Consider the following 115343-nt stretch of genomic DNA (forward strand, 5'->3'; position numbering starts at 1 on the left):
CAGATCACCTTCATCGACACCCCGGGCCATGAGGCGTTTACCGCCATGCGCGCGCGTGGTGCGCAGGTCACCGATATCATCGTCCTGGTCGTCGCTGCCGATGACGGCGTCATGCCGCAGACCATCGAGGCCATCGATCACGCCAAGGCAGCCGATGTCCCCATCGTCGTGGCCATTAACAAGATCGATAAGCCGGGCGCCAATCCCGATCGCGTGAAGAGCGAACTCGCCGAGCGTGGCGTCGTGCCCGAGGAGTGGGGCGGCAACAACATGTTCGTCGAGGTCTCGGCTCGCCAGAACCTCAACATCGACGAGCTGCTCGAGACGATCATCCTTCAGGCCGAGGTGCTTGAGCTCAAGGCCAACCCCGATACGACCGCGAGCGGCTTCGTCATCGAGGCCAACCTCGACAAGGGTCGCGGTCCGGTGGCGACCGTCATCGTGCAGCGTGGTACGCTGCGCGTGGGCGACGCTCTCGTCGCAGGCGTGTGCTTCGGTCACGTGCGTGCGCTCATCGACCCGAAGGGCAATTCGGTCAAGGAGGCCAAGCCCGCCGATCCGGTCGAGATACTGGGCCTGTCCTCGGTCCCGAGCGCCGGTGACGAGTTCGCCGTCTTCGAAAACGAGTCCGAGGCCCGTAGCCTGGCTGCCGAGCGCGAGCTCAAGCAGCGCCTGGCCGCGCAGGAGGCTCCGCGTCATATGAACCTCGACGACCTCTTCGCTCGCATCGAGGCCAACAAGCACGCCGAGCTCAACCTCATCGTCAAGGCCGACACCCAGGGTTCCATCGAGGCCCTGCGCGGTGCGCTCGAGAAGATGGATCAGTCCGAGGTGCGCATCAACGTCATCCGCGCTGCCGTCGGTGGCGTCACCGAGACGGACGTCAACTTTGCCGCGGCATCCGATGCCATCATCATCGGCTTCGGCGTGCGCCCGCAGGCCGGCGTGCGTCAGGCTGCCGAGCGCGAGAAGGTCGACATCCGCCTGTACCGCGTCATCTACCAGGCCATCGAGGACATCAACGCCGCACGCGTCGGCTTGCTCGCTCCCGAGGAGGTCGAGGTCGACACCGGTTCCGCCACCGTGCGCGAGACCTTCAAGATGCCCAAGGTCGGCGTCATCGCCGGCTGCATCGTCACCGAAGGCGAAATCGCCAACACCGACCACGTGCGTATCGTGCGTGACGGCGTCATCGTTCACGACGGCTCCATCATGTCCATGCGCCACTATCGTGATGACGTGTCATCGGTGCGTTCGGGCACGGAGTGCGGCATCGGCATCGAGGACTTCCAGGACATCAAGGAAGGCGACGTCATCGAGGGCTATCGCATCGAGCAGGTCGCCCGTAAGGAATAGACATGAAACAGACACCCACATCGCGTCGTGTCAACGAGGAACTGCGCGAGAAGATCGCCAACGTGCTGCTGTTCCAGATCGCCGACCCGCGTCTCGAGCTCGTGACGGTCACCGACGTCGAGGTCTCCAAGGACCGCGAAGTCGCCAACGTCTACGTGAGCGCCGATGCGAGCCGCTATGACGAGGTCATGGAGGGGCTCGAAGCCGCCAAGGGCCGCATACGCTCGCTTGTCGGCAAGAGCCTCGGTTGGCGCGTCACGCCCGAGTTGCGCTTCTTCATCGACCCGTCGGTCGACGCTGCCGAGCGCATCGCGTCGCTGTTTTCCGACGAGGGCTAGCGCAGCGCAATCATCGTTTGCGATTACGCACCAAGACCAAAAGGACGATCAATGGCGAAGCTCGATTACACGAATGGCATTGAGCTGCTTGACGGGGCGCGAAGCGTTGCCGTCTGCGGCCATGTCAACCCGGATGGCGATTGCCTCGGCAGCGCGCTTGCCCTCACGCTGGGTCTGCGCAGTCTCGGTTACGAGGTGACGCCGCTGCTCGCGACGCGCGAGCAGCCCAAGCTCTACGACTTTCTCGCAAGCTACGGGGATTTCATGCCCGCTTGCGAGTACCATGCGCGCCCAGACGTCTTTATTCTCGTTGACGTGCCGAGCGCCGCGCGTGCCGGCGATGGCGAGCACGTCTTCAAACGCGCGAAGAAGACGCTTGTCATCGACCATCACCAGGGCGATGCATCCTTTGCCGATGTCGGCTATGTCGACAGCACGGCTGCGGCTGCGGGCATGCTCGTCTGGGATTTTCTCGAACAGGCCGGCGCCGAGATGACGCCGGATATCGCGACCTGTTGCTATACCGCGCTCGTGACCGACACGGGCAGGTTCCAGTTTCAGAATGCCGACTCGCGTGCGCTCATGGCGGCGGCCGACATGGCGGCTGCCGGCGCGCTTCCCTCCGAAGTCGCACGCTACGTCTATCAGCGTCGCAGTTGGGCGGCCTTGCAGCTCGAGGCTCTCGTCGTGCGCCGTCTCGAGCTGCTCTTCGACGGTAAGCTCGCCCTGTCGTGGGCTTGCGAGGCCGACTTCGAGGAACTCGGTGCGAGCAAGGAGGACGGCGATTCGCTCATCGACGCGATACGCCAGCTCGATGGCGTCGAGATCGCCGTCATGCTGCGTGAGCAGGGTCCCATCGTGCGCGGCTCGATTCGCTCCAAGACCGATCGCGATGTCGCTGCCATCGCCGCCCAGATGAACGGTGGCGGTCACAAGGCGGCAGCCGGCTTCACCATTCACGGCAAGCTGCCCGAAGCGCGTGCCATCGTCGAGGGCCTCGTCGCGGAGTCCTTTGCCGAGCAACCGAAGGCCTCGATGACGACGGATGCCGAGGTAACCGCCACGACGGCATTTACGAGGATTCGCGAGGACATGCTATGAGCCGTAGGCGTGGTGCCAGCGGACTGTGCGGCGTGCTCGCGCTCGACAAGCCCTATGGGATGACATCGCACGATGTGGTCAATCGCGTACGCCAGATTACGGGTGAGCGGCGTGTGGGCCATGCCGGCACGCTCGATCCGGCCGCGACGGGTCTCATGCTTGTGGGAGTGGGCGCAGCCACGCGCCTGTCCGAGTACCTCACCGGACACGACAAGGGCTACGATGCCCGCATCGTCTTTGGCATCGCCACCGATACGGACGATGCCCAGGGACGCACGCTCGCGAGCGCGTCTGACGGGGAGCTTGCGGATATCATGCGGTCAGTGGATGCCCAAGCCATTCTCGACGAGTTCACGGGCGAGCTCGAGCAGCTTCCGCCTGCGTATTCGGCCATCAAGAAGAACGGCGTTGTCGCCTACAAGGCGGCGCGTGAGGGCACGTGCCTCGAGCTTGAGGCACGCCACGTCACCGTGTACGGGGCGCAGCTTGTGGGCGCGGGCGTGTGCGAGGCGGAGCTCATCTGCGCCGATGGCGATACATCGGTGCGCGAGTTGCCCTTCTGGGACGTCCATTTCGACGTGAGCAAGGGTACGTACATCCGTGCTCTTGCGCGTGATATCGGTGCCTATCTCGGATGCGGCGCCCATTTGGGCTCGCTTCGCCGTACGTCGGTTGCCACGATGGGCATTGACGAGGCCTGCTCCATCGACGAGCTCGCGAACCGTGCCGAGGCAGGCGGCGTGCTGCCGTGGTGCGACCCGGCTCGACTCTTGGGATTTCCCGTCATCGAGCTCGGCGAACAGCAGGCGCAATGCGTGGCAAACGGTCGCGAGCTTACCGATATCTCCGCAGGCGAGGGCATGGTCTCGTGCATTCGCGACAACAAGCTGCTCGCTGTCTACAACTTCGTCGCCGGGGCATGCCGTCCCGCGACGGTCATTCCCGGGGGTGTCATCGGCGTTGGCTAAGGCGGGGACCATCACACGGTGCGATTCAGCGGCGTTTCGTGCGGGCGAGATCTCTCCGCTCGGTCGAGATGACAATGGGACCGTTCTCGTCATTGGCGTTTTCGATGGCATGCACATCGGCCATCGGGCGATTTTCGCTCAAGCGCGCGAAAGAGCCCGCGAGCTTGGCCTGCCCCTTGTCGCCGTAACCTTCGATCGCGATCCCGACGAGATATTCCGTGCCGATGATCCCACGTTTGGCAAGCTGCTCTCGAACGACGAACGTCTTGCGGTGATTGCCGAGCAGGCCGAGGGCGGGGTGCTGAACCTCGTCACGAGCCCGGAGCTGTTCTCGATGCCACCCTCGGAGTTCCTCGACTTTCTCGGGAGTGCCACGAATCCGCGCGCTATCTTTACCGGTTCGGATTTCCGCTTTGGCGCCCACGCCAGCGGCACGGTCGAGGACCTGGGGCGTTGGTCGCTCGACCACGGATGCGAATCCGTCTCCTGCGAGCTCATCGAGGAGGACGGCGAGGTCATCTCGTCGACACGCATACGCGCGGAATTGCGCGAGGGCGCGGTTGCGCAGGCAAAGCGATTGCTTGCCGGCAGACCGCACAGCATTGTGGGCACCATCGTGCACGGTCGTGGCGCAGGTGATGGCTTCGGCTTCGCAACGGCCAACCTCGACCTCGCGAATTGCGAGACCATGCTGCCGCGCGAAGGCGTCTACGGCGCGTACGGCATTGTCGATGGTGCACGCTACGCGGCTGCCGTCAACGTCGGCGTTGCCAGGAGCTTTGCCGAGGCGACGGCCCCGGTCGAGGCCCATCTGCTCGACTTTGACGGCGACCTCTACGGCAAGGACATTCGCATCGAGTTCGAAGAGTGGCTGCGTGGACCGCGCGTGTTCGAGACGAAGGACGAGCTCATCGAGACGGTGATGGGCAACATCGAATGGGTGCGCGAGCACCTGGGAGGCAAGTAGCCATGGCGCGCATCTCCGATGACGATATCCGCCGCGTGCGCGAGGCGACCGATTTGGTCTCCCTCGTGAACGAGCGCGTCGTGCTCAATCAGAAGGGCCGCCTGTTCTGGGGATGCTGCCCGTTCCATGACGAGAAGACGCCCTCGTTCAAGATAGATCCCGACTTGCAGAACTGGCACTGTTTCGGGTGCGGCAAGAGCGGCGATGTCTTCGGTTATCTCATGGAAAGCGAACATCTCGAGTTTCCCGAGGCCGTGCGCGCGCTGGCCGACCGCGCCAACATCGAGATCACCGAGGTGGGCGGGAGCGGCATTCCCCGCAGCCTCAAGGACCGCATGATGCAGGCCTGCGCCGAGGCCGAGAACTTCTATCACATGGAGCTCATGCGCTCGCGCGATGCTGGTCCCACGCAGGCCCGCGCCTACTTGCACGAGCGTGGCTTCGGCTCGGAGTGCGCACGGGAGTGGAAACTCGGTTACGCCCCCGGCCACGGCAAGCTCGTCGCTCATCTCCAGTCACGGGGATTTACCCGTGACGAGCTCGTCGGTGCGAACCTCGCCTTCGTGAACAAAGGCGGATATCTCATCGACCGCTTCTTCGAGCGCGTGATGTTTCCCGTGCACGATTTGCAGGGGCGCAGCATAGCGTTTGGCGGCCGTATCATGGGGCAAGGCGAGCCCAAGTACCTCAACACTTCGGAGACGCCCATCTTCCACAAGTCATCGAACATGTTCGGTATCGACGTTGCGAAGAATGCCATCGTCAACAGCGGCGAGGCCATCGTCGTGGAGGGCTATACCGATGTCATCGCCATGCACCGGGCCGGCATCAAAAACGTCGTCGCCACGCTCGGCACGGCGCTCACGGCCCAGCATGTCAAGCTCATCAGCCGCTTTGCCTCGCGCATCGTCTATCTCTTCGACGGTGATGCCGCGGGTCAGAAGGCGGCGGATCGCGCGAGCGAATTCATCGACTGGCAATCGGCGGTCGAGAGTCGTCGCGATCCGATCGACCTGCGCGTCGTGGTGCTTCCCGATGGCAATGACCCGGCGGAGTTCCTCGGTGCGCATGATGCGGATGCGATGCGTGCCATCATCGCCGCCGCCGAGCCGCTGCTCGCCTTTTCGATCAATCGCTGCATCGAGCGCTACGACTTGCATCGTCCGGAAAACAAGGCGCGCGCCATGACGGAGGCACTGCAGATTTTGTATCCCATCAGGGATTCCGTTTCGGCAACGGATTATGTCAATATCATCGCCGACCGTTTGAATGTGGAGTACACTGCCGTATTCAAGGCTCTCAAGGAGACCAAGGCCCCTATGGCTGCCCGCCATCAAAACGATCAGGCCGTCTCAGAGCCCCAACCGAATGCGGTTAACCCGGTAGCCGAGCAGATCATCGAGGCGGACCAACAATCCGCTCGCATGGAGTACGGGCTCATCGCGCTCGTTGTGACAGACGCTCATCTTCTCGATCACATTGGGAAGGACCTGATGCGCATCAGGTGGATGGATCAGGCCGCAGAGAGCATGGCTGATGCTCTCATCGCGCTTGACCATGATGCATCCGCTGCACAGGCGCTCGCGTCAGTCCAGAGGGCGTGCCCCGATGCCTCGACCCTGCTTGCCCAGGCGATGATCGAAACGGAGGACAGCACAGAGAAGCTGTTTCAAGCGCGCCTCATGGTTCGCACACTACGCGAGCGCGACCTTGAGCGAAGCATTCGAGATGCGAAGGCACGCATGCGTTCGGAAAGTGGGCTTTCACCCGAGGAACTCGACAAGCTCTTCGAGCGGACCGTGTCGATGCAAAAGGAACTCGTCAGACTGCGAAACAACGCGCCTGACGATATGAAGGACTAGAAAAGGGGATTGACGTGGCAAAGACTTCCACCACGAAGAAGAGCACGGCAAAGACGGGCAAATCCGCAGCCAAGAAGTCGGCTGCAATCAAGCAGGCGGAGGCCGAAGAGGGCGTTCTCGACAACGAGCTCATCGCCCGCCTCGATGACTTCATCAAGGATTCGGGCAAGAAGGTCGAGCGCAGCGTCGTCGAGAGCAGCTTTTCCGACGATGACCTATCGAGCAAGCAGATGGGCGCGGTCTTCGAGTACCTGGAGGCCAACGGCATCAAACTCACGGGCAAGAGCATGCAGGTCGTCGAGGTCGATGACGACGAGGATATCGACGCCGCCATGAGCGACGAGGAAATCATGGAGGGCATCCCCGAAGACGAGCTCGGCGCCCCGAGCGAAGCCATGAGCATCAAGCAGGCCGAGGAAGCTGTGGAGGCCGAGGCTGCCGAGGCGATGAAGGCTGCGGGAATCAGCGGCGACGAGAAGCCGGCCGATGCCAAGAAGCGCCGTGCCGAGGCACGCAAGGCCCGCATCGAGGCAAGCTCTGTCGTCATGCTCACGGGTGATCCGGTGCGCATGTACCTGAAGGAGATCGGCAAGGTCGACCTGCTCACCGCCTCCGAGGAAGTCGACCTCGCCATGAAGATCGAGGCCGGCCTCAAGGCCACCGAGGAGCTCGAGCGCGCCGAAGACGAGGGCGTCGAGCTCACGCGTCGCGAGCGTCGTCGCCTCACGCGTGTCGAGCAAGTCGGCTTGGACGCCAAGGACCAACTCATCGAGGCCAATCTGCGCCTCGTCGTCTCCATCGCGAAGCGCTATGTCGGTCGAGGCATGCTCTTTCTCGATTTGATCCAGGAGGGCAACCTGGGCCTCATCCGCGCCGTCGAGAAATTCGACTACACCAAGGGCTTCAAGTTCTCGACGTACGCGACCTGGTGGATTCGCCAGGCCATCACCCGTGCCATCGCTGACCAGGCCCGCACCATCCGCATCCCGGTGCACATGGTCGAGACCATCAACAAGCTCGTGCGCATCCAGCGCCAGTTGCTGCAGGAGCTCGGTCGCGAGCCAACGCCCGAGGAAATCGGCGAGCAGATGGACATGACCGCCGAGCGCGTGCGCGAGATCCAGAAGATCAACCAAGAACCGGTCAGCCTCGAGACGCCCATCGGCGAGGAGGAGGACTCCCAGCTCGGCGACTTCATCGAGGATCACGAGGCCGTGCGCCCCGATGACGCTGCCGGCTTCTCGATGCTGCAGGAGCAGCTGCAGATGGTGCTCGACGGACTTGCCGAGCGCGAGCGCAAGGTCATCGAGCTGCGCTTTGGCCTCAAGGACGGGCATCCCCGCACGCTCGAAGAGGTCGGGCGCGAGTTTGGCGTCACGCGCGAGCGTATCCGCCAGATCGAGAGCAAGACGCTCGCCAAGCTGCGTCACCCGAGCCGCTCGAGCAAACTCAAGGATTATCTGGAGGATTAATCAGCGGCTGTGTATAATGGCCGTCACTTGGCCCCATGGCGCAATGGTTAGCGCGATCGACTCATAATCGACAGGTTCCAGGTTCGAATCCTGGTGGGGCCACCAAGAAAGTCGCTGACGGGTCCGGCAATGCCGGGCCCGTCTTTTATTGCAATGAAAAAGCGCCCGAGAAGGGCGCTGGGGGAGTCGATGGAGGCGACGACCGGAATCGAACCGGTGATAAAGGCTTTGCAGGCCTCTGCCTTACCGCTTGGCCACGTCGCCATGCTGCGTGCTTTGAGTAAAAGAGCCGACTGGGAAGCCGGCTCTTGACTTAGCATGGAGCGGAAGACGGGGCTCGAACCCGCGACCCCAACCTTGGCAAGGTTGTGCTCTACCAACTGAGCCACTTCCGCGCGCAGAGCGGTATTCTAGGGAAGTTTTTGGCAAAGCGCAAGAGAAACTTGTAAAAATACGTGCTTGCGATGAAGCGTCATTCTGTTAGACTACTTTGCCACGGGCGTTTGGCGCAGCGGGAGCGCGTTTCCCTGACACGGAAAAGGCCACTGGTTCGATCCCAGTAACGCCCACCAGGTACATGCAAGGGGGCCGGGACATACGTCTCGGCCCCCTTTTTTCGTGCGCCGGCAAAGTGCTTGGTTGCCGTTTCGTAACTGGTGCGCGCTTGGGGCATGCATTACCATGAAGCACGGCTTTTAAGAGAGAGGTCCTGGGATGCCAGGACGGCTTAGGGAGATTCAACATGGCTGAATGCAATTCCAATTGCTCCGCATGTGGCGATAGCGGGTGTGCCGATCGCACCGCTCCGCAGACGCTGCAACTTCACGAGGGTACGAAGATCAAGAACGTCATCGCCGTTGCAAGTGGCAAAGGCGGTGTCGGCAAATCGCTCACGGCCGCGATGCTCGCCTGCGAGCTACGTCGCCGTGGCCACGAGGTCGGCATTCTCGATGGAGATATCACGGGCCCGTCCATCCCGCGCTCCTTTGGCATCCATGAGCCTCCCGCCGTCGACGAGGATGGCATGCTGAGGCCGGCCGAGACCAAGACGGGCATCAAGGTCGTGTCGACCAACATGCTTACCGCTGACGAGGCGACGCCGTTCCTCTGGCGCGGCCCTGTCCTCAATGGCATCCTCACGCAGTTCTACAGCGACATCAACTGGGGCGAGCTCGACTACCTCATCGTCGACATGCCCCCGGGAACGGGCGACATCCCCATGACGGTCTTCCAGCAGTTCCCGCTCAAGGGCGTTGTCATTGCCACCGCGCCGCAGGTGCTCGTCAACATGATCGTCGAGAAGGCCATCCGCATGACCGAGCACATGAACGTGCCGGTGCTGGGCCTGGTCGAGAACATGTCGTACTACGAGTGCCCTGACTGCGGTTCGCGTCACGAGATCTTCGGCAAGTCCGAGGTCGAGGCCATCGCCAAGAGCAAGGGCATCGATGCCTGGGCCTGCGTGCCGATGGATCCGAAGATTTCGGCCGAGGTCGACTCGGGCAATGTCGAGGACATCAAGGGCGACTGGCTTGACCCGATCGTCAACAAGATTGAGTCAATCTAGTACTTGACTCCTTGTGCACAAAGCGCTTATCAGTGCACGAACATGATGGGGATTTCGCCGAAAGCGGTGCAGATTGCGCACACAGGCGAAATCCCCATTTTCATAGCTTCACATAACCTCCATCCCGTGATTTAATACGGAAGTTAGACGTTAGACGTCGGCATTGCCATGTCCGCTTGTCGTTGCGGGTGCAGGCGCTGCAGGCAGACAACGTCAACACGCGAAGATGGCGACGTCTTCGTAGGAGGTGTTCCGCATGACTGCATGGTCTGCGGAAAGCAGGTAATGCAAACATGTGGCAAGAGAGAATGAAGGAGGAGGCAGAGTGAGAGACTATTCATCGACGAAATGGTTGGATGAAATCCACGCAGAAGGCGTGGAGGTCAAGAAGTCATGCTGCTATTTCTGCCATCAGAACTGCGGTGTTCTGGCTTACGTCAAGGACGGTAAGCTCATCTACGCCGAAGGCGATCCGGATCATCCCACCAACGCTGGTGGCCTGTGCACTCGCGGCAACCAGGCCTACACGTTCGTGGATAATCCGTCGCGCATCAACTACCCGATGAAGCGCGCAGGCGAAAAGGGCGAGAACAAGTGGGAGCGCGTCTCCTGGGATCAGGCCCTGACCGAGATCGCCGCCAAGCTCAACCAGATCAAGGAGGAGTCTGGCGCAGAGGCAGTCGCCGCTGCGGCCGGTACCCTGCGTACCGACGACTGGGCAAGGCGTCGCTTCCTCAATATGTTCGGAACGCCCAACGGCTTCCACAACGCCCTGCTGTGCTGGATCCCGACCTTCATGGTCGAGACCGCCATCAATGGCTGGTCTCCGTTCGAGACCGACCTGGGCGCGTCCAAGTGCGTCATCCTGTGGGGCTTCAACCCCGGCGCATCTTCCATGCCCGGCATGCACGGTTACACCGACCTGCAGAAGGCCACCGGCATGAAGCTCATCGTCGTCGACCCGCGTTACTCCGAGACCGCGGCTCATGCAGACCTCTGGCTGCCGCTGCGTCCGGGTTCTGACACGGCCCTGTCCATGGCGATGATCAACGTCATCATGAACGAGTTCATCTATGACATGGACTTCGTCGATCAGTGGTGCGAGGGCTTCGACGAGCTCCGCGACTACATCGAGCCGTACACCCCCGAGTGGGCCGCGCCCCTCACCTGGCTCGATCCTGAGCTCATCCGCCAGGCTGCCCGCATGTACGCGACCAACCGTCCCGGCAACATCCAGTGGGGCTGCACCTGGGATCAGCTCGGCCGCACGGCTGGTGCCGGCATGCACGCCCGCTCGATCCTGCGTGCCATCTGCGGCAACCTCGATTGCCCCGGTGGCGACGGCATGCCCGGTCCCGCGGCGTACGTCACCGACGAGGAGCTCGAGGCCAACGATCGCCTGCCCGTCGAGATGCGTGCCAAGCAGATCGGTGCCGACAAGTACAAGATGACCTCCTGGCCCGGCTACGAGCGTCTTTCCCAGATCTCCAAGGACAAGTGGGGCAAGGCCTTTACCGCCGAGTGGATGTGCGAGGCTCATGGCCCGTCCGTCTTCAAGGCCATCCTCACGGGCGATCCCTATCAGGTTCGCGCGCTGTTCGTCAGCGGCTCCAATCCGCTGTCGTCCTATGGCGATGCCAAGATGACCTTCGAGGCTTGCAAGCAGGTCGAGTTCCTGGTCGTTCTCGAGTACTTCATGACCCCGACGGCCCTCATGGCCGACTTCGTACTGCCGGTCGCAGGTGCCATGGAGCGCCCGATGGTTCACACCAACTACGGCGTTACCGACTCCATCGTTTGCTCCGAGCGCGCCATCTGGCCGATGTACGAGCGCAAGACCGACTACAACATCTGGAGGGACCTGGGCCTTGCCTGCGGTCAGACCGAAGAGGACTGGCCCTGGCCGGAGCTTGAGGACGCATACTTCCACGTTCTCTCGCCGCTTGGTCTCCCCATCACGGACTACAACGACTTCGTCGCTCGCTTCCGCATGTACTATCCGCCGCTGCAGTACCAGAAGTACCTGCAGAAGGGCCAGTTCTGCACCGCCTCGGGCAAGGTCGAGCTCAAGTGCTCGGTCTTCGAGGAGTTCGGTCTGCCGGCCTTCCCGAAGTACATCGGTCCGGCCGAGAACGAGATCGACGATCCCGAGGTTGCGGCCGAGTATCCCATCGTCCTCACGACGGGCGGCGGCTTCATGCCGTTCCACCACTCGGAGCACTTCAACAACCCGATCATCCGCTACATCAAGCCCGATCCGTACTTCACCATCCATCCCGACCTCGCCCTCACGCTGGGCATCGAGATGGGCGACTGGTGCTGGATCGAGACCCGTCGTGGCCGCATCAAGATGCGCGCCAACGTCGAGCCGGGCATCGATCCGCGTGCGATCTACACGCAGCGCGGCTGGTGGTTCCCCGAGCGTAGCCCCGAAGGCCCCGAGCCCTTTGGTTGCCTCGAGTCCAACACCAACGTGCTCACGTCCGTCGATGACGAGCACTGCGATCCGCTGACCGGCTGCTGGGCCAACCGTGGCCTCATGTGCAAGGTCTACAAGTGCACCGACATCGACTACGAGTACACGGAGCGCGACTGCCAGTTCTCCATCCCCGGCTCCGCTTTCGCTTCCGAGGGCCCGGGCGTGCATGCCATGCCGAGCACCCAGAAGATGGCACTCGAGTTTGCCGAGCCCGTCTTCGCGCAGCCCGACTTCGAGGTTCCCGAGGGTCTCACCTGGGATTACCGCAAGCGTGCCTGCTATGACGAGAATGGCCGCCGCTATGATCAGGCCTCTGGCTGGATGGTCGACGATGCGACGGGCACCTTCTACCAGATGGGTACGGGTTACAAGTACATCTCCTTCAATGGCGACTTCCTGCTCGACGAGAGCACGGGCCAGTTCTACGACTTCTCCATGCAGCCCTGCGAGGGCCCGCAGGCCGATTTCGAGCTGCCCGCCGGCACGACGTGGAACCCCGTCACGCTCAAGGCCGAGGACGACAAGGGCCGTTACTATGACACGGGCAGTGGTTGGCTGATCGACCCGACGAGCTCCTTCCACTATCAGCCGGGCACCGGTTATCGCTTCGTGCAGCATGAGGGCGGTAACTACCTGGTCGACGAGGAGAAGAACGACTGGTACGACTTCTCGATGCAGCCTGTCGAAGCGCCCTATAACATCAAGGACGCCAGCGTCCAAGCGAACCAGTAGAGAGAGGAGGACTGGAATGACCCGTTACGCAATGGTTATGGACCAGCGTCGTTGCATTGGTTGCTCGTCATGCACCATCGCATGCCGCACCTGGAACGAGCTGCCCATTGACATCATCTACAACCCCGTTGTTTCCAACGGAGCAGAGGGCGTGTGGCCTCATGTCCACATGACCTTCACGCCGCTCATTTGCATGCACTGCGATAAGCCCGCCTGCGTGCCCGCTTGCCCGACCGGTGCATCCCGCCAGGACGACGACGGTATCGTGTGGGTTGAGCCTTCCCAGTGCATGGGATGCAAGGTCTGCGCGAATGCGTGCCCCTATGGCGCTCGCGACATGAACGAGCACGAGGGCTACATCCGCAAGTGCACCTTCTGCAAGGATCGTGTCCGCGAGGGCGAGCAGCCCTTCTGCGTCATGACCTGCCATCAGAAGGCCCGTACGTTCGGCGATCTCGATGACCCCAACAGCGAGGTCTCGAAGCTCGTGAACTCGTATTACACCGAGCAGGTCTATCCCGAGGTTGGTACCGAGCCCATGATCTACTACATCCCCGATTTAGGAGGTACGGTACAGTGAAACAGTTCTGGATTTGGCCTATCGCCCTCTACCTCTTCCTGGGCGGCCTTGGTGGCGGCATGATGGCGACCGCCGCCGTTGTCGGATTGATCATCGCGCCGTCTGCTCTTACCAGTGGTGCTCTGGTCTGGGGCGTCTTCATCGCGTTCCTCATCCTGGGCATCGGCACCGGCTTGCTCGTCTTCGAGCTTGGCCAGCCGTGGATTTTCTACCGCGCCTTCGTGACGAGGACCTCGGTCATCAAGTGGGGTGCTGTGTTCCTCTCCATCTCGATGATCGCGGGCGTGCTCTTCATTTTCTGGGAGCTCTCCTGGCTCACCATTCTGCCCTTCATCCCGTATGAGGGCTTTGCCCAGGTCCTGCTCGGCATTGCCGGCATCTTCGGCCTGTGCGTCACGATCTACACGGGCGTCCTGCTCTCGAGCATGAAGTCCCGTCCGTTCTGGAACACGCCGGTTCTGCCCGTGCTCTTCATGGTGTCCGGCTGCTCCACCGGTGCGGCTCTGCTCTCCATGTGCATCGGCGTTTGGCCCTTCCCGGCCGAGTGGCTGCAGGTCAACCTGTCCACGCCGCTTGCCGCGCTGCTCACCGAGGAGCTGCGTCACATCCTGCATATCGCCGACGCAATCCTCATCTCGCTCGAGCTCGTCGTGCTGCTGCTGTACGTGATGCTGCAGTTCTGCGCCTCCAACGAGACCGCCAAGGCCCATGCCGAGCGCTGGGTCCGTGGCGAGTGGGCCGGTTACTTCTGGGGCCTCATGGTCTGCTGCGGTCTGGTCATTCCGCTGCTGCTCAACGTGACGAACGTGGGCGGCTATGCCTCCGCGCTCATCGCTCTCATGGGTGGCTGCCTGCTTCGCTTCATGATTATCTGGAGCTACCAGCGCCGCGTCACCCCGGCAGAGCTCAAGTACTACACGCGCCTGCCGCAGAGCCACCAGGACTTCATGGATTACTGGGAGGCTGGCAAGGAGTACTGGACTTGGGTTACGCCCGCTGGTGAAGTTGCTGACGAGGCTCCCGCCGATGGTCCGGACGAGGCTTACCAGACGGCTGGCCCCAACCCGGCCATGACTGGTGCTCAGTAGGATTTGCGCCATCTGGCGTGATTGAACCGCAAGGTTTTGCGAGGTCCCGCTTCCCCAATGGGAGCGGGGCCTCTTTTTGCGCCCGCGGCATGGCGCCGGAGGCTCGGCGTCTTTCGGACGTGTGGCGCGCAAGCATGGCGCCCAGGCATGCACGCCTGTGACCGTCTTTTTGGCAGCAGCGTGCGCCTTTGGGCGATATTGCCCGACCGTGCACGTTCGTGGCTATTTGCTCGCCCAGCAGCGTGCACGTTTGGGCACCGTGCTTTGATTTATCGCCTTCCTATCCCCAGCAGATTATTCGCTCGCGTATAATCGGGCGCATACCACGCATGCCATGACGCGAGAGAGGACTCGAGATGCATCATCCCCTTGAAGATGTGCAAGACTTTTCCGACAGCTGTATTCGATGCGGCCTGTGCGCTCGGACCGATTGCGGAAACTTTTCGAATGGCGAGCCGTGTCTCGGCGAACTGTGCGAGTCTCTCCTCAATGGCGAAGATACCTGGGATTACGTGCCTTTCACCTGCGCGCTGTGCAACCGCTGTACGATCAGCTGTCCGGTCGATTTGCGTGCGTCCCGTGCCAACAAGCCGCTCAGGGCGTTGCTACTCAAGCAGAAACCCGAGCTTAAACCGCTCTATCGCAAGTTCAGGACCGATCTCAAGCACAACGTCTTTTCGTCGTTGCGTGCCCGTGACAGTGGTGACATCAACGATGTCATCTACATTCAAGGCGAGGCGGACCTTGGGGGTGTGGCCGACCACACCGCGTTCTTCCCGGGGTGCGCGCTCTACGCCTATGCCCCTGAACTCACGGCGAAGGTCTCGCAATGGCTGCGTGACGAGCAGATTGCCGCATATACCCTCACGATTTGCTGCGGCGCGACATTCTATGACGTTGGCTTCTATGACGAGTTCGATGCCTATCGCGAGCGCGTGCAGGCATTCTTGCGCGAGAGGGAAATCGAGCATCTCGTCGTGACGTGCCCGCACTGCGCGCATATCCTCCCGCAGCTCGTAGAAGGTATGGGCATCGACCTCGTGCGTCTGCCCGACCTGCTTGTCGAGCGCGGCATGATATCCGAGAGCGATGAGACGATAACCTTCCATGATGCCTGCTATGACCGCAGCGCAGGTGTTTTTGGCAATGCCGCACGTGCGCTGTTCGATAAGGCGGACATCAAGCCCATGCCCCATGAGAAGCGTGATAGCCTGTGCTGCGGCGGAGGCGGTATGGTGAGCGTGTATGCCCCGGACTATTGCGTCTATCGGCGCAACCAACGCCTTGCGGAGATTGACGGTGTGGAGGTTGATCGCGTGCTTTCGACCTGCTTCTCCTGCGTTAACTCCCTGCAACGCGGTATCGGCAGCACGCCCGTCCAGCATTATCTCGAGCAGATATTCGACTGTCCCGTCGATTGGGGCAAGGTCTATGCAAGCGTCGATGCGCTTTTCGCCGACCCTGAGTACGAGAGGCTTTGCGAAAGCGACGAGCTGACGATTGTGGATTAGTCGTCCCTGCCGGTGCCGTGTTGTAACCGGAAGGTGACGGCGCTTGCCGGGTTCATGCAGTACAATTGCGAGCTATGACTACCGAGATTCGCAAAACCAATTGCCATTACTGCGGATACCTGTGCGCGTTCGACGCAACGCTCGAGGATGGCCGCGTTGTCGATTTCACGCCGGATCCCACACGTTATCCGTACGACACGAGCGTGGCGGCGCGCTGTTGCCGCTGGCCCCTCAACCTCGAGAAGCTCTACGACGAGGACACGCGCGTCAACTATCCCCTGAAGCGCATAGGGCCGCGCGGTGGCGGTGGGTTCATCCGCGTGAGCTGGGACGAGGCACTTGACGATATCGCATCGCGCTTGCGCCTGCTCATCGACGCACACGGGCCGTGGACGGTGGCGAGTGCCATCGGTGGGCCGCATGCGGTCTACTGGCCATTGCATCGCTTCATGAGCTTCATCGATAGCCCCAACAACATGGGCATTGGTCCCATCTGCTGGAATCCTCGTATCTGGATGGACACGATGACGTATGGCTGGTCGGTCGAATGCGACTTCAGGCCCGACCTCACCGAGTGCCTCATGCTGTGGGGTACCAACCCGGCCGAGTCGGACAACTCGCTGTTCTGGCGCAATATCGCCGATTACGTCCGCAACGATGGCAAGCTCATCATCATCGATACGCGGCTATCCATGACGGCGGCAAAGGCAACGTTGTGGCTTGCGCCCTTCCCGGGCACCGACCTCATCCTTGCCTATGCGTTTGCGCGCGTCATCATCGAGGAAGACCTCTACGACCACGATTTCGTCGAGGAGTGGTGTTTTGGCTTCGATGAGTTCAAGGCCGCTGCCTTCGAACGCACGATAGACGAAGCGGCGCAGATCACGCAGGTGAGTGCCGACGACATACGCGCGGCGGCTCGCATGTACGCGACGAGCAAGCCCGCAGGCCTGCTTTCGGGACGCGGCGTCGACCAGATTGGCCCCAACACCGCACCGCTGCATCGCGTTATTGCGGCGCTACGTGCCATTACGGGCAACGTGGATGTGCTGGGCGGCAACGTCCTCAACGAGGCGCCGAGCTTCATGAGCGAACTCGAGCTCGAGGATAGCGCGCTGCTCTCGGCCGAAGCGCGTGCCCACGGTCTCAACGAGCCTGACTGCGGCATACAGAGCTACACGGGCTGGGAGCTCGCCGACGAGCGCACCGGCAAGCTGGGACGTCACCTGCCCATGCGCTATCTCACCTCCGCGCTGCCCGCGCGTGTGTGGAACGCGACCATCACCGGCAAGCCCTATCGCGTGAGCGCGCTCATCGTCGATGGTGCCAACCCGCTTGTCACCTACGCCGATACGCAACTTGTCATGGAGGCGTTCAAGGCGATGGATCTCATCGTCGTGCTTGAGTTCATCATGACCCCCACGGCCCTCATGGCCGATTACGTCCTGCCCGCTGCCGCCGCCGTCGAGCATCCGTGTTTCCAGGCGATGGGCGGCGTTTCCGACTTCTGCTACGGCGGCCCGGCCGCTGTCGAGCCACAGTTCGAGCGTCGCGAGGATTACGTGATTTTGCGCGATCTCGCATTGCGCATGGGCTGCGACGAGGCCCTGTGGCCGGCTCACGACCTGACCGAGGAGCTTGCGCGCACGATTGCCCCGACGGGCATGAGCTGGGAGGACTTCACCATCACCGGTCTGTGCGGTGGACCTGCGCACTACTTCAAGCACCTCGAGCCTGACGAGGTCACGGGCAAGCCGCGTGGCTTCGCGACCGAAAGCGGCAAGGTCGAGCTCGCCATTCCCTTCCTGCAGCGACGCGGGGCCGATATGGTCGCGCGCTTTACGCCGGTACCCGGCGTGCATGTGGACGCATGTAACGATGCTGACTGCGTCACGCTTGTCACAGGAGCACGCAAGCAGCCCTACTGGGCTTCCTCGTACTTCGAGGTGCCGTCCATGCGCGCGCGTCATCCGCAGCCAACGGTCGAGATGTCGCAGGCGACAGCCGAACGTCTGGGTCTTGCCGAGGGCGACGCTTGCCTCATCTCGCGACAGGACACACCGGACGTTGAGGTGCTCCAATACGTGCATATCACGAATATGCTTGACGATGTCGCCTCGGCCGAATACGGATGGTGGTACCCTGAGGCAATCGAAGACGCTCCCGACTTCGAAGAGTGCTTCAAATCGAATATCAACCTGCTTACGCGCGGTACCGTCGAGGGCGTGCGCGAGCCGCTTATAGGCACGTGGATATACAACGGCATTCCCTGCCGCATCAGGAAGAAGGAGTAACACCCATGCAGAAGAAGTACGCGATTCTCATCTTCTCCAAACCGCCGATTCCCGGTCTGGTCAAGACGCGCCTCACCGTCGAGCGCGGCGGAGGCTTTACCCAAGAGCAGGCGGCCCAGTTCTTCAAGCGCAGCCTATGGGACGTGACGGAACTTGCCATGTGGTGCATGGACGACCTCGAGGCTCTCAATCGCGAGGAACGCGAGGCTGACCCGGCAGCCCCCGAGCGTAGCTACGACCTCTTCATCTCCACGACGCCCGAGAAGAACGTCGCCCTCATGAAGGAGACGATCGAGGAGATTGGCCAGTGGCCGCGTGAGATTCACTACATGTACGACCGCGGTGCAACCTTCGACGATCACTTCGACATGGCCTTCAAGGAGATTTTCGACCAGGGCTACGAGGCCATCGTCTCCATCGGCGCCGACATTCCCACGCTGCCGCGCGCGCACGTGACCCAGGCCTTCCAGTGGCTCATCTACTTTGCCGAAGTACTCGGCACGCCGGGCTTCGTGCAGGCGCCGTGCCAGGAGTGCGGCACCTCGCTCGTCGGTTTTAACTTTGATACGCCCATCAACCACCAGGGCATCTACTACAACATGACGGGACGCCCCGCGCTCGATGGCTACGTCGAGAAGCTCGTCGAGGAGGGCATTCCCAACGCATACCTCGCACCTGTCGCCGATGTCGACGAAGTCGAGGACCTCGCGCACTGCCTGTCATGCGCCCGCGCCCTGCGTACGGCATCCGAGTACCAGACGGGCATCTACGTGCCCAAGCGCGTGCTGCAGTGGGCCGACTTCCTCGGTCTCAAGCCGCATGCCGCGCCCAACGAGAATCATGACCCGCGCCAGTATCTGGATGACGTGGAGGACGGTGCCGATGCGCCCGCGCACGAGCCGGAAGAGACCGAAGGGATACTCCGGTAGAGCTACCTCCGTATAGTAAAAGGGCAATTATGACTAAGAAGCGACTACTCCATACGGCGCATGCGCTGTGTCCGCATTGCCTCAAGCAGCTCAAGGCCGACATCTACGCAGATGACGATGGCAAGGTCTGGATGACGCGTACCTGCCCCGAGCATGGCGAGACCGTCACCTACGTATGGCCCGATGCCGAGCATTACGAATGGCTGCGCTCGATGCGCGTCGCGCCGACGGCCCCCAAGTGCCGCGACTACGCAATCGAAGACGAGTGCCCCAAGAGTTGCGGGCTGTGCAAGCGTCACCTGCGTCGTGGCACGCTTGTGGAGATCGAGGTCACGCGCCGCTGCAACGCCAAGTGCCCCGTGTGCTTCATGAGTGCGGACTTTCCAAGCGACGGCATCACCTTTAACGAGATCGAGGGCCTCATCACGACGCTTGCCGAGAAGGTTGGCCCCGAGACGGGCCTGCAGATCACCGGTGGCGAGCCGACGGTGCGCAGTGACCTGCCCGAGATCGTCATGTGCGCACGCCGCCACGGCTTCACCGGCATCGAGATCAACACGAACGGCATCGTGATCGGTCGCTCCAAGGATTACCTGCAGAAGCTTGTCGATGCGGGCATCACGGGCATCTATCTCTCTTTTGATGGCATTGACGAGGAGCCATACGAGGCTATCTGCGGCAAGGCGGCAATGCTTGCCGACAAGATGGCCGCCATCGAGAACTGCCGCGAGGTGGGCATCCAGGTGGTGCTGTGCATGACCATCGTCAAGGGCGTGAATGACGACCGCATCGGCGAGGTCATTGACTTTGCCTGGGAGAACTCCGACGTGGTGATTGGCGTGGCGCTGCAGCCAGCATTCACCTCGGGACGCTTCGAGCCGAGCGAGTACGCGCCCTACACGGCGGGTGACACCATCTTTGCCCTCGAAGAGCAAACCGACGGTCGCATCAAGGTTGCCGACATCATGCCGCTTGGCTGCTCGCATCCGCTGTGCGACACGGGTACCTTCCTCATGCCCGATGGCGAGGGGGGCTATGTTCCGGCCACGCGCGGCCTGTCGAGCGAGGAGTACATGGAGTACTTCGACCCGACATCCCCGCAGGGTTCGGTGCTGCCCGACATCCTCTACAAGAAGGGCGTCAACCTCTACCACGGCATCAGTGTCATCATCATGAACTACATGGATGCGATGACGACCACGACCGAGCGCATGGCGGAATGCTCGATGACGGTGGCGATGAAGGACGGTCGCGTGATTCCGTTTTGCAGCTACCAGATGACGAACTCCGCGGGAGAGCGTATCTACGAGATGTGGGGCACCGGTCCTTCGGCCTGATGTGACAAGGAGCAGCAATGAGTGCTGATTACGAATTCATACACGACCCCGAACGCTGCGTGGCCTGTGGCCTGTGCGTGGCGTTTTGCCCGCAATACAGCTTGGAGGCGGGCGAGGATGGCATGCCCGTCGCCGTCAACATGGAGGAGTGCGTGGGCTGCACGACCTGCTCGGGGCAATGTCCGCAACGTGCGATCGTTATCAAGTCGCTACCCGGGGCCACGGCCTTCGACCCGTATACGGATGAGGAGCGCGCAGAGCCCATCAGCGCCGAGGAACAGCGTCACTATGCCGAGGCCGAGAAGGCCATCATGGAGGCACTCGACCTGCGCTGGCATCCGGTGGCCGTCGGTCTCATCGACATCGACGAGCCATTGCCTGACGTGCCCATGCCCACCGAGAAGCTACGCTACTGCCAGAGCATGAATGCCGCGCGACGGGGTGCTTCGATACTCATGCCGCCACATTGCCACGCTTGCCCCGACGGCACCTCGATCTTTGGCATGACCGGTGTGCCGGAGAAGCTTGCCACGGGTGAGATTTACGTGCTGTTTCACAAGGTCGTGGATGCCGAGGCGGCGGCCAAGATGGTGGGGGAGCGCCCCACCTTGCCGCCCAACTCCAAGCGCGCCACGCTCGTGCAGCCACTTGGCAAGTGCACGCGCCACCCCGAGGTCATTGTCTTCACGGGCACGCCCGAGCAGATGATGTGGCTGTCGATGAGCATGTCGTATTTCGATGGGCACCGCCATGACTTCCATGCCTCGGGCTTCAACGCGCAATGCGTGGAGGCAACGCTACTGCCGCTTATGAACGACGAGCCCAACATATCGTTTGGCTGCTACGGTGGCCGTGCGTCAAGTGACATCGGCGAGGATATGATGTACATGGGCGTGCCCACCAACCGCCTTGATACCATTGTCGAGGGTTGCCAGGAGCTCGCGAAGCGTGCCATCCCGCAATCGCGCATGAAGATCTACGTACCGCCCATTATGTAGGTGCTCGCAGGCGAGGAGCTGTCATGACGCAAGCGCTCAACGAGCTGGCCGGTAACGAGATTGCCACGCTGCTCATTCCCACAACCGTCACGCTCGTCACGGCGTGTGACGCGGCGGGCGCCGACAAGGTCGCGACCATCGCATGGGTCATGCCCATCTCGCACGAACCAAGCCTCGTTGCCGTCGCGATTCGTCCGGGCGGGCAAACCGCATGCGCCCTGCGCGATTCCGGCTGCTTTGTCGTGAACGTGCTCGGAGCTGACGAGGATGCCGTCCGCATCGCGATGCTTTGCGGCAAGAAGCAAGGTGTCGATGACCGTGTTGCCGAGGCGGAGCTTACGCTTTCGCCGGGCAAACGTGTCGATGCCGTCCGCATTGACCAGGCCATCTCGTGGGTCGAATGCGAGCTCGTCGAATCGCAGGTGTATGGCGATCACGAGCTCTTCATCGGCCGCACGCTCATTGCCGAGACATGCGGCGCGCTTGACGAGAACAGCAAGCTCGAACCAATGCCGGCTCTGCTCATGGGGCAGCGCGGGCGCTTCGGACATTTCGAGGAAGGATTCAGCGCATGATTGCACCCGAGTACCATATTCGTGATTGCGTCGAAGCGGATATGGACCTTATCCGCTATCTGTTTTCGGTCGAGGGATTCAGCGACTTGCAAAGTCCCGAGGGCATACGCGTTGCCGTTACGCCCGATAACACGATGTACGGCGCTTGCCGTCTCGAGCAGGGAAGCGATGGCTCGTGGAACGTGCGTCCCATCGTCGTCTTCGATGTCGTGCAAGGCAAGGGCGTGGGCCGTGCGCTGCTCAAGGACGCGTTGCGCCTTCATCCGGACCTGCGCCTCGTTGCCCGTGGCGAGATTGAGCCTTTCTATTTGTCGTGCGGCTTCGAGCGTTGCGGTTGGGATGCCATCGCACCCGAGTATCGCGCCGAGTGCGATGCCTGCCCCGACAAGGCTGCATGTGGTCCGCTGCCTTTCCGCTCCCTTCCCATCGAGCGAACCTTCACCTTCCTCGGGACGAGCTCGGGTTGTGGCGTGCCGGCCTTTTTCTGCCATTGTCCGGCTTGCGAGGCGGCGCGCAAGGACCCGGCAAAACGCCGCGGCTGCACGGGCGTTGCCTTGCGCGGTCACGGCATGACCGTCATCGACGCCTCGCCCGACATCCGCCACCAGCTCAATCGAGAGGGCATCGACGTCATTGACGACTTCTTCCTCACGCATGCGCACTACGACCACATGGGCGGGCTGGGCGAGTTCGAGTACTTCATCCGCCTCTACCTCATGAGCACCATGCCCTTTCATGGGAGCGAACACGCGATTGCCGAGACGCTCAGGGAATACTCCTACATGGATGATTGCTTCGCGCTCGACGTGATGGAGCCGTATGACGTGCGCGAGGTGGACGGCCTTGCAATCCAGGCGTTGCCGCTCAAGCATGCGCCGGGCACCTTCGGCTATCTCATCACCACGCCCGAGGGACGCCGCACGTTCTACGCACCCGATACGAGCGATCTGGCGCCCGAGGTCATCGAGATACTCAGGGGCGTCGACAACCTCGTCATGGATTCGACCTTCTGGGAGAATCACGGGGCCGCCCGTTCGCACCATGATGTGCACCAGACCGTGCATGAGGGCATCGACATCCTTGATGCCGGGCGCATCTACCTCACGCATCTTGCACCACACATGTGCGATCCGGGCGTGAACGAGATTGACGAGGTCTACGCATACGCCGCGCAGTTCGATGGTCGCGTCGTCGTGGCCGAAGACGGCATGCAGTTCACGCTGTAAGCTGGTACCATATGCCGCATGAGTAATGAGTATCGACTTTCGGCTCGGCAGATTCTGACGCGCATCATTTCGGTGATCGTCGCAGGCGTCGGTGGGTCGGCGTGTGGGTTTAGCCTCCTCATGCAGGTGCAGGAAATCGGTACGGTCATCGCATCGATTACGTGGTTCTCCGGGCTTCTGGCCGTGGTCTTTGCACTGGCGGGCTATGCCGTCTCCTGCGATCCCGGCAAGGGCAAGACCTATATTCCGCTTGCCGTCGTCATGGGGGCAATCCTTGTCGTCACGGGCTCTGCGCTCGCACGTATCTATCTGTACGCGCACATGGTCATCATCATCGCGCTTGTTGCCGCGGCCATCGAGGGCATCGTGCTCATCATCTATCACTTCATCTTGAAACGCGAAGATCCAGAGGCTCTGTAGCCGCGAGGAGGGTTCCCATGGTTTCCAGATTGGTTCTTGTCAGGCACGCTAAGACCCAGGCGCGCAACCCCGAGCTCATCGACAAGGACCGTCAGCTCACGCGTGCCGGTCGATATAGCATCGAGGCGCGGTTTCCCATCTCGCTCCAGCTTCTGGCTGACGAGGACGCCGCCGAGGTCAAGGTCTGGAGCAGCCCGGCGCTGCGTGCCATGCAAACCGCCGAGGTCGTTGCGCATGCGCTCGGCGTCGATGGCATCGAGGTGCGGGATTCGCTTTATGCCAACAGCGTCGATGCTTTCATGACCGAGCTCGTCGAAGAGCAGGGCACCGTTATCGCCGTCGGACATAATCCCTTCATGGACGAGCTCTACGCACGCTTGAGCGGGGCTCCGCAGGGCATGGGAACTGGTGCCATGGCGTCGTTCGGTTTTGCGGCGACGGATGATCCGACAAGCGTTGGCTCGTGGCTCGAATGGTTCGTGCAGGGCCCGCGTGTCGTGCTATGGCAGAGCATCGTCGATGTGGAGGATGCCCTTTCCGATGCCGCCGCACGCATCGCGCGCTGTAGCGTCAAGCTACTCGAGAATCCCGATGATCCTGAATCGTTGCATCAGTATCGCATCTCGTTGAGAATCGCGCGCTCGCTGCTGGGCTTCCTCGCCCCGTATTGCAAGGGTTCTGCGCTCAAGAAGACCATGCGCGATATCAAGAAGCTACAAGATCCGACCTCGCGTTTGCGCGAGCTAGACATGCTCTGCGAGGCGCTCGACCCGCAGACGGTCGAGGCACGTATCGTGACCGATGCTTGCACGCAGCTTCGTGCGGGATTCATCGAGCGCTTTGCTGCCGAGTCTACGCAAAAGGCAATTACGCGCGTGGTCGGGCGCATCAAGGACGTGCCCTGGCGTCGTTGCGTCAGGCAGTCCGGCCTCGATGCGCAGGAGCTTGTCAGGCACGTTTCGCAGATGCGTACCGATTACGAGCTACAGATGGCGCACGTTGGCTATGACGACCAAGAGGCCGTTCATGACGTACGCAAGCTGGCCAAGGCGCTGCGCTACGTGACACGTGAGTTTGCAGAGCTTTTGCCTGATACGGCTGAGGATACCAATACACGGGCCAAGGCGGTGCAGGACATGCTCGGCGAACTCTGCGACTGCTGGAACAATGCGCAGCTCGTCATCGAGATATGCGGTCCGCAGGCGGTGCAGGTCGCCTCGCGTTTTGTCGTGCGCGCCGATGAGATCGTTGCCGATCTCAAGAGAAGTCGCAGCTGTGGTCTTGCGATAAGCGATTCGTAGGCTTCGGGATAGGGAAAACGAGGGCAAGGCGGCCTTGGTGTCAGGCAAGTTGTCTTCTGTTTGAAAAGTAAGGTATTTTATGTGTCCGTCGTTGTGGTAACATAGCAACTCGCGTGCGGGGCACGCAGCATATCGGGTGGTGGCGCAGTTTGGTAGCGCACTTGACTGGGGGTCAAGGGGTCGCAGGTTCGAATCCTGTCCACCCGACCAGCAAAAGACGAGGTCAGCGGGTTTTCTCGCTGGCCTTTTTAGTTGCGTGTGCGTTTCGTGCGCGTTTTTGTCGCGCCCGTGCTTTTTCTGCAAACAGTCGGGCCTCGGTAACCACGCGCAATCTGGGATGGTTGCTACGATGCAACGCGGTGACGCTCGTATGTCATTCAAGCGTCGTGGCGTAACCCTCACCTTTCATCCCCAAAACCGTGCCCAGGGGGTCATGCTCGTGATTGACGCCCTCCCTAGACTTTCTCATGCCCGGTGACGCCGGAAAACCATGTAAACGTGGAGGAAGTGGGGACGCCTCGTGATTCAGCCGAAGTACCAGAACTATCTTGTCGTGAGCCTTTCGGTATTGGCCGTTGGGGTGACCATGGCAATGGTCCAATACAAGGTTCCCACGATCATGATCGCCATCATGGAGCAGTATGCCATGTCGGCAAGTGGCGGCTCGTGGCTCATGTCCATCTTCACGCTCATGATGGCCGTGACGGCAATCGTCATAGGTGAGTTGTCGGTTCGCATGAGTCCGAAGAGAATCATCGTGTTCGCGACGTGCCTCATCGTTCTCGGCTCTGTTATGGGGGCATTCGCGCCCAATGGCATCGTCTTGCTCGTGTCACGTGGCATAGAGGGCATAGCACTTACGGCGGTGACCACGTGCGGCCCACTGGTCATACAAGAAAGCGTCGCACCAGGGCGTATCGGCACCTCCATGGGCATCTGGGGCATGTGGGGATCTTTGGGTTCCGCCATCGCCGCGTTTCTGACGCCATTGGTCTTCGCGTTTGCGGGGCTCACCTCGCTTTGGCTCTTTTACGGTGCGCTGGTCGTGATTGCGACTGTCATCATGTGCATTTGCGTAAGAGATCCTTTCAAGAAGGGCTCGCCTGTGGCGCCCGAGGACGCAGTCAATGCCTCCGAAGGGGCTTCGGGGGTGGCGCAATCGGACGTCACACCTGGCAAGGCAGCCGCCTCTCATATAGGAGCGAAGCCCTCGTATCGCGAGCTTCTGACGAAGGACGTCCTGCTCTTTTTCTGCGGGTTCATCGCGTTTAACATATGCTTGCTTGCGGTCCTGAGCCTGGTTCCCTCGATTTTGCAGATGCGCGGCATGGATGTGAGCCTGTCGGGTTTCGTAAGCACGCTGCCGATGATAATCTCGGTTGCCTCTTCTCCTTTCTTCGGAATGCTATCTGACAAGACCGGCAAGACCAAATGGCTGCTCGTCTTCTGCCTGTTCTTCCTGGGGCCATGCACCTTCGTTCTCTACAACTTCGAAGGTGCCGTGATGTGGGTGGGAGCAGTGGTCATGGGTGTGATCGGAATGGGCACCACCGGCCTCATGATAACCGCCTTCATGAAGGTGATCAGTAGACCGGAGCTTGCGACTATCGGCATGGGCGTCCTTATCTGCGTCCAGGGGATTGGGCAGTTCCTGGGCACGTTCCTTGTCCAGGGCTTGCTGGGCCCCTCGTTCGAGAACACGCTTCTCGCTGGCAGTGTCGTCATGGTCATCGGCCTTGTCGGCACACTGTGCACGGCACTTTGCAAGATGCGGTAAGGAGAGAGCTGAGGCATTCGCCTGCGCAAAGTGCATTGCGATAGTGCGTCTTTACGAGAATAATGCACTGCGACAGTGCATTATTGGGCTAGTAAAGATTCTCTCGAGAATACGCCCCAGCAACAGCTCCACTCGAATAATAAATAACGCATTTCACCTATTCGGTAGTACAATGCTCTTGACAAACAATGAATGCACACTATCGAATGTGGGGCCAAAATGGCGGCTGATGCGAGCATACCAAGCCCGCCGGTGGGCGTGGCGCGGACGGCGATGATCGTCGTCCTGCTCGCGAGCAATCTCCTCGCGTCGTTCACGCAGTCGCTCATGAACGTCGCGCTCGATTACGTCGCAACCGACTTCCACATCACGCTCTCCCAAGCTAACTGGATGGTGCTCGCCTTCACGATCGTCACCGCGACGACCATCACCATGGCGGCGAAGCTTCTCGAGCGCATAGGCCTTCACAAGCTCATGACCATCGGCTTCGTCTTCTCGTTCGTAGGCTCGCTGCTCGGCTTCTTTGCCTGGAACTATCCGGTCATGATCGTCGCCCGTGCCCTCCAGGCCGTTTGCACGGGGCTGTGCTTCCCGCTCATCAACGAGGCGCTGCTCACCATCGCGCCAAAGGGCAAGGCGGCGACCTTGCTCGCCGTGAACAGCGGTGTCATTGGCGTTGCGCTGGCGTTTGCCCCGCCCGTTTCCGGTCTCATCATCACTTGCATCGGCCTTCGCCCGCTCTTCCTCATCCCCGCGGTGATTGCCCTTCTTCTCATCATTGCGGGCAGGCCCGCTATCCACAATCTGTATATGCGCAGGAAAGCCCATATCGACATCCCGAGCGTTGCGCTGAGTTTTGTCGGCCTGGCTTGCTTCCTCTATGGTCTTAACGAGATTTCGCATGAGGTCTTTCCGTCGCTCGTCATCATGCTCGCCGGCATCGCGATACTCGCCATCTTCGTGTATCGTCAGCTGCACATCGACGAGCCCCTGCTCAATCTGACGCCGCTGCGCAATCCGGTGTTCACCGTCGGAGAGACGCTCGTCACGCTTGCGTTCATGGCATCGGTGTACATGAGTCTGCTCGTCCCCCTGTATCTCGAGGGTGCGGCGTCGTACTCGCCGTTCATAGCCGGATGCATGTGCATCGCACCCATCCTGTGCTATGCGGCCTGTTGCTTTCCCAGTGGCCACCTGCTCGCGAAGCACGGCGTATGGCCACTCGTTCCGGTGGGATTTGCGATCGTGCTCATCGGCTACGTCGGCATGTACTTCGCCTCCGCGCAGCTGCTCGTCATCGTCTTGCTCGCCTGCGCTGCCATAGCCTATGCGGGCATCGGCATTTTCTTCCCGGCGGTAAAGACCGTCGACCTCAACGCGCTTCCCCGCGCCATCTCCTCGTATGGCTCGTCCATCCACTCGACGATCGTGCAGATCGGCAGCTCAGTCTCGTCGGCTCTCTTCGTCGGCATCATGTCCGGCGATATCACCCATTTGATGGCGGGGGGAATGAGCAAGGCCGATGCCTACGCGTTTGGCTTTTCGCATACCCTGCTCATTGCCATCGGCATATTGATAGTGGCGGTCATTCTCACTGTCGTCTATACGCGTCTCGTGCGCCGTCAGAAGGGGAAGACGGCTGTTGCGGACAGCGCGACGAGCGAGAAAACCGGGAGAGGATAGGAGGGGGTTATCATGACTGATACCAAGGATGCAGCTCCGAAGACGGATGCTTCGGTGCAAGGTGACTCGCCAGCTGCGACACAGACGGCGGACGCGTCTTCGTCACAGGGAGATGCCGGCTTCAAGAGGACGGTCGGCGTGTTCGACATGGTGGTCTATGGCCTCATCTTCATGGTGCCCATCGCCACGTTCAGCCTCTTTGGCGGCGTGTCCAACGCATCGGGCGGTATGCCGGCACTCGCGTATTTCGTCGCCTTCATCGGCATGTTCTTTTCCGTGCTGTCTTTTGGCGTGATGATCGGAACCTTCCCGTCGTCGGGCTCCATCTATACCTACACGTCCAAGAGCATCGGCAAGGGCCTCGGATTCGTGGCCGGCTGGCTCATGTTGCTGCAGTATCTCACGTCGCCCGACATGGTCTTCATCATGGGTGCCGAGGCGCTGAGCACCTACGTGCCGCAGATTCCGGTCTGGGGCTGGTGCCTCATCTTCCTCGTCTTCGTCTTCGTCGTCGCGTCACGCGGCATGAGCACGACGATGTTCGTCAACCGGATCGCGCTCATCCTCGAGTTCATCGTGCTCGGCATGTTCATCGTGTTCGGCGTGGTCTACATCATCGGACACCCCGAGACGAGCGGCTTCTCGCTGACCGCCCTGTTCAATCCCAATACCTTCTCGGTATCTGACGTCATGGGCGCCGCCTCGCTGGCGGTGTTCTCGTTCGTGGGCTTCGGGTGCGTGGCGACGCTCACCGACGAGGCGAAGGACGAGCGCCACGGGCCGTCGCGCGCGATGATGATCATGGTCATCATCCTCGTGGCCATCTTCGTCCTGACGTGCTTTATCGCCACCTGCGTCGATCCGTCGGGCCAGATTTGCAAGAACGACGAGAACAACGGCTTCTACCATATCGCCGAGCTCGTGGGCGGCAAGTGGTTTGGCGTCGTCTGTGCCGTGTCCGTGGCCTTGGCCCAGGGCGTCTTCACCGGCTTGGTCGCGACGGTGTCCGTATCGCGCATCCTCTACGTCATGGGCAAGAGCGGGTCGCTTCCCGGCGTCTTGGCCAAGATCGAGGAGAAGCGCCAGGTGCCCATCGTCGCCACGTGCTTCGTGTCGGCCCTCTCGCTTGTCCTGCTCGCGCCCTTCCTGTTCATCGGCATGGAGGGATTGGGCAAGGTCGTGAACTTCGGTGCGCTTTCCACGTACTTTCTGCTTAACCTCTGCGTGGTCGTATGGTTCTGGTTCAAGAAGAAGGATCACGGCAATCCCGGACGTTTTCTGGTCTGCCCCATCTTGGGCATGATTGTGGTCTTTGCGTTGCTGCTCTCACTTGATGTGCCCGCCAAGATCATCGGCGTCGTGTGGATAGCCATCGGCATCGTGTACTACCTGGTCATGACACGCGCTCTGCACCGCGAGATTACCATGGAGTGAGCAGGTGGAAAACGTGTCACAGGCGCTTGGTACTCTCGGTTTGTCGTTCAGTTCAAACGAAGGAGAAACATCATGGGCGTCTTGTCGGCATTACTCGCAGGTTCCAGCGCGATGGCGTGGTTCGTCATCATCATGATGCTCGCGATTCTGTTTTGCGGGCCTTCGAAGTGAGGGGATACGGGGGCGTGACAAGGGGGACGGGGGTTCTGTCACATCCATGGATGTGACAGAACCCCCGTCCCCCTTGTCACGAAAACGCCGTGCGAAGATGCCTCCTACAGCTCGAAAATCTGGCCTGCGTAGGTTGCCTCGACGATGTCGGGGAGCTCCTCCTGCAGGATTTCGAGCGCATGCTCTCCCGTGCAATGGCCGGTGTAGATCTTGTCGATGCCAAGCTCGCGGATGGTTTGCGCAAGGGCGTGTACTTCGTCATCTTCGCGCAGGAACAGGTGCAATCCGCCGACGAGCGTGCGGATGGGCTTGCCGGGAAACGCAGCACGCGCCTCGTTGATGATGGTCTCGATGCCTCCGTGGGAGCAGCTGTTGAAGATGACGAGTCCCGCGGGCGTCTCGATGATGAGGCTCTGCTCGTGGTCGAATCCGTCGCCGACGAGCCCGTCATCGGTCTTCAGGTAGAGGTGCTCGCGCTCGCCGATCTTGTCGAGCCCCTTTGTGCTGTGGCCCAGGAGCCATGCGCCGGACGCGAATTGCAGGGCATCGTCGACGCGCTCGATACGTGATGCCTGCTGCTCGAGAAGCCCCCTCTGGATGCCGATGTACTTCATGTCGCCTTTGGCATCGCTCCAGCATACCTCCTCGCAGGCATCCTGGATGAGCAGCGGCGCATGGTCGTTGATTGCGAAGAAGTCCCCGAAACCGTCGGCATGGTCGTAATGGGCGTGGGAGAGCACGCAATAGTCGACATCTGACAGGTCGATGCCGAGGGCCTGCGCGTTTTGCGCGAAGAGCCCCGATGCGCCCGAATCGAGCAGGATGGTAGCGTCGTCGGTCTCGATGAGCGCGGAGAACCCCCATTCGCAGCCGAGCCCTTTTTGCGCGTCATTGTCCACGAGTATCGTCGTCTTCATGGTCATGCTCCTCGCCGTCGAAAATGAGACAATTGCTCAGAGATATTGTCTCATTTTAACGGGAGGCAGACATGGAGCGATTCGAACTGGAGACGCCGGTCTACGGGTTTGTCGAAATCACGGCGCGAATAAGGCAAATCGTGCGGGAAAGCGGCATCGAGGAAGGGCTATGCGTGGTCTATTGCCCGCACACCACCGCCGCGATCACCATCAACGAGAACGCGGACCCCGACGTCGTGCGCGACCTCAAGCTCGCGCTGGCGGACATCTTTCCCGACCGGCGTGATTTCAGGCATGCCGAGGGCAATAGCGCCGCACACCTCAAGAGCAGCGCCATCGGCGCGTCGGAGACCATTCCCGTGACGGGCGGCGCCATGGCGCTTGGGACTTGGCAGGGCATCTACTTCTGCGAGTTCGACGGCCCGCGGCATCGCAAGGTGTACGTGCAGGTGGTGGGAGAGTAGCAGTTGCGCTTTGAGATGCCGGATCCGAGTGACGTCAATCGGGTTATTTGAATCTGTCTTCGAGGTACTCGCGGAATCCGGGAAGCTCAAAAGAAACGTAGGACGACCCTCGCTCGCCTATGACTCCCTGCTCTATCAAGCGACGCTTGTACGTGCTTGTGTAGTTGCTGGCCTCTCCCATTCTCGAGGCGATATCCGATAAGCGACTTTCCCTCGTATCGGCAAGCATTGCCCGAAGAAAGCGAATGTCCCCATCCGAGAGGTCATAATACGTTGCGTCGAGCACTCGTTCGGAGAAGCTTGCTCTGGCACGTGCTATGCCCCAGTGAACATCTTCTTCGGAGACCGTCTCGCTATCGGGGTTTCTGGCCCAGCTTTGGTAGCCTACAAGTTGCATGAGGTAAGGAAAGCCCTCGCTAGCTTTAGCTGCTGATGAGAGGGCCTCAAGTGAAATAGAACGGCCACCTTCCTCGATAGTGGTTCTGATGCCCTCGGCAATGTCTTCATCGGATATGCGCACCAGCTTGTGTTGGTTTGCTCTGCGTAAAAACGAAACGAACTCGTTTCGCAAAAGCGAATTGACATTGCCTGGAAGACCGGCAAGTAGCAGGCCCACCTGTCGCTCTTCTCCCACAAAGTGCTGGTATGTGGTTGCAAGATGAACCATTTCATCGAGCTTGGGATTAACTTCATCTACGGTGATCAGCAGCCCGATCTCCTGATCGTTTAACGAGGCAATGATCTTTCCCATCTGCGTACGCCAGTTGCCACGCTCCTGCGTCGGGTTGTCCCATTCCAAACCAAGAAATTGGCCAATGGTGAGACTCCTCAATCTTGGATTGTCAGAGGCTTCGAGGAACTGCGCGGCTCCCTGCTTGGTCTGCTCAAGAATATCTTCGAGCATCCCGGGAATGGCCGTGACATTAACGGCTATCCAACCATGGGCCGATGCGATACGCGATAGATAGAGCAAGAGCGCGGTTTTTCCCGTGCCACGGGCGCCAGTGTAGATTGTCGATAAATTGGGGTCGCCCGAACCAATATCGAAAGCCTGCTCCATCTCTTCTATGATGGCATCTCTTCCCGTCATCAAGAGCGGAATTCGTCCAAATGTGGGAGTGAAAGGATTCGGCACCATATAAGGCCTTTCGGATAAGATTGGCTTTTGCATTTTTAGGCGATTTTTGCATTTTTAGGCGATTTTTGCAAGATTAGGCATCAGCTGTTGAAAGCACGCATGTCACCGAAATTCCATGTGGTTCCAATTACTGAGCTCTGCGTCTAGCCCGGGAGCTGCAGCGGCTTCTCGTCTGGCAGGCCGCACCACTGGCGCACGCGCTTGAGCATGCCGTCGATGTCGAGGACACTCTCGGCGAAGCCCTTGCGGATGAGCTCGATGGGCACGTATTCGTCGTATTTCTCCCAGATGGGGATTTCGTCGGGATAGACGAGGTCAAGGGGATCGAACGGTGTGGTTGCCTGCTCCGCGAGCACATCGTAGAAGAGCTGCTCGTCGCCCTTCATGCGAAACTCCATGAAATAGGGACGCGACGAGTCCAGACCCTTGAGTTGGAGCTGGTCGGCGCACTTGATCTTGAGGAAACGCTCGAGTGCGAGGAAGGCGTAGCTGCCAAGCCAGGGGAAGAGCCCCCAGGTGTTGCCACCCAGACGGACGAGCGGGATGTGGTCGAGATGGGCGTTGCGTGCGGTCGAGCGGGCCTGGGCGAGCCTGCCGCGCGCGTTGTCCATGAGGTAGGGATAATCCGCATCTTCCATGAGCACGCGCAGCATGCGCTCGAGTACGACCGTGTTGATGTCGCCGGGGCAGTCGCCAAAGTAGGCCGGCACTTGGCCCTTTACTTGCGTGGCGTAGACGAGGTGGCGCTTGTGGTCGACCTCCTCGACGAGCCAGGTGGCACCGGCTATGGCGAGCTTTTCGCCCACGGGCGGTGGCAGCACGATGGTGCCGAGCTCCTGGGACTCGTTGCGAACGGTGTACTCCTCGTTTTCCTGGAAGACGCCGTAGAAGCGGTAGCTGTTGATGACGCGCTCGCCTGCGATGCCGACGATGAGACCGCCCTCCTCGGTGAGCTGGATGTGGTCGATGTCGATGAGGTGGTGTAGCAGGACGCGGAAGTCCTCGCTGCTCACGCGATGAAAGTACCCGAGGGTAAGGACGCGAGCCGCGAGCTCGGCCGGCGTCATCTCGCCCCCACTGGCAAGGGTTGCCATGGTCTGGTGGTAGAGCAGGCTGTAGGGCAGGCGGTCGAGTCGCGGTGGCTCGACCCAGCGATCCTCGAGGTAGAGTTGTACGAGTGCGATGCCCTGCAGGAGCTTCCAGGGGATGGTCGCGCCCAGGGTGGTGCGCGGCTCGGCGCGGTCCTCGCGCATGACGAACCACATCTCCGGGGGCGAGCCTCGCCGTCCCGTACGCCCCATGCGCTGCAAGAACGCGCTCACCGTGAAGGGGGCATCGATCTGGAAGGCGCGCTCGAGGCGACCGATGTCGATGCCGAGTTCGAGGGTGGCCGTGGTGACGGTCGTCTGGTCGAGCTCCTCGTCGCGCATGACGTCTTCCGCGCTCTCGCGCACGGCCGACGAGAGGTTGCCGTGATGGATGAGGAAACGGTCGGGCTCGTTGTTGGCCTCGCAATAGCGACGTAGCGTGGTGGTGACGCCTTCGGCCTCCTCGCGCGAGTTGCAGAAGACGAGGCACTTCTTGCCACGCGTATGCTCGAAGATGTAGCCGAGGCCGAGGTCCGCGCCTGCGGGAGCAGCATCGGTGGCGGGTTCGGGCGGGGAGGGTGAGACACATTGGACAGGTACATCTGTCTCATTGGATTCTGCCAATGAGACAGATGTACCTGTCCAATGTGTCTCACCCATTTCCTCGGCGCCCTCTCCCACGAAGAAGTGAGACATGGACAGGCGCCAGCGCTGCCCCGCATCCTCGATGCGCGGGATGATGGTGTCGCGGCCCGAGCCTGCCCCCAGGAAGCGGCCCGCAAGCTCGAGGTCGCCGATGGTGGCCGAAAGCCCCACGCGCCGCGGGTTGCAGCCGGCCAGGCGTCCCAGCCGCTCGACGAGGCACAGGCACTGTCCGCCGCGGTCGGCGCGCATGAGGGAGTGTATCTCGTCAATCACGATGAAGCGCGTATCACCAAAGAGCTTGGGGATGTAGGAATGCTTGTGCAGGAGCAGCGACTCAAGCGACTCGGGCGTGATCTGGAGTATGCCGCTTGGGTGCTTGAGTAGCTTGGCCTTGCGCGACTGGGCGACGTCGCCATGCCAGCGCCATACCGGGATCTCCGCCTCTTCGCAAAGCTCCTCCAGTCGTCCAAACTGGTCGTTGATGAGGGCCTTGAGCGGGGCGATGTAGATGACGCCCACGCTTGCCGACGGCTCTTCGTAGAGCTTTGTGAGTATGGGGAAGAACGCCGCCTCGGTCTTGCCCGATGCCGTGGATGCGGCGAGCAGGACGTTGTCCTCGGTATTGAGGATGGCGTCTGCGGCGGCGACTTGCACCGATCGCAGGCTATCCCATCCGTTACGGTAGATGAAGTCCTGGATGAAGGGGGCATAGGAGGAGAAGACGTCCATGGGCCCTCCTAGAGCGTGAACTCGGCGAAGTTCTCGGGCCGGTTCGAGTTGTCCGCGCTCACGGTCACGTCATCGGAAAGCTGCGTGGCCACGGCACTCGTGAACTCCTCGCTTGCCAGAAGCTCCTCTATCTGGGCATCGGGGTTCTGGTACATGATGTCGAGCAGCTCGATGAAGTCGCGGATGACCTCGCGTGGCGTGATGTGCGTGGCTGCGCCCACGCGCTCGAACTCGGTCTTGATGAACAGCGCGAGCTGGTCGGTGGAAAGCGTGGGCTCGTAGTCGAAGAGCTGGCCGTGGATGGCGGTGAGTTTCTCTGTGAGGACGAGCATCTCCTCGTGCGTGAGCGGAACGAGGCGGATGATGGGGGCGAGCATGTCCTTGTATTGCTGGCCGGCGAAGCGCCCCTCGGCCAGGCGGCTGCGCAGGGCCTCGTAGCTGTAGATGCCGCGCCGCTTGTCCTCGACGCATTGCGGTGTGCCGCCCATGATGATGCCCAGATGACGTGCCTTGCCCTGCAGCGTGTCGTTGTACATGGTGAGTATCTTCTCGTAGTTGTACTGGCGCGTGATGGCATTGGGCACCTTGTAGATGTTCACGAGCTCGTCGACGAGCACGAGCAGGCCGGCGTACCCAGCTTGGACCAGGAACGACGCGAAGAGCTTGACGTACTCGTACCAGTCGTCGTCCGATATGACGATGCGCACCCCCAGCTCGGCCTTGGCCTCGGTCTTGTTGGCGTATTCTCCGCGGAACCACTTTATGACCTTTGCCTTGGTATCGTCGTCATCTCCGACGTAGGCGCGGTAGTACATGACGAGCAGCTGCGCGAAGTCGAAGCCGTGGACGAGCTCCGAGAGGGTCTCGACGACCTCGTGTATGCGCAGCTCGACGTGTTGGTCGAACGCCTCGCTGCCGGGTTCGAGCCCCTCTTGCAGGACGGCTTGCTGCACGCCCGATATCCAGCGATCCAGAATGAGCGTGAGCGCGCCACCTTCGGGGCGCGTCTTGGTGGACATGTTGCGGATGAGCTCCTTGTAGGTGGCAAGCCCCTGGCCGTTGCTTCCCTGCAGGCGGCGTTCGGGCGAGAGGTCGGCATCGATCACGACGAAGTTGCGGTCCATGGCGTAGTTGCGGATGGTCTGCAGAAGGAAGCTCTTGCCGCTGCCGTACTTGCCCACGATGAAGCGGAAGGTCGCGCCACCGTCGGCGATGATGTCGACGTCATGCAGCAGGGCGTCGATTTCGGCATCGCGGCCCACGGCGACGTAGGGAAGCCCCACGCGTGGCACGACGCCGCCCTTGAGGGAGTTGAGGACGGTCTGCGCGATGCGCTTGGGGATTTTCTTTTCGGGTGCGGGTGTTGGCATGGGGCTCCTTAGTGCTCGCGCGGGCCGGATGGAATCCGGCCCCTGCATTAAACAATGGATTGAAGATCTTGACGGTAGTCCTCGATGATGATGGGCTCGCCGCTGCTTGCGTCGATGCAGATGTCGGCGAAGGTGTCGTAGAGCTTGTCGTTGATGGAGTCGACGAGCACCGACGCGATGCACGCGTGTTCGCGTTCGAACGCGCGCAGGTCGCCACCATCGAGCAGCAGGGCTAGGAACGCGGACTCGGTGGAGTCGAGCGGGGAGTTGTCTTTTTGCAGGGGCCGGATTTCATCCGGCCCGCTCGGGATGTGTTGGGCTGTGCGGGCCGCCTGCAAGGCGGCCCCTGCACCGGAGGCACCAGATGCGGGGGTTCCCTTTTGCAGGGGACGCGTTTCACGCGTCCCGCGGGCCGCCTGCAAGGCGGCCCCTGCGCCGGAGGCGCCAAGCGATTCGTCATCATCGACGATGAGCTTCTCGCAGGTCTCGCTTGCGGCCTGGCGAATGTGATCGAGCTTGCCAAAGTCGAAGTGCACGGCACGCGCCTCACGCTCGCGTGCCTCGTCTGCCATTTGCCGCGCGAGTGTCTTTGCCGCCTTGACAAGGTACTTGGTGGTAAGCGTGACCTCGAGCGTGTTGGGGTACTGGTAGGCATCGCGCAGGATGCACTCGCATGTCTCGAGCAGCTGGGTCACCCACGGCAGCGGCGCCTCGAGCTTTGGGTGGCGCACGCGAAACCAGGCACCGTTGCGGCAGAAGACGGTGTCATGCGGACTGATGACCAGGCTGGCCGTCTCGATTGCAAGGGGGTTTGCAAAGACCGCACGCTCGAAGGGCCAGAAGCGTTCCTTCTCGAGACGCCCCGCGAGCTTTTCGGGCAGGGTCTGCTTGAGCTTCGTCTCGTGGTGATGCGCGGCGACCTCGTACGTATGTGCGACGAGGCGCCTGAGTTCTGCCTCGTGCTCGAGGCAGAACGGCGAGCCCTCGATGTCGTGGTCGCCCAGCGTGACGAGCGCATCGAAGAGCTCGTCTTGCGTGCGATCCTCGCGATGCAGCAGCACGTCGAAGGCGACGTCACGCGTGGCAAACGAGTGCGTGCGCAGAAGGGTCGCGTCGAGACCGTAGTAGATGACGAAGTCGTCGAGCCAGCGGTCGAAAGTCTTGCCAAAGGTTGCGTCGAACTGGCGGTATGCCGTGCCAAAGTCGAGCATGGCACGGTAGCCGTCGAGCGCGTCCGCAACGCCCACCAGGTTGATGAGCTCGTAGAGGTAGAGGTAGGCAAACGAGAGCTGCCCCTGCTTGACCGCACCGCGCCGTACCTGCGTTCTCCATGTGAAGTAGCCGCGCAGCTGCTCGTTGCTCATGTCCTCGTAGGTGGGGTAGTAATGCGAGAAGCTGCCGGCGAAATCGAAGTCGTCCTCGAACCCCGCGAGCATGCGGGCCTGCTCGTAGAAGACCTCGGTCGTGCTGGCTCCTTGGGCGTAGTGGCTGCGGGCTAGCTGGCGCGCCTCGCGTATGGCATCGGGCACGAAGCTCTTGAGCTGCGTGCCGGTCATTATGATGGGCTGCTCCTGGTAGACGGTCTTGCTGAAGGCGGCATTGGAGCGCAGGCGCTGGGAGATCTGCGTGCGCAGCTCGTCGACGCTCATCTGTCGTGCCGAGCGTTGCGCCATGCTGTCTCCTTTCCGCCTGCCGTGAGCCATCAAGGTCAGGCATACAAGTATACACGAAATCGAACATGTGTTCTATATAGCATATGTCCCAGGAGTGGCATGGCTTTTACATGGCACCATCACGCAAGGCGGGCACCTTGAACAGAAATTCCGCCATGTTCAAGGGGACGTTGACAAGCCAGCCCTGGTCTTTATAAGGTTTAGCAGAGAAGCGTACGGATTTCTGTATGTCATAGCGTTTTGCGAAGTTGGCGATGCTTGAGCCCCTGACGTTTTCCTCGGCCTTGACTTCGACTGGCAAAACCGAAGCACCATTCTGCACGACGAAGTCTACTTCGCCCTTTTTGTTCTTCCCATCTGCCGACCAATAATAGGGGACACACGAATTGGTTGACACGAGCTGTTGGCAGACGTACTGCTCTGCGTAAGCGCCCTTGTACTCTGTGAATAGCTTGTTCCCCATGATGATGGAGCTCGCGTCAAGCGAGGTCATTGCACCCAGCAATCCGATGTCGAGAAGGTAGAGCTTGAAATAGGAGCTGTCCGCATATCCTGCCAAGGGTATTCCCGGTTTCGATATGCGCTCGACTTTCGTCACGAGTCCGGCGTCGATGAGCCATGCTACTGCATCACGATAGTCACGGCCGCGCGCATGCTCCTCTATCGCTGCATAGGTAAAGCGCTTCATGTCGCTTTCACGGGCAAGTTGTCTGGGGACTGATTTCCACGTTTGCCTGATTCGCTCGGTCGTGGTTGGGTTGGGCACGTGCTTTGCAAAGTCGCGTTCGTATCCGTTGATGAGCTCTGTCTGCACTTGACGCACGCGTTCGAAATCTCCGCTTTCCACGTACTCCGTAACAGCCTCGGGCATTCCCCCCACGTACATGTACGTCTTCAGATGTTCTTCGAGACGCTCGTGAAAGGCGTCTGCCATCTCCACATCGCCTGACCTGAGGATGTCCGCGAACTGCCCCTGCCCCAGAGCTTCGAGGTACTCGTCGAATGCCATTGGATGCAAGTCAAGGTAGTTTACTTTGCCTACAGGCCAGGAGGCTCCATTGGGAGCTGTGTCCGTTGCACGATTGAGGGCAAGTCCAAGGAGGGAGCCCGCAGCGATAACGGGAATCTCGGGTCTTTCCTCGCAGAAGCGCTTGAGGGATGTCAGCGCCCGGGGGCATTCTTGGATTTCATCCAGAAAGACGAGGACGTCTCCCGATTGCGGGTTCGTGCCTGTCGCGGCACCGATGATAGTGAGCAGCCGATCTGGGTCAAGGCTTCTTTCAAAAGCGTGCTGCATCTCCTCGTTGTCCAGAAAGACTACATGGGCGACTTGCTCAAAATGAGTCTTCCCGAATTCCAACGCAAGCCAAGTCTTCCCTACCTGCCTTGCCCCGTTGATGATGAGCGGCTTTCTGCGAAGGTCATCTTTCCATGCGATAAGTCTAGCCATGGCGTTACGATGCATCTTTGTCTCCAATGGCGAATCCCGATATCGGTATTGGCCCTATTATGGCGAATCCCGATATCGGCATCAACCAAATAATGGCGAATCCCGAAAGGACAGTGGAGTGCCGCATGAACATGGCGAATCCCGATATCGGCATCAACCAAATAATGGCGAATCCCGAAAGGACAGTGGAGTGCCGCATGAACAGGGGGACGTAGCCCTGTTCACGCGTTTGAGGTAAGCTCCGTCATCCTTCGACTCGCTTGCGCTCGCTCAGGAAGACGCGGTGGCAACAACTCGTGTGATATGTAATGCACGACATGGACTGTGCGTCATGTTTGATGCAAAGGGAGGACGATTCACGTTGAGTGGCAATTGATTGCGCATAACGTGCTCTGCATTATACGTATCAGGATTCGCAGTGACAGATGCCTGTCCATCGCATTAGCTCCTTTTCCTCAACTGGGCGTCTTGACGTGTCTGGAATCATGTCGGGTGAGCCTTCCCCTCATGGAGCGTATCCACCCCCCCCTTACGCGGATGCGCTGCCGGAATCGCCGGCAGCGCATCTGGATTTTGCGACTCACTCCGACGATTTGCCGGATTTGTGGGCCGGATTTCATCTGGCCCGTTCTGCTCGCGAAGAGTTGCCTCCCCCGCGGGCCGCATGGAATGCGGCCCCTGCGCAAAGGATGATTCGCGGGCGAAGACAAGTGCATGATAAGTATTGATGCTTGACGTCATTAACGTAATGCGTTAATATTCTTCCATGATAAAGTCGTTCAAAGATTCGGATACGCGCAAACTTGCCGACGGACAGCATGTAGCCCGCTTCGCGAATATCGAGAGGGCGGCGCTCAGGAAGATTCGTCAGCTCCAGATTGCCGGGTCGCTCAACGACTTGCGTGTGCCGCCCGGCAATCATCTCGAGGCCCTGAAGGGCGACCGGGAGGGCCAGCATAGCATTCGCATAAACGATCAGTACCGCATCTGCTTTGTCTGGACGCAGGCCGGGTGCGCTGACGTCGAGATAGTCGACTATCACTAGGGGGTCAAGCCATGGGAACCGTCGAATATGCAATCGTGCCCGTCTCGCCAGGCGAGCTCCTCGAGGAGGAGTTCCTCAAGCCCATGGGCATCTCCAAGTATCGCCTGGCAAAGGATATTCACGTGCCTGCCGGCCGCATCGGGCAGATCGTTGCTGGCAAGCGTGCGGTCACGGCGGATACGGACCTGCGGCTCTGCAGGTATTTCGGCCTGACGGATGGCTATTGGCTACGTGCCCAGGCGGCATACGACACAGAGCTTGCCCGACGCAGCATCGAAGACGAGCTTGCCACGATAACGCCCTTTCGCGAGCTCGAGATGGCCTAGTGCATCAGGTCCCTGCGCAAGGATTGGCTCGCGGGCACGATTTCGCAGGGGGCGCCTTTTAGGTGCTCCGCGTGCCGCGTGAAGCGCGGCCCCTGCGCAAAGGCGGGTTACCTGCAGGCGTGGCGGAGATTGCCGTTTGTGACCTCATCACGACAAGGATATACGGTCAGTGACCGGCTGTCTTTGTCATTTGGCAAAGATGGTTGGTCAGTGACCGACCAAGCGCGTCATCGTCATCCGACGCCGCCGTGCGTCCGAGATGCTACAATTCACCGCAAGGGGAATTATTGCGGAGGAGGCATAATGACGGCGACGCAGGAGCGTGTCATCGAGGCGTTTACCGGCATGGTCAAGGAGATGCGCTACGACAAGATCACGGTCAACGAGCTGTGCAAGCGCGCGGGCGTCTCGCGCAACGCCTTCTACGCCAACTTCGAGGACAAGGAAGACGTCATCACCTATATCTTCCGGGAGGATGTCATCCAGCCCATCCGCGACCTCAATCGCCTGCTAACCAACAACGACCTCGACCCCATGATGGAACTCATCAACGAGCGCATGTACGAGCGCCTGGCAGGCAACGGGGAGTTCTATCGTAACCTCGTCGGGCCCATGCGTGGCCACGACGACACCTTCCTGCGCGTGGTCACGCATGTCATCTACGACCTGAACATGCATCTTATCCCGAGCGTTTCGACTCTGACGGATCCCCTCAAAGCCGACTACGTCTCGTACTTCTTCGCATCTTCGCAGGCCATGCTCATGCAAAAGTGGGTAAGTGACGGCTTTCCCATGACACCGCACGAGCTTTCCACGCTCTACAGCTCCATTACTGCGAGCTTTTGGCGCAGCATCAAGCAGTAGGCTCATTTTCGTACATCATTCTCGCAAGAGGATGTACAAACGAATTGATTTGTAATCCCGCACATCACGAAGCACCCAGATTGCTTTCGCACGTCAATGACTCGTTGACTTTGTAAATTGTGCGCTCCCTCCATGCAGAAGAAGATAGATGCACAAGGTGGCAAAGGTGTGTCTTTCGCATGCCCAATGCCATGAAGATGAGAGGAAGGAGAGCACATGAGCAAGATGGAGACGACGCTCCAGAGCATTGCTTGCGGCGGTACGGGCGGTGAGATGACCGCGGTCGACACCATGGACGGCAAGATCGTGCGCATCAGGCCGTTTCGCATCGACACCAAGTACACGCTCGACGAGCTGAAGGACTCGATGTGGGAGATTGACGTCGACGGCGAGGTGTTCAAGCCGACGATTAAGACTTGCCCCAATTGGATGGCGCTTGCCTACAAGAACCGCGTGTACTCCAAGAACCGCGTGCTCAGGCCGCTCAAGCGCGTGGACTGGGAGCCGGGCGGCGACCCCGCAAAGATCAACGCGGCCAACCGCGGCAAGTCCAAGTTCGTCGAGATCTCCTGGGACGAGGCGCTCGACATCATGGAGAGCGAGCTCAGGCGCATCATCGATACCTATGGCCCGTACTCGGTCATATGCGTGGGCGAGGATGGCCACCGCGAGTCCAAGGACCTGCACGCCGGCGGCGGCATGCACGCCAACCTCATGGACAAGCTGGGCGGCTACACGCGCGAGACGCGCACGCCGGACTCCGTCGAGGGCTGGTACTGGGGTGCCAAGCACGTGTGGGGCGCGGGCGCGAATCACGGCCTGGGCCTGGTGGCACCTCCCGAGACCGACTTCAACTCGTGGAACGTCCTTCCTGACATCTGCAAGAATTCCGAGCTGCTGGTCTTCGACGCTGGTGACTACGAGCTCACCACCAACTACGCCTCGATGTTCCTCTCGCAGGTCATGGGTTACTGGGAGCGCCTGGGCAAGGAGATGGTGAGCGTCGACCCGTTCTGCAACTACACCAACGTCTGCCACAACATGAAGTGGATCCCCGTGCTCCCCAACACGGATGCAGCGTTGCACTTTGGCGTGATCCACACGTGGATCACCGAGGACCTCTACGACAAGGATTACGTCGACACGCACACCGTGCACTTCGACAAGCTCGTCGACTATGTCATGGGCAAGGAGGACGGCGAGGTCAAGGATGCCAGGTGGGCAAGCGAGCGTTGCGGCGTGCCGCCATGGACCATCAAGGCCTTTGCGCGCAACATGGCCAAGAAGGTCACCGCGCACGTGCACTACAGCTCCGGCCACATCAAGACGCCGTACAGCCACGAGCCCGCCCGCACCTCTGCCTACATGCTCGCCATGCAGGGCCTGGGCAAGCCCGGTGTGCAGCAGTACCACCTCTCCGCGCAAGTCACCGCCAAGGAGAGAATCGCACGCTCCACGACCGCGCCGTTCACCATGGCCATCCAGTGTCGCATGTTCTTCCCCAGCGCCCAGAGCCTGCCGCGCACGATGATCGCCGAGGCGCTGCAGACCGGCAAGGCCAAGTGGTGGGGAAGCCCCTGCATCGTGTACGTCGAGAACAGCGAGCAGTTCCAGGAGTTCAACTATCCCGGCAACCCCAAGGCCGCGCTTGCCATGCAGCAGGCCATGGCCGAGCGCATGGGTCAGCCCATCCCCACCGAGGAGCCCAAGATCAACCGCATCCACATGCTGTGGTCGGAGAAGCCCTGCAACATGAACTGCTGGGACGGCGGCTTCAACTACCAGGACGCCATCCGCACCGACGAGGTCGAGTTCTTCGTGACCAACCACCAGTGGCTCGAGAACGACTCGCTGTTTGCGGACCTCGTCCTTCCCGTCACCACCTGCCTCGAGGACAACGATGACATGGGTGCCTCGTCCCAGGTGCCGTTGCGCCATGCGGGTCTCACGCCGGCTGCCATCGAGCACCAGGGCGAGAGTCTGTCTGACTTCCAGATCGCCTGCACCATCGGCGAGCGCTTTGGCGTGCGCGAGGCAATCGACAAGGGCATGAGCGATGACATGTGGATCGAGACTGCCTTCATGAGCTCGCGCCTGCCCGAGGAGATCGAATGGGAGGACTACAAGGAGCGCGGCTACTACTACCCGAAGCTGGAGGAGAACTGGCAGGACATGAAGCCGGGCATGCGCAACTTCTACGAGAACCCCGAGGAGTTCCCGCTGGACACGCCCACTGGCAAGATCGAGTTCTGGAGCCAGGCGCTGGCCGACAACTTCCCCGACGACAAGGAGCGCCAGCCCATGGCCAAGTGGATCATCGGCGGTCCCAAGGAAGAGGGCTGGACGCATGACGAGACGCTGTGGGGCGAGCGCGCCAAGAAATACCCGCTCTTGGTGACGGCCAACCCGGCCAAGTGGCGCGTGCACGTCCAGGGCGACGACATCAAGTGGTTCCGCGAGATCGAGACCTGCAAGGTCAAGGGCAAGGACGGCTACCTCTATGAGCCGCTGTGGATCAGCCCGGAGGAGGCGGAGCGCCGTGGCATCGAGGACGGTGACATCGTCAAGATGTTCAACGAGCGCGGCACGATCCTGTGTGGTGCCCGCATCTCCGAGCGCGTCACCGGCCCGTCTGTGGTCATCGCCAAGGGCAGCCGCGTCGACCCCATCGCCCCGCACCTGGACCGTGGTGGTGCCGCCAACCTCATCTGCCCGGGCAACCAGATCTCCAAGCATTGCAAGGGCTTTGCGGTCACCGGATACCTGGTGGAAGTCGCCAAGGTCACCGACGAGGAGTACGAGGGCTGGAAGCGCGATTACCCCGAGGCATTTGCCCGCGACTATGACCCGGCCATCGGCATCAACCGCAAGTCGTGGGTCATCGAGAAATAGAGAGAGGTCAACCATGAAGGTATTCGTCATAGATCCCACCCGCTGCGTTGGCTGCCATAACTGCCAGATCGCCTGCAAGGACGAGCACTGCGGCAATTGCTGGATGCCGTATGCCGAGGAGCAGCCCGAGATCGGCCAGTTCTGGATGAAGGTCGAGCAGAAGGAGCGCGGGCATGCACCGCACGTCAAGGTAAGCTACACCCCGCGCCTGTGCAACCACTGCGGCAACGCGCCGTGCATCAAGGCGGCAAAGGACGACGCGGTCTACCGCCGCGACGACGGACTGGTCGTCATCGACCCGGTCAAGGCCAAGGGCCAGAAGCAGATCGTCGACGCCTGCCCGTACCATGTCATCTACTGGAACGAGGAGAAGGAGATTCCGCAGAAGTGCACGGGTTGCGCGCATCTCATCGACGATCCCGAGCAGCCCATCCGCGTGCCGCGTTGCATGGACAACTGCCATCTCGACGTCATCCAGTTTGGCGAGGCCGAGGACTTCGACCTGACGGGTTGCGAGGTACTCCATCCCGAGTACAAGACCGATCCGCATGTCTACTACCGCAGCCTGCCCAAGAAGTTCATCGCCGGCACGGTGTATGACCCGGAGGCCGAGGAGATTGTCGAGGGCGCGACCGTCACCGCGACCTGCGCCGAGGGAACGGTCACGGCAACGACCGACAGCTGGGGTGACTTCTGGCTCAAGGACCTGCCGGATGCCGAGTGGCGTGTCGAGATCGAGAAGGGTGGCAAGAGGGCCGCTCTCGAGGTGAGCACGCTCGAGGAAGACAAGGGACTGGGCGACATTCCGCTTGCGTAAGTCTGGGGCAAAGGGCCGTCGGCATGTGTCGGCGGCCTGCTCTTTTCGCGAGCGCGAATGCATCTACTCACATGAGGAGGAACCATGGGCAAGGAGCTTTTCGAGAAATACGGCATCAGACAGCTCGGGTATAGCGTGGAGAGTATCGAGGAGACGGCACAGCTGTATCACGATCTCTTCGGCGCAGGCCCGTTCATCGACATGGGTGTGAACGCCCCAGAGAGCTGCAAGATTCGTGGCGTCGAGCAGCCAGTCAAGATGCGCACGGCAATCGGGTACCTCGGCGACATGGAGATCGAGCTCATCGAGGACAAGAGCGATTGTCCGAGCCCGTACTCCGAGGCGGGGCGTTACGGCTTGCATCACTACTGCATCTGGGTCGACGACGTGCAGGAGGCAGTCGACGAATTTGCCGCTGCCGGCATCGAGGTCGCCATGGACATGGTCTCGGGCTCCGGGATGCGCGTGGTCTACGTCGACGCACGCGAACAGCTCGGGCAGTACATCGAGATCAATCCGCCGCTCGAACAAGTGCGGCAGATGGGCATGGGCGTGCACCAGAAGTGGCCGGATGACGTCGCCCTCGTGGGCATTCAGGACGTCATGGCGATGATGGGACGCTAGATTCGCATGGCAAAAGCCCGTTTGCGTGAAATACCAGTCGTGGCCATCGATCGGAGCTCGGGAGCATTCCTGGGCTCCGATGGTCGTCGTTACTACGAGGTGGAAGCTGACGTCTTCGTGCTCGATGGCATCGTCGAGGAAGGCGTCATCGCGTGTCACGGCTCGGGGTCGCACGGAGGGCACATCGTGCTCAAGCCGTTTTACGAGCGACGCGATGGCGCGTGGGTGAACATGTACTCCGGCGCCGTCGCGCGCGGGAAGAATCGCGAGAGATGAGGGAGCAATATGGTTAACCAGGGGGATCGCGTTATCGTCGAGTATCGCGGCAAACTCGATGACGGCACGGAGTTTGCGAGCACGAAGGCCCAAGATGAGCCGCTCGAGTTCGTGGCGGGAAGCGGCGTCGTGCTGCCCGATTTCGATTATGCCGTGATGGGCATGAAAGTGGGCGAGACGCGCAGCATTCACATCCCGGCTGATCGCGCCTACGGGCAGCGCGACGAGGCCCTCGTCATCTCGATGCCCGTGACCTCGCTTCCCAATGGCGAGGCACTCCCGGTGGGCGCGATGCTGGGCATCCAGACGCCCGAGGGCGATGTCATGCGCGTGCGCGTGCTCGAGGTGGGCGACGAAGAGGTGGTGCTCGATTGCAATCACGAGCTCGCAGGCCAGAACCTCAACTTCGACATCACCTTAGTCGATGTCGTGAGCGAGACGCCCATCGAGCATGAGCTGCATCCCGAGGGGTGCACGTGCGGCTGCGACAGGCTACAGGAATCGCTTGCTGCTGGCGAGCACTGATGCGAAGTCATGGCCTAGGGCATAGGAGGAGCGTGCTCCTTGGGTAGAGAATAGAGTCGAGGGGGACGACTATGGGGGATGCGAAGAGCGCGATAATTTCGAGCCTGAAAGAGCTGGTCGAGGAAAGGCCCTACACGAGCATAACCGTATCGGACATATGCCAAAACGCCCACGTCTCCCGTAAGTCTTTCTACAACATGTTCGAGAACAAGGACGATGTCCTGTCCACGATTTTCAAACAGGATGTCATCGAGCCCATCGAAAGCCTCAACGTGGCACTGACGCAAAAGCAGGCATTTGACATGAGCATGCTCTTCTATGAGAAGGTTTACGAGAAAATCTACGAATCCGCCGCTTTCTACGGCAAGCTCCTTGGCCCCATGAGGGGCAGGGATGATACGTTCATCCGCATCGCGACCTACGCCATCTACGATCTTAACATCGACATTCTCACTTCCTACGAGTGGATGGGAGACATCCGGAAAGCCGATTACACCGCCTACTTCTTCGCCTCGTCCCAGGCCATGTTCATACAGAAGTGGGTGAGCGATGACTTGCCCTATACGCCCCGTGAGCTTGCCAAGCTGTATGACGAGATGACCCGGCAGTTCTGGTTGACGACATTCCCACCATCGACCAAGGACTAATCCAGGGTGAGGAAACAAATCGCCTAATCTGTGCCAATCGGGTGCGGATGATCGCGATGTGTTCCCCAAACGTGCCCAGCGGTTCCAGCTGCCCTGGCATTGTTCCCAATTCAGAATCATTGCAAATTGAATAGACCGGCCACTTCGCCCATCTTTGAAGATGTCGAGCTGGGGGGCCCGACGCATGCGCGCATGTCCCTTCGTTTCACGAGAGGGACAGCGCGGGGTTCGGGAATCGACATGCACCCAAATCACAAGGACATGGAGAGGAAAGGCGATGGAAATGAAGGATCCCTTTGACCTGACGGGGCGCGTTGCCCTCATCACGGGCGCGAGCTCCCATGGAATCGGGAACGAGTCGGCAAAGGTCCTCGCCGAGCACGGTGCCAAGGTGTTTCTCACGGCGCGTCGCGAGGACAAGCTGCAAAAGGCGGTCGAGGAGATCGAGGCAGCCGGCGCCAGTGCGGAATACCGCGTCACCGACGTCTCGAACGAGGAAGATTGCAAGGCCGCCATCGAGGAGTGTGTCGCCACGTTCGGGCGTCTCGACATCATGGTGCTTTCCGCCGGAATCTCGGGGCTTTCCGTTTCGGGCGGACTCGAGACAGCGTTTGATACGGACAACTGGCGCAAGGTCCTGGGTGTCAACCTGGATGGCGTCATGTTCATGATCAAGCATGGCTGGGAGGAGTGCGCCAAGAACGACGTCGGCGCGATTATCCCCGTTGCCTCGCTTGCCGCGTGGAAGGCCGCGGGTTCGGTTGCCTACACGGCTACCAAAGGCGCCATACGCGCGCTCACGCCATGCATCGGCAAGCTTTTGGCTCCGGAGGGCGTGCGCATGAACACGCTGTATCCGGGCTTCATCGAGACCGACATGACGCACCCCGAAGGATCGGATGACATCTTCCAGAAGATTGCGCCGGGGATTCTGGCGAAGATTCCCCTCGGTCGCACGGGAAAGGTGTCCGACTGCGCGAACGCGGTGCTCTATCTTGCCTCGGATGCGTCCAGCTTCATGACTGGACAGCATCTTGTGGTCGATGGCGGAGAACTCTGTTAACGAATGGGACAAGGTGGGATTACAAGAAGGGAGAACCTGATGGATCAGGTTAAGGAGGAGCCGAGAAATCCGTTTCTGGACGCTCCGAACGCAAAGAAGATGATGACGGTCATAGGCCTCTATCTCGCCGTCATCGCAAACATGCTCGTATCGAATACGAACTCGGTCATGCTGCCCGCCGCAGCAGCCGACATCGGCGGCATGGACATCTACGGTCTTGCTCAGGGAGTCAGCGGCATCATCGGCGTCTGCGCCATGCCCATCTACGGCTTCATCGGCGCGCGCAACCCGGCCTCCAAGCGGCTGCTTGCCGGCGGCTCGCTCGTCGTGGGCGCTCTGGTGCTCCTCATCCGCGGCATCGCGACCAACATGTTCATGATCATCGCCGCGAACATCTTCTGGGGCTTGGTGAGCGCCGGCGTCTTCGCCATTGGCTTCACCATGATTCGCGACATATACGATAAGAAGCAGGCGGGCTTGTACCTCGGCCTCGTGGGCACGATGATGTCCATCGGCATCCTTGCCGGACCCTTCGTGGGTGGCCTGGTCATCGACCAGATCGGCTGGCGCGTGTGGTGCTTCATCCTCTTCGCCTTCCTCGCCCTGGGAGCGATCCTCATTCTCATGGGCGTCAAGGTAAAGAAGGAGGAGGTCGCATTTCTGGCCGTTAAGGGCGGTAAGTTCGACTTCGCCGGTGCCGCAGTCATCACCATCTTCCTGGGTTGCCTCATCATCGCGCTTTCCATGGGCAGCAGCTACGTCAAGTTCGGCACGCCGCTCAACACGGGGCTGCTCATCGTGTCCGTCATCGCGCTCATCGTGCTCGTCTTCATTATCAGGAAGAAGAAGGACGACGCCATCGTTCCGCTCAACGCCCTCAAGGATCGCAACACGCTCGTGCTGACGGGCTCGAACTTCCTGCATAACTTCGGCGCGATGTCGATTTCGTTCTTCATCCCCGGCTTCATCATGCGCACACTCGCGACCGACCCCATCGTGCAGACGATAGGCCCCGCGCTTGCCGGCGGTCTGTCGACTTCGCTCATGGCCGTGCTCGGCCTGTTCCTCGGGCCCGTGTTCGGCAGGATCATTGCCAAGCAGAACACGGCGAAGTGGGTCATGACCTTTGGCAACGTGTGGCGTGTTCTCATCATGGGCGCCTTCGTGCTCGTGCTCGTGCCCGGCGTGCCCGTGTGGGTCATCTACATTCTCACCTTCCTGGGCGGCTTCTTCAACTCGCAGCAAACCGTCACGCAGTCCGCAGCACCGCAGATTATGCTCAAGGCCAATCTGCGCACGCTCGGCAACTCCGTCATCCAGCTGGGCCAGAACCTTGGTGCTGGCGTGGGCATGGCGGTCTTCACTCTGCTTGTGGCGATGGACCCGGCGACGGGCATGCGTCTGTGCATGATCGTCTCGCTGGTCGCCTGGATTGTCCTGCTCCTCATCACGTTCCTCCTCAAGAAGCCCACCGAGGCTGAGGCGGATGCCGAGTAGGTTATTTGATTTTCGATCAAGGGGCGGCCGTTCGTGCTTGCGGCCGCCCGGATAGGTGGGTAACGAGATGAAAAGATTGCAAGTCGTGGCAGGCGGAACATCGGGCATGGGCCTTGCCACTGCCAAGGCGCTGGGCAAGTTTGGCCCCGTGCTGGTAGGAGGACGCAACGAGAAGCGCCTTGCCGATGCCGTCGCCAAACTCGAAGCCGACGGCGTCGAGGCCTACGGGAAGACGGTCGACATCGCCGATCGCGCCTCTCTCGACGAGTTCGCGGCCTATGCGGTCTCGATTGCGCCGTTGGGAAACGTGGTGAACGCCGCGGGCGTTGATACGGGCGGTGGTGACCTCATCGTCAAGGTCAACATGGTGGGAACGGTCAATTTCGTCGAGGCGTTCCTGCCCTATCTCGAAGAGGGCTCGGCTTTGGTGAACTACTCGTCTATCACGGGATACTTCGTGCAGCCCACGCCCGAGGAGCGCGAGATTTGGGACGATCCCAACAACCCTGCGTTCTTCGACAAGGTCAAGGCGGCCATAGATGCGCGTGAGGTGCCCGAGGCCATGCGTGCCATGGGCGAGGACTACCAGTACTATCCGATATCCAAGACCTTTACGCAGTATTACACGCGTGCGAACACGCGGCGGTTCGGGAAGAGGGGCTGCCGCATCTTCTCCATCGCGCCAGGGGCCTTTGACACACCCATGTTGCGCGAGGCATCCGAGGAGACGGTCGCCGGCATCGAACGTGGCACTGCGTTTGGCCGTCTGGGAGATTCTGACGAGATGGCCGAATTCATCGTGCGCATGCTCGAACCCGGTTTGGAGTATCTGACGGGCGTCGACCTCATCTTGGATGGTGGCAAGTTTGGCATGACGATGGCAAAGCAGCTCGACTAGATTTCATTGCATGAGGCGTTTAATCCTTGTGCAAGAAGAAAGGACATGCATGACCATGAAAGATTACTCGACTTATTTCGAAGGCAAGGACTGGGTGCACCAACTCGGCTTTTGCGCACCTGACTGGCGCGCGTTCATGACCGCCCATAACCGCCTGTTCGGGTCCGGGCCGTTCTTCTACACGACCAACACCTTTGGCAAGCTGCTCTATCACGGCGAGGAGGTCGATTGCGAGGGATTGGAGTTCCATGCCTGCTACGGCGCGTGGGGTAGCCACTCCATAGAAGTCGTGACGCAAAACGATTGGTCAATCCCCACGATGTTCACCGAGCTCAACAAGGAGGAAGAGCCCGGCCTCAACCACGTGCACATCTTCGTGGACAGCCTGGCCGAAGCCCAGGACGCTTGCGATTTCCTCGGCATCGACGTGATCACGGTTGGCTATCCCGACCTCGAGAACGCGCTCGAGAAGGCGCGGGCGACGGGCACCGACGAGGCAATGGTGCGCGCCAACGCGGGCAAGCCCTCGTTCATGGTTGCCGATATGCGCAAGGATCTGGGCTTTGCCGTGCAGTTCGTCGAGCCGCGTGCCAAGAACCTCCACGATGCCATCATCGGTGCCCGCGAGAAGTGGGACGGTTCGCAAGAAACGATGTTCATCCCCATGGGCGGAAGGTGATTTTCCTATCCTTGCCGGGGGGATGTCTGGGATCCTCCGGCAGGCGATATGCCCATTTCCGAGGCGTGCCATGGATTAATCCCCCTACCCTCAGGTTCATGGCGCGCCGCTCTCTCGAGAAGACCGAAGCCGGTGGACTTCGGTCTTCTCGCGTTTGGGGCTGTGGGCACGAATCGTTGCTACCAACATGCTGAAGGGATCGAAAGCCCCCTTGGCCCTCGACCCCTTCCATGCCGGTGCAACTCACATTGCCCCGCAAGGATACCAACCGTGCGTTGCGGTGCGATGACGGCGTGCTTACCGTGGCGTTTCAGATGGGGCGACCGTTTTTTTGAGACGCCCTGTTCGGGACACTCATCAGCTCAAGAATCGATTTATGCATGTCGATTATGGAGCTCTCGAAAAAGACGGAACAGTTTTAAGTGCAAGCAGTGCGTTCCCAAAGTGCAAAAGTTGCACTTTGAATTGCACTTTGGGAGAACTCGCGGTACTTCGTCTGATTGCAGATAACCCACGAATAACGCAGAAGGGCCTCGCTGCGGTGATTGGCATCTCTGAGAGGACAGTTAAGACGCGTACTGTCGAGCTGCAGGCAAAGGGACTATTGCAACGTGAGGGTGGACGACGTAATGGCGAATGGGTTATCCCGTCCGCGATTCGCGGTGAAATCGACGCTGCTAGATAGTGAGATTTCTCGACTGCGCCGCCTTCGGCGGCTTCGCTCGAAATGACAGGACCCCATCGTGCATGAGACGGGGTCCTGTTTTGCTCGGTATGTCGAAATCTGACTACACGATCGTGGCGTGGATGTCCTGCAGCGACATGACGCTTGCCTCGCTCGCGTCCTTGACCGCCTGGATGCCCAGCGCGCTTGCCATGGCGGCGGCGAGCGTGGTCATGTAGGGCACGTGCGCCTTGATGGCCGCCTTGCGGATGTAGCTGTCGTCGGCGGCGCTTTCCTGCGTGGAGGACGGCGTGTTGATGACGAAGTCGATTTCGCCGTTGGTGATGGCGTCGAGGATGTCGGGCCTTCCCTCGCCCTGCTTGTTGATGGTGTCGCAGGCGATGCCATGCTCCCTGAGCATCGCACCCGTGCCCGCCGTGGCGACGATGGAGAAGCCGGCACGCTCGAACTCGCGGGCGACGTCGACGGCCTCCTCCTTGTCACGGTTGTTCACGGTGATGAGCACGGTGCCCGAAAGCGGCAGCACCGTCTGCGTGGCCTCCTGGGCCTTGAAGAACGCCTCGCCAAAGTTGCCGGCCAGGCCCAGGACTTCGCCAGTCGAGCGCATCTCGGGGCCGAGGACGGGGTCGACCTCGGGGAACATGTTGAACGGGAAGACGGCCTCCTTGACGCCGTAATGCGAGAAGGCCTTCTCGCGCAGCTCGGGAACGGGGCTGGGACGACCCGTGATCTCGCCGGTGATGACGTCGGTGGCGACCTGCACCATCTGGATGCCGCAGACCTTGGAGACGAGCGGTACGGTGCGGCTTGCGCGCGGATTGGCCTCGAGCACGTAGACGGTGTCGCCCTCGATGGCGTACTGCATGTTCATGAGGCCGCAGACGTGCATGGCCTCGGCAATCTTGCGCGTATAGTCCTTGATGGTGGCGAGGTGCTCCTCGGAGATGTTGAGGCTCGGCAGGATGCAGGCCGAGTCACCGGAATGGATGCCCGCGAGCTCGACATGCTCCATGACGGCGGGCACGAAGGCCAAGGTGCCGTCGCAGATGGCGTCGGCCTCGCACTCGAGCGCGTGCTGCAGGAAGCGGTCGATGAGGATGGGACGGTCGGGGGTGACGCCCACGGCGGCGGCCATGTACTGGCTCAGGGTCTCGTCATCGTAGACGACCTCCATGCCGCGCCCGCCCAGGACGTAGCTCGGGCGCACCATGACGGGATAGCCGATCTCGTGTGCGATGTTGAGGGCGTCCTCGACGGTGACGGCCATGCCCGCCTCGGGCATGGGGATGCCCAGGCTGTCCATGACCTCACGGAAGCGGTCGCGGTCCTCGGCCAGGTCGATGATCTCGGGACTGGTGCCCAGGATGTTGACGCCGGCAGCCTTGAGCTCGCTCGCGAGGTTGAGCGGCGTCTGTCCGCCAAACTGCGCGATGACGCCGACCGGCTGCTCCTTCTCGTAGATGGAGAGCACGTCCTCGGTGGTGAGCGGCTCGAAGTAGAGCTTGTCCGAGGTGTCGTAGTCGGTCGAGACCGTCTCGGGGTTGCAGTTGACGATGATGGTCGAGAAGCCGAGCTTCTTGAGCGCGAAGGCCGCGTGTACGCAGCAGTAGTCGAACTCGATGCCCTGGCCGATACGGTTGGGGCCACCGCCCAGGATCATGATCTTCTTGCCAGGAGCCGGCTCGCTCTTGTCGGGTGCGTTGTAGGTGGAGTAGAAGTACTCGGAATCGGCCGTGGAGCTCACGTGCACGCCCTCCCACGCCTGCTTTATGCCGGCGTCAAGGCGCGCCTCGCGTATCTGGGTCTCGGGTAGGTGCAGAAGCTGGGCCAGGTAGCGGTCGGCGAAGCCGTCGCGCTTGGCGCTGGCAAGCTCGTCGGCGGGTAGCATCTGCGCGGGATGCTCGGCGGACCAGGCGATGATACGCTCCTCGGCATCGACGAGCTCCTTCATCTGCTCGATGAAGTAGGCCTTGATCTTGGTGAGCTCGTGGAGCTGCTCGACCGTCGCGCCCTTGCGCAGCGCCTCGTACATCTGGAACTGGCGATCGGGCGTGGCGAAGTTGAGCAGCGTGAGCAGCTCGTCGAGGGTCTTCTCGTTGTAGTCCTTCACGAAGCCCAGGCCATAGACGTTCTTCTCGAGCGAGCGGATGGCCTTCTGGAAGGCTTCCTTGTAGGTCTTGCCGATGGCCATGACCTCACCCACGGCGCGCATCTGCGTACCCAGGTGGTCCGAGACGCCCTTGAACTTCTCGAAGGCCCAGCGCGCGAACTTGACGACGACGTAATCGCCATCCGGATAGTACTTGTCGAGCGTGCCGTATTTGCCACAGGGGATTTCGTCGAGCGTCAGGCCGCTTGCGAGCATGGCCGAGACCAACGCGATGGGAAAGCCCGTGGCCTTTGAGGCAAGTGCCGACGAGCGCGAAGTGCGCGGATTGATCTCGATGATGATGTCGCGATCGCTCACCGGATCATGCGCCCACTGGACGTTGGTGCCGCCGATGACGCCGACCTTGTCGACGATCGCGTAGCTCTTCTTTTGCAGGCGGTCGATGACCTCTTGCGAGATGGTCTGCATGGGGGCGGCGCAGAACGAGTCGCCCGTGTGCACGCCCATCGGGTCGATGTTCTCGATGGTGCAGACGGTGATGAGCTGGCCCTTGGCGTCGCGGACGACCTCGAACTCGAGCTCCTCCCAGCCCAGGACGCTCTCCTCGACGAGCACCTCGGTGACCGGGGACGCGGCCAGACCGCGTGCGACCGTGGTCTTGAGCTCGTCGATGTTGTAGACCAGGCCACCGCCGGTGCCGCCCATGGTGTAGGCGGGGCGCAGCACGCACGGGTAGCCGAGCTCCTCGGCGATCTCGACGGCTTCCTCGACCGTATGCGAGACGCGGCTGCGGGCCATCTCGATGCCGAGCTCTTCCATCGTGTTCTTGAACTCCTCGCGGTCCTCGCCGCGCTTGATGGCATCGATCTGGACGCCGATGACCTTGACGCCGTACTTGTCGAGGATGCCCGCCTCGGCAAGCTCGCTCGAAAGGTTGAGACCGGACTGGCCGCCCAGGTTGGGGAGCAGCGCGTCAGGGCGTTCGAGCGCGATGATTTGCTCGAGGCGCTCGACGTTGAGGGGCTCGATGTAGGTGCGATCGGCGATGTCGGGGTCGGTCATGATGGTGGCCGGGTTGGAGTTGACGAGGACGATCTCGTAACCCAGCGAGCGGAGCGCCTTGCACGCCTGCGTGCCCGAATAATCGAACTCGCACGCCTGGCCGATGATGATGGGGCCGGATCCGATGATCATTACCTTATGGATATCGGTGCGCTTGGGCATGAGATCGCCTTTCTGCGAGAGCTTACAATCCTAGATATGATACCGCGCGCGCTGGCTCCCGAATCGCACAATCTGCGGATGCAGTATGCGTATCGGGGGACGGGACTGGGCCCCCTGTCATTTCGAGCGCAGGCGCGAAGCGCCGAAGTCGAGAAATCCCGCCCTTCGCGTTTTGACGTCAGCGGCGGGAGAGATTTCTCCACTCCGCGGCCCCGTGGCCGCTCCGGTCGAAATGACAGGGGCCGGGCCCGCGGCCGCTCCAGTGCGTCCATTTTTCTTCTCCCACGATCAGGGGCCCAGTCCCTGCTGGTATACTTCTGACCACGGCTGAGGAGGGGGATCTCCGTGAGAAACGTGTTCCGAGAGGCGCTGGAAAACGGTGAGTTCGTCGTCACCTGCGAGATGATTCCGGGGCGTGGCGCCTTCGAGGCCTACCAGGAGGCTGATCACCTCAAGATGAAGGCCATCTGGGAAACCGGCCTCGTGCACGCCATCTCGATCACCGATTGCCCGAGCGGCAACCCTGCCATCAGCCCGCCTACCGTGGCGCGACGTTTCGCGCGCGAAGGGATTCCCTCGATCGTCCACTACACGTGCAAGGACCGTTCGCGCAACATGATGCAGGGCGAGCTCTACGCGATGCAGCTGCGCGGTCTCGAAAACCTGCTCATCATGTCGGGGGATTACCAGGGCTCCGGCTTCGAGGGGGCGGGTCGTCCGGACTTCGACCTCGATCCCGCCAACGCCCTGCGCCTCGTGAACGCCATGAACGAGGGCCTCGTCTACCACGGCCGCGATGGCGATGTGCGCGAGACTCCTGCGCATTTCTTCCCCGGAGCCGTCGTCAATCCGTATAAGTACCGCGAGGGCGAGAGCATCCCGCAATACCTCAAGCTGGAGAAGAAGCTCATCTGTGGCGCGAAGTTCATCATCCAGCAACTGGGGTTCGATGCGCGCAAGATGCAGGAGCAGCTCTTCTACGTCGAGGAGCGTTGCTACAACGTGCCCATGATCGCCAATATCTTCATGCTTACCAAGAGTGCCGCGCAGCTCATGCGCAAGGGGGCGATTGCCGGTTGCGTCGTCACCGACGAGCTCATGGCCGAGCTCGAGGAAGAGGCCGCAATCGACGCACAGAAGCCTGGCTACGCTCGCGGCAAGCGCATCGAACGCGCTGCCAAGCAGATCGCCATCGCTCGCGGATTGGGCTATGCGGGCGTGCATATCGGCGGCGTTGGTCTGGATGCGGACACCGTCACCGAGGTGCTCGAACGGTCGAGCGCCTATGAGGATGACTGGCAAGCCTGCGTCCGGGAGCTCTCCTATGGTAAGCCCGGCGGCTTCTACCTCTACGAGCCCGAGCTCGACGAAGACGGCAAACCCACCGGACTCAATACGCATGAGCACGCCACGCTCGACGAGGACATATCTGGTCGCAAGCTCTTCAAGGGTTATGGCCTATCGCGTCTTTTCCACAAGCTTGCGCTCGCGCAAGAATACGATGACGAGGGGAGCGTTGTTGGCCGCTCTGGTTTGAACGGCATGCTCGCCTGGAACATGGACCGGCTGGACCGCAAGAAGGGCGTCAACCGCGCTCATGGTTTCGAGCACACGTGCAAGACCTTCCTCTACGGTTGCATCGACTGCGGCGACTGCGGCCTGGAGTCCGTCGCCTACAGCTGTCCGATGGCTTCGTGTCCCAAGAGCGAGCGCAACGGCCCGTGCGGCGGCAGCATGGATGGCTACTGCGAGGTCTATCCTCCCACGAAGGAGGGCGGAACGCGCTTTTGCGTGCATTACATGGCGTACCATCGGCTCAAGCGCGCCGGCAAGCTCGACGAATACACGAGCTTCATCACGCCGCCCAACGACTGGACTTACTGGCAGCGCAGCGCCTGGAGCAACTACACGCACGGGCGCGATAACTGCGCCAAGCGTATCCCCATCGACATCGGTTTCGACGGTAGCCCGGGCGGCTTGCCGAAAGACGAAGCGGAATAGCGACGCCCCAGCATTTTGCTGGGAAAAACACGTATCATCTATGCAGAATGTCGGTTGCGTCGCATCATGCGCGCAAGGCAAGATGAGAAGGCGCGCGGGTTCGTCGCAAGACGGGGCCGCGACGAGGAGAAGGAGAGGCACATGCCATCTGACATCGAAATCGCGCAGGCTTGCGAGATGGAGCCCATCGTCGAGGTTGCCGCGCAGGCGGGTATCGACGAGAAGTACCTCGAGCCCTATGGCAGGTACATGGCCAAGGTCGACAACATCTCGGTGCTCAAGGATTACGCCGACAAGCCGGACGGCAAGCTCATCCTCGTGACGGCCATCACGCCGACGCCGGCGGGCGAGGGCAAGACCACCACGTCCGTGGGCCTGGCCGACGGCATGCGCCAGATCGGCGAGGACGTGATCGTCGCGCTGCGCGAGCCCTCCTTGGGGCCCGTCTTCGGCATCAAGGGCGGAGCTGCCGGCGGCGGCTATGCCCAGGTCGTGCCGATGGAGAACATCAACCTGCACTTCACCGGCGACTTCCATGCCATCGGTGCTGCCAACAACCTGCTCGCGGCCATGCTCGACAACCACATCCAGCAGGGCAACGAGCTCAACATCAATCCCAAGTCCATCACCTGGAAGCGCGCCGTCGACATGAACGACCGCCAGCTGCGCCACATCGTGGATGGTCTGGGCGGCGAGAAGCAGGGCGTACCGCGCGAGGATGGCTTCCAGATCACGGTCGCCTCGGAGATCATGGCGATCTTCTGCCTGGCCACCGACATCGACGACCTCAAGGCGCGCCTGGCCCGCATCGTCGTGGGCTACACCTACGATGGCAAGCCCGTCACGGCTGCCGACCTCAAGGCCGTGGGCGCCATGGCCGCGCTGCTCAAGGACGCGCTCAAGCCCAACCTCGTGCAGACGCTCGAGCACACCCCGGCGCTCGTGCATGGTGGCCCGTTCGCGAACATCGCGCACGGCTGCAACTCGGTCATCGCCACGACCACGGCGCTTAAGCTCGCCGACTACGTCGTGACCGAGGCCGGTTTCGGCGCCGACCTGGGTGCCGAGAAGTTCCTCGACCTCAAGTGCCGCTTTGCCGGCGTGTCGCCCTCGGCCGTCGTCGTGGTTGCCACGGTGCGCGCGCTCAAGATGCACGGCGGCTTGGCCAAAGACGAGCTGGGAACCGAGGATCTCGAGGCTCTCGAGCGCGGCCTGCCCAACCTGCTGCAGCACGTGAGCAACATCCAGGACGTCTACAGCCTGCCGGTCGTCGTGGCCATCAACGCCTTCCCGACGGATACTCCTGCCGAGCTCAAGCTCGTTGAGGAGAAGTGCGCCGAGTTGGGCGTCAACGCAGTGCTCTCCGAGCATTGGGCCAAGGGCGGCGCGGGTGCCATCGACCTGGCACATGCCGTGGTCGATGCCTGCGAGATTCCCTCGCAGATGACGTACTCGTACGAGCTCGAGGGTACGTCCATCGAGGACAAGCTCGAGGCCGTCGCGCGCAAGGTCTACCACGCCGACGGCGTCGACTTCGTGGAGAACGCCCCGGCCCAGCTCAAGGTGCTCAAGGAGCAGGGCTTCGGTGATCTGCCGGTGTGCGTGGCCAAGACGCAGTACTCGTTCAGCGACAACCCGGCCCTGCTGGGTGCGCCACGCGACTTCCGCATCTCCGTGCGCAACCTCACCGTGTCTGCGGGCGCGGGCTTCATCGTGGCATTGACCGGCGACATCATGACGATGCCGGGTTTGTCCAAGGTGCCGAGTGCCGAGAAGATCGATGTTGATAGCGATGGAAAGATCACGGGGTTGTTCTAGATGACGAAGAGCGTCGAGCTGAGCTGCGAGGAGTTTGTCGAGGCGCTGTCCTCGAGCCAGCCGGCCCCCGGTGGCGGGGGAGCGGCCGCCCTCGTGGGCGCCATCGGCGCGGGCCTGGGCCATATGGTGGGTGCGCTCACCGTGGGCAAGCCCAAGTACGCCGATGTGGAACCCGAGCTGCTCGAGCTCATGCTCGATGCCGATGACGTGCGAGCGCGGCTGCTCGCGCTCGTGGAGGCGGACGCCGAGGCGTTCGTGCCGCTTTCGGCCGCCTACGGGCTGCCGAGCAATACCGACGAGGAGAAGGCGCACAAGGCGCAGGTCCTGGAAGCGCGCCTGCGCGATGCCTGCGCGGTCCCGCTCGACATCATGCGCGCATGCGCTCGCGCCATCGAGCTGTGCGAACGCTTCGCCGCGCTGGGAAGCCCGCTCGTTGTCTCGGACGCGGGTTGCGGTGTCATCACCTGCAAAGCGGCCCTGCAGGCGGCGAGCCTCAACGTCTTCGTGAACACGCGGCTCATGAAGGACCGCGTGCACGCCGAGGCCTGCGACGCGCAGGCACGCGAGCTGCTCGATGAGTACCTGCCGATGGCAGATTCCGTGTTCGCGAGCGTGGAGGAGCGATTGCGATGAGTGCGACGATACTCGAGGGACCGGCTGTTGCCGAGGCAATCAGCGTCGACGTGATGCAGCGCGTCGAGGCGCTCAAAGAGCAGGGCGTGACGCCGCAGCTCGCCATCATGCGTGTGGGCGAGCGAGCCGATGACCTCTCGTACGAGCGTGGCGCATGCAAGCGCGCCGAGCTCGTGGGCGTTGCGGTGCGCAATCTCGTGTTCGACGAGGACGTGACGACCGATGAGCTCGTGGTGGCTGTCGAGGCCGTCAACGGTGACGACACCATTCACGGCCTGCTCATCTTGCGGCCATTACCCGCGCATATCGACGAGGAGCGCGTGTGCAACGCGCTTGCGACCTACAAGGACGTCGATGCATGCAACGAGCGCTCGCTCGGCGCCATCTTCACGGGAAGCGGACTGGGGTTCGCGCCGTGCACGGCGCAGGCCTGCATCGAGATCCTGGACCACTACGGCATCGAGATCGCGGGCAAGCGCGCCGTCGTCATCGGACGCAGTCTCGTGATTGGCAAGCCGCTCGCGATGCTGCTGCTCGAGCGCAACGCGACCGTGACCATCGCGCATTCGCGCACGGCCGAGCTCGAGAAGCTCACGCGCGAAGCCGACATCGTCGTGGCCTGCGTGGGTCGTGCCCTCATGATCGGCAAGCCGCACGTCTCGACGGGGCAGGTGCTCATCGACGTCGGCATCAACGTGACCGAGGACGGTGCGCTCGTGGGTGATGTCGCTTTCGACGAGGTGGTCGATGTCGTCGAGGCCGTCACGCCCGTGCCGCGTGGCGTCGGCTCCGTCACGACGAGTGTGCTGTGTAAGCACGTGGTACAAGCCACCGAGCGCATGTTGGTGTAGTATTCCCCTGTAAAAAAATGTGACAGCGAGCGGGGCCGAGAAATCTTGGCCGAGGCGTTTTTGTGCAGCGAGGGAGGAGATCTCTCCACTTCGCCTCCTTCGGAAGCTTCAGTCGAGATGACATTACGGGCGTTTCCCTTTTTGCTGGTCACACAGGGGGAGGTGGCCGTGTCGGGTGCGAAACGGGAACATATGAAACAACGGCTGTGGACGGGTGATTTTACGCTCATGCTCGCCATTGCGTTTTGCGCGTTCGTCTCCTGTCAGGCCCTCAACAACGGCACGCCGCTCTACATCACGCGCATCGGGGGCTCGACGGGCTTTGCCGGTGCGCTCATCCTCGACTTTTCGATTGCCGCGGCCATTGCGCGCCTGTTCGCCGGTCGCGTCATCGACCGTATGGGACGCAAGCGCATCATGGTCGTTGGCGCGCTTTTGCTCATCGCGGGCTCGGCGCTTGCCATTCCGTTACCCGGCTTTTACCCGCAAATCGTGCTGCGCGCGCTGCAGGGCATCGGCTTTGCGTGCGTGACGACGGCGAGTGCGACGGCAGCTGCCGACGTTTTGCCTTGCGAGCGATTGGGCGAGGGCATCGGCTATTACGCGCTCGGACAATCGCTTGGCATGGCGTTTGGTCCGGCCTTCGGTATATTTCTTTGCTCGCTCGCCTTTACCGAGAGCCTGTTTGTCGGCGTTGCCGGCGTGGGTGCAGTGCTTCTCATCCTTGTCATGTGCTGCAACTACGAGAAGCACGTCGAGCGCCTGCCCGAGACCTCGGAGTATCGTGTGCTCGAGGAACGTCGTCGCCGTCTTGCCGAAGAGGCGGACAGCGGGGACATCGAGGCCGTCATCGAGGAGGTCGAGGACGCGGATCGCTATCGCGGGCTTGCGGCGCTTTTCGAGAAACGCGCGCTCGTCGGCGCCTTGCCGATGGTCGTCATCTGCCTCGGCTTCGCGATCCCCGTGAGTTATACCGCGCTGTATGCCCAATCACTGGGGCTTTCGAATGCCGGTATGTTCTTCTTCGTGGGTGCCATTGCGATGACGGCCTCGCGTTTTTTGGGTGGCCGCCTACTCGACATCATGCCACCGCGCGTTCTCTTCCTGTTGACGAACTTGTGCGGTATCGCGATGTTTCTCGTCATGGCGTTCGTGCATGCCGAATGGATGCTCTATGTCGGAGGGTTCTTCTTCGGCCTGTCTATGGGTTTCGCGTTTCCGCTGCTCAACTCGATGGCGGTCAAGAACACGCCGCCCGAACGTTGGGGTGCGGCCAATGCCGTGTTTCTCCTCGCCAATGACATGGGTGTCGGGCTGGGAGCATCGCTGTGGGGATTCGTCGCCGATTCCGTCGGCTTTCTTCCCGTCATGTTCGGCGGTGCAGCCATGTTCGTCATCGGCTATGCCATCGCGCTCGTCGTGTTCCCGCGAAAAAAATAGCGCTAGAACAGGCCCATCATTTGCCAGAACGGTACGGCGATGAGCAGGCAGACGATGGCGATGGCGGTGTAGAGGATGCAATATTCGGCAAGTTTGGAGTTCTTCGCCATCTTCCCGTCGACGCTGTAGAAAGCCGCCAGATACACGGGATTCTGATATTGCACGAACCAAACGTTGATGACCGTGTAGCTTGCCATGCCTATGACCCAGGGATTGATGTCGAGCGTAATCGCAATGGGAATGACAAAGGCGAGGAAGATGTTGATGAAAGCGGTTTGGGAGACGATGAGGAAGCGTGCCGCGATCGTGATCAAGGCGATGCCGACGACGAGCATGTAGGGATTGTCTGCGAGTGCCATGACGAGGGGCGTGAACTCGGCGACGATCCATTCGGTAATGCCGGCTTGGGCAAAGACATCGCCCAGACCGAGCACGACGCCAATGAAAATGAGCGACTCCCAGCCCACGCCTGGCCCGAAGTTTTTCTTGTTGATGATGCCGCAGGCCGTCATCGCGACGAGTGCGCCGACGGCCGGAATCCAGGCGGCCATGCCGTGAAGGCTCTGGGTGACCCAAAGTGCAACGGTCACGGCCGTGATGATGGCCATGCGGCGCTCGTCGAGGCTCATGCGGCCCAGCTCGCGACGTTTGGCCATGAGCTCGTCTTCGCTCGGCTCGGATGCGGCTTCGGAGTTAGGCTCGGAATCGACGGTTGCATCTTTGCGTCGCGGACGGTAGATCAGGGCCAGGGCCATGAGGTTGAGTACAACCATGGGGACGAACCAGGGAAGCGCGCTTACGAACCAGTGGACAAAATCGAACTGCGCCTGGACCTGAGCTGGATAGATTGCAAGGAGGGTATAGCCAACGATTGAAGAGCTGATGAAAGCAGGCGCGGCGGTCTGAACGCCGGTGAACATGGCGAGGAACAGGCCAGTCGCCTGCCGGCCCTGACGGCGGTAGCCGCGCAGGTCGCCCACCTCCATGGCTAGCGGCGCGAGCAGCGAGGCCTTGGCGGCCATGGACGGGATGAGCGGACCGAGAATCGTTCCGCAGGCGAAAAAGCCGATGATCTGAGCGGTGAATGACGAGGGAAAGCGGCTCACGATGGCGAGCGCCATGCGCTCGAGCAAGCCGGTCTCCTTCATTCCGAGGCCGATGGAAAACGCTCCGACGAGCAGCCACCAGATGGGGTTGGAGAAGAACGAGAAGCCCGATGTCGCCGGTATCTGGCCGATGAGCGCGAAGAGCGCCACCATGATGAGTGCCGTGGCGAACTCGGGCAGAACTGCACAGATCCACCAGACGATAGCGCCCGCGAGGATGGCGAGCACGAAGCATCCCTGCTCGCCGAGCCCTTCAGGGCGAAAGAGGAGCGCCATGAGCACGGTGACGATGACACCGGCGATGGCACCGACGATGCGCTTGATGCGTTGCCTGTGAGCTGCCTTGTCCACGTCTTCCCGCGCTTTCCCGATTGACCTGATTGGCTACAGAATAGCTCTCTTGGGTATTTGATACCAACATGGCACCAAAGTCGAATTTCGCTGGGGTAATATGGCTCGTTGCAGGAGCCGCCATGCGGGCGGTGTGAAACGTGAGACATGAGGGACATACGTGGGACTTCTCATCACATTTGTGCTCGGCATCTTCGTGTTGCTGGGTGCGGCCATTGCGGGTTTTGCCAAAAACGAGCATCGCGTGAGCGAGCTCTCGGTCGCAGTCGCCCTCGGCGCCATCGTCATGCTGCTCGTCCTCGACCTCTTGCCCGAGACCTTCGAGGGCGTCGAGCATATCGGCTGGGTCCTCACGCTCGTTGCCGTCATCGTGGGCTTCGCGGTCCTGGCGCTGCTCGATCGCTTTTTGCCGGATTCTGGACACGGCAAGCATGGAGCCCACGGCCATGACGAGGGTGACGAGGGTCACGGTCATGTCCATGCGCCGGTTGTTTCCGGACACCCACATGGTAGCGCGCTGCACGTCAGCGTTGCCGTGGTGATTGCGCTCACGGTTCACAACATCATCGAGGGCATGTCCGTGTATGGCGTGGCGACGCAGTCCGTCACGGCGGCGTTTTTGCTCGCCTTTGGCATCGGCATCCATAACATGCCCATGGGCATGATCATCTACTCCGGCGTGCGTGACCAGTCCCTTGGCCGACGTGTCGTCATTCTGGCGATTGCCGCGCTGTCCACCTTCCTGGGCGGCCTTGTCATGTTCATGCTCGGCACAGCCGTAGACGACCACATCGTGCACTTCATGATTGCGCTCACGGTTGGCTTGCTGCTCTACATCGTCATCTGCGAGCTCGTCCCGCATGCAATCAGGACGGACAACGCCAAGCTCACGATTGCCGGCCTGCTCGTCGGCGCCGGCGTCGTGCTTCTTGGCGTCACGCTCGCCGGCATGGCCTAGGGGCAGGGGCGAGCTGGCTCGAGGGAATGTGTACCTCGCCGCTTGCAAGCGCACGTTCCTCGCCGTTATCGAGTCGCACCCGCAGAGAGAAATCGTCATCGACTCCGATGACGAGTGCCTCGAAAACCTCGTTTCCCCGGTAGACCTCGACGCGCTTACCATCGAGAATCGAGCGCGCACGGTAGGCGGCAAGGTGCGGGAGCGCCCCGACGCCTTCATAGCCAGCCATGAGGCGATTGACCGTGTCGGCGACGATGCGGCATCGCAGATCATTCGCATCGGTGCAATCACTGGTAAGGGCGCCGACGATGTCATCCTCAAAGCCATCCGGAGGCTCGACGACGTTCACGCCGATGCCCACCACGACGTAGGCGACGGTCTGGGTCTCGGCATCGAAGCTTGCCTCGCTCAAGATGCCGCTTACCTTGCGACCATCGACGAACACATCGTTGACCCACTTGATTTGGGCATGCTTGCTCGTGTTCTCGTCGATGGCGTCAGCCAGACAGCAGGCGGCGAAGCTCGTGATGAGCGCGACATCCTCGACTGCGAAACGCGGGCGCAAAACGAGCGTAAAGTACACGCCCGTGTCCTGTGGCGAAAAGAAGGAACGGCCCTGTCGCCCGCGGCCGGCGCTCTGGGAGTTCGCGACGACGAGAGTGCCCTGCGGGGCGCCTTCTTCCGCGAGCTGCTTGGCGACCGTATTGGTTGACGAGACGCAGTCGTGGAAGTCGATGATGATTTGCGGGTCGTCGATGAGCCGCGCAATGCTCGCGGCGTCAAAGGTGCTCGGGGATGCGATGAGACGATGTCCGCGCTTCGTGACGCTTTCGATCTCGAATCCGTCGTTGCGCAGCGCCTTGACGGCTTTCCAGACGCTATTGCGCGAGACACCCAGCTCCTCGGCGATATGCGCGCCTGAGATAAAGGCGCCGGGGCTCCTCTCGAGAAGCTCGCGGACGCGGTCTTTTGTGGTTCTCTGCATGCATGCAGGATATCATGCCCGCTGCCACCCGACTGCTGGGCGTACGGCAGCGGCTACGGCAATGGCGAGCACGCCTTTGGCGCAGTCGATGATGATGAAGGGCGCGTCTGCCATGAGAAAGGCCGAAAGCGGATCGCTCTGGGTAACCATCATGAACCAAAGCCAGCCCAGGATATCGGCGATGACGATGATGCAGGCGGCGGCAATGCCGTCGCAGATGACTTGGCGCACGCCGCGACGTTCGAGCGTGCGACGGACAAGGCTCGCAATCGTGACCGCGATGGGGTAGCTCACGAGGAAACCGCCCGTAGGACCGAGGAACTTGCCGAACCCACCCGTCATGCTCGAGAACACGGGCAATCCGACAGCGCCCATAAGCAGGTAGATGCCGCAGGTCGCCGCTGCCTGACCGGGTGTGAGCAACAACGAGATGAGAATGATGACGGCGGTCTGCAACGTGAAGGGAACCGGACCGAGCGGGATGGTGAAGAGGCAGGAGACGACGAGGAGAGCGATAAGCAGCCCGCAGGTCACGATGGTTCGAGTCGATGGTCTTGTCATGGTTATCGTCCTTTTGTCGAATTGTCACCCAATAATGCATTAACGGGTGACAATCGTCAAATGCGGAATGAGACACATTGGACAGGTACGTCTGTCTCACTGCATGCAGTGAGACAGACGTACCTGTCCAATGTGTCTCATTCCGCAAACTGCTATTATCGTGAGTTCTATGAACAGAAGCGTTTTCACAGACGGACTCAAGGCCGCATTGCCCATCATGGCGGGTTACATCGTGCTCGGTCTTCCCTGCGGCCTGCTGTGCCAGCAAGCGGAGATGGACTGGGTCATGGTTCTCATCATGTGCGTCATCTTCTATTCCGGTGCCGGTCAGTACATGATTCCCAACATGTGGCTTGCGGGCAATCCGCTGCTTTCGATCATCCTGAGCGTGTCGCTCGTGAACACGCGCCAGATGCTCTACGGCGCCTCGCTGTCGCGGTATTGCGAATCGGCGAGCAAGCGCCTGGCCTTCCTCTTCGGCGCGACGGTCACCGACGAGTCCTTCGGCGTCAATCTCGCGCGCTTCGAGAACGGCGGCTGGGACGTGAAGCGCGCCACGGTCGTCAACCTGTGCAGTCAATCGTCGTGGGCGTTTGCCTGCGTCATGGGCGCGCTTATCGGCAACCTCGTGTCGGTGCCGACCGCCATTGCGTCGTTTGCCATGACCTCGATCTTCATCTGCCTGCTGTGCATGCAGAAGATCACGGCGACGAACCTCATCACCGTCGGCGTGGCGGTTCTGGGCGTCTTGCTGTGCAAGCTCACGGGGCTTTCCGGACCTGCGATCTTGCTCGGTGCGCTGGCGGGCATGTTTGCCGGCTATATCCATGCGACGATCACGAAGCCGGGTGAGCGCGCATGAACTGGTTCGACTTCGCCATCATCACGGCATCGGTCGCGCTCACGATGCTTGCCTGCCGCGTGATCCCGGTGTTTGCGCTCAAGGGTCGCACCCTACCATCCAACGCGGTGCGGCTGCTCAACCTCATCCCGCCCGCGGCCTTCGCGGCGCTCGTCGCCAACGACCTCATCGTGCTCGATAGCTGGGCGACGGGACCTTGGCCGGCGATGATCCCGTGGATTTCCGCGGCGCTCGTGTTCGTTGTCGGCTACAAGACGAAGTCGCTCGTGTGGTGCATCGTCGTGGGCGTCGCCTCCTACGCGCTGCTCATGCTCCTCTAATAATCCCCATTTGACTATGATTTGAGACAGCGTGCCAGGCACGCTGTCTCCTTCATTAACGATGCCTGAACAAAATGTGCAGAACGCGCATTATGCGAGAACAGTCCCGCGTGCCGTAGTAAAATCAACAGACTTGGTTTCTCGTAGGCACGGAGTGTGAATGGCCAAAGGTAGTTCGAAAAGCACGGTTCTCAAGAATGCGCAGAGAGTCGCCGCCGCCACTTCGATGGATTCCGTCGCGATTAACGCCGGAAAGTACGATGCGAAGAACCGTACGAAGCAGAGCGAGGTAAAGCCCGCAAAGCCTGCTTCACCCGCTCATTCCAAGAAACCTGAGAAGAAGATGAGTGCCGCGAAGAAGGCGCTCGTCGTATGCGTTGCCGCGATGGTCGTCGTTTTCGGGTGCTGCTGTTTCGCGTTTGCCTCGGTTGAGGAGACCCGTTCGCAATTCGTTCCGGAGACGACCATGCTTGATGGTCAGATTGACATATCCGGCATGACGCGCGACCAGCTGTATGAGCTCATTACCCGGCGCGTTAACAGCAATATCGGCACGACGATCACCTTGAGCGCAGGAGACGCGAGCCATTCGATCGAGATGTCGGAGATCGGCGCCATTGATATCGATGCAACGGTGGAGCAAGCCTTTGCCCCATATCGCGACAACCCCGTCGTGCGCGTCTTCGTGATGATCGGCGAGCTCGTGGGCGCAGAGCCAGAGACGCACGACGTAAACCTTGCGTGCGTGGTCGACCATGACGCGCTCGTCAACCGTGTGGCAGCAATTGCGCAGCAGACCAACACGCCTGCGAAGAGCGCTGGTTATGCCTACGACGAGGCCACCAATACGCTCGTAATTGCCGAGCCCATGCAGGGTGTCATGATGGACGAGGCGACGACGGTCACGCGTATCGAAAACGTGCTTGGCGCCTCTGGCAACGGTGACCCCAATCGTCTGGCCATCCAAGCCGAGGCGACGCTGAGCGAGCCAGAGCTCCAGCCCATCGGGCAGGCCATCTTCGTCGACACGCGCGGTTGCCGGGTGAGCCTCTACGAGGAAGGCGAGGTAGTCGCGACTTATCCCTGCACGCCGGGCATGTCGGGCTACGCAACGCCCAAGGGCGATTTCTTCCTCTCGTACAAGGATTCGGCGCCCACTTGGTATAACCCGCATAGTGCCTGGTCGGAGGGCATGGAGGAGACCATCGGGCCCGGTCCGTCCAACCCGCTCGGCTTGCGCGCGCTTGCCGTGAGCTGCGGAGGCGGCATCTTCCTACACGGTACGACGAATACCGGCGGTTTGGGCTCTCCAGGTAGTCACGGCTGTGTGCGCCTCTCCAATAACAACATCGTCGAGCTATATGACCGGGTATCTACCGGCATTCCCATCATCATTCGCTAGACTCAAGGAGCAACCATGGAATCGACCCTGTATCTCGACCTTTCGACCGATGCGACGCGCAAGTCCATTTTCGGGCAGCTCGTCGCCGCCACGCCCGAACAGCGTCGCGGCAACATCGGCGTCGTCGTGGGTGACGAAAGCATTCCCGCCAAGGCGCAACTGCACGACCTCGCCGATGTCGAGCGCGCCATCGGCACCTCGGTGGCCAGCGACTGGACCAAGGAGGAAGCCAAACAGGTGTATCGCATCCTGGCGCACGCTGAAGCTCAGGTGCACGGTTGCGATGTGGAGCAGACGCACTTTCACGAAGTCGGCCTCGGGATGACCGTGCGCGAGATTCTGGGCATGTGCTGCGCAATCGAACAGATCAATCCGGACAAGGTCATCGCCTCGAAGGTGCAGGTTGGCAGCGGCAAGATCGAGTGCGCCCATGGCGTGCTCGACATCCCCGCGCCGGCGACCGCGGCCATCCTCGAGCGCTACCACATACCGCTGGCTGAGCCGCGTCTCGAGGGCGAGCTATGCACGCCCACCTCGGCAGCATTCATCGCACGCTACGTAGAGGAGTACCAATGAGCAGACTTATCGGCATCGACCTGGGCACGACGAATTCCTGCGTTGCGGTGATGGAAGGCGGACATCCCGTCGTCATCGCCAATGCGGAAGGGTCGCGCACGACACCGTCGGTCGTCGCGTTCACGAAAAAGGGTGAGCGTTTGGTGGGCGAGATTGCCAAACGCCAGGCTGCCATGAACCCCGAGCGTACCATCGGGTCGGTCAAACGCCAGATGGGTTCGACCACGCCCATCCGCATCGATCGCAAGAAGTATCTGCCGCAGGAGATTTCCGCCATGATCCTCGCCAAGCTCAAGGCAGACGCCGAAAGCTATCTAGGCGAGCCGGTCACCGACGCGGTCATTACCGTACCGGCGTATTTCACCGATGCGCAGCGCCAGGCCACGAAGGACGCCGGTGTCATCGCCGGGCTCAACGTGCAGCGCATCGTCAACGAGCCCACGGCTGCGGCGCTTGCCTATGGCGTGGACAAGGAGGAGAACAAGGCCGTCATGGTCTATGACCTGGGCGGCGGCACCTTCGATGTCTCGGTGCTCTCCATTACCGGTGGCGTGATCGAGGTGCTGGCCACCGCCGGCGACAACCATTTGGGCGGCGATGACTTTGACGCGCGCCTCGTCGAGGAGCTGCTGCGACGTTTCAAGGCGCAGTACGGAGTGGACATCTCGGGCGATGCGGCGGCGATGAATCGCCTTGCGGAGGCCGCCGAAGCGGCCAAGCGCGAGCTCTCGTCGGTATCTACGACGACGATCAACTTGCCTTTCCTTGCCAGTGATGGCGGGCAGCCCTTGCACTTCGAGACGCAGGTCACGCGTGATGAGTTCGAGCGCCTGACAGCGGATTTGGTCGAGCGCACGATGGGGCCGTGCAAGCGCGCTTTGGCCGATGCGCACATGGGACCGGGGGATATCGGCAAGGTGCTCATGGTGGGCGGTTCGAGCCGCATGCCGGCGGTCAAGCGGGCGGTCAAGCAGCTCACGGGCAAGGAGCCCTCCGAGTCCATCAATCCCGACGAGTCCGTCGCGCTCGGTGCCTGCCTGCAGGCCGGCGTGCTTGCTGGCGACGTGGGCGGACTGTTGCTGCTCGACGTGACGCCGCATTCGCTCGGCATCGAGGTCGTGGGTGATGTCATGTCGGTGCTCATCCCGCGTAACTCGACGCTACCGACTACCAAGAGCGACATTTACACGACGGTCTCGCCCATGCAGACCACCGTCGAGATAAACGTGCTGCAAGGGGAGAGCCCCAAGGCGAGCGAGAACACGTCACTGGGCAAGTTCATGCTGGGCGGTTTGCGCCTGGGGATGAAGAAGCCGCAGGTGGAGGTCACCTTCGAGATCGACGCCAACGGCATCGTGCATGTCACGGCCCGCGACCTCGAGACCAACAAGGCGGCCAACATCTCGATCGAAGGCTCGTCCAACATGTCGCAGCGCCAGATCGAGGCGGCGACAAAGCGTCTCACGGACGGCAAGTAACGCTTCGGCATCGTGGGCGCGTGGCGGCGAAAACGTTCCTCGCTCGTGTATGATGATGAGATAAGTTGACAGGGCATGACAGAAGCCCCGTCCCCCTGCCACGCCCAACCGCGAAGAGAAAGCAAGCGCATGGAAAAGAACGTGAAGAAGACGATCGTCATTCCGCTGATCATCACGATCGTCGTCATCGGGATTCTCTACTACGTGACCATCCCGCCCATCAACATCCAGAGCGTGCAGTTCTGGAACTTCCTGATTTGGTGCCTCATCATCATCGCGGTGTGCTTTGGCGTTCCGCGTGCGCACGATGCCTCGACCAGCTTCATCTCCGATTTCATCGATGGCATCAACCGCGAGGGTCTCGGCTACATCTTCAAGTTCCGCGAGCGTCGCGCAGCTCGCAAGCAAGCCAAGGCGGATGGCGACAAGTCCGCCGTGCCCAAGCGCAGCTGGCTGTTCTGGGTCATCGCGCTCATCATCTTCCTCTTCCTCGGCATCTTCGTCGGGCAGATCGCGAGCTCCCCGCTCTTCAACGCACGAGCCTACTCGGGCCTGCTTGAAGTCAAGGAAGGCAACTTTGCCGAGGACATCTCCGAGATTTCGATGAAGAGCGTGCCCGTCGTCGATCGCGATACGGCCGTGCGTCTCGGCTCGCGCACCATCGGCGAGATGAGCGACCTGGTGAGCCAGTTTGCCATCGACGAGGGAGCCGATTCCTATACCCAGATCAATTACGAGAGCCAGCCCTATCGCGTGGCACCGCTGATTTACGCCGACCCCATCAAGTGGCTTATGAACACCTGGGAGGGTCTGCCTGGCTTCGTCACGGTCAACATGGCCACGCAGGACACGCAGCTCGTGCGCCTGCCCGAGGGCCACTACATGCATATCTCCACGGGCGAACACTTCAACAACTACCTGTATCGCTACGTGCGCTTCCAGTTCCCGTTCGAGATTTTCGGCGAGGCGGCTTTCGAGCTTAACGACGAGGGCGAGCCGTACTGGATCGTGCCCACCGTCAAGATGCGCATCGGCCTGTTTGGCGGCGAGGATTACGATGGCGCCATTCTCGTGAACGCCTGCACGGGCGAGACCACGAAGTACGCGCTCGATGAAGTGCCCAGCTGGTGCGACAAGGTCTTCACGGCTGACCTCGTCTACGGGCAGCTTGGCTATTACGGCAAGTATCGTTCGGGCTTCATCAACTCGCTCATCGGCCAGACCGGCGTACTCGTGCCCACGGGCTCTCCTGCACCGGGGCTGTTCAATGACTCCGAGAGCTCTTCGAGCGTCGGCGGCGGGTACAACTATCTCGCGATCAATGACGACGTCTACATGTACACGGGCATGACGAGCGCCAACAGCGATGAGTCGCTCGTCGGATTTGCGCTCGTCAACCTGCGCACCAAGGAGCCGCGCTACTACACCTGCGCGGGTGCGACCGAGTCCTCGGCCATGTCGTCTGCCGAGGGCCAGGTACAGCAGATGAGCTACAAAGCGACCTTCCCGTTGTTGCTCAACATCGCCGACAGGCCCACGTACTTCCTGTCGCTCAAGGATGCGGCTGGCCTGGTCAAGATGTACGCGTTCGTCGACGTGCAGCAGTACCAGATCGTCGGCACGGGCTCGACGGTCGCCGATGCGCAGAACGCCTACATCGCGGCGCTCACCAACGACGACCAGGTTGAGATCGACGAGGGAGCCATTGCCGAAAGTGGCATCCTGCCTTCGGTGGATGGCCAGATCGAGGCCATCGAGTCGGTGGTCTTCGATGGCAACACGCGGTACTACTTCAAGCTCGCCGGTGATCCGATGATCTACATCGCGGGTATTTCGGCCAACGAGAACATGCCGTTCTTGCGGGCCGGGTCACGCGTGTCGGTGATGTACACCGAGAAGGACAACACGCGCGAGGTCACAGCGCTCACGCTGCTCTGACCTGCGCGACCAGACAATTGTCGCCGGGGCGCTTTTGTCTGGTTATAGGCCGATGTGGGGGCTTCCCTTCTGGGGAAGCCCCTCGTCTTTGTAGAGGAATTTGACGACGTCGGGCACGAGGTCCGCCGCAGGAACCTTGGTCGTGTAGATCATCGAATGCGAGATGCAGCTATCACGGCAGAGATGGCAGTTCACACAGAGCGCGGGTCTGAAGCTGAGAGTTGCGCGTCGCTCGTCATCGACGTGGTACTTGAGCGCCTGGGTCACGCACATGCGCGCACATGCCCCGCAGTGCTTGCAGCGATCGGGATCGATATCGACCGAGGCCCAGAAGCGCGTGTCGATGGTGGCACCTTGCGGGTGCGTGCCGATGGTTTCGAGCATCCTGAGCAGGCGTATGCTGCGGTAGCTGTCGGGAGCGAAGCGCTCCTCGGGGGTCATGATGATCTGGGCGTTGGGGTCGGGTGCGGCCTCGCCCGTGAGGCTGCCGATGGCCGAGCTCACGGCATGCCAGGCGTATCCGACTGCCGAGGCACCGGCCTGCTCGAAGGCCTCGCGCCGATCGGACTTGATGACGCTCGCCTGCGCACGTGGCTTGTCGAGGACGAGGGTGGCTGGCACCTCGTCGAGCGTGGCAAAGGTGCCGGGCACCTTCCACAGGTCGAGCACCTGGCGCGTGCTGCGGATCATCTCCTCGAAGTAGGGTTGTTCGCAGTCGATGTCGCACCCCTCGCAGCTCAAGGTGAAGAGGACGACGCGCTTGAACTTGAGCGCGAACATGCCGGTGATGAGATATTCGTCGAGATAGTTGAGGCAGGGCAGCACGACGACACGGTCGGTATCGACGTGCGTTGCCTGGGCATGTCGCGCGCAGATGAACGCCGCGCTGCCGGCGTTGCGCTCGGCCGAAATGCGGGCCTGACGCACGATTTCCGTGGCCGAGGGCGCAGTCGTGTTCATGGCCGATGTGGGGCAGGCCGCCACGCAGGCACCGCAGTTGGTGCAGAGCTCCGAGTCGATGGAAAGATGGCCGAGCGAGCGCTTGATGGCGTCGTGCTGACAGGCTGCCAGACAGCTGCGGCAACGCGAATGCCAGTTACGAATGTAGACGCAGCGCTTGGGCACGACCGAAATCGAGGTCGCGGCCAGCTTGTCCGAGATGCTCTCTATGGTGTCGATCTTGCTCATGGGGGAATTATAGCGATGAGTGTCGTCTGGTGGGTGAGACAGCGTGCCAGACACGCCGTCTGCACGTTTGCCGTATAATCAACGATTTGTCAGCTACGAGCGAAAGGCTTCTTCGTGCACGAACGTCCCGAATTTCCCGAGCGCGCCGTCGTCACGGCGGGCATGCCCTACGGTAACAAGGGCCTCCACTTTGGCCATATCGCCGGCGTCTTCGTGCCGGCCGATGTCTATGCCCGCTTCCTGCGCGATCGCATCGGGTCGGATAACGTGCTGTTCGTGAGCGGCACCGATTGCTACGGTTCTCCCATCAACGAGGGTTACCGCAAGCTCGTCGAGGCTGGCGAGTTCGATGGCAGCATCGCCGATTACGTGCAGATGAATCATGACGCGCAGAAGGCCGCACTCGACGCCTACGACATCAGCCTCGACATCTACGAGGGAAGTGGCATCGGGCTTTCCGGCATCAAACAGCAGGAGATGACCGATGCCTTCATCACGCGCCTCTACGACAATGGCTGGCTCGAGAAGCTTTCTACTCCCCAGTTCTACGACGCGCAAGCGGGCACCTTCCTCAACGGTCGCCAGGTCATCGGGCGTTGCCCCGTGCAGGGCTGCAAGTCCGAGAAGGCCTACGCCGACGAATGCGACCTGGGTCACCAGTACGATCCGGTCGACCTCATCGCTCCCAAATCCGCGCTTACCGGCGAGACTCCCGAGATGCGCGAGGTGAGCAACTGGTACTTCGAGCTGCCGCGCTTCCATGACCTCATCGCCGCGCACATCGAGCAGGTTGCGGGCCAGTGCGGTACGCGTCGCGTGCTCGTCGACGAGGTCGAGTCCTTCCTCGCGCCGCCCATCATCTACGTTCAGGAAAAGTTCGCCGACGACTTCGTCGCCATCGAGGCAGAGCTGCCGCCGCACTCCGTGCTGCCGGCTGAGAAGGGCAAGAGCTCATTTGGCGTGGAGTTCGCGAGCATTGTCGAGCGCGAACGCGCCGTCGAGGTCATGCATGCTCACGGCCTGCGTTTCCGCACGGGCAAAACGCTCGTCCCCTTCCGGCTGACCGGCAACATCGAGTGGGGCGTGAAGGCTCCGGATCTGGACGGCACGCTGCCGGATGCCACGGTGTGGTGCTGGCCGGAGTCGCTGTGGGCGCCCATCGCGTTTTCGCAGGCGGCGCTCGAGGAGAGCGGCCGTGATGCGAGTGATTGGCGCACCTGGTGGTGCTCGGATGACGCGAAGGTCTACCAGTTCATCGGACAGGACAACATCTACTTCTACGGCGTCGCGCAGACGGCGTTGTGGCAGGGCACGCAGGCCGGTCACGAGCCACGCGTCGATGGCACGGGCGACGAGCTGCGCCAGACGACGCTCGTTCCCAACTACCACATCCTCTTCATGGGCAAGAAGGCTTCGAGCTCGGGCGCGATCAAACCGCCGATGGCCGCCGAGCTGCTCGATTACTACACGCCCGAGCAACTACGCTCGCATTGGATTTCGCTGGGCCTGGGCGTCAAGCCCGCGAGTTTCTCGCCCAAGGTGCTCGACCCGAACGCCAACGAGAAGGTGCCCGATCCCGTCCTCAAGGAAAGCGCGCTGCTCACTAACATCTTCAACCGCATTGCACGCTCGTGCTTCTACACGGCGCAGAAGCACTGCGACGATCGCCTGCCGCTGGGTGGGCCGAGCGAGGACGTGCGTGCCGCGTGCGAGCAAGCGGTACTCGAATACGAGGAACACATGGCTTGCTTCGAGATGCATGCCGTGATGGCGCAGATGGACGAGTTCTTGCGTGGCATCAACAAGTGGTGGGCAAGCGAGAGCCGTAACGCGCTTGCCGAGGATGCGCCCGAAGGTGCCGTTGAGGCGCTGCTGCGCGACGCGTTCCATTATCTGCGCTGCGCCACGCTGCTCATGCATCCCATTGTGCCGCGTGGCTGCGAGCTCATCTTCGAGCATCTCGCCATCGAGCCGAAGGACGCTTCGTGCGGGGCGCAGGATGCGGGCTTCTTCAACTGGTGTCACGTCTTCGAGTCCATAGATTTCTGGGCTACCGATGAGGAGCGTGCCGTGGGAAGCAAGCCGCTCAAGGAGCTACCGCCGCGTTTCGACTTCTTCAAGAAGCATCCCAGTCAGTACGAGGATATGGCATAATACCGGTCACGTGCCCGAGTGGCGGAATGGCAGACGCGACGGTCTCAAAAACCGTTGTCCTCTGGGCGTGTGGGTTCGACTCCCACCTCGGGCACCAATAGACACGATGTACGGGGCAGCGAGAGACTGCCCCTTTTGTCATTTCGAGCGTAGCGAACGGAGTGAGTGGAGTCGAGAAATCTCGGTTTCACTTGCGGCAAAGGGCGAGATTTCTCGACTTCGGGGCTTCGCCCCTTCGCTCGAAATGACAGGGGAGTGCGGCTGCGCCTTTCGCTCGAAATGACGGGTGGGGGCATGGTGTCCCTCCGGTCGAGATGACGGGTGGGAGCCCAGCGGTCCATCCCCTCTATACGATAGAAAACGGAGCTTCTGATGACCAACCAACATGACGATACTGACGCGCGCGAGGACTTCTCCGACACGCCCATCATTCCCGGTCCCGATAATCCCGACCCCGACGGGCTGTTCATCGCTGAGGTGCAAGGTCGCAACAAGCGACTGCGCCAGCTCATCCAGTTCACGCACTCGTCCACGAAGGCCGCGGCCATCATGCTCGTGGCTGCCATCATCGCACTCATCGTTGCCAACACGCCCGCGCACGGGCCCTTCCTCGAGTTCTGGCACACGCAAGTCTCCGTCGGCATAGGGCCTTTTCATGGCGAGATGTCGTTTGCGCACATCATCAACGACATCTTCATGGCCGTGTTCTTCCTGCTCGTCGGCCTCGAGATCAAGTACGAGATGACGGCCGGCGAGCTCACCAACATCCGCCAGGCCATCCTGCCGATTCTCGGCGCGTTGGGCGGCGTGCTCGCCCCCATAGTCATCTACCTCATCTTCAACGCGACGCACCCCGAGGCGTTCATGGGCTGGGGCGTGCCGACCGCGACCGACATCGCCTTTGCCCTCGGCATCCTGTCGCTTCTGGGGAGCCGCGTGCCCAACGGCGTGCGCGTGTTCCTCTCGACGCTGGCTGTCGCAGACGACATCATCGCCATCCTCGTCATCGCCATCTTCTACGGCGAGAGCCCCGATCTGTTCTGGCTGGCTGCTGCCGCCGTCGTCTTCGTCGCGCTCATCGTCATGAACCGCATGCACGTCTATTCGCTCGTACCCTACGTGCTCGTGGGCTGCGTGCTGTGGTTCTGCGTGTTCTCTTCGGGCATTCACTCGACGATTGCCGGTGTGCTGCTCGCGTTTGCCATTCCGTCGGGTTCGCGCGTCAACCTCGACAACTTCTTCGACTGGTCCAACAAGCGCCTGCGCATGGCCAACAGCTTTTACGAGGGCGACGAGACGCCGCTCGTGGCGCAGAAGGACTACATCACCACGGTCTCGAGCCTGAGCAAGATATCCAAGCAGGCGGTGCCCCCGGCCACGCGTCTTGAGCACAAACTCTATCCATGGGTCTACTTCCTCATTTTGCCCCTATTTGCGTTGACCAACGCTGACGTCGCGGTGACGGGGCTCGACCTCGCGATGGTCACATCTTCGCCGGTCGTGCTCGGCGTGTTCTGCGGCTTGGTGTTTGGCAAGCCCATTGGCATCATGTTGTTCAGCTTCATCACGATTAAGACGAAGATTGCGCAACTACCCGAGTTCGTGACCTGGCGTCACATGTTTGGTGCGTCGGTGCTCGGCGGCGTCGGTTTCACGATGGCCATTTTCGTGGCGAACCTCGCCTATGCGGATGCGATGCTCATCACCGAGGCCAAGCTCTCGATTCTGGTTGCGTCGACGGTTGCCGGCATCGTAGGCTTTGTGCTGCTGTTTCTGCAAGCCAAGGCAGATCAGAAGCGCGGCATCAGCTATGTCACCGTGGTGCCCGACGACGGCAACGTCTCGCATGCGGATGCCGAGATGGGCCGCGATTCCGAGGAACTTGTCGATTCGCTGGGTGACGAGGAGCTTTCCGAGCGCATGCGGATGGCGCATGAGAGTGCGACCGTACCCGGCGAGCTCAAGATCGAAGTCAAGAACGTGTAGAAGACCAGACCCCCTGATGCATGTGTTGGCTTAATGGGGAAAAGGCAACGGGCGAATGTCAAGACTGTTTCTTGCCGTAGGTAGTATGTATAGTACGTAGTGCTTCATCCTCTGACCCGGCTTATTGCGATGGACCGATGGCAATTCTATGGGATCCCGAGATCTTGGGTCGGAAAGGTATCCCTCGTTACGACGGTGGGGAAGCTGGAACGCCCAGTGTGGGAGCCCACCTTACAGGGTGGGTTCATCCTACCGGCAGGGGATGGGGTTGACTTAAGGGGCTGCTTTTAGCAGTCCCTTTTGCATTTGTGGGGTTGGGATGCTGGCTATCTGACCATGAGGACGCATTGTGTGGCAACCCGCTGTGGTACACTCTGCTCAAAATTCTGCGCTCGTGAGGATAATGGGGCAATGTCCCATTTGTGAGGAGGAATCGATGAAGGAATCACCGTCCATGGACCAGTGGCTCGCCGAGGCAAAGGCTGACGAGAGCGCACCGCGCTGCGGCATGTATCTTGCGCATAACGGTACCGTGCGCGAGCTGCCCAAGAAGCTCGTGCGCGAGGGCATTGATGACGGCACGAAGGTTACGGGCATGAACTTCAGCTATGATGCCGCTGCCGTGGATGCTGCCGTGGAGGAAGCGCTCACCTGGCCGGGCATCGAGTACGTGCGCGTATGGCTCAACGAGGGTACGCTGTCCGTGGGTGACGACATCATGTACGTGCTCATCGGTGGCGACATTCGCCCCAACGTGATTGACGCGCTTCAGAATCTCGTGGGCAAGATCAAGAACGAGATGGTGCAGGAAGTCGAAATCGCGGGCTAGCTTGTGCGGGTGACAGCCTCTGCCATGGCCATGTCTGCGCCGAACTCGTGCAGGTAACGGCTTTCTTCTGGGGCAATGTTTTTCTTGTGGCGAGAATATAATTATTCTAGAATGTAGATAACGTGTTTGGCACGTGTTTTAAGCGCTTGCTTGGGCTTGGCCGCCCGGTTTGCGTGTATTGGAGCTCCTAACGGAGCCAAACGAAAGGCGTTTCAAATGGCTGAAGGTACGGTTAAGTGGTTCAATCCCGACAAGGGCTACGGCTTCATCTCTCGTGAGGATGGCGACGATCTGTTCGTGCATTTCTCCGAGATTCAGATGGACGGCTTCAAGACTCTTGACGAGGGCGACAAAGTCAACTTCGAGGTGACGACGGGCCAGAACGGCAAGCTGCAGGCGAGCAACGTCACCAAGGCTTAAGTTCTCGATTCATACTGACGCCTAAAGGGCTCCGCGCAAGCGGGGCCCTTTTCGTTTAGCGGGGAGGGAGCGTACCCGATGGGGGGGGGGTATTTGTCTCGGTTGCATGCGCGCTGGCAAGAATGCGCTCTTCTGGTACATAAATGGCAAGTAGGCGTACCAATGGCCGCTTAACTTGCCAAAAGCGACGTATTTGCGTGCCATATCTCGCGAAACATGCCAGGTGCAGTCGCCGCTGGTTTTAGACAAGCAGGGCTTGCCTGTTCGCTCTCATGCTATTTCTGGGTGCGAACGCCCTCGGCGGCCATGCAAAGCAACGCCACGTGGCGGATGTGCTTCTCCTGGTCACGTTGCATCTTGGCGGCTTCGCGCTGTGCCTGCGCCTCGGCGATGGAGAAGCGACAGCCGCAGTAGTTCTGGCGGTACATGCCCTTCTCGCGGCTGATGCGCGTTGCCTCTTGGTAGCGGTCGCGGAAGTCACGCGCATCGACGTTGAGCCCGTGACGCGCAGCCGCCGCCTCGAGCTCCTCGAGGATGACGTCCGTCAGTTGGTACGGGCTGATGGTGAGCGTCGTTGAGATCGTGTCGAAGCCTCGCTTTTTGGCCTCGCGAGCCGTTTCCTCGAAGCGCAGTCGGTAGCAGGCACGGCAGCGAGCTTCGCGGTCGGTGCCGTATACGGCGACCTCGCGCTCCCAGGCGCTCGGATCGTAATCACCCTCGATGAGCTCGATATCCTGCGGATCGCATACATGCTCTCTGAGCGTGGAGAGACGGTGTTCGTATTCCTCGGGTGGAAAGATGTTCGAGTTGGCGTAGTGGATTGAGAACTCGACGTCTTCTTGCGCGAAAATGCGGGTAGGCTCAAGCGAACACGGCCCGCAGCAGGCGTGCAGAAGCATGCGTGTGCCGCTAGACATTGACGATGTCCTTGAGCATGGACTTGGCCTGGGATTCCGATATCTCGCCCGCCTGGTACATGGCGGCGATGTCTTGGATCTCGTCCTTGTTGCCGATGTTCTTGGCGACGAAACCGCTTACGGCAGCGGGATCGTCGGTGTTGACGCCGAGCTGGTCGGCGATGTCGATGACGGTTGCCGCCTGGCTCGTCGAGAGGCCGAAGTCCTGCGTGAGCATGCCGACGGTGCTTGTCGAGCCCGCTGGTGTGCTCACGCCCGTGACATGCGCTAGCGTCGAAAGCCCACGTTCGAGTTTGTCGATGGGGCCAGTGTTGCCGCTCACGGCGCTGTAGACGAAGAACGCGGAAAACGCGATGCAAATGACCGAGATGATGACGAATATCCCCTTGAGGATGTTCCCGAGGACCTTCACGTGTAACTCCAAACCAATGTGTGGGATTTCAAAGCATGCTAGTACAACTAGATGGGCCGCATGTTGGATTGACCAATTCTGCGGCGAACGACCCCAAAATCAACACAATCGCGAAGGGGCGTCGGGAGCGACCGCTATAGGCTGAAGAGGCGTGAGATGGTGTCATCAGCCGGCTCGTTCAGCATGTTGTAGAGCCTTCGTGGAACAGCGTCGTCAAGATACCTGCATAGGGTCTCAATGCTGTACGGCATGTTTCCGACGAACCAGTGCGTGACACCGCCGACTTCGGCATCTGCCAATGCCACAATCTGGAATTCCAACTCCGGATCGAGCTTTTCGTGCTTGTAGTCGACGATTGTCTCGCGCAGCGTCTGGATACGCCGACGCTTGGCATGCTCGAAGAGTGATTGATAGCCTTCCATGCCAAAGCCCCATCGATAGAGCGTGTCGTGTTCGGCAAATGCGGTCGTGTTGAGGAAGTTTGCTTGGAACCAGTTGAGGGTGCGTCCCGTCTGGAAGAGGAAATGCTCGGCGATGACGCCGTAGTGCCACTGGCATATGTCCCATTTGTCCTTGAAATGATAGTAGAAGGTCGCGCGCGATATGCTCGCTTCGTTGCAGATCTGGGTTACGGAGATCTCGTCGAAGGGCTTCTCCTTCAGCAGCTTCTCAAAGGCGTTCACAACAGCGAGTCGAGTTTCGTTCAGGTTGAACCCAAAGACCTCATTCATCATAGCCCCCCTCTTCGATTTTCCCCTTCTTTAATGTACTCGCCTTTATTGCCTTTTTGTGACGTTTGGACAAAAGAGCAATTCTGTCTGACTATTCCTGACATATGAATGGAAGTGACAAAAACGTCTCGAAGAAGGTGTATATGCTGGCACGTCATCCTGACAGCATGCGGGAGCTGTAGATTAGTTTCAGGCGCTGCGACGGCATTGAAAGTTCCATGTGAAAACCGTGCTTCCTAATCTACCAATCAGAGAACTCTGACGTTTTTTGCGTTGGGGTCAGGCAGTTCCAATGGGCTGTTTTCTGGAGCATGGCAAGACATTGCCATGCAAGGAGAGAGGAGTGAGGATTATGGCAGAACATGGAGTGGAGGGCTACAACAACAGTGGCGTGTCGACGCAGCTCGTCGGCGACTACGTTGAAGTCCCGCACAAGCACCCCTGGCGCTACGAGGAGGACGGCTTGACCGTCACCCGCGGCAGTGCATGGTCGGGCCCTGGTTGTCACGACGGCTGCGGCGTCCTGTTGTATACGGACAAGGACGGCAAGTTCGTCAAGTGCGAGGGCGACCCCGAGAACCCCTACAACCGCGGCCGTCTGTGCGTGCGTTGCCTGGATGTTCCCGAGGTGACCTACCACAAGGACCGTCTCCTGTATCCGATGAAGCGCGATCCCAAGGACCGTGGCAAGGACAAGTGGGAGCGTATCAGCTGGGAAGAGGCCATCGACCTGGTGGCGACGACCTTCCTCGACATCAAGGAGAAGTACGGAGCGGAGTCCGTCGTCTTCGGCCAGGGTACCGGCCGTGACATCGCCGCCTACATTACACGCCTGTGCTGGTCGTTCGGCTCGCCCAACTACGTGCTGTTCCTGTCTGGTTGTGCCTGCTACCTGCCGCGCGTCGCCGGCATGGCTGCCACCGCCGGTTCGTTCTGGGTGGCTGACTGCTCGCAGCAGTTTGCTGATCGCTACGACAATCCCGAGTACAGGGTTCCCGAGACGATGTTCATCTGGGGCAACTATCCCTTGCGCGCGAACTCCGATGGCTTCTACGGCCACTGGGTCGTTGACCTCATGAAGCGCGGCATGGAAGTCGTCATGATCGACCCCAAGGTCACCTGGCTGTCCTCGCATGCCAAGATTCACCTGCCCATCCGTCCCGGCACCGACGCGGCGCTCGCCTTGGGCTTCCTTAACATCATCATCAACGAGGACCTCTACGATCATGACTTCGTCGACCGTTGGACCTACGGCTTTGACGAGCTCGCAGAGCGCGTGCAGGAATACACGCCGTCCCGGGTCGCGGATATCACCTGGATTCCCGAGGAGAAGATCGTCGCGGCTGCCCGTCTTCTGGCCAACAGCAAGCCCGCCACCATGCAGTGGGGCGTCGCGGTCGACATGACCAAGGAGGCCCTGCCGGCTTCCCAGGCAATCGCCGCATGCTTCCAGATCACGGGTAACGTCGACGTGCCTGGCGGCATCATCGCTCCACCCGAGATTCTCAACTACGCCGGCGGCTGGGGTCGCGAGCTTTGCCCCGAAGAGACGTGGAAGAAGCGCATCGGTCTGGACATGTATCCACTGCTCAACTTCGGTTTCCAGATCGCCCAGCCCGACGAGCTGCGCCACACCATGGTGACCGGCGAGCCTTACAAGATCCATGCCACGTGGCTGCAGCAGAACAATACGCTGTCCTGCATGTCCGCCGACCCGCAGGAGACCTACGCCGGTCTCATGAACTGCGATTTCAACGTGTCGGTCGACCTGTTCATGACGCCGACCATCATGGCGACGTCCGACGTGGTGCTCCCAGCGGCGACCTTCCCCGAGCGCGACGGTATCCGCGTCGGTGACGGCGTGCAGCGCGGCGAGGTCATCAACAAGGTGTGCCAGGTGGGCGAGTGCAAGTCCGACATGGAGATCAACCTTCTGCTCGGCAAGCGCTTCAACCCGGAGGCATGGCCCTGGGAAAACGTCGACGAGATGTTCAGCGCCATGCTCGAGGCGCAGACGCCCTACAGCTTCCAGGACGTTCGGGAGAAAGGCCCCATCTACTTGCCGTTCAGCTACAAGCGTTACGAGACGGGCCGCCTGCGCGCCGACGGACAGCCGGGCTTTGGCACGCCGACGGGACGCATCGAGCTGTGGTCGACGTTCTACAATAGCGCCGGCATGGACCCGTTGCCCTACTTCGAGGAGCCGGTGCCAGGTCCCAACTCCACGCCCGAGCTGCTCGACGAGTATCCGCTGGTACTTACCACCGGCGCCCGTCCCTGGTCGCTGTTCCATTCGGAGCATCGTCAGGTCAAGCGCATGCGCAACCTCAAGAAGGAAGCCAACGTCTACATGAACCCCAAGACGGCGGAAGAGTACGGTCTGGTCGATGGCGACTGGGTCTGGATCGAGAACGTGTACGGCCGCTGCAAGTCAAAGGTCGTCGTCACGAACATCTACACCAACCCCAAGGTCATTGCCTGCGACCATGCCTGGTGGCATCCGGAAGGCGACCCCGAGAAGCTCTATGACACGCATGACCTCAACGTCAATAACCTGCTTCCGGGCATTCCCGGCAAGGCCGGATTCGGTTCCAACTACAAGACCACGCTGGTCAAGCTCTACAAGGTGACGCCGGAAGACGACACCAACGGGGCCTTCCTGACCGGCGAGGAAGGCGAGCATTCGCAGGCTCTCGACGGTAAGGGTGTCGAGGCGATCCAGGACTTGGTCGATCAGCGCAACGCCCTGGTCGCCAAGCGTGATGCCGCCAAGGCCGAAGCGGAATAGCCGCAACGAGATCAAGACGAACCACGGGGCGCGAACCGAGGCGTCGGCCTGCGCCCCGTACGAGAAGAGAGGTGCGCTATGCAAACTCCAGCTGAGCTCAACGCCCGAACGAGGGCGAAGTACGGAATGCTCATCGATTACCAGTGGTGCACGGGTTGCCACTCCTGCGAGATCGCTTGCCAGATGGAGCACGGCTTGCCCGTAGGACAGACTGGCATCATGGTCCACGACATGGGCCACTGGCCCCTCGAGGAGGGTGGCGATGACTGGCAGTTTGGCTATCTTGCCGCCCCCAACTCCGTGTGCGACACCTGCGCACACAGGCGCTCCCTGGGCAAACCGCCCACCTGCGTGCAGCATTGCCAGGCGCAGTGCATCGAATTCGGCCCCATCGATGAGATGGCCGAGAAAGCCAAGGAGCACAAGGACTACGTCCTGTTTGCCCTCGGTAAGTAAGCACGAAATGCCTCCGGCGTCTTGGGTGGGACGCCGGAGGGCACCCAATCATGGAAACAACTGGTCTTATGGGAGGGATAATGTCAATCGTGAAATATGGTGTTCTGGATAGGCAGACCACCAATACGGAGCGCTGGCTCGCCTTTGCCGCGCTTTTTCTGTTCGGCTTCACGGCCTCATGCAACCTCTTCAAGGCATCTCCGATTATGCCCGTGCTAGGTTCCGCCCTGGGAATCGATGCCGCCATGATCGGACTCATCATGACCTTCTATTCGATTGCCGCCGTCATCTTCGCGCCCATTAGCGCGCTTGTCATGCGCAAGGTCGGTGTCAAATTCATGGTCGTGGCATCCTGCATCATCATGATCATCGGTACCCTCATTAGCTGGCTAGCCGGTGATAACGCTGCCATTTTCTTTACTGGACGTGCTATTGAGGGCGTTGCCTATGGCCTAATTTGCGTTTGTGGTCCCAATATCTTGCCGAGGCTCTTCCCACGCAAGCAGATGGGTATGGCCGTTGGCATCTGGTCACAGTGGATTCCCTGCGGAACCATCATCGCGTTCTTTACGGCTCCGGTTATATTCGATGCGACTGGCGCATGGCAGAATATCTGGCTCGCGACGTTGATCCTAGAGGTTATCGCTCTCATCGGGCTTGTCGTGTTCGTGAAGATGCCCGCGAAGAACGAGAACACGATTGTTGCGGGCAATGCCGATGTCGAGGCGAAGCACGGCAAGCAATTCCCGGCTTCGGGCTTTGTCGTCTGCGGTATCTTCCTCATCTGGGTATACGTCTACGTCGTCAATATTAACGGCATGTATCCGACCTTCCTGATGGAGGAGAAAGGCATGAGCATGTTCGACGCCTCCATGCTGCCGAACTGGCTTGCCATCATCACCATTCCATTGGGAATCGTCGCAGGTGTCATATCCGACAAGTTCCCCATTCGCAAGAAGTCCCTTGTGGTCTTCTATATCATCGGCGCCCTGATTTTCTTCTTCCTGGCCTTCACGCCGGGCAAGGACGCCTTCAGTGCATGGGCCTTCTGCATCATCATGGGCATCTGCGCCTCGTTCATCCCAACCTACACTCGAGGCATTACGCCGCTGCTTTGCACGGACTCGATGAAATGCGACATGGCCCTGATGGTCATGGCGCTCGTTACTGGTATTGCACAGTGTCTTGCGTTCCTCGCTTCCACGAGCGTCGCCGTGCTCGGTTGGTTTGCCAATTCGCAGTTCATTTGTGCTCCGCTCATGCTCATCGCCGCTATCGTCGTCCTCATCTTCGTCAAAGACGATAAAGCCGTCGTCGAGATTCGTGAGCTCGAAGAAGCCGAAGCTCTTGCTGAGAAGAAGTGCGATACAAGCAATGCCGAATAAGTTGTAGTCCCTTTCCTCATGATGTCGGGCGTGTTCCCTCCTCTAGCAATGGCGCGCCCGGCATCACCTTTGCGGACTTCGAGGAACTTCGCGGCCCGAGGGCTTGATGCCCCCGGGTCGCTTGTCTCTTACGGGAAACGAGGAGAAACCATGTCTTGCGGATACGCTTGCGTCGGGTGCGGAAAATGCACGGGAACGCCTAAGCCCATGCTCGTAATGGGAACATGCCCCGCTTGTGGGCATCGGAACGCCAGCGATGCGATGCACTGCGACGAATGCGGGCGTCCACTGCCCCCAAGGCCCGGCATGGCCACTGCCAAACCGGTAGGTGCGGAAGACGGAGGCGGGAGTGGCTCCCGCTAGTTGTGTGAGCTGAATGCCCGGCTGCGAGACGGTGTCATACGTGCCATACTGACGCACGACGCTACGGACGGAGACCTTTCATGATTACGATATCGAGCATATTCGAGATGTTGTTTCTCATAGGCTTCGGGCTCTCCTGGCCCATGAATATCGTCAAGGACATTCGCGGGAAGACCTCCAAGGGAAAGAGCCTTATGTTCCTGGTCTTCGCGCTCTTTGCCTATGCCTGCGGAATCCTCTCGAAGCTCACCGCCGAGACCATCTCCTTCGTCCTGATCTTCTACATCATCAACGCCGTGATGGTTGTAATCGACACCGTCTTCTGGTTTGTGAATCACAAGCGCGATCTCATGTACGATGCCGAAGGGCAGGTATGCATCGAGGTCGTGGAGGAGATAACGTGCCCCTACGGATACGAGTGCGAAAGGCTCATCGTCGCGAGTGGCAAATAGGCTGTGGGAACGGTCGGCGTGGTAGTATAGCTATCTGGACACGACGAACGTTACGCTCGCCTTGCCCGTCACGTATTGGTAGAAGCAATTAATGAGACAGTTACTCTGAGCAACTGTCTCATTTTGAGGGTGTCGATGAAGACCGAAGATTTTGATTACGAATTACCCGAAAAGTTCATAGCACAGCAGCCGGCCATTCCGCGTGATTCCTGCAAGCTCATGGTCGTGAGCCGCGATGGAAGCCTCGAACATCGCGTCTTTCGCGATATCGGGGAGTATCTGCATCCGGGCGACCTGCTCGTCGTGAACGAGACGCGCGTGCTGCCGGCTCGCTTGCTTGGTCATAAGAAGGGTACGGGCGGAGCAGCCGAGGCATTGTTGCTCGACAAGGTGGCAGATGCGCCTGATACCGCCGATGAGCAGACCTGGAATTGCCTGGTCAAGCCCGGCAAGCGCCTCAAGACATGCGCGCGCATGGAGTTCGAGCATGACGGCGAAGTCGTGCTCGAGGGCGAGATCATGGGAATCGACGAGGCGAATGGCTCGCGGTCGGTGCGCTTTACGACGCCGGGGGCCATGAGCGTCGACGAAGCCATTCATTTGGTGGGCCATACACCGCTACCGCCCTATATCAAGGAATACGCCGGTGATGACGAGTTCTACCAGACCGTTTACTCGACCGAGGAGCGAAGCGCTGCGGCACCGACAGCCGGTCTGCATTTTACGGTTGGGCTTCTGGATGAGCTGAAAACCGCCGGCGTTGATATTGCGAGCGTGCATTTGGAGGTGGGACTCGACACCTTCCGAATCGTTTCGGAGGACGATCCGCTCGACCACGAGATGCATACCGAGCTCTACACCGTGCCACCCAAGACAGTGCGGGCGATCAAGGAAGCCAAGGCACGCGGCGGCCGGGTCATTGCCGTGGGCACGACATCGGTGCGCTCGCTCGAGAGCGCGGCGGCTGGCGGCGCGCTCGAACCGTGCACGCGGGCGGCCACGAGTCTCTACATCCTGCCAGGTTACGAGTTCAAGGTATGCGACGCCATCATCACCAATTTCCATGTGCCCAGAAGCACGCTCATGATGCTCGTGAGCGCGTTTTCGGGACGCGAGACGATCATGGATGCTTACGAGACTGCCAAGACCGAGGGTTACCGGTTCTTCAGCTTCGGCGATGCGATGCTGCTGCTGTAGAGGAGCTGATAGATGGCACGGGAAGGGGCGCCGCCTCGACGGTCGCTTCCCGACAGCCCGCTTCGCGGTCTTTACGGCGCGCTCCCTTAGACCTCGGCTCTGCCTCTTCCCGTGCCATATAATGTTCCGATATGCGCCAATAAGGAGTTACACGTGTTCGAATACGATCTGATAGCGACTGACCCCGGATGCGCGGCGCGCCTGGGCTGCCTGCATACGCCCCATGGTGACGTCCAGACGCCGATCTTCATGCCCGTGGGCACGCAGGCAACCGTCAAGGGCATCACCAATCCCCAGCTCGAGGATCTGCACGCGCAGATCATCCTCGCCAACACCTATCATCTGTATTTGAGGCCGGGTATCGACATCATTCGCGAGGCTGGAGGCATTCACGGCTTCATGCATTGGGACCATCCCGTGCTCACCGACAGCGGCGGTTTCCAGATCTTCTCGCTTGCCGATACCCTCGAGCTCGATGCCGATGGCGTGAACTTCCGCTCCATCGTGGATGGCTCCAAGCACCGTTGGACGCCCGAGGACAACATGCGCGTGCAAGAGGCCATTGGCGCCGACATCATCATGCAGCTCGACCAGTGTACGCATTACCCGGCAACCAAGGAGGAGGTCGCCGCGGCCGTCGAGCGTTCGGCGAGCTGGGCGGCCCGGTGCAAGGCGGCACATACGCGCGAGGACCAGGCACTGTTCGGCATCGTGCAGGGTGGCGTCTTCGAGGACCTGCGTCTCGAGAGCGCCCAGCGGGTAAGCGAGCTTGATCTGCCGGGCTACGGCATCGGCGGATACTCCGTGGGCGAGGATCACGAACTCATGCTCGCGCAGCTGGGCACGGTCACGGCTGCACTGCCGGCAAACAAGCCGCGCTACCTCATGGGCGTGGGCAACCCCACGACACTCGTGCGAGCGGTGGCGCTGGGCGTCGACATGTTCGATTGCGTGCTGCCCACTCGCACGGGGCGCATGGGCACGGCGTTTTCGAGCACGGGCCGCATGAACATGCGCAACGCCAAGTACGCGCGTGACTTTGGGCCGCTCGACGAGCAGTGCACGTGCCCGACCTGCCGCAACCACACCCGCGCTTACATCCGACATCTGGTGAAGATGGATGAGATGCTCGGCGGCATCTTGCTCTCGATTCATAACGTGCACTTTCTGCTCGATCTCATGCGACGCGCCCGCGAGGCCATTGCCGCTGGTGAGTATGCGGACTTCGAGCGCGCGTGGATGGAGTCGGAGGCTGCTAACGATTACTAGAGGTATGCTGACGAGAATTGCCGTTTGGGGCACGTTTCGTCGAGCCAAGTCAACTTGGACCTCCGAGTCAGCTTGGGTTCCTATGGCTTTGCCCGAAATGACAGAGGATTTCCATGCTTGCGTTCTCGTGTTGTAAGATGCGGTGTCTATACTGTTGACCACGTTATAACGAATGGCGCATCGCGCCTGTTCATACGAGGAAAGGGGCCTTTTATGGCAACGTCATATGGGGCTTTAATCGCAAAGCGTGTCGCGGGTGTGTTTCTGGCAATCGCACTCGCCGTTTCGTTCATGCCGTTGACCGCATGGGCGCAGCCCGCTCAGGTCGAGGAGCCCGCGGCCCAGGAGGCCGTGGCATCCGATGCTGACGCGGGTCTCGTGGCCCAGGACATCAACATTGCCCAGGGCACTTCCGGCACCTGCGTGTGGCGCATCGAATCTTCGGGTAGGCTCGTGATTGAGCCTAACAACAGTGCCAGTGGTGGCGACCTTGGGGATATCCACTACAACTTTCATAGTGGCGTCGTGAGCGGTGCGGCGGAGTCGAACGCCCCGTGGTATCCCAGGCGCGATAGCATCACGTCCGTCTATATCGCCCCCGGTGTCAGGGGTAACAACACGATGACGGGCCTGTTCTACAATTGCAAGAACCTCACGAACGTCAACATCGCCAACCTCGACACTTCCAAGGTTCGCTATGCAGGTGGCATGTTTGACGGCTGCACCTCGCTTGCCTCGTTCACCATGCCCAACTTCAATTTCAATAACGTCACGGACATCAAGTACATGTTCTACGGCTGCACGGGGCTCAAGAGCCTCGATCTGCGTTATATCGACACCTCGAAGGTCGTCGTCATGGATCGCATGTTCTACGGATGTTCGGCTTTGACCTCGCTCAACCTGAGCGGTTTCAAGACGACGGCGGCAAAGCAGATGTTCGAGATGTTCCGCGCTTGTTCGTCGCTCGCTTCGGTGGACGTCTCGGGATTCGATACGAAGAACGTGACCGAGATGTGGAACATGTTCCGCGACTGCTCGTCGCTCACCGACCTCGACCTTTCCGCGTTCAAGACCGATAGCCTGACGAACATGCGCGACATGTTCTACGGGTGCTCTTCGGTCAAGTCCATCGACATCTCCGGCTTCCGGGTTTCGACTGGTTGCGATCGCGGATCCTCGCTGTTCTACGGTTGTCCTGCTCTCGAGCGCGTGAGCGTGGGCGATGGCTGGACCTTCCAGGGCAGTGGCGGTTTGGGGACTTCGCTGCCCACGGCAACCTGGCTCTCTGGTGCCACCTCCAAGACCTTCACCGCTCGCCAGATTGCCGACGAGCGAAACAACATGGCCGACGTGTACGTGAAGTACCGTCCTTCCACACCGGGTCCCATCATCAGCTATGGTGACGGTCAAAACTGGGCGCATGGTTCCATGGGCGGCGCGGCGTTCCGTTCGACGGGCAAGCTCGCCGACCTCTCGTGCGTGCGCGTGGACGGCAAGATCATCGCCCGCGGCAACTATGAGCAGCGCGATGACGAGGGATCGACGCTCGTCACGCTCAAGCCCTCGTATCTGGAGACGATTGACAACGGGACGCACACGATCGATCTCGTGTTTGCCACGGGAACGGCGAGCGCCAGCTTTAGCGTGAGCGGCAACACGTCGGGTACGGTTCTCGATCCTGTCACCATGTTTCGCCTGTACAACCCCAACAGTGGCGAGCACTTCTACACCTCGAGCACCGTCGAGCGTGACAACTGCGTGAGCGTCGGTTGGAACGATGAGGGTGTGGGCTGGGTGGCGCCTGCCGCCGGAGACCCGGTCTACCGTCTCTACAATCAGTACGGTGGCGAGCACCATTACACGACGAGCGTCGTGGAGCGAGACAATCTCATCAGCGTGGGCTGGAACGACGAAGGCGTGGGCTGGTACTCGGGTGGATCCGTGCGCCTGGATCGCCAGTACAACCCCAACGCCTACGCGAACAACCATAACTATACGTCAAGCGCCGTCGAGAAGGAGAATCTCCTAAGCTTGGGATGGCAGGACGAAGGTACCGCCTGGTACGGCGTGCGGTAGGCTTGCAAGAGCGGCTTTACGCTGGGTCGGCAGCGTTGAGGCGCAGGGCGCAGGCCTGAAGCTCGTCGGCGAGTGCGGGCGTGATGGGCTCGGGGAGCTCCCCGCCCGATTGCAGGGCCTCGTCGAGGGCGAGCATGCGACGCACGAAAGCCTCGTTATCGGCATCGAACATGCGCAGGCGCCGTGCAGCGGCAAGACCGGCGTCAATGTCGTTTGACTGCGCGACACGGCGCAGGTGCAGAATTACGAGGTTGACCGAGCCGTGAAAGCGGCGCTCGATGGGGACTTCGGTCTGGGGCATACGCGTTCGCCTTCCTTAGTCGAGGATAGCGTCGATTTTGGCGACCTTGCTCGTCATGGTATTTGTGTGACCAGGACGGATGTCAGCCTTGAGGATGACTTCGGTGCGGATGCCGCGCTCCGCCAGGACGAAGGTCGCGTCCTTCACGACTCGCATGACCTCGTCATATTCACCTTCGATCTCGGTAAACATCGAATTGGTACGCGAGGGGAGTCCCGAATCGCGGATGACGCGTATGACTTCGGCCACGTATTCGGATAACTCCTCGCCTTCGCCGAAGGGCGCGATGGCGACGGCAACAAGCGCGTTCATGCTAGGCCTCCTCGAGGGTCAGGGGATTGGCGGCGATGTCTTCGGGTGTGGCGCGATACAGCTCGTCGAGGAATGCGACCTTGAAGCTTGCGGGTGCGTCCGTGTGAGCGGCTGCTCGGGTTGCGGCGAGGTTGAAGGCCGCGCTTGCGGTAAGGGCTGCGGTAAAGGGGTCGGCGCAGGCGGCATATACGGCGGCAACGCCTCCGAGTGCACAGCCGAAGCCGGTCACTTTCTCCATGAGAGGTGACCCGCCTTGGGAATGGGCAACAAGCTTCCCATCGGTGATGAGATCGATGGGCCCGGATACGGCGACAGCGCCTTTGATGTGGCGAGCGAGTGCGATGGCAGCGTCACGAGCGCCATCGACGCTGTCGGTGGAGTCGACGCCCTTAACGCCACTGGTTGCATAGTTACCTTCGAGTCCCCAGAGCCTGGCAAGCGCGATGGCTTCGGAGGCGTTACAGCGAATGATGGTGGGCGTGTGTTCCTTCATATGCGCAAGGATGTGTCCGCGCACCTCGCCCAGGCCAATGCCGACGGGATCGAGTACCCAAGGCGTTTCATGTTCGCATAGGGCAGTTGCAGCGCGGCACATTGCCTCTTCGTGGGAGGGCAGGAGTGTGCCCACGTTGATGTAGAATGCCCCGGATTGCGCACCCAGGGCTTCGCCCTCATCGGGCAGATAGACCATCGCGGCAGATCCACCAGCCGCAAGCTGCGCGTTTGCGACAAAGTCGACGGTTACGTAATTGGTAATGGAGCCCGCAAGCGGCGTGCTCTCTTTGACGGCGGATACGGCGGCAAGGATGCGTTCGCGCGTTTGGTCGAGACATTGCATCGGGTTTATCTCCATTCTGGGTAGGGGTGCGAGTTCTCATTCTAGCGCACGGGGGAGATTTCTCCACTCCGCGGCCTGACGGCCGCTCCGGTCGAAATGACAGGGGAGGCGTGGCTTACCTCGCGGACCAGACAAATGTGCCCCGGCGACTTTCGTCTGGTAGACTGCGACGTATGGACGACAAGCCGGCATATGAGTATCCGTTCTTCTCGCACGAGTCGTGTGAGTACTTTCCCTGTCACGAGGGCATTGCCCCGGACGAGTTCAATTGCCTGTTTTGCTACTGTCCTCTCTATGCGCTCGGACCGCGTTGTGGTGGGGATTTCACCTATACCGATGCCGGTGTCAAGGATTGTTCTGCGTGCACGTTGCCGCATCGCGCGGATGCCGGCACGCGCTTGGTGATGGAGCATTATGACGAGCTCAAGGAACTTTCTAAAAAGTGATAAAGGTTGCCTATGTCATTCATCGGAGAATAATACGCGTAAACCGATTTTTTGCATGTATTTGCCGCTGCTAACACACATATTATTAAACTAGATCATATGGAAGAAGCGGGGAAGACAGACAAGGTGTTTCAGTCGATCGAGTGCTCGGATGCCCTCGAACGCTTTCTCTCTTCCGATGAAGGTGCTGGGTCGGGTTACGGTGTTGCCGCATATGTCGGCACGAGTTTCGTCATCTGCCGCATCTACGATCTCCAGACAAACGAGTTGCTCGCCACGCTGCAAAAATCAGGTGACTTTGCCTCGCTTTCGGGTACAAAGCTCAAGAATACGCTGGCTGATGTGCTCGATGAGCTTGCCGAGCAAGCGCATGTCTCGCTTTCAAAGATTAACGTTGCCGTTGTGAGTGGCACGACGGCCATGGAAAGCAAGGTTGCCGGTCTCGAGCAGCCCGAGCTTCTACATGACCTCGAGGAGGAGCTGGGGGAGTTCGGCCGCGATGTCGAGTACATGCTCGCCGGATCGAACTCGATTGCCGTCGGACAAGCCTACTTCGTGCCGTGTCTTGCCGCGGAGGTGGGCGGCGATGTCATCTGCAACTTGCTTGCCATCGACATACTCGGCGCCGATAAGCCACAGCTCATCGTCAACACGGGCTCGCGCGGTACATCCGGCATCGTGCTCGTGTACGGCAGCAAAGACAAGCTTTCGGTATGCGTCGTCCCCGACGGCGTCAGCACCAAGGACGCCATGGGCCGCCTGCTTGAGGTGTGCCAGGCCGAGCTTGGGCATATCGAGCGCATGCTCGTGTCGGGCGATGTCGATGTTGAGGTTCCGTCCGAGCTAAGCGATAAGACGCAGCGTGTGCCCGATGCCGCGATTGAGGAAACGAGCGCCGTGCTGCTGAGCGAAGCGGCCGAGGACGAACTCTGCCGCATCGTGTCCTCGTGCAACATCATCGAGGTATAACAAGCTGCAGAAATAATAGGTATACTCCATCACTCTACTGTGATAGAGTGATGGATGTTGCGCTATAGTGTGCAATCACGCGATTTGAAGGAGAACGCACGATGATTCCCAAAACGCCGCGCGGCTTTCGCGACGTGCTGCCCACCGAAGCGGCATGGCGACGCTCGACGAGCGATGTCGTTTGCAGGCAGTTTGAGCTGTGGGGCTATCAGCCCATCGAGACGCCGGCCGTTGAGCTTGCCGCCGTGCTCGATGAGGCGCGTAGTCTCGATAATACGGCCGCACAGTTTACGACGAGTGCCGAAGCGCCATTTCGCTTCTTCGACAGTGACAGTAACCTCGTCGTGTTGCGTCCGGATGTGACCATTCCCGTGGCGCGTTTGGCTGCGACGCGCCTGCGCGAGAAACTCGGTCCGTTCCGCTTTTACTATAGCGAGCCCGTTTTCACCGAGCGTGCGTCCACGTATGGCCAAGAACGTCAGTTCACGCAGCTGGGCATCGAGTTCATCGGACGCGCGGGCTATATCGCCGACGCCGAGGTTCTGAGCGTGTGCATGGAGGCGCTCGCGGCGGCTGGCGTGCGTGACTTCACCGTGGCCATAGGCACGGTCGGCGTGCTCAACGCGCTCGTGCGCTCGGCATGCGACGATGACGTGTGGCGTGACCAGGTGCTGCGCGCCTTCCACAAGTCCGACATGGTCGCCGTGGACGCGCTCAGTTGCGCCGATGGCGTCAAGCCGACGTACGGGAGGGCCATCGCCCAGCTCGCGCGCATACGCGGTGGGGCGGAGGCGTTCGAGGCCTGCCGTGCGATTTGCGAGCCGCTCGGCTGCGTCGATGGGCTCGACGAGCTCGAGAAGACCTACGAGCTGGTCATCGCCAATACGCGAAGTGGCAAGCTCATCGTCGATTTTTCGATTGTCTCGTCCTTCGACTATTACACCGGCCTCGTCTTCAAGGCGTACGCGCCGCAAGTGCCGGCTTCGCTTGCAAGTGGCGGGCGCTACGACACCACGCTTGCGGCCTTTGGACGCAATGAGCCGGCTGCTGGCTTTGCCATCGGCCTGGAGCGCGTCCTGGCCGCCATCGAGGCCCAAGGTGCCACGCCACCGGATACACGCGCACAGGAAACGCTGCATGGCAATGATCCCTATGAACTCTTCGCGCAGGCGGCACGCTTGCGCGAGCAGGGCATTCGCGTCGAGTTGGGTGGTGAGTAGCATGGAGCGGAGAAACTTGCGCATCGCCGTGTCGAAGGGCTCGCTCTTCGGCGACGCGGTGGAGCTGCTGACCGAGGCGGGCCTCGATACCACGGGCCTGGCTGATCCGGGTAGACGTCTCATCATCTCGAACCCCGGCGTCGACTTCATCATCGTGCGGCCGACGGATGCCCCGGTCTTCGTCACCTACGGCGGAGCCGACTGCGGCATTTGCGGCAAGGACACGCTTGTCGAAGCGGGGCTTTCGGTCATGGAGCTCGTGGACCTCAAGTTCGGATACTGTCGCTTCATCGTGGCCGAGCCCGAGGAGCGCCGTGGCGTTGCCGAGGAGAACTACGAGCGTCTTGGGGTGCTGCGCATCGCCACGAAGTACCCCAACATCACGCGCTCCTTCTTCGAGAAGAAGGGCGTGCAGGTCGACGTCATCAAGATGCATGGCAACATCGAGCTCGCGCCGCTTGTGGGCATGGCCGACCGTATCGTCGACATCACGGCGACGGGCACGACGCTGCGTGAGAACAATTTGCGCATCGTTGACGAGGTGCTTTCGTCAACGGCGCGTTTCATCGCGAATTCCGCATCTGTGCGCACCGATGCGCGCGTGCGCGAACTGGCGGCGCGACTCGAGGACCTGACGCGGGATCGTGACGTGAGCTTGAGTTGAGACAACGGGCAACGTGCCTGGCACGCTGTCTCATATTGTGGACAAGTGACTCGTTTTGACGAGGGAAGGACGGAAGATGAGGACGATCGTACTGGAAGAGGGGCAGAGCTTCGATGCGTCGCTGCTCGAGAGGGACAGCGCATTCGATGCCGAAGCGCTCAAGGCAGCCACCGACATCGTCGATACCGTGCGCCGCGAGGGCGACGCGGCCCTGCGCGCGTATTCGGAGCGCTTCGACGGCGTGACGCTCGAGGAGCTCGAGGTGAGCGACGAGGAAATCGACGCCGCGCTCGCGACGGTCGACGAGGAGTTCCTGCGCTCGATCGAGTATGCGGCCGACAACATCGCCGAGTTCCATCAGCGCCAGCTGCAGCAGTCGTGGTTCACGACGCGTGATGACGGTGCCATCACCGGCCAGCGCTTCACGCCCCTCGAGCGTGCGGGCATCTACGTGCCCGGCGGACGCGCCCAGTACCCTTCGACCGTACTCATGAATGCGATTCCGGCATCTGTGGCTGGTGTGGACGAGATCATCATGTGCACGCCTCCGTCCAAGGATGGCACGGTCAATCCCTACACGCTCGCTGCCGCGTCCGTGGCTGGCGTGGACCGCATCTTCAAGGTGGGCGGGGCCCAGGCCATCGCCGCAATGGCCTATGGCACCGATACGATTCCCAAGGTCGATAAGGTGACCGGACCGGGCAATGCGTTCGTTGCGGCTGCCAAGAAGCTCGTCAACGGCGACGTTGGTATCGACATGATCGCCGGTCCCTCCGAGGTGTGCGTGGTGGCCGACGAGAGCGCCGTGCCCGAGTTCATCGCCATCGACCTCATGGCGCAGGCCGAACATGACCCAAAGGCAACATGTTACTTAATCACGACCGAGGAGGGCATGCTCGATGACATCGACGCCGCGCTCGAGACACTGCTCGAGCAGTCTCCGCGCCGCGAGATCACCGAGGCATCGCTCGAACACGGGCTCGTCGTCGTCTGCAAGACGCTTACGCAGGTCTTCGAGACGGTCAACGTGATCGCGCCCGAGCACCTCGAGATCAACATGTCTGATCCATGGGAGCTTCTGGGGGCGGTGCGCAATGCCGGCGCCATCTTCCTCGGCTCCTGGACGCCCGAGGCCGTGGGCGATTACGCGGCTGGTCCCAACCACACGCTGCCGACCGGCGGCACCGCCGCGTTCTCGAGTCCGCTTTCGGTCGATGACTTCGTGAAGCGCTCCTCGGTGCTGAGCTATTCCTTCGATGCGCTCGAGGCCGATGCCGACGCCGTCATGACCATGGCAGCTCGCGAGGGACTCTGGGCGCACGGACGCTCGGTTGACCTGCGTCTCAAGTTCATGGAGTACGTGACCGAGCAATTGGCTGGCGAGGACGAAGAGCACGAATGCGGTTGCGGTTGCGACCATGACCACGTCGAGGAGTAGACGCGCATGAGAGAGGTGCGGCGTAGCGCCGACGCGCTCGTGGGGATGCTTCCCTACGACCCCAAGTACAAGAAAAGCAACACATTGCTTTCTGCAAACGAGAGCCCGCTCAACGTGCCCGATGAGGTGCTTGAGGCGGTTATCGAGCGCATGCGTACGCTCGATTTCAACCGCTACCCTGATCCGCTCGCCAATGCGCTGCGCGTTGCGATCGCCGAATGGCATGGCCTCAAGGCGGCTAACGTGCTCGTTGGCAATGGTGGCGACGAGCTGCTCTACGACATCTTCGCCGCCTGGGGAGGGCCGGACCGCGCGTTCTTGAACTTTCCGCCCACGTTCTCGGTGTACGAAACGAATGCCGTGCTCACGAACACGCAGGTTGTCAACCTGCCGCGTAGCCAGGATGACTGGTCCATTGACGTGGACCGCGCCTGTGAGCGTCTGGCCAAGGGTGACATCGACATCGTCGTCATCACGAACCCGAACAATCCGACGGGTACGCTGACGCCGCTCGAGGACATTTGCCGCATTCTGGATGCGAGTGATGCACTCGTGCTCGTGGACGAGGCATACGGCGAGTTTGCGGATGAGAGCGCGGCCAAGCTGCTCGACGAGTACGAGAACCTGCTCATCCTGCATACCTTCTCGAAAGCGTACCGCTGCGCAGGTATCCGCCTGGGGTATTTCCTCGGCAATCCGAGCGTGATCAACGAGTTCAAGAAGGTGCGCCAGCCTTATTCGGTCGATGCGATCAGCCAGATCGTGGGCGAGGAAGTCGTGCGCCATCGCGAGCTGTTTGCAGAGGGTATCGCGCAGACACGCGTCGAGCGCGATCGCCTTATTGCGGCACTCTCGCAGCTCGACAAGGTCACAGTGTATCCGAGCGAGGCTAACTTCGTGATGCTCAAGCTCCCGTTTGCGGTGCGCACCTGGAACGACCTGGACGAGAAGCATTCGGTGCTCGTGCGCAACGTGTCGGGGGAGAATCACCTGGCTGGTTGCCTGCGCGTGACGGTGGGCACTTCCGAGGAAAACGATCGCTTCCTCGACGCGCTCAAGACCGAGCTCGACGACCTGGCGAATCAACGATAGGGACGCAGGAGGGGTTCACATATGGGACGTTGCTCCGAGATTACGCGTACGACGCGCGAGACGGACATCACGATACGACTTGACCTCGATGGCACGGGGGTTACCGACATCGACACTGGCGTGCCGTTCTTCGATCACATGCTCGACGCCTTCGGGCGTCACGGGCTCTTTGACCTTACCGTGCACGCTACGGGCGACGTGGATGTCGAGGCGCATCATACGGTCGAGGATTGCGGCATCGTGCTCGGGCAGTGCTTTGCGCAGGCGCTTGGAGATTGTCGCGGCATCGTGCGCTACGGTTCGATCATTCTGCCGATGGACGAGGCGCTCGTCATGGCGGCGGTCGACATTTCCGGCCGCGGCCAGTTGCACTACGACGTCGAGATGACCTGCCCGCTGCTCGGCAGCTTCGACGTGACGCTCGCGCAGGAGTTCTTCATCGCGCTGGCTGCCAATATGGGCGCTACGCTCAACATCCGCTCGGTGACCGGGCGCAACATGCATCACATTCTCGAGGCGGCCTTCAAGGCGGCAGCGCGTGCCATCAGCGCGGCCGTGGCCATCAACTCGCGCATCGCCAACGAGGTCCCCTCGACCAAGGGCGTGCTGTAATGGCCGCCACGATTGCCGTCGTCGACTACTGCAAGGGCAACTTGGCAAGCGTTCAGCGTGGTCTTGCCGACGCGGGCTTCGACGCGCGCATCACCGACAGCCCCGCTGACATCCTTGCCGCCGATGGCGTGGTGCTGCCTGGCGTGGGCGCTTTCACCGATGCGATGACGACGATGGAGGGGACGGGACAGGCTGACGCATTGCGTACGACCGTGGCCGACGGAGTGCCGTTTCTGGGGATTTGCCTCGGCATGCACCTGCTCTTCGATTGGGGCGACGAGGGTCAGCCTGAGGGCGAGCGCCTGGCGGGATTGGGTGTATTGCCCGGCCATATCGAGCGCATGGCGGCGTTCGACGCGACGGGGGTTAAGCACAAGATTCCGCACGTGGGCTGGAACTCGATCGAATATGTCGACGGGCTAGCGTGTCCCGAGGGCGTGGGGCGACTTTTCGACGGCATCGAAGATGGCGAACACTTCTACTTCACGCATTCATATTGCGCAGTTCCCGATGACCAGGGCGATTTGGTGGCGACGAGCGAGCACGCGCGGCGTTTTGCCTGCGCCGTGGCGCGTGACAATGTCTTCGGAGTGCAATTCCATCCCGAGAAGTCCTCTCACCTGGGCCTACGGTTGCTCGAGAACTTCGGCGGGATTGTCGAGAGCGCATAAAGCTGCTCAGAATTAGATGTTTTGACTAAGAAAGTGTATTTGACCAAGATACGGGAAGAAACGGCAGGTAGATCATGATTCTCGTCCCCGCAATCGACATTCTCGATGGACGTGCAGTGCGCCTCAAGAAGGGCGACTACGCGCAGGTGACCGTCTACAACGATGATGCCGTTGCACAGGCACACCTCTTTGAGGAAGCGGGAGCGCAGCGTATCCATATCGTTGACCTCGATGGCGCCCGAGACGGAGCGCCCACTAACATGAACATCATCGCGCGCATCGCCCGCGAGACGAACGTCGAGATCGAAATTGGCGGTGGCATTCGCAGCATGGAGACGATCGAGCGCTATCTCGATGCAGGGGCGACGCGGCTCGTGCTCGGCAGTGCGCTCGTGCGCGATCCCGATCTTTGCGAGTGTGCCGTGGCAGCTTATGCCGATAACATCGTCGCCGGCATTGACGCCAAGGATGGCATGGTGGCCATCGAGGGCTGGTGCGAGGGGACGAGCACGCCGGCGGCAGAGCTCGTGGCCGAGCTCAAGGACCGGGGCATTCACGAGCTCGTCTACACTGACATCGCGCGCGATGGCATGCAGACGGGTATCGATGCAGCTGCCTATGGGCGGCTTGCGCAGGTCGCGGGTTTTCCGATCACGGCATCCGGTGGCGTGGCCACGCTTGCGGACATCTACGCGCTCGGAGAGCTTCCTGCAGGTAGCATCGATGGTGTCATTACCGGTCGTGCCATCTATGAGGGCGCCTTCACCGTTGAAGAGGGTGTCGCGGCATGCAAGGAGGCGAGCGCACGATGCTGACGAAGCGCGTCATCCCATGTCTGGACGTGAAGGACGGGCGCGTCGTCAAGGGCGTGAACTTCGTCAACTTGCGCGATGCGGGCGATCCGGTAGATTTGGCAAATGCGTACGACGAACAAGGTGCCGACGAGGTCATCTTCCTCGATATCACGGCGACCCACGAAGGACGTAAGACGACCATCGCAATGGCATCGCGTGCGAGCGAGGAAGTGCACATTCCCTATGCCGTGGGCGGCGGTTTCAAGTGCGTCGATGATATGCGGCAGATGATTGCCGCGGGCGCTGACAAGGTGTCGCTCAACTCCGCGGCATTAGCCGACCCCTCGATCATCACCGCCGGGGCGCTTGCGTTTGGTAGCCAGGCGATTTTGGTCGCTATCGACGCCAAAAGGGCATCGGATGGCTCGGATAGGTGGACGGCGTACGTGCACGGCGGACGCAAGGACACGGGTATCGACGCCATCGAATGGGCCCGCGAGGCAGCTCGTCGCGGTGCCGGCGAGATCTTGCTTACGAGCATGGACTGCGACGGCTCCAAGGATGGCTTCGACATCGCGCTCACGCGCACGGTCGCACGCGCAGTGGATATCCCGGTCATCGCGAGTGGTGGCGTGGGCAAGCTCGAACACTTCGCCGAAGGCATCATCGAGGGCGAGGCCGATGCCGTGCTTGCGGCGAGTGTCTTTCACTTCGGCGAGCTCACGGTACGCCAGGTGAAGGAGTACATGGCGAAGCAGGGGATACCCGTGCGGCTGTGATGCGAATACGGGGTATCTGCTGAGGCTCGCGGTAAGCGTGACATGGCATACGCCAGAGCTCAGAAGACCATTCGCTCTGGTCGCATGCCATGTCATGCTGCACAAGGTGACATCGTCACCTCGAATATGCCATGTCATCCGCACGGGTACACTGCTTTGCCATATAGGGTGAATGATGAGACAGTTGCCCAGAGACATTGTCTCATTTGGTTTCGACCGAAGGCGCCGTGGGGCGCCGAAGCGGAGAAATCTCCTTGCGCGTCATTGTGTAGAGGATAAGGATGTGCACGTTGCTGCTTCGCCATGAGGACATGATGGGGTATTGTTCTTCTCATCGTATATATCGAAGGGGGTCAACATGAAGATACTGGAAGGTAAGAATGCCGTCGTCACCGGTGGGACGCGTGGAATCGGCCTGGCCATCGTGCGTGCCATGCTCGATACGGGTGCGAACGTTGCCGTCGCCGGTTCGCGCATGGAGACGGCCGAGGCCGCGGTTGCCAAGCTCATCGAAGGGGATCCGGCACTGGCTGACCGCCTGGTTGCCATCGCTCCCAACCTCAACGACCCCGATGCCGTCGCGGCGGCGTTTGCCGAGGTCGTGAACGCCTTCGGGAGCCTTGACATTCTGTGCAACAACGCGGGCGTGAGCTCGCGCACGCCGCTCGTGGACTACACGGTCGAGGAGTTCGAGCGCATCGTTGACCTCAACCTCAACGCGGTATTCGTCTGCTCGCAGGCTGCTGCGCGCATCATGATCGAGCAAGGTGGTGGCGTCATCATCAACACGAGCTCGATGGTTGGCCGGGACGGACAACCCGCTGGCTGCGCCTATCCGACGACGAAGTTCGCCGTCAACGGTTTGACGCTGTCGCTGGCGCGCGAGCTTGCCGGCAAGGGAATCCGCGTGAATGCCGTCGCGCCGGGCGTCATCCACACCGACATGGTCGACGCGCTGCCCGACGAGGTCATCAAGCCGCTTATCGCGACGATTCCGCTTGGTCGCATGGGCGAGCCCGAGGACATCGCCGACGCTGTCGTGTTCCTGGCAAGCGACATGGCGAGTTATATCTCCGGCGTCGTGCTGCCCGTCGATGGTCTGGCGAGGACGTAGGGATAGCTCAGCGGAACGAACGATCCCCTCCTTGTCATTTCGACCGAAGCATGGGGTACCTCCCTCGTCATTTCGAGTGGAGCGAAGCGGAGTCGAGAAATCTCCCGCATCGAGATCTCTCCATTCCGCGGCTTTGCAGCCGCTCCAGTCGAGATGACAGGGGACACCGTGTTCCGGATACCTTGTGACGGAGTTACACGGTGACGCCGGCGAAGCATTCGGCATTGCGCCAGAGCATGGCATCGAACTCCTCGTCGGTAAAGTCGAGGCCGCGGAAAGCCTCGTATTCGCTGATGGGGCTCCACATCGGGTGGTCGCTGCCCCACATGACGCGGTCAACACCCCACATGCGCACGAGTTCTGCTGTGTGGCGGTCGCCCATGAGCGGCTGCGAGCTTGAGGTATCGATGAAGAGGTTGTCGTATTTCCCCAGGTAATCGTAGCCTTGGTCATAGATTGACCAGCCTCCGAAGTGTGCCGCATCCACGACAAGGCTCGGGAACGCGTCAAGCACGCGCGCGAGCCTGCGCGGATGCGAGAAGTCGTGGCGATAGTCGCCGGTGTGGATGGTGATGGGCAATCGGCCGGCGATGATCTCGTAGAACTCCATGAGACGCGGGTCATCCGTATCGACCATCTGCGTGTCGGGGTGGATCTTGAAGCCGTGCAGGCCAAGCTCTATTGCGCGTTCGACCTCGGCTTCCTTGTCCTCGAAATCGGGATGCATGGTGCCGAAGCCGATGAACGCGGGATGTGCGTGAGCTTGCTCGGCGATGAAGTCGTTGACGCTCGTCACGGCATGGGGCGTCGTGGCAACCGAGTGGACGATGAAGTGCGTGATGGGGGAGACATCCGCGCAGGCAAGCAGTGCCTCGGGCGTACCGGGGCTGCAGGTGCCTCCGTCGAACATCTCGACACCGTAAAATGCGCCGACTGCTTCGACGGCTCTCGTTGCTATTTTCTCTGGATAGATATGCGCGTGTGCATCGATAACTGCCATGGCTTCTCCTTCAACATGCAGCATCCTACCCCAATCATGAAGTTTGGGGAAGATAAAAGGCGAAAAGTCGGGTAATGGACGTTCTGGACAAGCGACTATTTTAGGCATGGTGACCAGAATAGGAAGGGGACGGGATGAGACAACGTCCCTGAGCAACTGTCTCATCCCGTCCCCTGTGCCGTCATGTACACTGGACCCATGGAATACATGCGACACATCCACGAGATCGAGCCGGTGTTCGATGGGCGCTCACGTGTCTTGCTGCTTGGCAGCTTTCCCTCGCCCAAGTCGCGGGAGCTTGGCTTCTTCTATGGTCATCCGCAAAACCGCATGTGGAAGGTGCTTGCTGCGGTGACGGGCGAAGACGTGCCACAGACTGTTGCCGAGCGCCGCGCTTTTCTGCTGCGCAACGGTATCGCGATGTGGGATGTGCTCGCCAGCTGTGCCATCAAGGGCGCATCGGATGCGAGCATCCAGGATGCCGTTCCCAACGATTTGTCGCGCGTCCTCGACACGGCGCCCATCGAGCGCATCTACGCGACGGGCGCAAAAGCGCATGAGCTCTGTCGGCGCTATTTGGAGCCCGTATATGGGCGAGAGTGCACGCGCCTGCCTTCGACGAGTCCGGCGAACGCGGCAATGGGGCTCGACGAGCTTATCGAGGCGTACCGGGTGATTGCGAAGTGAGAACGCCGCGGCTACAACGCGCAAAAACGGCCAGTGTCTAGGGTCAGGGGCATGCAAACGCACGAAAATGGCCAATGTCTAGGGCTGCTTGAGAGCAAAGGCTAGACATTCGAGTTTTTTGCGTATCGGAAGTGCTGGGACGCTAGACATTCGCCGTTTTTGCGCGGGAAGCGCCGAAAAAGCTTTGGCTAGGCCGCGCAAATCCTAGACATCTGCGGTTTCCGTGCACGTATGGTGTCGCTTGCCTATGCAGAGAGCATGTCGAGGGCCCATTGGGCGGCAACGGTCGCACCAGGGGCCAAGACGCTCTCATCGATACGATACAGGCAGCTGTGCTGTGGATGGGTGGCGCCGATATCGGGATTGTTGATGCCGGTGAAGACGAAGACACCGGGTACGTATTGCAGATACTCGGCAAAATCCTCGCCTGACAGCGTGCCGTGATACGTCCCGACGGCTTCCTTGCCGAGCGTCTTCTCGATGGCCTGCGCCGCGACGCGGGTTACGGCCTCGTCGTTTACCACGGCAGGGTTGCCGGGCGTGTACTCGATGCTGATACTCGCACCGTATGCGCTGCCAATGCGACCGCCCATCTGCGAGAGCCTCTCCGCGATGAAGTCACGCGTCTTCTTGTTCCACGTACGCACGGTGCCGGTGATATAGGCGCTCCCGGCCATGATGTTGCGGGCCGTGCCGCCGTGAATTTCGCCAACGGTGACGACGACGGGCTCGAAGGGCGACGATCGACGGCTCACGAGCAATTGCAGCGCGTCGACGATTTCGCAGGCGACGACGATGGCGTCCAGGCCCTTGTGGGGCATCGAGCCATGGGCGCTTACGCCTTCGATGTCGATGCGGAACCAGTCGGTGTTACCCATGCGGCTGCCCGGCTCGGCGGAAAACGTCCCCGCATCGACCTCGCTCCACACGTGCTGGCCAAAGATGGCGTCCACGCCATCGAGCGCGCCGGCGGCAATCATGTCGCGTGCGCCGATGGAGATTTCCTCGGCAGGCTGGAAGATGAGGCGAACCTCGCCATGCAGCTGGTCGCGCATGTCCATGAGGATGCGCGCGGCACCGAGTTGCATGGCCATGTGGCAATCATGGCCGCAGGCATGCATGATCCCGTCGTTCTGCGATGCGAAGGGCAGGTCGGTCTTCTCGGTGACAGGCAGCGCATCCATGTCGCAGCGCAGGGCGACGCGCTTGGCGGGATTGCCCTGGCTATCGTAGGCGCCCGGTGCCTCGCCGCGTATGGTCGCGATGATGCCGGTGCCGATGAACTCGTCACGCTCCTCGCGCTTGTCTTCGGGGTGTGGCCCGGTAATGCGCTCGTAGGGGATGCCGAGCTCGTCGAGATACGCGCATATGTAGTCGCTCGTGGCATGCTCCTGGGCGGAGAGCTCGGGATGCTGGTGGAAGTGACGCCGCAGGGCGATGATGTCGTCGGCGTAGCGCTCGCCTAGCTCGCGGGTAACTTGTGCTGTATCGGCTGTGTCGGACATGCTCGGCTCCTTCATCGGAAATCGCAGCCCTATGATACAGCGATTGCGGGATACGGATGAATGAGACAAATGACGCCCATTGTCATTTCGAGCGAAGCGAACGAAGTGAGCGGAGTCGAGAAATCCCGATCTTTGGCAGCGACGGGTGAGATTTCTCCACTCTGGCGCTTGCGCGCCTCCGGTCGAAATGACAGGGGGCGGCCTACCTCAGCAGGCTCGTGAGCTTTCCATTGGCGACGAGCGTGACCTTCTTGGTTGCGCGTGATATCGCGGTGTAGAGGCGGTGACGCGCGAGTGTCTCGTCGGGGTAGGAGCGATTGCCCGCATCAGGCACGATGACCTGGTCGAACTCGAGGCCCTTGGCAAGCTTGATGTCGAGCAGCAGCACGCCGTGTTCGGGCATGGTCTCCTTGCCGGCACCCGTGACGATGGGCAAGTCTTCGAGCAGCTGCTCGAGCTTGGCCAGACGGCGTGCATCGGGGGCGATGATGGCGGCCAGGCACCTGGCCTCGAGCGCTTCCTCGACTGCCGTCTTGAGCTGCACCTCATAGTCGAGGTCATCGGCGCATTCGATGATGACCGGCTCGATGCCTGCCGGCTGGACGGACTCGACGCGCACGCGCTCCTCGTTATCGAGCAGGCTCGTGAACAGGGCCGTAATCTCCGGTGACGAACGGTAGCTCGTCATGAGCTCGCAGTTGTCGACCGAGCCACATGCGCGCGTGAAGACCTCGCGAATCTCGTCGAAGCTCGCCGTGCCTTCCCGGATGGCCTGGTTCTCGTCGCCGAGCATCATGAAATGCGCCTTGCCGAAATAACGCGCCAAGCACATGAGTTGCGCGGCGCTATAGTCCTGGACCTCGTCGATCATGACGTAACGCGCGTGGCGCATACCGCCACCGACGAGCGCGAGCTTGAGGTAGAGCCACTCGATGGCGCTCAGGTTTTCCGAGCCGGTCAGGCGCATGCCAATGGCGTCGAGACGCAGCCAGCGACCCTCCGCGATCTCGTGTTCGACGCCCGCATAGCGCCAGCGCAGGAAGCGCTCGGTATAGCTCACGAGCTCGGCTTCGTCCATGTCGCCGGTGTAGACGTTCTCGCCAAAGCACTCGATTTGCTCGGCATCGGACATGTCGCTGATCATGTCCTGGTACTTCTCGGACTTGGCCAGACGCTTGATGCGCTGCTCAAGACGATCGAGGAGGTCGTCGATGACGAGCGCGCTGCGATGCGAGCCGGTGGGGAGGTTCTTGAGCTTGCTCCACGCTCCGTGCGCCTGAGCCGCCGTGATGACGGGCTCGCCTTCAATGCGGATGTCGGTGAAGTCGCCCTGCTTGAGCTTGAAGTCGGGGAGTTTCTCGTCGATGGCGCGCAGCGCGTCGGCGCTTACCTCGCGCCCGAGGTCGCGGCTACCGAGACCGAGACCGCACATGAGCGATTCGAAGGTAATCGACGAAGGGTTGCTCTCGCCCATCTCGGGCAAGACGTTCTCGATATAGCGTTGGAACACCGGGTTGGGCGTGATGAGGAAGACGTCCTCGGGCTTGAGCGTGTCGCGCTGCCGATAGAAGAGATAGGCAATGCGTTGCAGAAGTACCGAGGTCTTGCCAGAACCCGCGATGCCGCTGACGAGCAGCGCCGGGACATCCTCATGGCGGATGACCTCGTTTTGCTCCTTCTGGATAGTTGCCGTAATGGCCGATAGGTGCGAGGAGCGGTTCTGTGCGAGCGCTGCAAGCAACATTTCGTCCTGGATGGCGACGGTGGTGTCAAAGAGGGCCTTGAGCTGGTCGCGCTCGATGTCGAACTGGCGGCGTAGCTTGAGTTCGCAGTCGATGGTGCGACCGTTGGCTTCGTAGCTTGTCTTGCCGTTGTCCTGGTTGTAGTAGACCTCGGCGATGGGGCTGCGCCAATCGACGATGAAGTGACGGTAGTCGTCGTCGGTCATGCCGACATTGCCGATATAGACGTCCTTGGGCTCGCTGCCAGGCTTGAACTGGAGCGTGACCTTGGCGAAGTAGGGCTGCTTGAGGAGGAGCTGCGCGCGATGCAGGCGCTCGGTCGTGACGTCGGCCGCGATGTTGTAGGTGTCGATGATGCGGTTGACGGCCTCGAGTTCGGCCATGGTCTCGACGTGGATGTCTGCGTCGAAGTCGAAGTTGAGCTCGTCGGTGATGAGGTCCTTCTCGGAAGCGACCTCGCTGAAGATGCTCGCGAGCTGCTCTTGCAGGCTGCGCTCGATGCTCTGGAGCTTCGCGTATGTTGTGCTCAGGTGCTCTTGTTCGGCCTCGAATGTCTTGTCCATGTTGCCCCTTTGGCGTTGGTGGTCTGTGCGCACCCGTCTCGTCCTACCGTGGTCCAATCAAAACATGGCAATTAATTGTACGCGAGTGCGATGAATGTGACCATGCCGCCCAGGGGATTTCTCAGTGAGCTATCATACGGGCATGGATCCGGTCTGGCTCATAGGTGGATGCGTGCTGGTGGTCGTGGCTGCTGCCGCGGTCGTGGCCGTCGTTCTCGTTCGCCGATATAGGCGTCAACGGGAGATCTTCATCAAGTTTGACACGATGGCGGGGCCGTGCCGTATCTTCACGATCGAGCGCAAGGATGGCTTGGTGCGCGTGATGAACGTGGCGGGTACCATGCAGTCTGCCACCTATCTCGATGATGACACGTACTGCGACCTTCCCTATGCCTACACGCGTGACTACGACAGCATGTTCTTCGCCGGGGTTCCCGTGCGTGACGTGCTGGTTTTGGGTGGTGGCGGGTATTCGTATCCCAAGCACCTGATTGCGCATCATCCGGAGACATACGTGACGTGCGTTGAAATAGACCCGGTCATCACGGCGATTGCGTGTCGATACTTCTTCGTGGATCGTCTTTTCGAGGAATATGACCTCGATGAAACGGGACGCCTGCAGCTCGTCGAGGGCGATGCGCGGGAGTTTCTCGAGGAAACGGACGAGCGCTACGATGCGATCGTGAACGACTGCTTCAGTGGCATGAGCCTCGTCGAGAGTCTCGTGACGCGAGAGGCCGTGCAGCTGTATCACGAACATCTGCGCGAGAATGGCGTCTATCTGGCCAACGTGATTGGCGCGATAGAGGGGCCACGCTCACGCATGATGCGTCGCATCATGCGCACGCTTGCGAGCGAGTTCGCACACGTCTACGTGCTGCCGGGACAACCCGATATCCTTTCGAATTGCGACAACAACGTCGTGATAGCGACAGACGGAGCATGGCGTTTTGCAGGTGCGATCGAGCTCGCGACCTGGGAGCTTTCGGATGCCGAGTTGCTGCTCGACGCAAACACGGCCGAAGAGGATTGGACCGTGCTCAAGGCGTAGTTACAGCCGTGCGGCCACCGCTTCGATAAAGCCCTCGGTGCTGAGCACGGTGGGGTTGGGCAGGGTCGTGATGCGCGCAAGGTCGCCGGTCATCTGGCCATCCTCGATGCACGAGAGTGTTGCCTGCTCGAGCCTGTCTGCGAAGGCCATGAGCTCGGGTACGCCATCGAGCTCGCCACGCTTGCGCAGTGCACCGCTCCACGCGAAGATCGTCGCGACGGAGTTGGTCGAGGTCTCCAACCCCTTGAGATGCTTGTAGTAATGACGCTGCACCGTGCCATGGGCAGCCTCGTATTCGTAGTAACCGTGCGGGGAAACGAGCACGCTCGTCATCATCGCGAGGCTACCGAAGGCGCTCGAGACCATGTCGCTCATGACGTCGCCATCGTAGTTCTTGCAAGCCCAGATAAAGCCGCCTTCGGATTTCATCACGCGTGCGACTGCATCATCGATGAGCGTGTAGAAATACTCGATGCCGGCTTGTTCGAAGCGCGCGCGGTACTCGGTCTCGAAGACTTCGGCGAAGATGTCCTTGAAACGGTGGTCGTAAATCTTCGAGATCGTGTCCTTGGTCGAGAACCACAGGTCCTGCCCGGTTTCGAGTGCGTACTCGAAGCAGCTTTTCGCGAAACTCTCGATGGAGGCATCGAGGTTATGCTGGCCCTGCACGACGCCGGGGCCGGTAAATGTATGCACCAGGGTGCGTACTTGCTCGCCGCCATCGGCTGGCGTGAAGACGAGCTCGACGCTACCGGGAGCTTCGATACGCATCTCGGCGTTCTTGTAGACGTCACCGTAGGCATGGCGAGCGAGCGTGATGGGTTTCTTCCAACAGCGCACGCAGGGCTCGATGCCCTTGACGACGATGGGCGCGCGAAAGACCGTGCCGTCGAGCAGGGCGCGGATGGTGCCGTTGGGGCTCTTCCACATCTGCTTGAGGTCATACTCCTCGACGCGTGCGGCATTAGGTGTAATGGTTGCGCATTTGACGGCAACGCCAAGGCGCTTGGTTGCTTCGGCGGCGTCGATGGTGACCTGATCATCCGTAGCGTCGCGGTGCTCGAGGCCGAGGTCGTAGTATTCGGTCTTGAGGTCAATATGCGGAATGAGCAGCTCCGATTTGATCAGCTGCCAGATGATGCGGGTCATCTCGTCGCCGTCCATCTCGACAAGTGGGGTCTTCATCTCGATTTTGCTCATGGCACTCTCCGGTATTCGTGTGGGTGATGCGTCAAGGGGTCAGGCCCTTTGGCACGTTTGCGTGTGTTGGTTGGTCATTGTAGCGGTAATGGGCGTGGCGTGCGCGGCAGATGAGCTATAGTTAATCGCATGGAAATCTTCGGCGATACTCTCATGTTTGGCAGCGTGCGCTCTGCGCCCGAAGATCTTGACCTCAGTGAGCTTGAGGTCAAGACGGGGCAAGACGCCATCGCGGTCATTACCGAGGTCATGGATCGCCAGCGTCGTGAGCTTGCGGAGCGTCGCGTACGCGAGGAGGAGCGTTGCTCCGAGCTGCGGCATGAGACGATTGACGGCGTGATTTGGGAGTATGTCGTCGTTGATGGAACATTCGCCCGCATCGTAGACTGCGAGCTGCTGGATGCCAGTATGTGTGAGCTTACGGTGCCGAGCAAGTTGGACGGCCTTGCCGTGCTCGAGCTGGCGCCCGGCGCTTGCGAACAGCTTACTGGTGTGGAGCGCATCGTCTGCGCCGATTGCATCGAGGCAATCGGTCCGTCGGCGTTCAGATCATGCCGCGACCTACGCAGCCTCGTTCTGCCGCGTATGACGGCAAGCTTCGATTCGAGCTGGGTCAACCAGTGCCGCGATCTCGAGGAGCTGACGTTGCCGGGCATGCTCGAGCGCGTGGGGCTGGAAGTGCTGAGCGTGAATGGGCTCAAGCGGCTTACGATAGGAATGGGGACGCGCGCGGTAGAGCCTGGTGCTTTCGTGAATAGCACGCTCGAGGAAATCCGCCTTGACGATCACAATCCCTTTTTAGCAACGGATTGCATAAGTATTTTCGAACGTGCGTGCCCAGATGGAGATGATGCCGGGTTACGGCTTGCGGCGGTTGCCGTGCCGGTCGAGGAATACGAGGTACCGGCTCGCTGCGTCGAAATCGGTGCCAAGGCATTCGCATGCTGCCCGGAGCTGCGCAAGGTGACATTTGCAGGTGGCGTTCAGTCGATTGGCGCCCATGCGTTTTCGCGCACCAGGTTGCGTAAGTTCATGGCTCCTCCGAGCTTGCGCCGCATCGAGAAGCGCGCGTTCTTCCGCTGTCGCGAGCTCGAGAGTGTCATACTCAACGAAGGGATCGTCGAGATTGGCGAGGGGGCATTCGCCGAGAGCGGTATCACTGGGCTACATGTGCCCGCGAGCGTACGGCAACTGGCCTGCGACTGCGTAGCACGCACGGGCATACGCTGCGTCATCGAGGATGGCGGGACCCTCTGGCTTGACGAGCATGGTGTGCTGTACGCGAAAGACTGGGACAAATGGACAGGTCATTTGCCCCACTTGTTGCCGGCGTATGCCGATACTGGGACAAACGACCTGTCCATTTGTCCCACCCGCATCTTGATGGGTGCGATGGAGCCCGAACTCGTGCAGTACGCCGTTGCTCCCGGTTGCGAGATTGTCTGCGGGCGCGCGTTCGCGAACATGCCACGTTTGCAGCAGGTGACGCTCCCCGAGGGGGTTGTCGAGATTGGCGATGCGGCCTTTCGCGGCTGTCGCAACTTGCGACAGGCGCGTTTTCCGGAGACCCTGCATTTCATCGGCGACGAGGCGTTTTTCGACACGGCGCTCGAGGGTATCTACCTACCCGCGGATTTCGAGCATCTGGGCAAGCTCGCGCTTGTCACGGCTGGCGCGCGTGATATCGGTGGCAGACCTTCTCTCGTGAACGTGCATGTCAATCCCAACTGCGAGCGTTTCTACCATACGGGTGGCTTGCTTTGCGAGCGCATGGATGATGGCGCGTCGCGCGTCGTGCTCTACGACGAGGGCAGGCCTGATGTCGCCATTCCACGCGAGGTCGATACGCTCGCACCGTTCGCATTCGGCAACGCGACGATGCTTTCCTCGCTCACGATTGGGACAAACGTGCGGCATATCCAGGACCGCGCCCTCAACGTGAATTGTCTCATCGAGCATATCCACGTTGATTTCGTCGAGCCCATCCAAGGGCACGATTGCATTGACCTGCACTTTCCCGTCACCTTCCGTAGCCTCAACGAGATCGTGCGCGGATTCAACTCGATGACCTATTTCAATGCCGAGGCGCTGCTCGCACGTTATGATGCGTGCGTGGTCAACATGCATGACTACGATGCGAAGAGCATGGCGCCCATCGATTTGTATGGCCAGCTTACGCGCATTATCGAGCGGCTGCGTGACCCGCTGTTCTTGAGCGAGAACACGCGTCGCATGTACGGGCAGATCCTTCGCGACAATCTCGTGGAAATGTGCGTTGCCGCTGCGCGTCACGATGACCGTGCGAGCGTCGATGCGCTTGCCGAGCTCGGCTACCTCGATCGCGAGACGCTGCTACCGGTTATCGAGGCCGTTAGCAAATTGCAGGATGCTGCCATGACGGGATACCTACTCGAGCTGCAGCGGCGGCTCATGGGCCGCGGGGTCGATTTCGAGCTGTGAGGAGCGCTCGACGGCGGGGGTAGTACAATGGGGCGAACCGTGAACGCAAACACGAAACGCGAGACAAGTGAGGAATCCCGTGTACGATAACTTGGAAAGCCCTGGTCGCAACGATGAGTGCTGGTGTGGCAGTGGCAAGAAGTACAAGAAGTGCCATCTCGACTTCGATCATCGCTTGCAGGAGCTATATGATGCGGGCGAGATCGTCCTCGGACGCGACCTGCTCAAAACGCCCGAGGAAATCGAGGGCATCAAGGCATCGGCCAAGGTCAACATCGGAGCACTCGATTACGTGGCCGAGCATATCGGCCCAGGCGTGAGCACCGAGGAGATCGACCGCTGGGTACACGACTACTGCATCGAGCATGGTGCCATTCCCGCCGACCTCAATTACGAGGGCTTTCCCAAGAGCGTGTGCACTTCCATCAACGAGGTCGTCTGTCACGGCATTCCAAGCGAGGACGATGTGCTCGCCAGCGGCGACATTGTCAATGTCGATATGTCGACAATACTCGATGGGTACTTCTCGGACTCGTCGCGCATGTTCTGCATTGGCGAGGTCGATGAAGAGAAGCGCCGGCTGGTCGAGGTCACGCGTGAAGCCGTCGAGGCTGGCCTTGCGGCTGTGAAGCCGTGGGCGCACCTAGGCGATGTGAGCGCGGCGGTCAACAAGGTTGCGACGGATGCGGGCTTCTCGGTTGTCGTCGAGTTCGGTGGCCATGGCATCGGCCTCGAGTTCCACGAAGATCCGTTCGTAAGCTTTGTGGCAGCTGCGGGGACGGGCCCCGTGCTCGTTCCTGGAATGTGCTTCACGATCGAGCCCATGGTCAACATGGGTGCAGCGAAAATCGATATGAACGACCCGAATGGCTGGACCGTGCGCACGGCCGATGGCTCGCCGTCGGCACAGTGGGAGGTGCAGATCGTCGTCACTGAGGATGGCTACGAACTGCTGTGCTGGTAGTCCCGTCATTTCGAGCGAAGGAGAGATCTCTCCATTCCGCGGCCTTGCGGCCGCTCCAGTCGAGATGACAGGGGGGGGCAAATAAAAGGGACCCCGAAGGGTCCCTTTCTTCATGCTATGTTGCCGCGCCTATGCGCCGATGGCGGCAATCAGGAAGAAGCAGGCGATCACGGCGATCGAGGCGATGTAGCCAGCGGTCGTGGTGAGAATGATTTCCTTGAAGCCGCGCTTCTTGGGGGTGACGGGGGAACCGTACTGAGCCTGCATGGCGGAGCGCTCCAGAGCCTTTTCGGGGTTGAGTATCATTGTCTCATCCTTCTCTCTAGGCGGCACGCTGCCGCCGGATTTCACACTTCCTGCGATGATAAAGCTTCGCGAGAACCTGCGCAAGAGCGTGTCGGTGGGTGCGCTAAAGGACCCGGCACCCTGGCGCGCATCTCATCCATCGAGGAGCTGCTGGGCGATACGAACGGAGGCTGCCGCGTCATCGGCGTAATAGTCGGCGCCGATGCGTTGCGCATAGTCCTCGGTGAGCACGGCACCGCCCACCATGATGCGGGTTTGGGGCGCCTGCTCGCGCAGCAGCGCGATGGTGCGCTCCATCGCGGGCAATGTCGTGGTCATGAGAGCCGAAAGGCCCACAAGAGGAGCGTTGGCATCGAGTGTCGCATCGACGATGGCTTGGGGAGCTGCATCACGACCAAGGTCGATGACCGTGTAACCATAGTTCTCGAGCAGCATTTTGACGATGTTCTTGCCGATATCGTGAATATCGCCCTCGACTGTGGCGAGGATAATTGGCAACGTATTGCGTTTTGCAGCGCCAGCCGAGGCGCTTGCTTCGCTGAGCACGTCGAAGGCCGATTTGGCGGCCTCGGCTGAAGCCATGAGCTGGGGGAGAAAGTACGTGCCCTCGTCATAACGCACTCCAACCTCGTCGAGGGCGGGTGCGAGGACGTCTCCTGCGATGGAAGCGACGTCGCTGGTTGCGAGCATGGTGCGTGCCGCTTCGGCGGCAGTATCGCGCTGGCCAGTGAGGATTGCATTATGGAGGACGGAAGCGCTGTCATTTCGACCGGAGTCGCCGTTAGGCGACGCAGTGGAGAAATCTCCTTCGCCACTGCCAGCGAAACGCGAAGGGCGAGGTTTCTCGACTGCGCTCGAAATGACAGGAGGGGCACCCGCTGCGCTCGAAATGGCGTTCTG

General features: G+C 60.8%; 98 protein-coding genes and 6 tRNA genes (2 of these 104 only partly in view). 79 read left to right on the forward strand and 25 right to left on the reverse strand.

Annotation, left to right across the window (positions count from 1 at the left end):
• From infB to OIM11_03380, 8 genes are all read left to right on the forward strand, one after another.
• Positions 1-1356, forward strand: partial view of a translation initiation factor IF-2 gene (infB, locus tag OIM11_03345; protein HJJ00170.1) — the 3' portion only. 1197 nt of this gene lie to the left of the window's left edge; the window shows 1356 of its 2553 coding nt (coding positions 1198-2553); its start codon lies off the left edge, out of view; it ends in the stop codon at positions 1354-1356.
• Between the two features lie 2 nt (positions 1357-1358).
• Complete coding sequence (gene rbfA / locus OIM11_03350) at positions 1359-1694, forward strand: 30S ribosome-binding factor RbfA (GenBank protein HJJ00171.1); 336 nt, start codon at positions 1359-1361, stop codon at positions 1692-1694.
• A 51-nt stretch (positions 1695-1745) separates the two neighbouring features.
• Entirely contained in the window at positions 1746-2795 is a 1050-nt protein-coding gene (locus OIM11_03355; GenBank protein ID HJJ00172.1) for a bifunctional oligoribonuclease/PAP phosphatase NrnA, read from the forward strand.
• Positions 2792-3763 (forward strand): tRNA pseudouridine(55) synthase TruB, encoded by a 972-nt coding sequence (gene truB / locus OIM11_03360; GenBank protein ID HJJ00173.1) that lies wholly within the window; start codon positions 2792-2794, stop codon positions 3761-3763. Before OIM11_03355 ends, truB begins: the two co-directional genes overlap by 4 nt.
• Positions 3756-4730, forward strand: coding sequence for a riboflavin biosynthesis protein RibF (locus tag OIM11_03365; GenBank protein HJJ00174.1), 975 nt, complete (start codon positions 3756-3758; stop codon positions 4728-4730). Before truB ends, OIM11_03365 begins: the two co-directional genes overlap by 8 nt.
• 2 nt (positions 4731-4732) lie before the next feature.
• Entirely contained in the window at positions 4733-6592 is a 1860-nt protein-coding gene (dnaG, locus tag OIM11_03370; protein HJJ00175.1) for a DNA primase, read from the forward strand.
• A 14-nt stretch (positions 6593-6606) separates the two neighbouring features.
• Entirely contained in the window at positions 6607-8064 is a 1458-nt protein-coding gene (gene rpoD, locus OIM11_03375) for an RNA polymerase sigma factor RpoD (protein HJJ00176.1), read from the forward strand.
• Positions 8065-8093: 29 nt separating this feature from the next.
• Positions 8094-8169 (forward strand) — tRNA-Ile (locus OIM11_03380).
• An 85-nt stretch (positions 8170-8254) separates the two neighbouring features.
• Here the strand turns inward: OIM11_03380 and OIM11_03385 are convergent.
• Together OIM11_03385 and OIM11_03390 are read right to left on the reverse strand one after the other, a co-directional pair.
• Positions 8255-8328 (reverse strand) — tRNA-Cys (locus OIM11_03385).
• Between the two features lie 55 nt (positions 8329-8383).
• Positions 8384-8459, reverse strand: a tRNA-Gly gene (locus OIM11_03390).
• 102 nt (positions 8460-8561) lie between these two features.
• Between OIM11_03390 and OIM11_03395 the strand changes: the two genes are divergently transcribed.
• From OIM11_03395 to OIM11_03480, 18 genes are all read left to right on the forward strand, one after another.
• Positions 8562-8636: transfer RNA gene (locus OIM11_03395), tRNA-Val, on the forward strand.
• Positions 8637-8806: 170 nt separating this feature from the next.
• Complete coding sequence (locus tag OIM11_03400) at positions 8807-9631, forward strand: Mrp/NBP35 family ATP-binding protein (protein ID HJJ00177.1); 825 nt, start codon at positions 8807-8809, stop codon at positions 9629-9631.
• A gap of 376 nt (positions 9632-10007) precedes the next feature.
• Positions 10008-12842: a molybdopterin-dependent oxidoreductase gene (locus OIM11_03405; protein HJJ00178.1), complete on the forward strand. Its 2835-nt coding sequence runs from the start codon at positions 10008-10010 to the stop codon at positions 12840-12842.
• Positions 12843-12858: 16 nt separating this feature from the next.
• Positions 12859-13422 (forward strand): 4Fe-4S dicluster domain-containing protein, encoded by a 564-nt coding sequence (locus OIM11_03410; protein HJJ00179.1) that lies wholly within the window; start codon positions 12859-12861, stop codon positions 13420-13422.
• Entirely contained in the window at positions 13419-14510 is a 1092-nt protein-coding gene (nrfD, locus tag OIM11_03415; protein ID HJJ00180.1) for a polysulfide reductase NrfD, read from the forward strand. Before OIM11_03410 ends, nrfD begins: the two co-directional genes overlap by 4 nt.
• 356 nt (positions 14511-14866) lie before the next feature.
• Positions 14867-16021, forward strand: coding sequence for a (Fe-S)-binding protein (locus OIM11_03420; protein HJJ00181.1), 1155 nt, complete (start codon positions 14867-14869; stop codon positions 16019-16021).
• 74 nt (positions 16022-16095) lie between these two features.
• Positions 16096-18315 carry a molybdopterin-dependent oxidoreductase gene (locus OIM11_03425; GenBank protein ID HJJ00182.1) on the forward strand — a complete coding sequence of 740 codons (2220 nt, stop codon included), beginning with the start codon at positions 16096-16098 and terminating at the stop codon, positions 18313-18315.
• A 5-nt stretch (positions 18316-18320) separates the two neighbouring features.
• Positions 18321-19244: a DUF2064 domain-containing protein gene (locus tag OIM11_03430; GenBank protein ID HJJ00183.1), complete on the forward strand. Its 924-nt coding sequence runs from the start codon at positions 18321-18323 to the stop codon at positions 19242-19244.
• Positions 19245-19273: 29 nt separating this feature from the next.
• The gene (locus OIM11_03435) at positions 19274-20581 is read left to right on the forward strand and encodes a radical SAM protein (GenBank protein ID HJJ00184.1); all 1308 of its coding nucleotides are present in this window, start codon (positions 19274-19276) and stop codon (positions 20579-20581) included.
• A 17-nt stretch (positions 20582-20598) separates the two neighbouring features.
• Entirely contained in the window at positions 20599-21579 is a 981-nt protein-coding gene (locus tag OIM11_03440; GenBank protein HJJ00185.1) for a DUF169 domain-containing protein, read from the forward strand.
• Positions 21580-21602: 23 nt separating this feature from the next.
• Positions 21603-22154 (forward strand): flavin reductase family protein, encoded by a 552-nt coding sequence (locus tag OIM11_03445; GenBank protein HJJ00186.1) that lies wholly within the window; start codon positions 21603-21605, stop codon positions 22152-22154.
• Complete coding sequence (locus tag OIM11_03450; protein HJJ00187.1) at positions 22151-23380, forward strand: MBL fold metallo-hydrolase; 1230 nt, start codon at positions 22151-22153, stop codon at positions 23378-23380. Before OIM11_03445 ends, OIM11_03450 begins: the two co-directional genes overlap by 4 nt.
• An 18-nt stretch (positions 23381-23398) precedes the next feature.
• Positions 23399-23800 carry a hypothetical protein gene (locus OIM11_03455; protein HJJ00188.1) on the forward strand — a complete coding sequence of 134 codons (402 nt, stop codon included), beginning with the start codon at positions 23399-23401 and terminating at the stop codon, positions 23798-23800.
• Between the two features lie 17 nt (positions 23801-23817).
• The gene (locus tag OIM11_03460; protein ID HJJ00189.1) at positions 23818-25101 is read left to right on the forward strand and encodes a CHAD domain-containing protein; all 1284 of its coding nucleotides are present in this window, start codon (positions 23818-23820) and stop codon (positions 25099-25101) included.
• A gap of 133 nt (positions 25102-25234) precedes the next feature.
• Positions 25235-25311 (forward strand) — tRNA-Pro (locus tag OIM11_03465).
• Between the two features lie 310 nt (positions 25312-25621).
• Positions 25622-26878 carry an MFS transporter gene (locus OIM11_03470; protein ID HJJ00190.1) on the forward strand — a complete coding sequence of 419 codons (1257 nt, stop codon included), beginning with the start codon at positions 25622-25624 and terminating at the stop codon, positions 26876-26878.
• A gap of 219 nt (positions 26879-27097) precedes the next feature.
• Positions 27098-28561 carry an MFS transporter gene (locus OIM11_03475; GenBank protein HJJ00191.1) on the forward strand — a complete coding sequence of 488 codons (1464 nt, stop codon included), beginning with the start codon at positions 27098-27100 and terminating at the stop codon, positions 28559-28561.
• A 12-nt stretch (positions 28562-28573) separates the two neighbouring features.
• Entirely contained in the window at positions 28574-29995 is a 1422-nt protein-coding gene (locus OIM11_03480) for an APC family permease (GenBank protein HJJ00192.1), read from the forward strand.
• A gap of 275 nt (positions 29996-30270) precedes the next feature.
• Here the strand turns inward: OIM11_03480 and OIM11_03485 are convergent, their stop codons facing one another.
• Positions 30271-31083, reverse strand: coding sequence for an MBL fold metallo-hydrolase (locus OIM11_03485; GenBank protein HJJ00193.1), 813 nt, complete (start codon positions 31081-31083; stop codon positions 30271-30273).
• 71 nt (positions 31084-31154) lie between these two features.
• On the opposite strand from OIM11_03485, the gene OIM11_03490 reads away from it, so the two are divergent.
• Positions 31155-31547, forward strand: a complete 393-nt coding sequence (locus tag OIM11_03490; protein ID HJJ00194.1) for a secondary thiamine-phosphate synthase enzyme YjbQ — start codon at positions 31155-31157, stop codon at positions 31545-31547.
• Between the two features lie 43 nt (positions 31548-31590).
• Here the strand turns inward: OIM11_03490 and OIM11_03495 are convergent, their stop codons facing one another.
• The 5 genes from OIM11_03495 to OIM11_03515 all read right to left on the reverse strand — a co-directional run bounded on the left by OIM11_03495 (position 31591) and on the right by OIM11_03515 (position 39655).
• Positions 31591-32718 (reverse strand): ATP-binding protein, encoded by a 1128-nt coding sequence (locus OIM11_03495; protein ID HJJ00195.1) that lies wholly within the window; start codon positions 32716-32718, stop codon positions 31591-31593.
• Between the two features lie 110 nt (positions 32719-32828).
• Positions 32829-35147 (reverse strand): DEAD/DEAH box helicase, encoded by a 2319-nt coding sequence (locus OIM11_03500; GenBank protein ID HJJ00196.1) that lies wholly within the window; start codon positions 35145-35147, stop codon positions 32829-32831.
• Between the two features lie 8 nt (positions 35148-35155).
• Positions 35156-36517 (reverse strand): ATP-binding protein, encoded by a 1362-nt coding sequence (locus OIM11_03505; protein HJJ00197.1) that lies wholly within the window; start codon positions 36515-36517, stop codon positions 35156-35158.
• A gap of 47 nt (positions 36518-36564) precedes the next feature.
• The gene (locus OIM11_03510; GenBank protein ID HJJ00198.1) at positions 36565-38190 is read right to left on the reverse strand and encodes a TerB N-terminal domain-containing protein; all 1626 of its coding nucleotides are present in this window, start codon (positions 38188-38190) and stop codon (positions 36565-36567) included.
• Positions 38191-38296: 106 nt separating this feature from the next.
• Complete coding sequence (locus OIM11_03515) at positions 38297-39655, reverse strand: ATP-binding protein (protein HJJ00199.1); 1359 nt, start codon at positions 39653-39655, stop codon at positions 38297-38299.
• Positions 39656-40406: 751 nt separating this feature from the next.
• On the opposite strand from OIM11_03515, the gene OIM11_03520 reads away from it, so the two are divergent.
• From OIM11_03520 to OIM11_03580, 13 genes are all read left to right on the forward strand, one after another.
• Positions 40407-40685, forward strand: coding sequence for a type II toxin-antitoxin system RelE/ParE family toxin (locus OIM11_03520; protein ID HJJ00200.1), 279 nt, complete (start codon positions 40407-40409; stop codon positions 40683-40685).
• Positions 40686-40696: 11 nt separating this feature from the next.
• Positions 40697-41011: a HigA family addiction module antitoxin gene (locus OIM11_03525; protein HJJ00201.1), complete on the forward strand. Its 315-nt coding sequence runs from the start codon at positions 40697-40699 to the stop codon at positions 41009-41011.
• Positions 41012-41314: 303 nt separating this feature from the next.
• The gene (locus OIM11_03530) at positions 41315-41875 is read left to right on the forward strand and encodes a TetR/AcrR family transcriptional regulator (GenBank protein HJJ00202.1); all 561 of its coding nucleotides are present in this window, start codon (positions 41315-41317) and stop codon (positions 41873-41875) included.
• A gap of 216 nt (positions 41876-42091) precedes the next feature.
• Positions 42092-44767 carry a molybdopterin-dependent oxidoreductase gene (locus tag OIM11_03535; protein HJJ00203.1) on the forward strand — a complete coding sequence of 892 codons (2676 nt, stop codon included), beginning with the start codon at positions 42092-42094 and terminating at the stop codon, positions 44765-44767.
• Positions 44768-44780: 13 nt separating this feature from the next.
• Positions 44781-45584, forward strand: a complete 804-nt coding sequence (locus tag OIM11_03540; GenBank protein ID HJJ00204.1) for a carboxypeptidase regulatory-like domain-containing protein — start codon at positions 44781-44783, stop codon at positions 45582-45584.
• Positions 45585-45668: 84 nt separating this feature from the next.
• A complete protein-coding gene (locus tag OIM11_03545) occupies positions 45669-46208 on the forward strand; it encodes a VOC family protein (protein ID HJJ00205.1) in 540 nt (179 codons plus the stop codon).
• Positions 46209-46247: 39 nt separating this feature from the next.
• Positions 46248-46484, forward strand: coding sequence for a hypothetical protein (locus OIM11_03550; protein HJJ00206.1), 237 nt, complete (start codon positions 46248-46250; stop codon positions 46482-46484).
• A gap of 9 nt (positions 46485-46493) precedes the next feature.
• Complete coding sequence (locus OIM11_03555; protein HJJ00207.1) at positions 46494-47009, forward strand: peptidylprolyl isomerase; 516 nt, start codon at positions 46494-46496, stop codon at positions 47007-47009.
• Between the two features lie 71 nt (positions 47010-47080).
• Positions 47081-47656, forward strand: coding sequence for a TetR/AcrR family transcriptional regulator (locus OIM11_03560; protein HJJ00208.1), 576 nt, complete (start codon positions 47081-47083; stop codon positions 47654-47656).
• Positions 47657-47933: 277 nt separating this feature from the next.
• Positions 47934-48719, forward strand: coding sequence for an SDR family oxidoreductase (locus tag OIM11_03565; GenBank protein ID HJJ00209.1), 786 nt, complete (start codon positions 47934-47936; stop codon positions 48717-48719).
• Positions 48720-48758: 39 nt separating this feature from the next.
• The gene (locus OIM11_03570) at positions 48759-50216 is read left to right on the forward strand and encodes an MFS transporter (protein ID HJJ00210.1); all 1458 of its coding nucleotides are present in this window, start codon (positions 48759-48761) and stop codon (positions 50214-50216) included.
• A 67-nt stretch (positions 50217-50283) separates the two neighbouring features.
• Positions 50284-51114, forward strand: coding sequence for an SDR family oxidoreductase (locus OIM11_03575; protein HJJ00211.1), 831 nt, complete (start codon positions 50284-50286; stop codon positions 51112-51114).
• Between the two features lie 49 nt (positions 51115-51163).
• The gene (locus OIM11_03580; protein ID HJJ00212.1) at positions 51164-51793 is read left to right on the forward strand and encodes a hypothetical protein; all 630 of its coding nucleotides are present in this window, start codon (positions 51164-51166) and stop codon (positions 51791-51793) included.
• Between the two features lie 788 nt (positions 51794-52581).
• Here OIM11_03580 and carB read toward each other — a convergent pair.
• Entirely contained in the window at positions 52582-55812 is a 3231-nt protein-coding gene (carB, locus tag OIM11_03585) for a carbamoyl-phosphate synthase large subunit (protein HJJ00213.1), read from the reverse strand.
• Between the two features lie 345 nt (positions 55813-56157).
• On the opposite strand from carB, the gene OIM11_03590 reads away from it, so the two are divergent.
• The 5 genes from OIM11_03590 to OIM11_03610 all read left to right on the forward strand — a co-directional run bounded on the left by OIM11_03590 (position 56158) and on the right by OIM11_03610 (position 62555).
• On the forward strand, positions 56158-57813 hold the full coding sequence (locus tag OIM11_03590) for a methylenetetrahydrofolate reductase C-terminal domain-containing protein (GenBank protein HJJ00214.1): 1656 nt from the start codon (positions 56158-56160) through the stop codon (positions 57811-57813).
• A gap of 141 nt (positions 57814-57954) precedes the next feature.
• Positions 57955-59631 (forward strand): formate--tetrahydrofolate ligase, encoded by a 1677-nt coding sequence (locus tag OIM11_03595; protein ID HJJ00215.1) that lies wholly within the window; start codon positions 57955-57957, stop codon positions 59629-59631.
• Complete coding sequence (locus tag OIM11_03600; GenBank protein HJJ00216.1) at positions 59632-60264, forward strand: cyclodeaminase/cyclohydrolase family protein; 633 nt, start codon at positions 59632-59634, stop codon at positions 60262-60264. It begins immediately after the preceding gene.
• A complete protein-coding gene (locus tag OIM11_03605) occupies positions 60261-61115 on the forward strand; it encodes a bifunctional 5,10-methylenetetrahydrofolate dehydrogenase/5,10-methenyltetrahydrofolate cyclohydrolase (protein HJJ00217.1) in 855 nt (284 codons plus the stop codon). Before OIM11_03600 ends, OIM11_03605 begins: the two co-directional genes overlap by 4 nt.
• A gap of 192 nt (positions 61116-61307) precedes the next feature.
• Entirely contained in the window at positions 61308-62555 is a 1248-nt protein-coding gene (locus tag OIM11_03610) for an MFS transporter (GenBank protein ID HJJ00218.1), read from the forward strand.
• 2 nt (positions 62556-62557) lie between these two features.
• Here OIM11_03610 and OIM11_03615 read toward each other — a convergent pair whose 3' ends face one another.
• Positions 62558-64012: an SLC13 family permease gene (locus OIM11_03615; protein HJJ00219.1), complete on the reverse strand. Its 1455-nt coding sequence runs from the start codon at positions 64010-64012 to the stop codon at positions 62558-62560.
• 160 nt (positions 64013-64172) lie between these two features.
• Here OIM11_03615 and OIM11_03620 point away from each other — a divergent pair, with 160 nt between their 5' ends.
• A complete protein-coding gene (locus OIM11_03620) occupies positions 64173-64970 on the forward strand; it encodes a ZIP family metal transporter (GenBank protein HJJ00220.1) in 798 nt (265 codons plus the stop codon).
• Here OIM11_03620 and OIM11_03625 read toward each other — a convergent pair.
• Entirely contained in the window at positions 64948-65955 is a 1008-nt protein-coding gene (locus OIM11_03625; GenBank protein HJJ00221.1) for a biotin--[acetyl-CoA-carboxylase] ligase, read from the reverse strand. The two genes, OIM11_03620 and OIM11_03625, sit on opposite strands and share 23 nt — an antisense overlap.
• Positions 65956-65967: 12 nt before the next feature.
• Complete coding sequence (locus OIM11_03630) at positions 65968-66516, reverse strand: biotin transporter BioY (GenBank protein ID HJJ00222.1); 549 nt, start codon at positions 66514-66516, stop codon at positions 65968-65970.
• 169 nt (positions 66517-66685) lie between these two features.
• Between OIM11_03630 and OIM11_03635 the strand changes: the two genes are divergently transcribed.
• The 6 genes from OIM11_03635 (at position 66686) to OIM11_03660 (ending at position 73092) form a co-directional block, all read left to right on the forward strand.
• A complete protein-coding gene (locus OIM11_03635) occupies positions 66686-67378 on the forward strand; it encodes an AzlC family ABC transporter permease (GenBank protein ID HJJ00223.1) in 693 nt (230 codons plus the stop codon).
• Entirely contained in the window at positions 67375-67698 is a 324-nt protein-coding gene (locus tag OIM11_03640) for an AzlD domain-containing protein (protein ID HJJ00224.1), read from the forward strand. The genes OIM11_03635 and OIM11_03640 overlap by 4 nt, the downstream gene beginning before the upstream one ends.
• Before the next feature lie 160 nt (positions 67699-67858).
• Entirely contained in the window at positions 67859-69100 is a 1242-nt protein-coding gene (locus tag OIM11_03645) for a L,D-transpeptidase/peptidoglycan binding protein (protein ID HJJ00225.1), read from the forward strand.
• A 15-nt stretch (positions 69101-69115) separates the two neighbouring features.
• Positions 69116-69676 carry a LarC family nickel insertion protein gene (locus OIM11_03650; protein ID HJJ00226.1) on the forward strand — a complete coding sequence of 187 codons (561 nt, stop codon included), beginning with the start codon at positions 69116-69118 and terminating at the stop codon, positions 69674-69676.
• Positions 69673-71154 (forward strand): molecular chaperone DnaK, encoded by a 1482-nt coding sequence (gene dnaK / locus OIM11_03655; protein HJJ00227.1) that lies wholly within the window; start codon positions 69673-69675, stop codon positions 71152-71154. The genes OIM11_03650 and dnaK overlap by 4 nt, the downstream gene beginning before the upstream one ends.
• Before the next feature lie 129 nt (positions 71155-71283).
• On the forward strand, positions 71284-73092 hold the full coding sequence (locus OIM11_03660) for a Tat pathway signal sequence (GenBank protein ID HJJ00228.1): 1809 nt from the start codon (positions 71284-71286) through the stop codon (positions 73090-73092).
• 42 nt (positions 73093-73134) lie between these two features.
• Here OIM11_03660 and OIM11_03665 read toward each other — a convergent pair whose 3' ends face one another.
• Positions 73135-74280: a 4Fe-4S binding protein gene (locus OIM11_03665; GenBank protein ID HJJ00229.1), complete on the reverse strand. Its 1146-nt coding sequence runs from the start codon at positions 74278-74280 to the stop codon at positions 73135-73137.
• 114 nt (positions 74281-74394) lie between these two features.
• On the opposite strand from OIM11_03665, the gene OIM11_03670 reads away from it, so the two are divergent.
• The 5 genes from OIM11_03670 (at position 74395) to OIM11_03690 (ending at position 79669) form a co-directional block, all read left to right on the forward strand.
• Positions 74395-76434: a class I tRNA ligase family protein gene (locus OIM11_03670; protein ID HJJ00230.1), complete on the forward strand. Its 2040-nt coding sequence runs from the start codon at positions 74395-74397 to the stop codon at positions 76432-76434.
• 12 nt (positions 76435-76446) lie between these two features.
• A tRNA-Leu gene (locus OIM11_03675) sits at positions 76447-76531 on the forward strand.
• A 275-nt stretch (positions 76532-76806) separates the two neighbouring features.
• Positions 76807-78420 (forward strand): Na+/H+ antiporter NhaA, encoded by a 1614-nt coding sequence (gene nhaA / locus OIM11_03680; GenBank protein ID HJJ00231.1) that lies wholly within the window; start codon positions 76807-76809, stop codon positions 78418-78420.
• A gap of 436 nt (positions 78421-78856) precedes the next feature.
• Entirely contained in the window at positions 78857-79249 is a 393-nt protein-coding gene (locus OIM11_03685; protein HJJ00232.1) for a molybdenum cofactor biosynthesis protein MoaE, read from the forward strand.
• Positions 79250-79465: 216 nt separating this feature from the next.
• A complete protein-coding gene (locus tag OIM11_03690) occupies positions 79466-79669 on the forward strand; it encodes a cold-shock protein (GenBank protein ID HJJ00233.1) in 204 nt (67 codons plus the stop codon).
• Positions 79670-79944: 275 nt separating this feature from the next.
• Here OIM11_03690 and OIM11_03695 read toward each other — a convergent pair whose 3' ends face one another.
• The 3 genes from OIM11_03695 to OIM11_03705 form a co-directional block, all read right to left on the reverse strand.
• On the reverse strand, positions 79945-80586 hold the full coding sequence (locus OIM11_03695; GenBank protein HJJ00234.1) for an epoxyqueuosine reductase QueH: 642 nt from the start codon (positions 80584-80586) through the stop codon (positions 79945-79947).
• A complete protein-coding gene (locus tag OIM11_03700; GenBank protein HJJ00235.1) occupies positions 80579-80998 on the reverse strand; it encodes a hypothetical protein in 420 nt (139 codons plus the stop codon). Before OIM11_03700 ends, OIM11_03695 begins: the two co-directional genes overlap by 8 nt.
• A 134-nt stretch (positions 80999-81132) precedes the next feature.
• Positions 81133-81729 (reverse strand): TetR/AcrR family transcriptional regulator, encoded by a 597-nt coding sequence (locus tag OIM11_03705; protein ID HJJ00236.1) that lies wholly within the window; start codon positions 81727-81729, stop codon positions 81133-81135.
• Between the two features lie 352 nt (positions 81730-82081).
• On the opposite strand from OIM11_03705, the gene OIM11_03710 reads away from it, so the two are divergent.
• The 7 genes from OIM11_03710 (at position 82082) to OIM11_03740 (ending at position 91715) form a co-directional block, all read left to right on the forward strand.
• Entirely contained in the window at positions 82082-84517 is a 2436-nt protein-coding gene (locus OIM11_03710) for a molybdopterin-dependent oxidoreductase (GenBank protein HJJ00237.1), read from the forward strand.
• A gap of 78 nt (positions 84518-84595) precedes the next feature.
• Positions 84596-84973, forward strand: coding sequence for a hypothetical protein (locus OIM11_03715; protein ID HJJ00238.1), 378 nt, complete (start codon positions 84596-84598; stop codon positions 84971-84973).
• An 80-nt stretch (positions 84974-85053) separates the two neighbouring features.
• Positions 85054-86358: an MFS transporter gene (locus OIM11_03720; protein ID HJJ00239.1), complete on the forward strand. Its 1305-nt coding sequence runs from the start codon at positions 85054-85056 to the stop codon at positions 86356-86358.
• A 443-nt stretch (positions 86359-86801) separates the two neighbouring features.
• The gene (locus OIM11_03725) at positions 86802-87173 is read left to right on the forward strand and encodes a hypothetical protein (protein HJJ00240.1); all 372 of its coding nucleotides are present in this window, start codon (positions 86802-86804) and stop codon (positions 87171-87173) included.
• A 135-nt stretch (positions 87174-87308) separates the two neighbouring features.
• Positions 87309-88370, forward strand: coding sequence for a tRNA preQ1(34) S-adenosylmethionine ribosyltransferase-isomerase QueA (gene queA, locus OIM11_03730; GenBank protein ID HJJ00241.1), 1062 nt, complete (start codon positions 87309-87311; stop codon positions 88368-88370).
• A 153-nt stretch (positions 88371-88523) separates the two neighbouring features.
• Positions 88524-89639, forward strand: a complete 1116-nt coding sequence (gene tgt / locus OIM11_03735) for a tRNA guanosine(34) transglycosylase Tgt (protein HJJ00242.1) — start codon at positions 88524-88526, stop codon at positions 89637-89639.
• Positions 89640-89852: 213 nt separating this feature from the next.
• A complete protein-coding gene (locus tag OIM11_03740) occupies positions 89853-91715 on the forward strand; it encodes a BspA family leucine-rich repeat surface protein (GenBank protein HJJ00243.1) in 1863 nt (620 codons plus the stop codon).
• Positions 91716-91731: 16 nt separating this feature from the next.
• Here the strand turns inward: OIM11_03740 and OIM11_03745 are convergent, their stop codons facing one another.
• The 3 genes from OIM11_03745 to thiM are packed head-to-tail and all read right to left on the reverse strand — an operon-like array spanning position 91732 to position 93166.
• Positions 91732-92016: a hypothetical protein gene (locus OIM11_03745; protein HJJ00244.1), complete on the reverse strand. Its 285-nt coding sequence runs from the start codon at positions 92014-92016 to the stop codon at positions 91732-91734.
• 15 nt (positions 92017-92031) lie between these two features.
• Positions 92032-92328: an MTH1187 family thiamine-binding protein gene (locus OIM11_03750; protein HJJ00245.1), complete on the reverse strand. Its 297-nt coding sequence runs from the start codon at positions 92326-92328 to the stop codon at positions 92032-92034.
• Position 92329: 1 nt separating this feature from the next.
• Positions 92330-93166 (reverse strand): hydroxyethylthiazole kinase, encoded by an 837-nt coding sequence (thiM, locus tag OIM11_03755; protein ID HJJ00246.1) that lies wholly within the window; start codon positions 93164-93166, stop codon positions 92330-92332.
• 173 nt (positions 93167-93339) lie between these two features.
• Between thiM and OIM11_03760 the strand changes: the two genes are divergently transcribed.
• The 11 genes from OIM11_03760 to OIM11_03810 all read left to right on the forward strand — a co-directional run bounded on the left by OIM11_03760 (position 93340) and on the right by OIM11_03810 (position 102965).
• On the forward strand, positions 93340-93612 hold the full coding sequence (locus OIM11_03760; GenBank protein ID HJJ00247.1) for a cysteine-rich small domain-containing protein: 273 nt from the start codon (positions 93340-93342) through the stop codon (positions 93610-93612).
• A 126-nt stretch (positions 93613-93738) separates the two neighbouring features.
• Positions 93739-94581 carry a hypothetical protein gene (locus OIM11_03765; GenBank protein ID HJJ00248.1) on the forward strand — a complete coding sequence of 281 codons (843 nt, stop codon included), beginning with the start codon at positions 93739-93741 and terminating at the stop codon, positions 94579-94581.
• A 101-nt stretch (positions 94582-94682) separates the two neighbouring features.
• Positions 94683-95801, forward strand: coding sequence for an ATP phosphoribosyltransferase regulatory subunit (locus OIM11_03770; protein HJJ00249.1), 1119 nt, complete (start codon positions 94683-94685; stop codon positions 95799-95801).
• 1 nt (position 95802) lies between these two features.
• On the forward strand, positions 95803-96465 hold the full coding sequence (hisG, locus tag OIM11_03775) for an ATP phosphoribosyltransferase (protein ID HJJ00250.1): 663 nt from the start codon (positions 95803-95805) through the stop codon (positions 96463-96465).
• 76 nt (positions 96466-96541) lie between these two features.
• Positions 96542-97903 carry a histidinol dehydrogenase gene (gene hisD, locus OIM11_03780; protein ID HJJ00251.1) on the forward strand — a complete coding sequence of 454 codons (1362 nt, stop codon included), beginning with the start codon at positions 96542-96544 and terminating at the stop codon, positions 97901-97903.
• A 6-nt stretch (positions 97904-97909) separates the two neighbouring features.
• Complete coding sequence (hisC, locus tag OIM11_03785; GenBank protein HJJ00252.1) at positions 97910-98995, forward strand: histidinol-phosphate transaminase; 1086 nt, start codon at positions 97910-97912, stop codon at positions 98993-98995.
• A 21-nt stretch (positions 98996-99016) separates the two neighbouring features.
• Complete coding sequence (gene hisB, locus OIM11_03790) at positions 99017-99607, forward strand: imidazoleglycerol-phosphate dehydratase HisB (protein HJJ00253.1); 591 nt, start codon at positions 99017-99019, stop codon at positions 99605-99607.
• A complete protein-coding gene (gene hisH / locus OIM11_03795; protein HJJ00254.1) occupies positions 99607-100278 on the forward strand; it encodes an imidazole glycerol phosphate synthase subunit HisH in 672 nt (223 codons plus the stop codon). The genes hisB and hisH overlap by 1 nt, the downstream gene beginning before the upstream one ends.
• Positions 100279-100352: 74 nt before the next feature.
• On the forward strand, positions 100353-101093 hold the full coding sequence (gene hisA / locus OIM11_03800) for a 1-(5-phosphoribosyl)-5-[(5-phosphoribosylamino)methylideneamino]imidazole-4-carboxamide isomerase (GenBank protein ID HJJ00255.1): 741 nt from the start codon (positions 100353-100355) through the stop codon (positions 101091-101093).
• Positions 101087-101851, forward strand: coding sequence for an imidazole glycerol phosphate synthase subunit HisF (gene hisF, locus OIM11_03805; protein ID HJJ00256.1), 765 nt, complete (start codon positions 101087-101089; stop codon positions 101849-101851). The genes hisA and hisF overlap by 7 nt, the downstream gene beginning before the upstream one ends.
• Before the next feature lie 358 nt (positions 101852-102209).
• A complete protein-coding gene (locus OIM11_03810; GenBank protein ID HJJ00257.1) occupies positions 102210-102965 on the forward strand; it encodes a 3-oxoacyl-ACP reductase FabG in 756 nt (251 codons plus the stop codon).
• Positions 102966-103158: 193 nt separating this feature from the next.
• On the opposite strand, the gene OIM11_03815 is transcribed toward OIM11_03810, so the two are convergent.
• Positions 103159-103965: an amidohydrolase family protein gene (locus OIM11_03815; protein ID HJJ00258.1), complete on the reverse strand. Its 807-nt coding sequence runs from the start codon at positions 103963-103965 to the stop codon at positions 103159-103161.
• Positions 103966-104163: 198 nt separating this feature from the next.
• Between OIM11_03815 and OIM11_03820 the strand changes: the two genes are divergently transcribed.
• On the forward strand, positions 104164-104652 hold the full coding sequence (locus tag OIM11_03820; protein HJJ00259.1) for a DNA-deoxyinosine glycosylase: 489 nt from the start codon (positions 104164-104166) through the stop codon (positions 104650-104652).
• Positions 104653-104897: 245 nt separating this feature from the next.
• Here the strand turns inward: OIM11_03820 and OIM11_03825 are convergent, their stop codons facing one another.
• Together OIM11_03825 and OIM11_03830 are read right to left on the reverse strand one after the other, a co-directional pair.
• Positions 104898-106157 (reverse strand): amidohydrolase, encoded by a 1260-nt coding sequence (locus tag OIM11_03825; GenBank protein ID HJJ00260.1) that lies wholly within the window; start codon positions 106155-106157, stop codon positions 104898-104900.
• Positions 106158-106359: 202 nt separating this feature from the next.
• Positions 106360-108462, reverse strand: coding sequence for a UvrD-helicase domain-containing protein (locus OIM11_03830; GenBank protein ID HJJ00261.1), 2103 nt, complete (start codon positions 108460-108462; stop codon positions 106360-106362).
• A 124-nt stretch (positions 108463-108586) separates the two neighbouring features.
• Here OIM11_03830 and OIM11_03835 point away from each other — a divergent pair, with 124 nt between their 5' ends.
• Positions 108587-109513 carry a fused MFS/spermidine synthase gene (locus tag OIM11_03835; protein HJJ00262.1) on the forward strand — a complete coding sequence of 309 codons (927 nt, stop codon included), beginning with the start codon at positions 108587-108589 and terminating at the stop codon, positions 109511-109513.
• Here OIM11_03835 and OIM11_03840 read toward each other — a convergent pair whose 3' ends face one another.
• On the reverse strand, positions 109514-110713 hold the full coding sequence (locus OIM11_03840) for an NADP-dependent isocitrate dehydrogenase (protein HJJ00263.1): 1200 nt from the start codon (positions 110711-110713) through the stop codon (positions 109514-109516).
• A 129-nt stretch (positions 110714-110842) separates the two neighbouring features.
• On the opposite strand from OIM11_03840, the gene OIM11_03845 reads away from it, so the two are divergent.
• Positions 110843-113173: a leucine-rich repeat domain-containing protein gene (locus OIM11_03845; GenBank protein HJJ00264.1), complete on the forward strand. Its 2331-nt coding sequence runs from the start codon at positions 110843-110845 to the stop codon at positions 113171-113173.
• A gap of 79 nt (positions 113174-113252) precedes the next feature.
• Entirely contained in the window at positions 113253-114137 is an 885-nt protein-coding gene (locus OIM11_03850) for a methionyl aminopeptidase (protein ID HJJ00265.1), read from the forward strand.
• Between the two features lie 129 nt (positions 114138-114266).
• On the opposite strand, the gene OIM11_03855 is transcribed toward OIM11_03850, so the two are convergent.
• A complete protein-coding gene (locus tag OIM11_03855; protein HJJ00266.1) occupies positions 114267-114443 on the reverse strand; it encodes a hypothetical protein in 177 nt (58 codons plus the stop codon).
• Between the two features lie 132 nt (positions 114444-114575).
• Positions 114576-115343, reverse strand: partial view of a homocysteine S-methyltransferase family protein gene (locus OIM11_03860; protein ID HJJ00267.1) — the 3' end only. The gene runs 1761 nt beyond the window's last position; the window shows 768 of its 2529 coding nt (coding positions 1762-2529); the start codon falls outside the window, past its right edge; the stop codon is at positions 114576-114578.

The sequence above is a fragment of the Coriobacteriaceae bacterium genome, assembly GCA_025992705.1.
Classification (GTDB): Bacteria; Actinomycetota; Coriobacteriia; order Coriobacteriales; family QAMH01; genus QAMH01.

Bases quoted from the DNA above. Each gene is read 5' to 3' on its own strand.
- rbfA (HJJ00171.1), top strand. From the start codon at position 1,359: ATGAAACAGACACCCACATCGCGTCGTGTCAACGAGGAACTGCGCGAG.
- OIM11_03355 (HJJ00172.1), top strand. From the start codon at position 1,746: ATGGCGAAGCTCGATTACACGAATGGCATTGAGCTGCTTGACGGGGCG.
- truB (HJJ00173.1), top strand. From the start codon at position 2,792: ATGAGCCGTAGGCGTGGTGCCAGCGGACTGTGCGGCGTGCTCGCGCTC.
- dnaG (HJJ00175.1), top strand. From the start codon at position 4,733: ATGGCGCGCATCTCCGATGACGATATCCGCCGCGTGCGCGAGGCGACC.
- OIM11_03400 (HJJ00177.1), top strand. From the start codon at position 8,807: ATGGCTGAATGCAATTCCAATTGCTCCGCATGTGGCGATAGCGGGTGT.
- OIM11_03410 (HJJ00179.1), top strand. From the start codon at position 12,859: ATGACCCGTTACGCAATGGTTATGGACCAGCGTCGTTGCATTGGTTGC.
- OIM11_03420 (HJJ00181.1), top strand. From the start codon at position 14,867: ATGCATCATCCCCTTGAAGATGTGCAAGACTTTTCCGACAGCTGTATT.
- OIM11_03425 (HJJ00182.1), top strand. From the start codon at position 16,096: ATGACTACCGAGATTCGCAAAACCAATTGCCATTACTGCGGATACCTG.
- OIM11_03430 (HJJ00183.1), top strand. From the start codon at position 18,321: ATGCAGAAGAAGTACGCGATTCTCATCTTCTCCAAACCGCCGATTCCC.
- OIM11_03435 (HJJ00184.1), top strand. From the start codon at position 19,274: ATGACTAAGAAGCGACTACTCCATACGGCGCATGCGCTGTGTCCGCAT.
- OIM11_03440 (HJJ00185.1), top strand. From the start codon at position 20,599: ATGAGTGCTGATTACGAATTCATACACGACCCCGAACGCTGCGTGGCC.
- OIM11_03445 (HJJ00186.1), top strand. From the start codon at position 21,603: ATGACGCAAGCGCTCAACGAGCTGGCCGGTAACGAGATTGCCACGCTG.
- OIM11_03450 (HJJ00187.1), top strand. From the start codon at position 22,151: ATGATTGCACCCGAGTACCATATTCGTGATTGCGTCGAAGCGGATATG.
- OIM11_03455 (HJJ00188.1), top strand. From the start codon at position 23,399: ATGAGTAATGAGTATCGACTTTCGGCTCGGCAGATTCTGACGCGCATC.
- OIM11_03460 (HJJ00189.1), top strand. From the start codon at position 23,818: ATGGTTTCCAGATTGGTTCTTGTCAGGCACGCTAAGACCCAGGCGCGC.
- OIM11_03475 (HJJ00191.1), top strand. From the start codon at position 27,098: ATGGCGGCTGATGCGAGCATACCAAGCCCGCCGGTGGGCGTGGCGCGG.
- OIM11_03480 (HJJ00192.1), top strand. From the start codon at position 28,574: ATGACTGATACCAAGGATGCAGCTCCGAAGACGGATGCTTCGGTGCAA.
- OIM11_03485 (HJJ00193.1), bottom strand. From the start codon at position 31,083: ATGAAGACGACGATACTCGTGGACAATGACGCGCAAAAAGGGCTCGGC.
- OIM11_03490 (HJJ00194.1), top strand. From the start codon at position 31,155: ATGGAGCGATTCGAACTGGAGACGCCGGTCTACGGGTTTGTCGAAATC.
- OIM11_03495 (HJJ00195.1), bottom strand. From the start codon at position 32,718: ATGCAAAAGCCAATCTTATCCGAAAGGCCTTATATGGTGCCGAATCCT.
- OIM11_03500 (HJJ00196.1), bottom strand. From the start codon at position 35,147: ATGGACGTCTTCTCCTCCTATGCCCCCTTCATCCAGGACTTCATCTAC.
- OIM11_03505 (HJJ00197.1), bottom strand. From the start codon at position 36,517: ATGCCAACACCCGCACCCGAAAAGAAAATCCCCAAGCGCATCGCGCAG.
- OIM11_03510 (HJJ00198.1), bottom strand. From the start codon at position 38,190: ATGGCGCAACGCTCGGCACGACAGATGAGCGTCGACGAGCTGCGCACG.
- OIM11_03515 (HJJ00199.1), bottom strand. From the start codon at position 39,655: ATGCATCGTAACGCCATGGCTAGACTTATCGCATGGAAAGATGACCTT.
- OIM11_03520 (HJJ00200.1), top strand. From the start codon at position 40,407: ATGATAAAGTCGTTCAAAGATTCGGATACGCGCAAACTTGCCGACGGA.
- OIM11_03525 (HJJ00201.1), top strand. From the start codon at position 40,697: ATGGGAACCGTCGAATATGCAATCGTGCCCGTCTCGCCAGGCGAGCTC.
- OIM11_03530 (HJJ00202.1), top strand. From the start codon at position 41,315: ATGACGGCGACGCAGGAGCGTGTCATCGAGGCGTTTACCGGCATGGTC.
- OIM11_03535 (HJJ00203.1), top strand. From the start codon at position 42,092: ATGAGCAAGATGGAGACGACGCTCCAGAGCATTGCTTGCGGCGGTACG.
- OIM11_03540 (HJJ00204.1), top strand. From the start codon at position 44,781: ATGAAGGTATTCGTCATAGATCCCACCCGCTGCGTTGGCTGCCATAAC.
- OIM11_03545 (HJJ00205.1), top strand. From the start codon at position 45,669: ATGGGCAAGGAGCTTTTCGAGAAATACGGCATCAGACAGCTCGGGTAT.
- OIM11_03555 (HJJ00207.1), top strand. From the start codon at position 46,494: ATGGTTAACCAGGGGGATCGCGTTATCGTCGAGTATCGCGGCAAACTC.
- OIM11_03560 (HJJ00208.1), top strand. From the start codon at position 47,081: ATGGGGGATGCGAAGAGCGCGATAATTTCGAGCCTGAAAGAGCTGGTC.
- OIM11_03565 (HJJ00209.1), top strand. From the start codon at position 47,934: ATGGAAATGAAGGATCCCTTTGACCTGACGGGGCGCGTTGCCCTCATC.
- OIM11_03570 (HJJ00210.1), top strand. From the start codon at position 48,759: ATGGATCAGGTTAAGGAGGAGCCGAGAAATCCGTTTCTGGACGCTCCG.
- OIM11_03575 (HJJ00211.1), top strand. From the start codon at position 50,284: ATGAAAAGATTGCAAGTCGTGGCAGGCGGAACATCGGGCATGGGCCTT.
- OIM11_03580 (HJJ00212.1), top strand. From the start codon at position 51,164: ATGACCATGAAAGATTACTCGACTTATTTCGAAGGCAAGGACTGGGTG.
- carB (HJJ00213.1), bottom strand. From the start codon at position 55,812: ATGCCCAAGCGCACCGATATCCATAAGGTAATGATCATCGGATCCGGC.
- OIM11_03595 (HJJ00215.1), top strand. From the start codon at position 57,955: ATGCCATCTGACATCGAAATCGCGCAGGCTTGCGAGATGGAGCCCATC.
- OIM11_03600 (HJJ00216.1), top strand. From the start codon at position 59,632: ATGACGAAGAGCGTCGAGCTGAGCTGCGAGGAGTTTGTCGAGGCGCTG.
- OIM11_03605 (HJJ00217.1), top strand. From the start codon at position 60,261: ATGAGTGCGACGATACTCGAGGGACCGGCTGTTGCCGAGGCAATCAGC.
- OIM11_03610 (HJJ00218.1), top strand. From the start codon at position 61,308: ATGAAACAACGGCTGTGGACGGGTGATTTTACGCTCATGCTCGCCATT.
- OIM11_03625 (HJJ00221.1), bottom strand. From the start codon at position 65,955: ATGCAGAGAACCACAAAAGACCGCGTCCGCGAGCTTCTCGAGAGGAGC.
- OIM11_03630 (HJJ00222.1), bottom strand. From the start codon at position 66,516: ATGACAAGACCATCGACTCGAACCATCGTGACCTGCGGGCTGCTTATC.
- OIM11_03635 (HJJ00223.1), top strand. From the start codon at position 66,686: ATGAACAGAAGCGTTTTCACAGACGGACTCAAGGCCGCATTGCCCATC.
- OIM11_03640 (HJJ00224.1), top strand. From the start codon at position 67,375: ATGAACTGGTTCGACTTCGCCATCATCACGGCATCGGTCGCGCTCACG.
- OIM11_03645 (HJJ00225.1), top strand. From the start codon at position 67,859: ATGGCCAAAGGTAGTTCGAAAAGCACGGTTCTCAAGAATGCGCAGAGA.
- OIM11_03650 (HJJ00226.1), top strand. From the start codon at position 69,116: ATGGAATCGACCCTGTATCTCGACCTTTCGACCGATGCGACGCGCAAG.
- dnaK (HJJ00227.1), top strand. From the start codon at position 69,673: ATGAGCAGACTTATCGGCATCGACCTGGGCACGACGAATTCCTGCGTT.
- OIM11_03660 (HJJ00228.1), top strand. From the start codon at position 71,284: ATGGAAAAGAACGTGAAGAAGACGATCGTCATTCCGCTGATCATCACG.
- OIM11_03665 (HJJ00229.1), bottom strand. From the start codon at position 74,280: ATGAGCAAGATCGACACCATAGAGAGCATCTCGGACAAGCTGGCCGCG.
- nhaA (HJJ00231.1), top strand. From the start codon at position 76,807: ATGACCAACCAACATGACGATACTGACGCGCGCGAGGACTTCTCCGAC.
- OIM11_03685 (HJJ00232.1), top strand. From the start codon at position 78,857: ATGAAGGAATCACCGTCCATGGACCAGTGGCTCGCCGAGGCAAAGGCT.
- OIM11_03690 (HJJ00233.1), top strand. From the start codon at position 79,466: ATGGCTGAAGGTACGGTTAAGTGGTTCAATCCCGACAAGGGCTACGGC.
- OIM11_03695 (HJJ00234.1), bottom strand. From the start codon at position 80,586: ATGTCTAGCGGCACACGCATGCTTCTGCACGCCTGCTGCGGGCCGTGT.
- OIM11_03705 (HJJ00236.1), bottom strand. From the start codon at position 81,729: ATGAATGAGGTCTTTGGGTTCAACCTGAACGAAACTCGACTCGCTGTT.
- OIM11_03710 (HJJ00237.1), top strand. From the start codon at position 82,082: ATGGCAGAACATGGAGTGGAGGGCTACAACAACAGTGGCGTGTCGACG.
- OIM11_03715 (HJJ00238.1), top strand. From the start codon at position 84,596: ATGCAAACTCCAGCTGAGCTCAACGCCCGAACGAGGGCGAAGTACGGA.
- OIM11_03720 (HJJ00239.1), top strand. From the start codon at position 85,054: ATGTCAATCGTGAAATATGGTGTTCTGGATAGGCAGACCACCAATACG.
- OIM11_03725 (HJJ00240.1), top strand. From the start codon at position 86,802: ATGATTACGATATCGAGCATATTCGAGATGTTGTTTCTCATAGGCTTC.
- queA (HJJ00241.1), top strand. From the start codon at position 87,309: ATGAAGACCGAAGATTTTGATTACGAATTACCCGAAAAGTTCATAGCA.
- OIM11_03740 (HJJ00243.1), top strand. From the start codon at position 89,853: ATGGCAACGTCATATGGGGCTTTAATCGCAAAGCGTGTCGCGGGTGTG.
- OIM11_03745 (HJJ00244.1), bottom strand. From the start codon at position 92,016: ATGCCCCAGACCGAAGTCCCCATCGAGCGCCGCTTTCACGGCTCGGTC.
- OIM11_03750 (HJJ00245.1), bottom strand. From the start codon at position 92,328: ATGAACGCGCTTGTTGCCGTCGCCATCGCGCCCTTCGGCGAAGGCGAG.
- thiM (HJJ00246.1), bottom strand. From the start codon at position 93,166: ATGCAATGTCTCGACCAAACGCGCGAACGCATCCTTGCCGCCGTATCC.
- OIM11_03760 (HJJ00247.1), top strand. From the start codon at position 93,340: ATGGACGACAAGCCGGCATATGAGTATCCGTTCTTCTCGCACGAGTCG.
- OIM11_03770 (HJJ00249.1), top strand. From the start codon at position 94,683: ATGATTCCCAAAACGCCGCGCGGCTTTCGCGACGTGCTGCCCACCGAA.
- hisG (HJJ00250.1), top strand. From the start codon at position 95,803: ATGGAGCGGAGAAACTTGCGCATCGCCGTGTCGAAGGGCTCGCTCTTC.
- hisD (HJJ00251.1), top strand. From the start codon at position 96,542: ATGAGGACGATCGTACTGGAAGAGGGGCAGAGCTTCGATGCGTCGCTG.
- hisC (HJJ00252.1), top strand. From the start codon at position 97,910: ATGAGAGAGGTGCGGCGTAGCGCCGACGCGCTCGTGGGGATGCTTCCC.
- hisB (HJJ00253.1), top strand. From the start codon at position 99,017: ATGGGACGTTGCTCCGAGATTACGCGTACGACGCGCGAGACGGACATC.
- hisH (HJJ00254.1), top strand. From the start codon at position 99,607: ATGGCCGCCACGATTGCCGTCGTCGACTACTGCAAGGGCAACTTGGCA.
- hisA (HJJ00255.1), top strand. From the start codon at position 100,353: ATGATTCTCGTCCCCGCAATCGACATTCTCGATGGACGTGCAGTGCGC.
- hisF (HJJ00256.1), top strand. From the start codon at position 101,087: ATGCTGACGAAGCGCGTCATCCCATGTCTGGACGTGAAGGACGGGCGC.
- OIM11_03810 (HJJ00257.1), top strand. From the start codon at position 102,210: ATGAAGATACTGGAAGGTAAGAATGCCGTCGTCACCGGTGGGACGCGT.
- OIM11_03815 (HJJ00258.1), bottom strand. From the start codon at position 103,965: ATGGCAGTTATCGATGCACACGCGCATATCTATCCAGAGAAAATAGCA.
- OIM11_03820 (HJJ00259.1), top strand. From the start codon at position 104,164: ATGGAATACATGCGACACATCCACGAGATCGAGCCGGTGTTCGATGGG.
- OIM11_03825 (HJJ00260.1), bottom strand. From the start codon at position 106,157: ATGTCCGACACAGCCGATACAGCACAAGTTACCCGCGAGCTAGGCGAG.
- OIM11_03830 (HJJ00261.1), bottom strand. From the start codon at position 108,462: ATGGACAAGACATTCGAGGCCGAACAAGAGCACCTGAGCACAACATAC.
- OIM11_03840 (HJJ00263.1), bottom strand. From the start codon at position 110,713: ATGAGCAAAATCGAGATGAAGACCCCACTTGTCGAGATGGACGGCGAC.
- OIM11_03845 (HJJ00264.1), top strand. From the start codon at position 110,843: ATGGAAATCTTCGGCGATACTCTCATGTTTGGCAGCGTGCGCTCTGCG.
- OIM11_03855 (HJJ00266.1), bottom strand. From the start codon at position 114,443: ATGATACTCAACCCCGAAAAGGCTCTGGAGCGCTCCGCCATGCAGGCT.